General features: G+C 47.5%; 78 protein-coding genes, 1 tRNA gene and 1 other RNA gene. 55 read left to right on the forward strand and 25 right to left on the reverse strand.

What is annotated here, in order from left to right:
- Together ACN0UN_RS08315 and ACN0UN_RS08320 are read left to right on the forward strand one after the other, a co-directional pair.
- The coding region (locus tag ACN0UN_RS08315; protein WP_417659568.1) for a porin at nt 1-933 on the forward strand (933 nt) is incomplete at its 5' end.
- 41 nt (nt 934-974) lie between these two features.
- Complete coding sequence (locus tag ACN0UN_RS08320; protein ID WP_128352961.1) at nt 975-1,904, forward strand: AEC family transporter; 930 nt, start codon at nt 975-977, stop codon at nt 1,902-1,904.
- Here the strand turns inward: ACN0UN_RS08320 and xseA are convergent.
- Nucleotides 1,901-3,238, reverse strand: coding sequence for an exodeoxyribonuclease VII large subunit (gene xseA, locus ACN0UN_RS08325; RefSeq protein ID WP_417659569.1), 1,338 nt, complete (start codon nt 3,236-3,238; stop codon nt 1,901-1,903). The two genes, ACN0UN_RS08320 and xseA, sit on opposite strands and share 4 nt — an antisense overlap.
- A gap of 98 nt (nt 3,239-3,336) precedes the next feature.
- On the opposite strand from xseA, the gene guaB reads away from it, so the two are divergent.
- The 4 genes from guaB (at nt 3,337) to purL (ending at nt 11,841) form a co-directional block, all read left to right on the forward strand.
- Nucleotides 3,337-4,806 carry an IMP dehydrogenase gene (guaB, locus tag ACN0UN_RS08330; RefSeq protein WP_417659570.1) on the forward strand — a complete coding sequence of 490 codons (1,470 nt, stop codon included), beginning with the start codon at nt 3,337-3,339 and terminating at the stop codon, nt 4,804-4,806.
- Between the two features lie 6 nt (nt 4,807-4,812).
- On the forward strand, nt 4,813-6,387 hold the full coding sequence (guaA, locus tag ACN0UN_RS08335) for a glutamine-hydrolyzing GMP synthase (RefSeq protein WP_417659571.1): 1,575 nt from the start codon (nt 4,813-4,815) through the stop codon (nt 6,385-6,387).
- A 3-nt stretch (nt 6,388-6,390) separates the two neighbouring features.
- Nucleotides 6,391-7,794: a membrane-bound lytic murein transglycosylase MltF gene (gene mltF / locus ACN0UN_RS08340; protein WP_417659572.1), complete on the forward strand. Its 1,404-nt coding sequence runs from the start codon at nt 6,391-6,393 to the stop codon at nt 7,792-7,794.
- A gap of 150 nt (nt 7,795-7,944) precedes the next feature.
- The gene (purL, locus tag ACN0UN_RS08345; RefSeq protein WP_417659635.1) at nt 7,945-11,841 is read left to right on the forward strand and encodes a phosphoribosylformylglycinamidine synthase; all 3,897 of its coding nucleotides are present in this window, start codon (nt 7,945-7,947) and stop codon (nt 11,839-11,841) included.
- 65 nt (nt 11,842-11,906) lie between these two features.
- Here the strand turns inward: purL and tadA are convergent, their stop codons facing one another.
- Both tadA and ACN0UN_RS08355 read right to left on the reverse strand, forming a co-directional pair.
- A complete protein-coding gene (tadA, locus tag ACN0UN_RS08350; RefSeq protein ID WP_128352955.1) occupies nt 11,907-12,353 on the reverse strand; it encodes a tRNA adenosine(34) deaminase TadA in 447 nt (148 codons plus the stop codon).
- A gap of 93 nt (nt 12,354-12,446) precedes the next feature.
- Nucleotides 12,447-15,662, reverse strand: a complete 3,216-nt coding sequence (locus ACN0UN_RS08355) for a TonB-dependent receptor (protein WP_417659573.1) — start codon at nt 15,660-15,662, stop codon at nt 12,447-12,449.
- A gap of 276 nt (nt 15,663-15,938) precedes the next feature.
- Between ACN0UN_RS08355 and ACN0UN_RS08360 the strand changes: the two genes are divergently transcribed.
- The 8 genes from ACN0UN_RS08360 (at nt 15,939) to phoU (ending at nt 25,916) form a co-directional block, all read left to right on the forward strand.
- Nucleotides 15,939-17,075, forward strand: a complete 1,137-nt coding sequence (locus tag ACN0UN_RS08360) for an endonuclease/exonuclease/phosphatase family protein (RefSeq protein WP_417659574.1) — start codon at nt 15,939-15,941, stop codon at nt 17,073-17,075.
- A gap of 83 nt (nt 17,076-17,158) precedes the next feature.
- Nucleotides 17,159-17,845: a phosphate regulon transcriptional regulator PhoB gene (phoB, locus tag ACN0UN_RS08365; protein WP_417659575.1), complete on the forward strand. Its 687-nt coding sequence runs from the start codon at nt 17,159-17,161 to the stop codon at nt 17,843-17,845.
- An 18-nt stretch (nt 17,846-17,863) separates the two neighbouring features.
- Complete coding sequence (gene phoR / locus ACN0UN_RS08370; RefSeq protein ID WP_417659576.1) at nt 17,864-19,162, forward strand: phosphate regulon sensor histidine kinase PhoR; 1,299 nt, start codon at nt 17,864-17,866, stop codon at nt 19,160-19,162.
- Nucleotides 19,163-19,273: 111 nt separating this feature from the next.
- Entirely contained in the window at nt 19,274-20,245 is a 972-nt protein-coding gene (locus tag ACN0UN_RS08375; protein WP_417659577.1) for a PstS family phosphate ABC transporter substrate-binding protein, read from the forward strand.
- Between the two features lie 165 nt (nt 20,246-20,410).
- Nucleotides 20,411-22,654 (forward strand): ABC transporter permease subunit, encoded by a 2,244-nt coding sequence (locus ACN0UN_RS08380; RefSeq protein ID WP_417659578.1) that lies wholly within the window; start codon nt 20,411-20,413, stop codon nt 22,652-22,654.
- Between the two features lie 14 nt (nt 22,655-22,668).
- On the forward strand, nt 22,669-24,324 hold the full coding sequence (pstA, locus tag ACN0UN_RS08385) for a phosphate ABC transporter permease PstA (RefSeq protein WP_417659579.1): 1,656 nt from the start codon (nt 22,669-22,671) through the stop codon (nt 24,322-24,324).
- 44 nt (nt 24,325-24,368) lie between these two features.
- Nucleotides 24,369-25,187 (forward strand): phosphate ABC transporter ATP-binding protein PstB, encoded by an 819-nt coding sequence (gene pstB, locus ACN0UN_RS08390; RefSeq protein ID WP_128352947.1) that lies wholly within the window; start codon nt 24,369-24,371, stop codon nt 25,185-25,187.
- A gap of 12 nt (nt 25,188-25,199) precedes the next feature.
- Entirely contained in the window at nt 25,200-25,916 is a 717-nt protein-coding gene (gene phoU / locus ACN0UN_RS08395) for a phosphate signaling complex protein PhoU (protein WP_417659580.1), read from the forward strand.
- Nucleotides 25,917-25,964: 48 nt separating this feature from the next.
- Here the strand turns inward: phoU and serA are convergent, their stop codons facing one another.
- From serA to ACN0UN_RS08410, 3 genes are read right to left on the reverse strand one after another with little or no spacing between them, the layout of a single operon-like run.
- Entirely contained in the window at nt 25,965-27,221 is a 1,257-nt protein-coding gene (serA, locus tag ACN0UN_RS08400; RefSeq protein ID WP_417659581.1) for a phosphoglycerate dehydrogenase, read from the reverse strand.
- A 2-nt stretch (nt 27,222-27,223) separates the two neighbouring features.
- Nucleotides 27,224-27,886, reverse strand: coding sequence for a ribose-5-phosphate isomerase RpiA (rpiA, locus tag ACN0UN_RS08405; RefSeq protein WP_417659582.1), 663 nt, complete (start codon nt 27,884-27,886; stop codon nt 27,224-27,226).
- A gap of 45 nt (nt 27,887-27,931) precedes the next feature.
- Entirely contained in the window at nt 27,932-28,519 is a 588-nt protein-coding gene (locus tag ACN0UN_RS08410; protein WP_417659583.1) for a 5-formyltetrahydrofolate cyclo-ligase, read from the reverse strand.
- A gap of 51 nt (nt 28,520-28,570) precedes the next feature.
- Between ACN0UN_RS08410 and ACN0UN_RS08415 the strand changes: the two genes are divergently transcribed.
- Nucleotides 28,571-30,142 (forward strand): amidohydrolase family protein, encoded by a 1,572-nt coding sequence (locus ACN0UN_RS08415; protein WP_417659584.1) that lies wholly within the window; start codon nt 28,571-28,573, stop codon nt 30,140-30,142.
- Between the two features lie 29 nt (nt 30,143-30,171).
- On the opposite strand, the gene ssrS is transcribed toward ACN0UN_RS08415, so the two are convergent.
- Together ssrS and zapA are read right to left on the reverse strand one after the other, a co-directional pair.
- A non-coding RNA gene (gene ssrS / locus ACN0UN_RS08420) (6S RNA) lies at nt 30,172-30,355 on the reverse strand.
- A gap of 13 nt (nt 30,356-30,368) precedes the next feature.
- Entirely contained in the window at nt 30,369-30,674 is a 306-nt protein-coding gene (gene zapA, locus ACN0UN_RS08425; RefSeq protein WP_128352941.1) for a cell division protein ZapA, read from the reverse strand.
- A 137-nt stretch (nt 30,675-30,811) separates the two neighbouring features.
- Here zapA and ACN0UN_RS08430 point away from each other — a divergent pair, with 137 nt between their 5' ends.
- The 4 genes from ACN0UN_RS08430 to ACN0UN_RS08445 are packed head-to-tail and all read left to right on the forward strand — an operon-like array spanning nt 30,812 to nt 35,075.
- Nucleotides 30,812-31,399, forward strand: a complete 588-nt coding sequence (locus tag ACN0UN_RS08430; protein WP_417659585.1) for a UPF0149 family protein — start codon at nt 30,812-30,814, stop codon at nt 31,397-31,399.
- A 30-nt stretch (nt 31,400-31,429) separates the two neighbouring features.
- Nucleotides 31,430-32,752 carry a Xaa-Pro aminopeptidase gene (pepP, locus tag ACN0UN_RS08435; RefSeq protein WP_417659586.1) on the forward strand — a complete coding sequence of 441 codons (1,323 nt, stop codon included), beginning with the start codon at nt 31,430-31,432 and terminating at the stop codon, nt 32,750-32,752.
- On the forward strand, nt 32,737-33,918 hold the full coding sequence (ubiH, locus tag ACN0UN_RS08440) for a 2-octaprenyl-6-methoxyphenyl hydroxylase (RefSeq protein WP_417659587.1): 1,182 nt from the start codon (nt 32,737-32,739) through the stop codon (nt 33,916-33,918). The genes pepP and ubiH overlap by 16 nt, the downstream gene beginning before the upstream one ends.
- Complete coding sequence (locus ACN0UN_RS08445) at nt 33,915-35,075, forward strand: UbiH/UbiF/VisC/COQ6 family ubiquinone biosynthesis hydroxylase (RefSeq protein WP_417659588.1); 1,161 nt, start codon at nt 33,915-33,917, stop codon at nt 35,073-35,075. The genes ubiH and ACN0UN_RS08445 overlap by 4 nt, the downstream gene beginning before the upstream one ends.
- A gap of 3 nt (nt 35,076-35,078) precedes the next feature.
- Here ACN0UN_RS08445 and ACN0UN_RS08450 read toward each other — a convergent pair whose 3' ends face one another.
- Nucleotides 35,079-35,936 (reverse strand): LysR family transcriptional regulator, encoded by an 858-nt coding sequence (locus tag ACN0UN_RS08450; RefSeq protein WP_417659589.1) that lies wholly within the window; start codon nt 35,934-35,936, stop codon nt 35,079-35,081.
- A 196-nt stretch (nt 35,937-36,132) separates the two neighbouring features.
- Here ACN0UN_RS08450 and gcvT point away from each other — a divergent pair, with 196 nt between their 5' ends.
- The 9 genes from gcvT (at nt 36,133) to ACN0UN_RS08495 (ending at nt 47,101) form a co-directional block, all read left to right on the forward strand.
- The gene (gene gcvT, locus ACN0UN_RS08455; protein WP_128352935.1) at nt 36,133-37,215 is read left to right on the forward strand and encodes a glycine cleavage system aminomethyltransferase GcvT; all 1,083 of its coding nucleotides are present in this window, start codon (nt 36,133-36,135) and stop codon (nt 37,213-37,215) included.
- 43 nt (nt 37,216-37,258) lie between these two features.
- Nucleotides 37,259-37,648: a glycine cleavage system protein GcvH gene (gene gcvH, locus ACN0UN_RS08460; RefSeq protein WP_417659590.1), complete on the forward strand. Its 390-nt coding sequence runs from the start codon at nt 37,259-37,261 to the stop codon at nt 37,646-37,648.
- A gap of 94 nt (nt 37,649-37,742) precedes the next feature.
- The gene (gene gcvP / locus ACN0UN_RS08465; protein ID WP_417659591.1) at nt 37,743-40,628 is read left to right on the forward strand and encodes an aminomethyl-transferring glycine dehydrogenase; all 2,886 of its coding nucleotides are present in this window, start codon (nt 37,743-37,745) and stop codon (nt 40,626-40,628) included.
- Nucleotides 40,629-40,885: 257 nt separating this feature from the next.
- Nucleotides 40,886-41,137 (forward strand): type II toxin-antitoxin system BrnA family antitoxin, encoded by a 252-nt coding sequence (brnA, locus tag ACN0UN_RS08470; protein WP_417659592.1) that lies wholly within the window; start codon nt 40,886-40,888, stop codon nt 41,135-41,137.
- Nucleotides 41,138-41,544: 407 nt separating this feature from the next.
- Entirely contained in the window at nt 41,545-42,111 is a 567-nt protein-coding gene (locus ACN0UN_RS08475; RefSeq protein WP_417659593.1) for a ComF family protein, read from the forward strand.
- Nucleotides 42,112-42,113: 2 nt separating this feature from the next.
- Nucleotides 42,114-43,076 (forward strand): DNA-processing protein DprA, encoded by a 963-nt coding sequence (locus ACN0UN_RS08480; RefSeq protein WP_417659594.1) that lies wholly within the window; start codon nt 42,114-42,116, stop codon nt 43,074-43,076.
- Between the two features lie 614 nt (nt 43,077-43,690).
- A complete protein-coding gene (locus tag ACN0UN_RS08485) occupies nt 43,691-44,497 on the forward strand; it encodes a GIY-YIG nuclease family protein (RefSeq protein WP_417659595.1) in 807 nt (268 codons plus the stop codon).
- Between the two features lie 244 nt (nt 44,498-44,741).
- Nucleotides 44,742-45,830 carry a YbjQ family protein gene (locus ACN0UN_RS08490; RefSeq protein ID WP_417659596.1) on the forward strand — a complete coding sequence of 363 codons (1,089 nt, stop codon included), beginning with the start codon at nt 44,742-44,744 and terminating at the stop codon, nt 45,828-45,830.
- A 194-nt stretch (nt 45,831-46,024) separates the two neighbouring features.
- The gene (locus ACN0UN_RS08495) at nt 46,025-47,101 is read left to right on the forward strand and encodes a DUF4236 domain-containing protein (protein WP_417659597.1); all 1,077 of its coding nucleotides are present in this window, start codon (nt 46,025-46,027) and stop codon (nt 47,099-47,101) included.
- Between the two features lie 103 nt (nt 47,102-47,204).
- Here ACN0UN_RS08495 and ACN0UN_RS08500 read toward each other — a convergent pair whose 3' ends face one another.
- Nucleotides 47,205-48,125 (reverse strand): hypothetical protein, encoded by a 921-nt coding sequence (locus tag ACN0UN_RS08500; protein ID WP_417659598.1) that lies wholly within the window; start codon nt 48,123-48,125, stop codon nt 47,205-47,207.
- A 94-nt stretch (nt 48,126-48,219) separates the two neighbouring features.
- Here ACN0UN_RS08500 and ACN0UN_RS08505 point away from each other — a divergent pair, with 94 nt between their 5' ends.
- The 5 genes from ACN0UN_RS08505 to ACN0UN_RS08525 all read left to right on the forward strand — a co-directional run bounded on the left by ACN0UN_RS08505 (nt 48,220) and on the right by ACN0UN_RS08525 (nt 52,797).
- Nucleotides 48,220-48,894, forward strand: a complete 675-nt coding sequence (locus ACN0UN_RS08505; protein WP_417659599.1) for a competence protein CoiA family protein — start codon at nt 48,220-48,222, stop codon at nt 48,892-48,894.
- Nucleotides 48,895-49,073: 179 nt separating this feature from the next.
- Nucleotides 49,074-51,050, forward strand: a complete 1,977-nt coding sequence (locus tag ACN0UN_RS08510) for an ATP-binding protein (RefSeq protein ID WP_417659600.1) — start codon at nt 49,074-49,076, stop codon at nt 51,048-51,050.
- A gap of 90 nt (nt 51,051-51,140) precedes the next feature.
- Complete coding sequence (locus tag ACN0UN_RS08515; RefSeq protein WP_417659601.1) at nt 51,141-51,563, forward strand: hypothetical protein; 423 nt, start codon at nt 51,141-51,143, stop codon at nt 51,561-51,563.
- A 254-nt stretch (nt 51,564-51,817) separates the two neighbouring features.
- The gene (locus ACN0UN_RS08520; RefSeq protein WP_417659602.1) at nt 51,818-52,210 is read left to right on the forward strand and encodes a hypothetical protein; all 393 of its coding nucleotides are present in this window, start codon (nt 51,818-51,820) and stop codon (nt 52,208-52,210) included.
- The gene (locus ACN0UN_RS08525) at nt 52,210-52,797 is read left to right on the forward strand and encodes a hypothetical protein (RefSeq protein ID WP_417659603.1); all 588 of its coding nucleotides are present in this window, start codon (nt 52,210-52,212) and stop codon (nt 52,795-52,797) included. The genes ACN0UN_RS08520 and ACN0UN_RS08525 overlap by 1 nt, the downstream gene beginning before the upstream one ends.
- A 759-nt stretch (nt 52,798-53,556) precedes the next feature.
- Here ACN0UN_RS08525 and ACN0UN_RS08530 read toward each other — a convergent pair.
- The gene (locus tag ACN0UN_RS08530; RefSeq protein WP_417659604.1) at nt 53,557-54,480 is read right to left on the reverse strand and encodes a histone deacetylase family protein; all 924 of its coding nucleotides are present in this window, start codon (nt 54,478-54,480) and stop codon (nt 53,557-53,559) included.
- A gap of 3 nt (nt 54,481-54,483) precedes the next feature.
- The gene (locus tag ACN0UN_RS08535) at nt 54,484-56,355 is read right to left on the reverse strand and encodes a GNAT family N-acetyltransferase (RefSeq protein ID WP_128353147.1); all 1,872 of its coding nucleotides are present in this window, start codon (nt 56,353-56,355) and stop codon (nt 54,484-54,486) included.
- A 113-nt stretch (nt 56,356-56,468) separates the two neighbouring features.
- Between ACN0UN_RS08535 and ACN0UN_RS08540 the strand changes: the two genes are divergently transcribed.
- The 6 genes from ACN0UN_RS08540 to aceK all read left to right on the forward strand — a co-directional run bounded on the left by ACN0UN_RS08540 (nt 56,469) and on the right by aceK (nt 65,512).
- Nucleotides 56,469-57,704, forward strand: a complete 1,236-nt coding sequence (locus tag ACN0UN_RS08540) for an NRAMP family divalent metal transporter (RefSeq protein ID WP_417659605.1) — start codon at nt 56,469-56,471, stop codon at nt 57,702-57,704.
- 144 nt (nt 57,705-57,848) lie between these two features.
- Nucleotides 57,849-59,360 carry a S10 family peptidase gene (locus tag ACN0UN_RS08545; protein WP_417659606.1) on the forward strand — a complete coding sequence of 504 codons (1,512 nt, stop codon included), beginning with the start codon at nt 57,849-57,851 and terminating at the stop codon, nt 59,358-59,360.
- A gap of 18 nt (nt 59,361-59,378) precedes the next feature.
- On the forward strand, nt 59,379-59,540 hold the full coding sequence (locus ACN0UN_RS08550; RefSeq protein WP_417659607.1) for a YqaE/Pmp3 family membrane protein: 162 nt from the start codon (nt 59,379-59,381) through the stop codon (nt 59,538-59,540).
- Nucleotides 59,541-59,559: 19 nt separating this feature from the next.
- A complete protein-coding gene (locus ACN0UN_RS08555; protein WP_417659608.1) occupies nt 59,560-62,733 on the forward strand; it encodes an amidohydrolase family protein in 3,174 nt (1,057 codons plus the stop codon).
- An 87-nt stretch (nt 62,734-62,820) separates the two neighbouring features.
- Nucleotides 62,821-63,756 carry a LysR family transcriptional regulator gene (locus tag ACN0UN_RS08560; protein WP_417659609.1) on the forward strand — a complete coding sequence of 312 codons (936 nt, stop codon included), beginning with the start codon at nt 62,821-62,823 and terminating at the stop codon, nt 63,754-63,756.
- Between the two features lie 13 nt (nt 63,757-63,769).
- The gene (gene aceK, locus ACN0UN_RS08565) at nt 63,770-65,512 is read left to right on the forward strand and encodes a bifunctional isocitrate dehydrogenase kinase/phosphatase (RefSeq protein WP_417659610.1); all 1,743 of its coding nucleotides are present in this window, start codon (nt 63,770-63,772) and stop codon (nt 65,510-65,512) included.
- Nucleotides 65,513-65,522: 10 nt separating this feature from the next.
- Here the strand turns inward: aceK and nhaD are convergent, their stop codons facing one another.
- The 5 genes from nhaD to ACN0UN_RS08590 all read right to left on the reverse strand — a co-directional run bounded on the left by nhaD (nt 65,523) and on the right by ACN0UN_RS08590 (nt 72,448).
- Nucleotides 65,523-66,962, reverse strand: a complete 1,440-nt coding sequence (gene nhaD, locus ACN0UN_RS08570) for a sodium:proton antiporter NhaD (protein WP_417659611.1) — start codon at nt 66,960-66,962, stop codon at nt 65,523-65,525.
- A 173-nt stretch (nt 66,963-67,135) separates the two neighbouring features.
- Nucleotides 67,136-68,473, reverse strand: a complete 1,338-nt coding sequence (gene aceA, locus ACN0UN_RS08575) for an isocitrate lyase (RefSeq protein WP_417659612.1) — start codon at nt 68,471-68,473, stop codon at nt 67,136-67,138.
- Nucleotides 68,474-68,506: 33 nt separating this feature from the next.
- Nucleotides 68,507-70,117: a malate synthase A gene (gene aceB / locus ACN0UN_RS08580; RefSeq protein WP_417659613.1), complete on the reverse strand. Its 1,611-nt coding sequence runs from the start codon at nt 70,115-70,117 to the stop codon at nt 68,507-68,509.
- 220 nt (nt 70,118-70,337) lie between these two features.
- On the reverse strand, nt 70,338-71,129 hold the full coding sequence (locus ACN0UN_RS08585; RefSeq protein ID WP_417659614.1) for an SDR family oxidoreductase: 792 nt from the start codon (nt 71,127-71,129) through the stop codon (nt 70,338-70,340).
- Nucleotides 71,130-71,164: 35 nt separating this feature from the next.
- Nucleotides 71,165-72,448: a hypothetical protein gene (locus tag ACN0UN_RS08590; RefSeq protein WP_417659615.1), complete on the reverse strand. Its 1,284-nt coding sequence runs from the start codon at nt 72,446-72,448 to the stop codon at nt 71,165-71,167.
- Nucleotides 72,449-72,677: 229 nt separating this feature from the next.
- Here ACN0UN_RS08590 and ACN0UN_RS08595 point away from each other — a divergent pair, with 229 nt between their 5' ends.
- Nucleotides 72,678-74,276: a hypothetical protein gene (locus ACN0UN_RS08595; protein WP_417659616.1), complete on the forward strand. Its 1,599-nt coding sequence runs from the start codon at nt 72,678-72,680 to the stop codon at nt 74,274-74,276.
- Between the two features lie 78 nt (nt 74,277-74,354).
- Complete coding sequence (locus tag ACN0UN_RS08600) at nt 74,355-77,072, forward strand: TonB-dependent receptor plug domain-containing protein (RefSeq protein WP_417659617.1); 2,718 nt, start codon at nt 74,355-74,357, stop codon at nt 77,070-77,072.
- Between the two features lie 786 nt (nt 77,073-77,858).
- On the opposite strand, the gene ACN0UN_RS08605 is transcribed toward ACN0UN_RS08600, so the two are convergent.
- Entirely contained in the window at nt 77,859-78,110 is a 252-nt protein-coding gene (locus ACN0UN_RS08605) for a hypothetical protein (protein ID WP_417659618.1), read from the reverse strand.
- Between the two features lie 893 nt (nt 78,111-79,003).
- On the opposite strand from ACN0UN_RS08605, the gene ACN0UN_RS08610 reads away from it, so the two are divergent.
- The 5 genes from ACN0UN_RS08610 to ACN0UN_RS08630 all read left to right on the forward strand — a co-directional run bounded on the left by ACN0UN_RS08610 (nt 79,004) and on the right by ACN0UN_RS08630 (nt 81,187).
- Complete coding sequence (locus ACN0UN_RS08610; protein ID WP_417659619.1) at nt 79,004-79,546, forward strand: hypothetical protein; 543 nt, start codon at nt 79,004-79,006, stop codon at nt 79,544-79,546.
- A 194-nt stretch (nt 79,547-79,740) separates the two neighbouring features.
- Nucleotides 79,741-80,028, forward strand: coding sequence for a hypothetical protein (locus tag ACN0UN_RS08615; protein ID WP_417659620.1), 288 nt, complete (start codon nt 79,741-79,743; stop codon nt 80,026-80,028).
- A 31-nt stretch (nt 80,029-80,059) separates the two neighbouring features.
- Nucleotides 80,060-80,431, forward strand: coding sequence for a DUF2513 domain-containing protein (locus ACN0UN_RS08620; RefSeq protein WP_417659621.1), 372 nt, complete (start codon nt 80,060-80,062; stop codon nt 80,429-80,431).
- Between the two features lie 63 nt (nt 80,432-80,494).
- Nucleotides 80,495-80,776 carry a hypothetical protein gene (locus tag ACN0UN_RS08625; protein WP_417659622.1) on the forward strand — a complete coding sequence of 94 codons (282 nt, stop codon included), beginning with the start codon at nt 80,495-80,497 and terminating at the stop codon, nt 80,774-80,776.
- A gap of 153 nt (nt 80,777-80,929) precedes the next feature.
- Complete coding sequence (locus ACN0UN_RS08630) at nt 80,930-81,187, forward strand: YHYH domain-containing protein (protein ID WP_417659623.1); 258 nt, start codon at nt 80,930-80,932, stop codon at nt 81,185-81,187.
- A 349-nt stretch (nt 81,188-81,536) separates the two neighbouring features.
- On the opposite strand, the gene ACN0UN_RS08635 is transcribed toward ACN0UN_RS08630, so the two are convergent.
- The 4 genes from ACN0UN_RS08635 to ACN0UN_RS08650 all read right to left on the reverse strand — a co-directional run bounded on the left by ACN0UN_RS08635 (nt 81,537) and on the right by ACN0UN_RS08650 (nt 85,683).
- A tRNA-Phe gene (locus tag ACN0UN_RS08635) sits at nt 81,537-81,612 on the reverse strand.
- Nucleotides 81,613-81,717: 105 nt separating this feature from the next.
- Nucleotides 81,718-83,625: a biosynthetic arginine decarboxylase gene (gene speA / locus ACN0UN_RS08640; RefSeq protein WP_128353134.1), complete on the reverse strand. Its 1,908-nt coding sequence runs from the start codon at nt 83,623-83,625 to the stop codon at nt 81,718-81,720.
- A gap of 1 nt (nt 83,626) precedes the next feature.
- Entirely contained in the window at nt 83,627-84,562 is a 936-nt protein-coding gene (speB, locus tag ACN0UN_RS08645) for an agmatinase (RefSeq protein ID WP_417659624.1), read from the reverse strand.
- A 95-nt stretch (nt 84,563-84,657) separates the two neighbouring features.
- Entirely contained in the window at nt 84,658-85,683 is a 1,026-nt protein-coding gene (locus ACN0UN_RS08650) for an ATP-dependent 6-phosphofructokinase (RefSeq protein WP_417659625.1), read from the reverse strand.
- Nucleotides 85,684-85,751: 68 nt separating this feature from the next.
- Between ACN0UN_RS08650 and ACN0UN_RS08655 the strand changes: the two genes are divergently transcribed.
- Nucleotides 85,752-86,819, forward strand: a complete 1,068-nt coding sequence (locus ACN0UN_RS08655) for an Ldh family oxidoreductase (protein ID WP_417659626.1) — start codon at nt 85,752-85,754, stop codon at nt 86,817-86,819.
- Nucleotides 86,820-86,837: 18 nt separating this feature from the next.
- Here ACN0UN_RS08655 and pdxH read toward each other — a convergent pair whose 3' ends face one another.
- Both pdxH and ACN0UN_RS08665 read right to left on the reverse strand, forming a co-directional pair.
- Nucleotides 86,838-87,476: a pyridoxamine 5'-phosphate oxidase gene (pdxH, locus tag ACN0UN_RS08660; protein WP_417659627.1), complete on the reverse strand. Its 639-nt coding sequence runs from the start codon at nt 87,474-87,476 to the stop codon at nt 86,838-86,840.
- A gap of 21 nt (nt 87,477-87,497) precedes the next feature.
- Nucleotides 87,498-89,177, reverse strand: coding sequence for an amidohydrolase (locus tag ACN0UN_RS08665; RefSeq protein ID WP_417659628.1), 1,680 nt, complete (start codon nt 89,175-89,177; stop codon nt 87,498-87,500).
- A gap of 189 nt (nt 89,178-89,366) precedes the next feature.
- Between ACN0UN_RS08665 and ACN0UN_RS08670 the strand changes: the two genes are divergently transcribed.
- The 4 genes from ACN0UN_RS08670 to glnB all read left to right on the forward strand — a co-directional run bounded on the left by ACN0UN_RS08670 (nt 89,367) and on the right by glnB (nt 92,575).
- Nucleotides 89,367-89,993 (forward strand): LuxR C-terminal-related transcriptional regulator, encoded by a 627-nt coding sequence (locus ACN0UN_RS08670; protein WP_128353129.1) that lies wholly within the window; start codon nt 89,367-89,369, stop codon nt 89,991-89,993.
- A complete protein-coding gene (locus tag ACN0UN_RS08675; protein ID WP_417659629.1) occupies nt 89,994-90,515 on the forward strand; it encodes a DUF1285 domain-containing protein in 522 nt (173 codons plus the stop codon).
- A 79-nt stretch (nt 90,516-90,594) separates the two neighbouring features.
- Nucleotides 90,595-92,250, forward strand: coding sequence for an NAD+ synthase (locus ACN0UN_RS08680; RefSeq protein ID WP_417659630.1), 1,656 nt, complete (start codon nt 90,595-90,597; stop codon nt 92,248-92,250).
- Nucleotides 92,237-92,575 carry a nitrogen regulatory protein P-II gene (gene glnB, locus ACN0UN_RS08685; protein WP_128353126.1) on the forward strand — a complete coding sequence of 113 codons (339 nt, stop codon included), beginning with the start codon at nt 92,237-92,239 and terminating at the stop codon, nt 92,573-92,575. Before ACN0UN_RS08680 ends, glnB begins: the two co-directional genes overlap by 14 nt.
- Nucleotides 92,576-92,606: 31 nt before the next feature.
- Here the strand turns inward: glnB and ACN0UN_RS08690 are convergent, their stop codons facing one another.
- Nucleotides 92,607-93,368: an outer membrane protein assembly factor BamD gene (locus tag ACN0UN_RS08690; RefSeq protein WP_417659631.1), complete on the reverse strand. Its 762-nt coding sequence runs from the start codon at nt 93,366-93,368 to the stop codon at nt 92,607-92,609.
- 120 nt (nt 93,369-93,488) lie between these two features.
- On the opposite strand from ACN0UN_RS08690, the gene rluD reads away from it, so the two are divergent.
- From rluD to pssA, 4 genes are all read left to right on the forward strand, one after another.
- Nucleotides 93,489-94,457 (forward strand): 23S rRNA pseudouridine(1911/1915/1917) synthase RluD, encoded by a 969-nt coding sequence (gene rluD / locus ACN0UN_RS08695; RefSeq protein ID WP_128353124.1) that lies wholly within the window; start codon nt 93,489-93,491, stop codon nt 94,455-94,457.
- 3 nt (nt 94,458-94,460) lie between these two features.
- Entirely contained in the window at nt 94,461-95,156 is a 696-nt protein-coding gene (gene pgeF / locus ACN0UN_RS08700) for a peptidoglycan editing factor PgeF (protein ID WP_417659632.1), read from the forward strand.
- 77 nt (nt 95,157-95,233) lie between these two features.
- Complete coding sequence (gene clpB, locus ACN0UN_RS08705; RefSeq protein ID WP_417659633.1) at nt 95,234-97,807, forward strand: ATP-dependent chaperone ClpB; 2,574 nt, start codon at nt 95,234-95,236, stop codon at nt 97,805-97,807.
- 101 nt (nt 97,808-97,908) lie between these two features.
- Nucleotides 97,909-98,757: a CDP-diacylglycerol--serine O-phosphatidyltransferase gene (gene pssA / locus ACN0UN_RS08710; protein WP_417659634.1), complete on the forward strand. Its 849-nt coding sequence runs from the start codon at nt 97,909-97,911 to the stop codon at nt 98,755-98,757.
- Nucleotides 98,758-98,981 lie beyond the last annotated feature (224 nt).

The raw sequence follows: 98,981 nt of genomic DNA on the forward strand, positions 1-98,981 counted from the left end.
CTTACCTCAGCAGTTGCGGCGGCAGTAGCAGTACTTACTCAACCTGCGTTCGCCGAAGAGAAGCCATTAGCTTGGGACATTTACGGTAAAATAAATGTTTCTTTGCAAAGTAACGATCTTGATGACGGAAACGGTTCGCAAACCGATATGGTATCGAACGCTTCACGTTTCGGAATTCAAGGTGGCACGCAGTTAAATGATGATCTTGAAGTTATTTATAAGCTTGAATGGCAAGTGGATGTAGCCGATTTGGGCGGGTCAGACAATTTAAAATCGCGCAATCAATATATAGGTTTGAAGGGCAATTTTGGTGAAGTCACCATTGGCCGCCGCGATACCGTGTTGAAAACAATTCAAGGCGATATTGACTTATTCAGCGACTATGAAGGCGACATTAAAGCCATTTTTGAAGGTGAAAACCGCTTAAGCAGCAGCGTAAGCTACTATTCACCAGCGTTTAACCATGTGCGTTTCGCAGTAAGCTATATTGCTAGCGATGATCCATTGGTTGATGATGGCATCTCTACTGGCGTGAGTTACGGCGATGAAGGTCTTGACGACACACGCTTTTACGTTGGTGCCGCTATTGACCGTGAAGTTGACGGTTACGATATTGAGCGTTTAGTCGGTTACACCAAGGTTTCTGAAGCAGTTGTCGGCTTAATGTGGCAACAACAGGAACAAGTAGACGGTACTGCTGAAGCCGATGGTTATGTTGCGAGTATTAAATATCCGTATCAAAACTTTACCTTCAAAGCACAGTATCAAATGATGGATTTCAGTGTTGATGGCGAACAAACATCATTGGCTGCAGGCGTCGACTATAAACTGGGTAAAAACACCAAAGTTTATAGCTGGTATACGGGTCGTGATCTAGAAAGCATCGACGTGAATCAGAGTTATCTTGCGATTGGTATCGAACATAAGTTTTAAGCAAGGTACACTATTGCCATCTTTCATAACGAACGCGATTGATGGCAAACTTCATCTTTATTGCTGGCTACGTTGTTATTGGCTTATTGCTGCAACGTAGTCGGCAATTTCCACAAAACACGGGGCAAATTCTTAATGCCTACGTGATCTACGTTGCACTGCCGGCCGTGGTGCTGCAAAAAATACCCAGCCTGACATTTGGCAAAGAGCTGTTGTATCCGGCGTTAATGCCTTGGTTGCTGCTGTTATTGACGGTTCCGGTCATACTGGCTCTGGCAAAGTGGCTGAATTGGTCACGCTTAACCACCGGTGCAATGTTGATTGTGGTGCCGCTTGGCAACACGTCGTTTGTCGGTTTCCCGATGATTGAGGCCTTTTTCGGTACTGAAGGCATCCCTTATGCGTTGCTTTACGACCAACTGGGCTCGTTCTTCATCTTATCGATTTACGCAACCATCGTTGCCGCTATTTACAGCCATGAACCGGGCACCAGTGCACAACGTCCAAGTGCCGGTGCTATTGCCTGGCGCATAGCCAAGTTCCCGCCTTTTGTGGCATTGGTTATCGCTTTTGCGGCGCGTGGCTTTAATTACCCTGAAGTTTTAAGTCAGTTTATTGATTCGCTGGCAATCACGTTGGTACCCGTCATCATGGTCGCGGTGGGCTTTCAGCTGAAATTCCGTCTGCCGCAAGAAGATCGTGCACCGCTATATTGGGCTCTAGGGCTAAAGTTAGTTGCCACGCCATTGGTTGCATTGGCCGTGCTCTACGGGTTTGGGCTGGAACAGCTGGCCGTGCAGGTGACAATTATGGAAGCAGCAATGCCTGCCATGATTTCGGCTGGCGCGTTAGCAATTATGGCGGGGCTGGCGCCGACATTATCCGCCGCTATTGTGGGTTATGGCGTAATTTTATGTTTTGTCACCTTGCCACTTTGGTATGCGCTGATTCAGTTTCTAGTAACTATTTAAGTGCTTTCGTTGCCAGTTTTCGTGGCGGTAAAATCACCCTGCGCAACTTTCACCTGAAAGGCTTCACCTGCTGCTAACTGTTCTGGGCTACGCACCACGCTGCCATCCGCTTTTCGCACCACGGCGTAACCACGCTCAATGGTTTGCAAGGGGCTAACCATATGCAATGCTTGGGTAATCCCTTGATAGTGCTGGCGCTGTTGTTTAACCAGTTGCTGCATCGCCAACTGTAATCTCTGCTGAAGTTGCTGTTGCTGTTGTTTCAATGGGGCAATGCGTCGCTCTGGATGCACGGTTTGCAGGCGGTTCTGAATCTGCAGTTGATTACGTTGTTGCTGTGACACGACACGTTGTACTGCGCTGCCCGCACGCAAAGACAACTCATCAAGGCGTTGATTGTTTTGCTGCAGTTGTCGCTGCGGATCGCGCTGTTGCAGGCGCTGTACTAAGTAATTTGCTTGTTGCTGCCATTGCCGGAGTTGGCGCTGCCATGCCTGCTCAATACGGTGGCTTAAGTGAGTTACCCGTTGCAAGTTTTCGCGCTGATCACGGCTGACTAACTCTGCAGCGGCTGACGGGGTTGGGGCGCGCACATCGGCAACGAAGTCACAAATGGTAAAATCAACTTCATGACCCACCGCAGAAATGGTTGGAATAGGGCAGCTGTGCAGTGCATACGCCAACTGCTCGTCGTTAAAACACCAGAGATCTTCCAGTGAGCCGCCACCGCGCGCCATAATCAATACATCAACTTCATTACGCGATATCGCACGCTGCAGCATATTTAATAGTTCACCAGTGGCCGCTTGGCCTTGCACTGAGCTCGGGTAAATAATGACCTCAATACTTGGGTCTCGGCGATTCAACACCGCTAAAATATCGCGCACTGCCGCACCCGTGGGCGACGTAATGACGCCAACTTTCTTGATTGATTCGGGCAGCGCCTGTTTGTGCGCAGCATCGAACAGGCCTTCAGCCTGCAGCTTCGCTTTGAGTTGTTCATACTTTTGCTGCAACAAGCCAGCACCGGCATCTTCCATATGCTCAATGATGAGTTGGTAATCGCCCCGCGGTTCATACACTGTTAATTTGGCGCGAACCAGTACCTGCATGCCTTGTTGCGGCCGAATTTTGACGCGTTGATTGGTATTTCTAAACATTGCTGCACGAATCTGCGCGCGCTCATCTTTTAGGGTAAAATACCAATGACCGGAGCCTGGTGCGGCAAAGTTTGATATTTCGCCAACCAGCCAAATTGAACCGAAGCCTTGCTCAAGCACCTGCCGCACCTCGGTATTTAAGCTATGAACAGTAAATATGTGCGGTTGCTGCATGTGAAAACCTCGGTAAGAATTGAAAAAATCAGTTTACTGAAAAGCGGTTTGCGAGTAAAATCTGCTCGCAACATTAAGTCAGCCAGTGAGATGTTGCCATGCTACGAATTGCTCAAGAAGCCCTTACCTTTGACGACGTTTTGCTCGTCCCTGGACATTCAACTGTATTACCCCATACAGCCGACCTACGCACGCGGTTAACGCGCTCAATTGAACTCAATATTCCGATGGTTTCCGCCGCAATGGACACTGTTACCGAGGCAGCACTTGCTATTGCTTTAGCGCAAGAAGGCGGCTTAGGTTTCGTTCATAAGAATATGACAATTGCAGAACAAGCTGCGCACGTACGCAAAGTGAAGAAGTACGAAAGCGGCGTGGTTTCTGATCCTATCACAGTTAGCCCAGATACATCGCTTGGAGAAATTCGCGCCTTAGCGGTTGAGCATGGTTTCCACGGTTTTCCAGTGGTTGAAAAGTCAGGTGAATTGGTCGGCATTATCACGGGTCGCGATACGCGCGCAGAGCGCGACGATAATCGCCTGGTAAGCTCAATCATGACGCAAAAAGATAAGCTCATCACGGTAAAAGAAAACGCTGATAGCGAAGAAATTTTGAATCTGATGCATCAACATCGCATTGAAAAAATTCTCGTTGTAGATGACGCGTTTCACTTGCGCGGTATGATCACTCTTAAAGATTTCACTAAAGCAGAAAATAAACCCAACGCCTGTAAAGACGAATTGGGTCGCTTGCGCGTGGGTGCCGCTGTAGGCGTAGGCCCGGGCACTGACGAGCGCATTGAAGCGCTGGTTGAAGCTGGCGTTGATGTGTTGTTAATTGATACCTCGCATGGTCATTCACAGGGCGTTATTGACCGTGTTATCTGGGCGCGTAAAACGTACCCTGATTTACAAATTATCGCCGGCAACGTTGCGACAGGTGCGGGTGCAAAAGCGCTGGCCGATGCCGGTGTGGATGCCGTTAAAGTCGGTATTGGCCCGGGTTCAATTTGTACCACGCGCATTGTCACCGGTTGTGGCGTGCCACAAATCACAGCAATTAGTGATGCGGTTGACGCGTTGAAAGGAACAAATATTCCTGTAATCGCTGACGGTGGTATCCGTTTTTCAGGCGACATCGCCAAAGCGATAGCCGCTGGCGCTGACTGCGTGATGGTTGGCAGCATGCTGGCTGGTACGGAAGAGTCACCAGGCGAAGTTGAGCTGTACCAAGGCCGTTATTACAAATCGTATCGTGGCATGGGCAGCATTGGCGCGATGAACCAACGCCATGGCTCATCAGACCGTTATTTCCAAGCGAGCAATGAAGCTGAAAAGCTAGTACCTGAAGGTATTGAAGGTCGCGTTGCCTACAAAGGACCAATTGCCACCATTATTCATCAGCAAATGGGTGGTTTGCGTTCGGCAATGGGCTTAACAGGTTCTGCGAATATGAAAGAAATGCGCACCAAGCCACAGTTTGTGAAAGTCACTGCAGCGGGCATGGGTGAATCACACGTTCACGATGTGCAAATTACCAAAGAAGCACCAAACTACCGGATGGGTTAAGTAATCATGCAAGATATTCATGCACATCGAATTTTAATTTTAGACTTCGGTTCGCAATACACTCAGCTGATAGCACGCCGCGTTCGTGAATTGGGCGTTTATTGTGAATTGTGGGCGTGGGATGTCAGTGACGAAGACATCAAAAACTTTAAACCGAACGGCATTATTTTGTCGGGTGGCCCAGAATCAGTAACCGCTGAAAATTCACCGCGTGCACCGCAGTATGTATTTGAGGCGGGCGTGCCGGTATTTGGTATCTGCTATGGCATGCAAACTATGGCGGCGCAGCTGGGCGGCCAAGTTCAAGGTTCGCTAGAGCGTGAGTTTGGTTATGCACAGGTTGAGCGTATTGCGCCATGCGCATTGTTCCACCACATTGAAGACAGCGTGCACGAAAACGGCAATCCGCTACTAGACGTTTGGATGAGCCATGGCGATAAAGTTATTGAAGCACCTGAAGGTTTTGACATTGTTGCACAAACGCCAACGTGCCCAATTGCGGCAATGGCTGACGACACACGTGATTTTTATGGCGTGCAGTTCCATCCGGAAGTAACGCATACCCGCCAGGGTCTGCGCATGCTTGAGCACTTTGTAGTTGAGATTTGCGAATGCGAATGCAATTGGACACCCGCACACATTATTGATGATGCAGTGGCTCGAATTCGTGAACAAGTTGGCAGCGAAAAAGTTGTACTTGGTTTATCCGGCGGCGTTGATAGTTCAGTAACCGCAATGTTATTGCACCGTGCAATCGGTGATCAGCTAACGTGCGTATTTGTCGACAATGGCTTGTTGCGTTGGCAAGAAGCTGAGCAAGTAATGGAAATGTTTGGTGACCACTACGGGTTAAACATTGTTCATGTTGATGCCGAGAACCGTTTTCTTGATGCGCTTGCTGGTGAGCATGATCCAGAAGCGAAACGTAAGATTATTGGTGGTGTATTTATTGACATCTTTGATGAACAAGCAAGTCACATCAAAGATGTATCATTTCTTGCCCAAGGCACAATTTATCCCGATGTGATTGAATCGGCAGGGTCGAAAACTGGCAAAGCACATGTTATCAAGTCGCACCACAATGTTGGTGGGCTGCCAGCAGACATGAAGCTCAACCTGGTTGAGCCGTTGCGCGAACTGTTTAAAGACGAAGTACGCAAAATTGGCTTGGAACTTGGCCTGCCGTACGAAATGCTGTACCGCCATCCGTTCCCTGGGCCAGGCTTAGGTGTTCGGGTTCTGGCTGAGGTCAAAAAAGAGTATTGCGACCTGTTACGCCGCGCCGATCATATTTTCATCACCGAGCTTCGTAATGCTGGCATCTACCACGATGTTAATCAGGCGTTTGCGGTGTTCCTGCCGGTACGTTCGGTTGGGGTAATGGGCGATGCCCGTAAATACGATTGGGTTATCGCGTTGCGTGCAGTAGAAACCATAGATTTTATGACCGCGCGCTGGGCTCATTTACCTTACGAGTTACTCGAAAAAGTGTCGAACCGCATCATTAACGAAATCGATGGTATTTCGCGCGTGGTTTACGATATATCGGGTAAACCGCCTGCAACGATAGAGTGGGAATAGCACGTGCTTCGTTGGCTGGCTAGCTTATTGCTTGTCGGGTTGTTGCTTGGGTGTACACCTGAGACACAGCCCAGCCAGCTTGAGGCTATAAAAGCACGTGGGGTATTGCGTGTTGGCACCCTGTTAGGGCCAACCAGCTATTATCTCGATGCAGAAGGCCAGGCCGGTATTGAATTTATACTGGCCCAGAACTTTGCCGATGAGCTCGGCGTTGAGCTCGAAATGGTGTCGCGCTACAACGTCAAAAATCTGTTGAACTTGCTCGATTCCGGCGAGGTTGATTTATTGGCCGCCGGGCTTGACCGCACAGCTCAACGTGCCGAACGATTTCGCTTTGGCCCACCGTACATGGAAGTGGCCCAGCGCATTGTATTTCGGCAAGGTTCGCGAGACAGGCCGCGTAGTTTAGAAGAACTGGATGCCGAACTGGTGGTGGTGGAAGGTTCCAGCCATCAGGACTGGTTGGAAAGTGTCGCCCCTGACTACCCAAACTTACAGTGGCGTACAACGGATGACCATGATGCCAGTGAGCTGTTACGTCAGGTTGTTGAGGGTGATATTGCCTACACCATTGCCGATAGCAACACACTCGACATTCAACGGCGCTATTACCCCGATTTAAGTGTTGCATTCACCGTGCGTGACAACGTAGACATTGCTTGGCTTGTTAACCAACAAGTCGATTCTTCTTTATATTCTGAAGTGATCGATTTCTTTGGTAATTTGCGCCATTCCGGGCAGCTGTCGCAGTTGCTTGATCAGCATTATGGCCATGTATCGAGTTTTAACTACGTTGATACCAGCTTGTTTATTAATGCAGTGCAGACTGTATTGCCGAAGTATCGTGACTCGTTTGAAAAGTATGCAGGCGCGCTCGATTGGCGCTTATTAGCTGCAATAAGCTATCAAGAAAGTCTGTGGAATCCGCGCGCGCTGTCGCCAACAGGTGTACGCGGCATGATGATGCTTACCCTGCCAACGGCAAAAGCAATGGGTGTTACCAGCCGATTGAATCCAGAACAAAGCATTGAAGGCGGTGCGCGTTACTTTGAACGCATGTTGGAGCGAATTCCAGCCAGAATACCTGAGCCTGATCGAATTTGGTTTGCCTTAGCCGCTTACAATATCGGCTACGGTCATTTAGAAGACGCACGTATTTTAACCCAGCAACAAGGCGGAGACGCCGATCGTTGGATAGATGTGCGAAAACGACTACCTTTATTACGTCAAAAGAAATTTTATCGACAAACCCGATTTGGGTTTGCGCGTGGTGATGAACCGGTGCGATACGTAGGGAACATACGTCGCTATTTCGACACGTTGGTTTGGTTGGACGAGCGCGGACGCATCCCAGCTAAATCTATGGAAATCATTATCCCTGAGGGAAGTGGTGATGGAGTGAAATAATGCGCAATAAGAGCCGCCGATTAGTATCACCCGAGCGCCGTCGCGCTTGGTTGCGTAAGCGACGCCATTTGCAGACCGAGCGTCGGCAGAAATGGTTTAGATTAACTGAGAAACAAGAATAATTTCCCCATAATTTTTGGAGACATGTCTGTGGAAATAGTACGCGGTGCCCCCGCTTTGTCTGATTTTCGAACTGAAAAGTTATTGCAACGTTTGCAAAGTGCCGGTCTACCTGTCGCTGAAGTATACGCCGAGTACATGCATTTTGTTGATGTTGAGCAAAAGCTTGATGATGACTCTAATGCGGTATTAGCGAAGCTACTCACTTATGGGCCTGCACTGGCTTCTCATATTCCGGAAGGGCAGTTGCTTGTTGTCGTTCCTCGCCAAGGAACAATCTCTCCATGGTCGTCTAAAGCTACCGACATCGCTCATAATTGTGGCCTCACCCAAATCCATCGAATTGAGCGCGGCATTGCCTATTACCTTTCTGGCAACCTAAGCGCAGAGCAGCAGCAACAAGCCGCAGCGTTGATTCATGACCGCATGACAGAAATGGTACTCGACAGCCTTGATGAAGCTGCTGTGCTATTTACCGAAGCTGAGCCTGCGCCGCTACAAAGTATCGATATATTGCAAGGTGGCCGCGATGCGCTGCAACAAGCCAACGTGGTTATGGGGCTCGCGCTGGCTGACGACGAAATTGATTACTTATTTGAAAACTTCAGCGCATTAAAGCGTAATCCGAACGACATTGAACTCTATATGTTTGCGCAAGCGAATTCAGAGCATTGCCGCCATAAGATTTTCAATGCCGATTGGACCATAGACGGAAAAGAACAACTGAAATCGTTGTTCAAAATGATTAAAAACACGTACGAGATTACTCCTGACAACGTGCTTTCGGCATACAAAGACAATGCCGCAGTTATGGTTGGCTCAGAAGCGGGTCGTTTTTATCCGTACCCGACCGGTTCAAATGCTGCAGGCGAATACAGCTATTTCCATGAGCCGATTCATATTTTAATGAAAGTAGAAACGCACAACCACCCAACAGCCATTTCACCATACCCTGGTGCGGCAACCGGTTCTGGTGGCGAAATTCGTGACGAAGGCGCTACCGGTCGTGGTTCAAAACCAAAAGCTGGCTTGGTTGGCTTTAGTGTTTCTAACTTGCGTATTCCAGGCTTTGAACAGCCATGGGAAGAAGACTTCGGCAAGCCTGATCGTATTGTGACTGCACTCGATATTATGCTCGAGGGGCCATTAGGCGGCGCAGCATTTAATAATGAGTTTGGCCGCCCTGCGTTAACAGGTTATTTCCGTACTTATGAAGAAAAAGTAACCAGCCACAATGGCGAAGAGATTCGCGGTTACCATAAGCCAATTATGATTGCCGGTGGCTTGGGTAATATTCGTGAGCAGCACGTTGAAAAAGGCGAAATTCCGGTTGGTGCGAAGCTGGTTGTGCTTGGCGGGCCAGCCATGAACATTGGTTTAGGTGGCAGTGCTGCCTCGTCAATGACTTCGGGCACCTCCACTGAAGATCTTGATTTCGCATCGGTACAACGCGACAACCCAGAAATGGAGCGTCGTTGTCAGGAAGTGATCGACCGCTGCTGGCAGATGGGCGATAAAAACCCGATTGTATTTATTCACGACGTTGGCGCAGGCGGTTTATCGAACGCAATGCCTGAGCTGGTGAGCGACGGTGGTCGCGGTGGTAAATTCGACCTGCGGAAAATCCCGAACGACGAACCAGGCATGTCGCCGCTGGAAATTTGGTGTAACGAGTCGCAAGAACGTTATGTGATGGCAATTGCGCCAGAGCGCATGAGCGTATTTGAAGACATCTGCGCGCGCGAACGTGCGCCATTTGCGGTTATTGGTGAAGCTACCGAAGCTGAGCATCTTAGCCTTACCGATGCGCATTTTGAGAACAAGCCGATTGATTTGCCGCTGAATGTATTACTCGGCAAGCCGCCGAAAATGCACCGTGACGTGAAGTCACAACAGGTTAACGGTGAAGCACTTGCTCGCGAAGGCATCAAGATTAATGAAGCGGCAAAACGTTTATTACGACTGCCCGCAATTGCTGAAAAAACATTCTTAATTACCATTGGTGACCGCACCGTGACAGGTCTAGTCGCGCGCGATCAAATGGTCGGGCCGTGGCAAATTCCAGTCGCCGATGTAGCCGTGACAGCAGCCAGCTACGATACCTACGCTGGCGAAGCAATGGCCATGGGTGAACGCACGCCACTGGCGCTGTTAAATTACGCAGCATCCGCGCGAATGGCCGTGGGCGAGTCACTGACTAACATTGCGGCTGCTGATATTGGCGACCTTAAAAACGTTAAATTATCTGCAAACTGGATGGCCGCAGCGGGTCACCCAGGTGAAGATGCCGGCTTATACGAAGCAGTGAAAGCCATTGGCGAAGAGCTATGTCCAGCGCTTGGAATTACTATTCCAGTGGGTAAAGACTCCATGTCGATGAAAACCCAGTGGCAAGATGAGCAGGGCAAAAAAGCTGTTACTGCGCCGCTAAGCCTGGTGATCACCGCATTCGGCCGCGTGCGCGACGTGCGCCGCACGGTAACGCCACAGCTACGTGTGGACAAGGGTGACAGCAAGCTGTTGCTGATTGACCTTGGCAGCGGGAAAAACCGCTTGGGCGGGTCGGCGTTGGCGCAAGTTTATCGCCAATTGGGTGATATGACTCCTGATGTTGATAACGCTGAAGTTTTGAAAGGCTTTTTCAATGCAACCCAGCAGTTAGTTCATGATAAGAAACTTATGGCTTATCACGATCGTTCTGACGGCGGACTATTTGCGGCAGTAGCAGAAATGGCCTTTGCCGGTCACTGCGGTGTTGAAGTTGCACTGGATACACTCGGTGATGACGACTTGGCCGCGTTATTTAGCGAAGAGCTCGGTGCTGTGGTGCAAGTAAGCGTTGAGCAATTGGACAATGTGCTGGCAGTTTATGCGGAACATGGGTTGGAAGACTGTGTACACGTTATCGGGCGTCCGGTACGTGAAGACGTGGTGCGCTTTAACCGAAATGGCGAAGAAGTGCTTTCGCATTTGCGTAGCCATTATCGTGCGATTTGGGCAGAAACCACGCACCAAATGCAGCGTTTACGCGACAACCCTGAGTGTGCCGATGAAGAATTTGAGGCGAAGCAAAACCTCAATGACCCAGGCCTATTTGCCGATTTAAGCTTTGATGTCAGTGAAGACGTTGCCGCACCCTATATCAATACTGGACGTGACCCTATGGTTGCCGTTTTGCGCGAGCAGGGTGTTAACTCGCACATTGAAATGGCAGCAGCGTTTGACCGCGCAGGCTTTGCCGCAATTGATGTGCATATGAGTGACATCTTAAGTGGCCGCGTAAGCCTTGAGAAATTTAATGGCTTGGTCGCTTGTGGCGGTTTCTCGTACGGTGACGTACTTGGCGCTGGTGAAGGTTGGGCAAAATCGATTCTGTTCAACAGCCGCGCACGCGATGAGTTCGCTGCTTTCTTCGAGCGCAACAAAACCTTCGCATTAGGCGTGTGTAACGGCTGCCAGATGTTGTCGAACCTGAAAGAACTGATTCCAGGTGCAGAAGCATGGCCACACTTTGTGACGAACCGCTCTGAGCGTTTTGAAGCGCGCTTTAGCTTGGTTGAAGTTCAAAAGAGTAATTCATTGTTCTTTGACGGTATGGCGGGTTCACGCATGCCAATCGCGGTATCACACGGCGAAGGCCGTGCTGAGTTTAAAGGCAGTAACCTTGCTACCGTGAATAATGAAGGGCTGGTAACCATGCGCTATATTACCAACCGTGGTGATGTTGCGAGTGCCTACCCAGCGAACCCGAACGGCTCGCCAGAAGGTATCACCGGTTTAACCACGCAGGACGGCCGCGTATCCATTATGATGCCGCACCCTGAGCGGGTATTCCGTACCGTCGCGAATAGCTGGCATCCAGATGAGTGGGGCGAAGACAGCCCGTGGATGCGTATGTTCCGCAACGCACGTGTTTATCTTGGTTAAATAGAAACAGCACGTTTAAAACAAAAACCCGACGCAGATATCTCCGTCGGGTTTTTTATGCCGGTTTATCGCCGTTTACGGAAGAAGTTTCGCAAAATGTCGCCGCACTCTTCCGCAAGAACACCGCCAATAATCTCCACCTTATGATTCATAGAGCTATGATTTAGCACTTCAATGGCAGTACCTGCTGCACCGGTGCGAGGATCTGTTGCACCATAAACCAGCGTCTTTATGCGCGCATGGGTGATTAAACCTGCACACATAGCACAAGGTTCTAGCGTAACGTACAAGGTGGTGTCGACGAGTCGATAGTTACCTAATGCTTGCCCCGCTGCTCTAATTGCCAGAGCTTCCGCGTGCGCAGACGGGTCATTCAGGGTGATGACTTGATTAAAGCCTTCACCGATAATTTCATTATTCAGCACAAGCACTGCGCCAACGGGCACTTCGCCATATTCCTCGGCGGTTTGAGCAAGCTCTAGCGCGCGGCGCATAAAATCTTCGTGGTGCATAGTTTGATTCAGTTTTAGTTAGGTTATTGGCTATGATAAAAAAAAGCCCCCGCATATGCGAGGGCTTTGATGTTTTCGAGTAACTTCTAACAATTAGAAGTTGTAACGAACACCTACTTTTACTTGCCACGTTGAAGCTTCTGCACGATAGCGCGTTGGTGCATAGTCATCTAAGCCGCCAAACACTGGTGCGTAGATGTACTGACCTTCATCAGTCAAGCCACCGAAGTCAACAATACCTTGGGTCGTATCTGCGAATGGAATCACGTGTTGTTGCGCTGAATCTTTATCGAATAGAGCAACCACGTTTTTCACGTCAAGATACAAGGCACCTTTGTGACCTTCCCAGAAGCCTGGAAGTTCTTGCTCGAAACGTAAGTCGATGTTGGTGTTCCATGGACCACGTGCTTCGTTACGACCCGTATAACCACCAGCATACTGCTCAAGGCCTTTATCAGCGATGATTTGTGCTAAGTCGTCATACGTTAAGCCACCTTCGTACACAACATTCGGATCGTTTGGACCCGTTGGGATGTACGCTAAGTATTGGCTTGAACGGTTAAACGCTGATTGGTCACCAAGGTCTGAGTCGCGGAATGAGCTCATTACGTAGCTAAATGGACGACCTGATACACGCTCAAAGAACATTGCAAACTTCGACTCGTAACCAGCAAACAACTCAGTGCTGTATTGCGCAGTAATTACGAAGCGATGTTCAATTTCGTAGCCAGCAGTTGCAGGCAACGGATTTTGACGATCAAGTGCGGTTACGTATTGATAGTTCGACGCTGCTTGCGATGAACCACCATTAACTGCTTCGTTTACGTCTTGATGCGTGTATGAAGTGTTCAATGAGATACCGTTATCGAACGCTTTACCAAGCGAGAAGGTGTAAATATTACTATTACCACCATAGCCGTTGGTTAACATCACGTCATAACGGTCAACACCACCGAATTCGCCTGGCTCAGTTGGGGTGAAGTTATCTAATGGGTCATCAACAACATAGATGATACGACCGCCATCAGAAGTTGTTACCACATTGCCATCAGCATCCGTTAATGGACGACGGGCTAAATCAACCCAGCGAACATCGTTTTGCTTACGGGTGCGGATATATTCTGCACTTGCGTACCAGTCTTCACCTAAGAAGCCTAAATCACCTTCGTAATCCAAGCCAAGGCTGTAACGCCATTCGTTTGGCAGTTCGAAGTTCGGGTCGATAGGTGTGGTGTTACCGTCACCAGCAGTTAAGCTGTCACGCACTTCTTGTGGAATAGTGGTGATGTCAACGCCTGACTGATAGTTGCTTGTAACACTGAATGGTGCGTCAACAACAGTTACACCGTCAACAGAGTAGGCATTTGAAATCCAAACATTTGGACGACCACCAGCGTAGCGACCGAAGCCACCGCGTAAGCGATAGTTGTCGTTAAGCTGATATTTGAAGCCAGCACGTGGCATCCAGATGTCGCGACCGTCTAAGTTTTCAGTATTCGCGAAGCCGTAACGGTCTTCGAAGTTTTGGTTGTAACGTGGTGTACCGTCAACGGACTGACGCTCATAGCGTAAGCCAAAGCTTACTTCTAAGTCCCAAGATGGCGTCCACGTGTCTTCAATATAGAACGCGTGAGTTGCAGGCGTTAAGCTAGCAGCACCGTCGTTTGCGTTGTTCGTGAAGGCATTGCGATAAGCAAAGTATGCAGCTTCTTGGTTTTCGAAGTCAGCAATTGTATCGAAATCCCAAACACCTAATGAAGCAGGTACGAACAAGTTGAAGATATCGACTTCTTCATATTCGTAACCGAAACCGATAGCGTGGTCGCCAGTCAAGTATTCACCGTTGAACTGGAATTCAGTTGTGGTGTTCTCTAAGGCATTCGCGTGACGGTATTGATCCGGACCAATTTGCACAGTGCCGTCTGCAGTACGGATGTTAACCTGACCGAAGTTTAAGCCAAGCAAAGGTGCTTGCGCAGTTTCAACGTTCTTGCGTGATAATTTGATGTCACTTGAGAAGTTGCTGGTCCAGTTTGAATAAACTTGTAACGCCATAGCGTCAAGCTTTTCGCTCTTATCGTACCAACGTGAAGACAACGGTAAAGTGCTTGAGCTGCCGCCGTTATTGTTGGTCGCGTTGCTTTCAGCTGTTTGATAAGTAAAAGCAGCACGGTGATTGTTATTAATGTTCCAGTCGAGTTTAACGAGAATTTTTTCGTCTTCTTGCACTGGGTTTGCGTTCCAAGTACCCACATCAACGCCATAAACATCACGCGCGATTTGAGTGATTTGGTCAACTTCATCTTGTGTTACTGAAGCTTGTTGGTTAGCCGCGCCACCAATTGGCCCGCGCTCTACAGATTTTGGCTCTTCATACTTTTCATAGTTAACAAAGAAGAATAATTTATCTTTGATAATTGGACCGCCAACTGCGAAGCCCCACGTTTTTTCAGAAAAGTCTAAATCAGGTGCTGCTGCATCTGGCTCATAACGAGAAGCATCTGGGTTACCAGTTAATGAATCGCTGGTGTATTCATAGAATACTTCGCCTTCAAATTCGTTGGTACCTGACTTCGTTACAGCATTGATTTTAGCGCCACTGAAACCACCGTCTTTTGCAGAGAATGGCACAACGTCAATTGACAACTGTTCAACAGCAGCCACAGAAATAGGTGAACGCTGAGTTGGATAACCATTACCATTCAAACCGAAGTCATCGTTTTGGCCGATGCCGTCAACAGTAATTGAGTTGTATTTCGGGTTGCTACCAGCAACAGTCAAAGAGCTATCTTCGTCAGCCAAGTTTACTGCAAGTGGGTTTTGACGAATAATGTCTTTCAGGTCGCGGTTAAAGGTCGGCATGTTACGAATATTGTCTTCGCCGAACGAGCTGGTTGAACCGCTGTTCATGCTGGCTGGGTTTAGCGCCGCGCCAGTAACAGTGATACGCTCAACGTTTGATTGCTCAAGCTGAGCGGTTAAACGATAAGTTTCGCCAAGTTTCAGAAAAACTTCGCTGTAAGTTGTATCGCGGTACAGGTCTGAGTCAAGAGTAACTCGGTACGGACCACCTACGCGCAAACCACTTGCAATGAAATTACCCGTTTCGTCGGTGGTAACTTCTAAGCGGCTGCCTGAAGGAACGTGCTCTATGATGACTCGAGTGTTCGCTGCGCCTTCACCAGTAGGGCCAACGATAGAACCACGCATAGATGCCGAAGTATCTTGTGCAACTGCTGATGCTGAAGCGAGGCCTAAGGCCACGGCTATTGCACTAGCGGTGCGAGAAAATCGCATTGAGGTGCTCATTTTATTTTCCTGGGTTGTTGTTGGTTTTACTTAAAATTCACTCAAAGCTATACCGCATTTATTACGCCTTGATGACAATTACAAAAAATTTTTCACAAGAAGATGTCATTTATATGACAATATTTTACGCATTTTCTAAGTAAATTGCATAGATTAAATTGAACCTTTATTCTTTTACGACATCTAAACGCGACCCTGATTGGACCAGCCACCCCGATGAAATTGTATACAGCCCTTATCTTGTCTGTATCTGCGCTTACTTTAGTAGGATGCGATATGCCCAAAGAAAAAATTAATGAGCCAGTCGCATTGCGGGTAGCTACCTTTAACGTGAGCATGGATGCGAGTAATTACCTTGCTGCAGAAGAGCTTCCACACCAAGGCGCGAGTGCTTTGCGTGATGCTTTAGCGCAACAACATCCGCAAATACAGGCCATAGCTGAAATTGTGCAGCACACACGCCCTGATGTGCTCGTACTTAATGAATTTGACTATATCGATCAGCAGCAAGGCATTGACGTATTTAAACGCGACTATTTAGCCGTGAGCCAAAATGGCGAATCGCCAATTGATTACCCCTATACCTACATTGCTCCGGTGAATACTGGCGTGCCCAGCCCTTATGACTTAAGTGGCGATGGTAATGCATCAGGCACCGGTAATGACGCCTGGGGTTTCGGTTTGTATCCGGGCCAATACGGCATGGCGGTGTTGTCCAAATACCCAATTCAAACGGACGCAGTGCGTACCTTTCAAATGTTTAAATGGAAGGACATGCCAGGCGCGCTTGCTCCATTGAAGCCAGGAACCAGTGAACCGTTTTACAGTACTGCGGCGTGGCAAGAATTTCGTTTAAGCTCAAAGTCGCACTGGGATGTGCCGATAGCTGTCAACCAACACACTTTACACGTGCTGGTCAGCCACCCAACGCCACCCGTATTTGATGGTAAAGAAGATCGTAATGGGCGCCGTAATCACGATGAAATCAGGTTTTGGGCGGATTACATTCAGCCACATTTAAGTGACTATATTTACGATGATAATGGCAATTATGGCGGTCTTGGTGAGGGGCAAGCATTTGTCATTGCCGGCGACTTAAATGCGTCGGTTGAGAGCGAAGATAACGTTCCTGGCGCCATTGCTCAATTGTTGGCACACCCCAAAGTAAATGCGCAAATAACGCCAGAAAGTCGCGGTGGGGCCGCGCATTCACCGGATAACCCGCAGGCATCAACGCACACAGCCGGTTGGCGCAAGCGCGCAGATTATGTTTTACCATCGGTGGCGGGTATCAGCCTGATTCAAGCGGGCGTATTCTGGCCGGAGCCCAACGCAGCAAAGGCTGAACTCGTGCGTAACCGTGAAGTTTCATCCGACCATCGGCTGGTTTGGATAGACATTCAATTAAAATAAATGAAACAAATTTGCCGACTTTCATAAAAGTGTCATAAAGTATCTAGATAATCGGCGGTGCTTGAAATCAATAGGTGACGCACATGTCCAGAAAGATACTGATTGTAGAAGATGAAGCGCCAATTCGTGAAATGCTAAGTTTTGTCATGGAACAACATGGCTATCAAGCTGTTGAAGCAGGCGATTACCAGAGTGCACTTGATAAAGTGATAGAGCCGTTCCCCGATATGATCTTACTGGACTGGATGATTCCAGGTGGTTCCGGAATCCAGCTCGCTAAAAAATTAAAGGGTGATGATTTCACCCGGTCAATTCCAATCATTATGCTAACCGCCCGCGGCGAAGAAGAAGATAAAGTTCGCGGTTTAGAAGTTGGTGCTGATGATTACATGACCAAACCTTTTTCGCCGAAAGAATTGATGGCGCGTATGCGTGCTGTATTCCGTCGCGTCGCGCCCACCGCTCTTGACGAGCCACTGGAAGTGGAAGGCCTGCGTTTAGACCCCGTTTCGCACCGTATTACGGCGTTTAATGAACGCTTGGATATGGGGCCTACAGAATTTAAGCTACTGCACTTCTTTATGACCCACCCAGATAGGGTGTATAGTCGTGAGCAGTTGCTTGACCATGTTTGGGGAACAAACGTTTATGTCGAAGACCGAACCGTTGATGTGCACATACGCCGCCTGCGTAAAGCACTTGAAACCCACGGTCATGACCGCTTGGTGCAAACCGTTCGCGGTGTCGGCTATCGTTTCTCAAAAAGCTAAACAAGGCGGGTTCTGAGCATGGATCGCCGCTATTCGGTGCTGTTTATTCTAAAAGGCCTGCTGTGGTTTATTATCCCAGTGGGCTTTTTAGGTTGGTTGTTCGATTACTTTTGGGCAACGTTAGCCATTGTATTGTTTGCACTGGTGGTGTGGCATTACTACTACCAATACAAGCTGGTGGACTGGTTATGGCATCGCCGTACAGTGCTTCCGCCGAGTGCTCCGGGTAGCTGGAGTTACATCTATGACGGTATTTACCGCACCCAGCGCCGCAGCCAGCAGCGCCGTCGCGCATTGGCCCGATTACTGCGCCGCTTTCGTGAAGCCTCAGAAGCAATCCCTGATGCCGCCATTGTGTTTCGCAAAGACGGCGGCTTAATTTGGTGTAATAAACTGGGACAGTTCTATTTTGGCCTGAAGTGGCCAGCAGATACCGGTATTCGGCTCTCAAACTTAATTCGGCACCCTGAGTTTGTCACTTATTTGCAAAAAGGCGACTTCAGCGAAGACATCCATATACCTTCACCGGTGCGGGAAGACATCGAGCTTGAAGTGCGTATCATGCCCTACAGCGACGACCAATATTTGCTCATGGCACGTGACGTGACCCAGCTGAAACAGTTGGAACAAATGCGCAAAGACTTCGTCGCGAACGTTTCACATGAACTAAAAACGCCGCTCACTGTGCTACAAGGTTATTTGGAGATGCTGGACGATCCAGCCTCAATGCCGCCGGCGATGCTCACCAAAGCGGTGAGTGATATGCAGGGCCAAAGCGACCGCATGCGCAACCTGGTTGATCAGTTGCTGTCGCTGTCGCGCATGGATGTGCACCGTACCGATATGTTCGAGCGCGTCGTGAATGTACCCAGCATGCTGGAGACGGTGAAAAGTGATGCGGAGCGGCTGAATCAAGACAAGCAGCACACACTTGAATTTGATATCCAGCCAATTCAAATTCACGGCGTTGAAGACGAACTGCGCAGCGTGTTCTCAAATCTGGTGGCTAATGCCATTCACTACACGCAGCCCAACGGCGTTATTCGTGTAACCTGGAAAATGGTTGGGCAAGACGCCGAGTTCAGCGTGCAGGACAACGGCCCCGGTATCCCAGCGGAGCATGTCGGGCGCTTAACAGAGCGTTTTTATCGTGTTGATAAAGACCGCAACAGCAAGAAAGGTGGGTCAGGTCTTGGCCTTGCAATCGTGCAACAAGCTTTGGAACACCACCATAGCCGCCTGCAAATTGATTCTGTAGTTGGGCGCGGCTCGCGGTTTTATTTCCGCATTTCCGAAGAGCTTGTGATAAAAAAATGACGGTTTTGTCATAATTGTCACACTACTGTCATATTGACCTACTAAAATAGACTCCAATTACTGATTAAACGGTTGGTTAACGCCAACACACTTTAACGATTGGAGTCTATTATGAAATTCAAATCGGCATTAATTACAGCAGCAGTAGCGGGTTTACTTAGCTTTTCGGCAACAGCACAGAAAGCAACTGACAACTTACCTGAATATGAAAAAGTAAGTGGCCTGTCTGGCAACTTATCTTCAGTTGGTTCTGATACCCTCGCGAATATGATGACCTTCTGGTCTGAAGAATTTAAGCGTATGTACCCGAATGTGAACATGCAAATTCAGGCAGCGGGTTCTTCAACTGCGCCACCAGCGTTGACTGAAGGTACTTCAAACTTTGGCCCTATGAGCCGCGCTATGAAAGCAAAAGAAATTGAAGCTTTCGAAAAACGTCACGGTTACAAGCCAACAGCAGTTCGCGTTGCCATTGACGCTTTAGCAGTATTTGTACACAAAGATAACCCAATCGAAGGCATGACCATCGCTGAAGTGGATGCTGTGTTTTCAAGCACGCGTTTATGCGGTGCAACCGAAGAAGTACGTCGTTGGGGTGATTTAGGCCTTACCGGTAGCTGGGACGCACGCGACTTGCAAATCTACGGTCGTAACTCCGTTTCAGGTACGTACGGTTACTTTAAAGAAACCGCACTGTGTGACGGTGACTTCCGTAACAACGTAAACGAACAGCCAGGCTCTGCATCAGTTGTGCAGTCAGTATCAACGTCACTGAACGCAATTGGCTACTCAGGTATTGGTTACATGACCTCTGGTGTTAAAACTGTACCATTAGCAGTTGAAGCGGGTGAAGAATACGTTGACGCAACCACAGAAAATGCGCTTGCTGGTAAGTATCCACTATCGCGCTTCTTGTATGTTTATGTAAATAAGCATCCAAACAAGCCGTTAGACCCAGCAACAGCTGAGTTTTTGAAAATGGTATTGTCAAAAGCTGGCCAGGAAATTGTCGACAAAGACGGTTACATTCCATTACCACGCATTGTGGTTGAGCAAGAGCTTGAGCGTTTAGGCTTAAACTAAGCAAAACGAACCATGAAAAAGCCCGCTAATTTCCTAGCGGGCTTTTTGCTGCATGACAGAAAAATTTCACTAATATGACAGTACTGTAACAATACTGTCATAGAACACGTCTATACTATGCGGCATCATAAATACATTCGTTGGTTTATAACTTAAGAGGCAGCAATGGCGGCATCACAACGCTCTGAGTTGGGAGCCAGTAATGTGCGATTATTTAAAGATAGAGCCGCGCGTTGGGGGGTAACCTTTGGCGGCGGATTAGTCTTAATAGCACTGCTACTGATCTTCTTTTATTTGTTATATGTGGTTGAGCCAATTTTCCGCGGTGTGGAAATTGAGCGGCAACAATCCTTTGCCATTCCAGGTCAGGGCCAAACCCTTGCCATGGGCATGGAAGAGCATTCGGAAATCGGGTTTCGATTCAGTGACCAAGGTGATTTGACCTTTTTCGCACTGAAAACAAAATCCGGTACAGACTGGCAGCCTGGTGAGGTGATTTTATCCGAGCAGGTCGCTGAACAACCTACCGCCTTCGCTGCCACGCAGCCACAAAAGAAGCGTTATGCCTATGCCGTAGCAAACGGGCAGGTGCGCATTATCGAACCAAAATTCCGCTCTAAGTTTACTGCAGGCCAGCGGCTAACCACGCCGTACGTTGGTTATGGTAACGATGGTGAGCTGGTTCAGGTTGACCCTAAACAACGCACACTCACCCAATTGGCGTATGAATATGATGGCGACTCGTCGCTATTTGCTGCCGTAACGGCCGACAATACAGTTATTGTCAATTACGCCATGGCAACCAAGAGCTTCTTAACGGGCGCTGTTGAGCTTGAATCAAAGTTCACTGAATTACCGCTAACAGGCGACGTTGATAATATTCTGGTGCAGCCAAACTTAAGTCAGGTTTTCGTGCGCCAGGGCAATCGTTTTTACGTTTTTGATGTATCGCGCACGGGTAAAGTAACCGAGCGTCAGTTGCTTAACATTGAACGTCGCCGTTACGGCGAAGTTACCAGCATGCAATTGCTTGCTGGCGCCAGCTCGGTCATGTTTGGTCACGACAATGGCGTGGTCACGCAGTGGTTTGAAGTAGCTGGTGAAAATGGCCGTCAGTACCAATACATTCGTGAGTTCAAAGCGGGTGACGATGCCATTGTTGATATCGTTGCTGAATATTACCGCAGAACCTTCTATACCGTGTCCGCCAATGGGCAAGTGGGTGTATTTCACACCACTTCAGAAGCTGATCTGTATCTTGAACACCCGGACAAACTGCGCGCAGACCGTGTGGTGATAGACCCTCGGGCAAATACCTTGTTGATGCAGAGTGACGGTGAATTGCATACCTTCAAACTTGAAAATGAACACCCAGAAGTGAGTTGGAGTGGCATTTGGCAAGAAGTTTGGTACGAAGGGTATCCAGAGCCGCAGTACGTTTGGCAATCCACTTCTGGGTCAGATGACTTTGAGCCGAAGTTTAGCTTGGTGCCAATTTCATTCGGCACCATAAAAGCAGCCGCGTATGCGATGCTATTTGCTGTGCCAATTGGCCTAGCTGCAGCGGTTTACACCGCCTACTTTATGTCGCCAAGTGTGCGTAAAGTGGTGAAACCAACTGTCGAAATCATGGAAGCACTGCCAACGGTTATTTTGGGTTTCCTGGCAGGTTTGTGGCTAGCCCCGATTATTGAGAATTATTTGCCCGGAATTGTCGCAACCATCATTCTGGTGCCAAGCGCGATTATTCTGGTCGCTTTTCTAAGCAGCAGCTTACCAAAAACGTGGCGTAACAAGTTCACGGACGGCAGAGCCGCATTGATTCTGTTGCCAGTGGTTGCACTGGTCAGTTGGTTCGCGTTTGAACTATCGCCATTTATAGAGCGGGTGCTATTTGACGGCAACGTACGTCAGTTTATTACCAACGAATTAGGGATTACGTTTGACCAACGCAACTCGTTAGTCGTGGGTATTGCCATGGGCTTTGCAGTAATTCCAACCATCTTCTCGATTGCCGAAGATGCTGTATTTAGTGTGCCGAACCATTTATCGAATGGCTCATTAGCGCTGGGCGCAACCACGTGGCAGACGCTTACGAAAGTTGTGTTGTTAACAGCCAGCCCAGGTATTTTCTCAGCCGTAATGATGGGCCTTGGCCGTGCCGTTGGTGAAACCATGATTGTACTTATGGCCACAGGTAACACGCCGATTATGGATTGGAACATTTTTGAGGGCATGCGCACATTGTCTGCGAACATTGCCGTTGAAATGCCTGAATCAGAAGTGGGTAGCTCGCATTATCGAATACTCTTTTTGGCTGCCTTTGTTCTATTTGTATTCACGTTTGCGTTTAACACGTTGGCAGAGCTTGTACGCCAGCGGTTACGTGAAAAATACAGCTCGATGTAAGCTAGAGGATTTCCATGAACAAATGGTTTAAATCAGGAAAACCGTACATTTGGCTCACCGCCGGTGCAGTTAGTGTGAGTCTTATTGCCGTACTCGGGCTACTGGCACTTATTGCCTGGCGCGGCTTGTCGTTCTTTTGGCCAGCACAAATTCACGAAGTGGAAGTGCAAGCCAATGACGGATCAACGCGTGTTATCATTGGCGAGGTTTACGACCGTGAACAAGTTCCAATTGAGCGCTTGCAAGAGTCGGGCGTAAAGCTCGATGGCTTTGACGGCGACACGCTCGAGCGTCAACTGTTTAAAGTCGGTAACCGTGAGTTTGTACCGCTCGACTTTATGTGGGTAATGAAACCGCAGATTATTCGCGACGAAACGCCAGCTGACTTAGGTGTGCTAGAGCGCTCGAAAGACGGTAACTTTTACGGTTACGTTGTCGATGTACTGGAGCAGGGCGAGTCGGTCGTTAACGATCGTGATATCCGTGACGTGCTGTTTGAACGCATTGAGCGTGCAGTTGAATTGAATGAGAAAGCCACAGACTTACAGCAAGGCGAAATTGGTGCAATTAATCACGAGCTAAACCGTCTGCGTTTGCAAAGCCGTGCGTTAGACCTTGAAGGCCAACTCACGGAAGCCGAAAAACAACGCATTAGTGCTGAAGAGCAGGCGTTAAATGAGCAATACCGTGAGCTTGAGAAGCAGTTGTTCGCATTTCGCGAGCAAGCCAGTCGTGACAGCGTAGTAATGCGCGACATGCGGGGCATGGAGGTTTCAATACCTTTATACCGCGTACTCGACGCAACGTTCCCGAATGACATGGGTATATTCAGTAAAATCGGTCACTTCTTTGTGCAAATTGGTAAGTTTGTATCGGAAGACCCACGTGAAGCAAATACCGAAGGTGGGGTTTTCCCTGCAATCTTCGGTACGGTATTCATGGTATTGCTGATGTCCGTTATTGTAACGCCGTTTGGTGTGGTCGCCGCCGTATACTTGCATGAGTACGCCGGTAAAAACGCCATCACACGCTTGATACGCATTGCGGTGATCAACTTAGCCGGTGTGCCGTCAATTGTTTACGGTGTATTTGGTCTTGGCTTCTTTGTTTATATGGTTGGTGGTTCACTGGACCAAATTTTCTATCCAGAAGCACTACCAAGCCCAACCTTCGGTACCCCAGGGGTTATGTGGTCCGCAATTACGTTGGCGATTTTAACTTTGCCAGTGGTTATTGTTTCGACTGAAGAAGGCCTATCACGTATTCCGAGCACTTTGCGTGAAGGCAGCTTGGCATTGGGCGCAACCAAAGCCGAAACCCTGTGGCGAATTATTTTGCCGATGGCCTCACCAGCAATTATGACGGGTTTAATCTTGGCCGTGGCGCGTGCAGCAGGTGAAGTAGCACCGCTGATGTTAGTTGGTGTGGTGAAGTCGGCGCCGATGTTGCCGGTTGATGGCAACTTCCCGTACTTCCATTTAGATCGGAAATTTATGCACCTTGGCTTCCATATCTATGATGTGGGTTTCCAAAGTCCAAACGTTGAGGCAGCGCGTCCGCTCGTTTACGCCACCTCATTTTTATTGGTTACCGTAATTGTCGGGCTAAACCTGACCGCTATTGGCGTGCGTAACCATTTACGTGAAAAATATCGCTCGCTTGAACACTAAGCTGTTAAAGCGTTAATAAATTTTAGGGCAGAAGGTTAAACATTATGATTTCGGTAACCCCGAGCACAAGCAATGTCGAATCATTAGACTTAGCAAATTTGACGCCTGAGCAAACTGCGTTAGAAATTCGCAATTTGAACTTGCACTACGGTGATGCGCAGGCTTTATATGATATTTCGATGAACATTCCGAAAAATCGTGTAACCGCCTTCATCGGGCCGTCAGGTTGTGGTAAATCAACACTGTTGCGTTGCATTAACCGTATGAACGACTTGGTTGAAATCTGCCGTGTAAGTGGTGAAATTCGCTTGCATGATAAAAATATTTACGAAAAAGACGTTGATGCAGCAGCATTGCGCCGCCGTGTGGGTATGGTGTTTCAGCGCCCGAATCCGTTCCCTAAGTCAATTTACGAGAACGTTGTGTACGGTATGCGGTTGCAGGGTGTGAACGACCGTCGCACGTTGGACGAAGTGGTTGAGCGCTCGTTAAAAGGCGCTGCGCTTTGGGAAGAAGTCAAAGACCGACTGAACGAATCGGCTTTCGGCTTATCAGGTGGTCAGCAACAGCGTTTGGTAATCGCCCGCGCAATTGCGATTGAGCCTGAAGTGCTATTGCTTGATGAACCAACCTCGGCATTGGACCCAATTTCGACGCTTACTATTGAAGAGTTGATCACGGAATTAAAAGAGCAGTTTACCGTGGTGATTGTTACCCACAACATGCAACAGGCCGCACGGGTTTCTGATCAAACGGCGTTCATGTATATGGGTAAGTTGATTGAGTACGCGGATACCAATACCTTGTTTACCACGCCAGAACAGAAACAAACGGAAGACTACATTACCGGACGTTACGGTTAATAGGAGAAGGCTATGGATAAAAACAGTATGAGCCGGCATATCTCCGGTAAATTTAACGATGAGCTTGAAGCGGTTCGTAACCAAGTACTCACTATGGGTGGCCTGGTGGAACAACAACTGCGCGATTCGTTACATGCCATTGAAAAGTCCGATCACGAAATGGCAGAAAAAATTCTGCAGCGCGATTACAAAATCAATGCGTTGGAAGTGCAAATTGACGAAGCATGTGTGCAAATTATTGCGAAGCGTCAGCCGGCAGCAAGCGACTTGCGTTTAGTGATTGCCATCTTCAAGACCATTTCTGATCTTGAACGTATTGGTGATGAAGCTGAGCGCATTGCACGTGTAGCGCTTGAGAGTTTCAACAACGACCAGCAGCAGTTTTTGGTGAGTTTGGAAAACCTCGGCCAACAAGTACTCGCCATGCTGCAAGGCGTGCTTGACGCATTTGCGCGGATGGATCTTGATTCAGCTTATGAAGTGCATCAAATGGATGCCCAGGCTGACCGTCAATATGAAGCGCTCACACGTCAGTTAATGACTTACATGATGGAAGACCCACGTGGTATTCCGAAAGTCATGAATGTGTTGTGGTCGGCGCGCTCACTTGAGCGTATCGGTGACCGTTGCCAGAATATTGCGGAGTACATTATTTTCTTCGTGAAAGGCAAAGACGTACGTCACGTATCTCCAGAATCGATGGAGAAAACGGTTAAAGGCAACCGCTAAGCCGCACGCCGTGCAGCAAAACGCCGACACATCATGTCGGCGTTTTTGTTAGTAGAGTACGCGCGCTTTAATCGTGCCATCAATGGCGCGCATTTCAACCAGCAGGTCGTCGGCAATCGTGCTTGTTGGTGGCGTGTCGATATCAATCACCACATAACCGACTTTGCTGTCAGTCTGCAAATACTGGCCGGACACGTTGATGTTGTTGTCAGCCAACAATTGGTTAATGCGCGTTAACATGCCAGGGCGGTTTTGGTGAATATGCAACAACCGGCGTGCGCCAGCATGAGTTGGCAAGGCCACTTCAGGGAAGTTAACCGCAGATAACGTTGACCCGTTATCGGAATAGCGCACCAGCTTACCGGCCACTTCAATGCCAATGTTCTCTTGTGCTTCCTGGGTAGAGCCGCCGATGTGCGGTGTCAAAATACAATTATCCAGGCCACGCAGTGGCGACTCAAACTCCTCGTTATTGCCCTTCGGCTCAACCGGGAATACATCAATTGCAGCACCCGCTAAGTGCCCCGATTTAAGCGCATCAGCCAAGGCATTAATCTTCACCACAGTGCCACGCGAAGCATTGATCAATACCGCGCCAGGCTTCATTTTGGCCAGTTGCTCTGCGCCAATCATCCACTGGGTTTGCGGGGTTTCAGGAACATGCAGCGTAATCACATCCGCTTGCTGCAGTAAGGCGTCTAAGCTCTTCACTTGCAGCGCGTTACCCAGCGACAATTTGGTTTCAATGTCGTAATAGCGCACCTGCATGCCCAGCTGCTCTGCCAAGATGCTCAGTTGGCTACCGATATGCCCGTAGCCAATAATACCTAAAATTTTACCACGGGCTTCAAACGAGCCTTTTGCGGCTTTATCCCAGCCACCACGATGCGCCGCAGCGCTCTTTTCCGGAATGCGTCGCAACAGCATGATAATTTCTGCTAATACCAGCTCAGCCACACTGCGGGTGTTTGAAAACGGGGCGTTAAATACCACCACGCCATGGTCGCGCGCGGCTTCTAAATCAACTTGGTTGGTGCCAATACAAAAGCAGCCAACCGCTGCCAGTTTCTCGGCCGCAGCAAACACCTTCGCGGTTAACTGCGTACGTGACCGAATGCCAATAAAGTGCGCATCTTTGATTGCTTCGCACAGCTCATCTTCATTGAGCGATGTTTTCAATGCCCGAATGTTGGTATAGCCATGCTGTTTAAGCACTTCAATAGCACTGTCATGCACACCTTCAAGCAATAAAATTTGAATACGCTCTTTGGCCAGTGAAACTTGTGGTGCGGTCACGTCGTTCATTTCTACTCCATAAATTTTAAGCCTGCGGGGCTTGCGATAATGGCAATATTTGCGCCGCGTTTGGCGAAGAGGCCATTGGTGACAACACCTACAATACTATTCAATTGTTGTTCCAGTTGAACAGGGTCTAAGATATCAAAGTTATGAATATCCAGAATGACGTTCCCGTTGTCGGTGACAAACCCTTGTCGCCACACAGGGTCGCCGCCCAGCTTCACAATTTGGCGGGCAACGTAAGAGCGCGCCATAGGAATCACTTCTACAGGGACAGGGAAGTTACCCAAGCGACCAACCACCTTACTTTCGTCCGCAATGCAGATGAATTTATCGGCTACGGCAGCGATGATTTTCTCGCGCGTCAGGGCGCCGCCGCCACCTTTCACCATGCGCAGGTGTTCATCAATTTCGTCGGCACCATCAACGTAAACAGGTAGGCTGCCGACATTGTTGAGCTCAACCACTTCAATACCATGGGCTTTTAAACGTTTGGTGGACTCTTCCGAGCTTGAAACCGCAGCTTCAATGTCATTCTTCATGGTGGCGAGTGCGTCAATGAAAAAATTAACAGTTGAGCCGGTGCCAACGCCTACAATGGTATTGGGTTCTATGTATTTTAATGCGGCTTCAGCGGCTTGCTTTTTGAGTTGGTCTTGAGAGGTCGTCATACGGATTCCCACAGTCAGTTGTCTATGGCCTTTGAGTATACAGTCTTAGCTGCGAAAGTCCCATATTTTCGCGGGCGTAATCACCATCGGTAGCGGCACATCCCAAGGGTTTTTGGGCAGTTCATCCACCAGCTGACAATCAAGCGCCAAACCAACAGGCAGCAGGTTTTTGATATGCCCCTTATGCCAAGCGCTTAGGGTACGGTCATAAAAACCGCCGCCCATACCCATGCGGTTGCCACTGCGGTCGAACCCCACCAGCGGCACCAGCAGCACCTGCATGTGTTGCAACGGCACAATGTGCTGCGCGTTTAATTCCGGCTCAGGAATACCGTATTTGTTGTGGGTCCAGTGGGTGGTTTCGCTGAGCCTCAGGAACAACAAATGCCCCGCAAGAATAGGGTGTAAAATGGGTAAAGCAAGTTGATGCTGCGCATCCATAAGTTGTTGGTTTATGGCATGGGTGGGTAACTCAGCGCGTACGCTAAAGTAACTGCCCAGTGTACAAGGTTGGCGCAGCTCAGGCAGGCTAAGTAAGTGTTCACCCACCTGTCGCGCCGCATCATCGCGCTCTGCGGCAGATAGGCTAGCGCGTGCGTTGAGAAGGTGGCTGCGTAATTGCTGTTGCGACACGGCGCTGATATCCTTAGTTGCATAATAAATCGAATAACAGTGAGTTATACCATGATACGCCAATTACTGACCACGTTAACCCTGACCTTTGTGATAGCCAGTACAGCTGTCGCTGCACCGCCAAAAGCTCCAGCCAGGGGTGACCAAGGTGACGGCCCCTACACACGTTTAATTTTGCGTGGGGCAACCTTGATAAACGGTGAGGGTGCACCGGCACAAGGGCCGGTGGATATCGTTATCGAAAACGACCGTATTGTGAATGTGGTGAGTGTTGGTAACCCTGGGGTGCCAATTAAAGCGGAAGGGCGGCCGGAAGCTGGACCTAACGACACCGAACTTGATGTAACCGGTAAATATGTTCTGCCGGGCTTCATTGATATGCACGGCCACATTGGTGGCTCTGCTGAAGGCATTCCAGCTGAATACGTGCTGAAGCTCATGCTGGCACACGGCATTACCACAGTGCGTGAACCGGGCAGCTTTAACGGTCTGGACTGGACCAAGTGGCATCAGCAACAGGCCGAGAAGAATTCAATTGTTTCACCGCGACTTATTCCGTACGCAGGTTTTGGAATGGGCGCTGACGCTCCTATTTTTAACGGCGAACAAGCCCGTGATTGGGTACGCGGTATCAAAAAACAGGGCGCAGCGGGGATAAAATTCTTTGGCGCAACCCCGAAAGTGATGGCTGCTGCGCTTGATGAAGCTAACCAGCAAAAGCTTGGCACCATGATGCACCATGCGCAGTTGAACGTGGTACGTACCAGCGTTATTGACTCAGCCCGTTTAGGCTTGGGTAGCATGGAGCACTGGTATGGGTTGCCTGAGGCGTTGTTTACCGGCCAGCAAATTCAGAACTATCCGGCCGATTACAACTACAACAACGAACAAGATCGCTTCCGTGAAGCAGGTAAGCTCTGGGCACAAGCTGCAAAACCGGGTTCAGAAAAATGGAATCAAGTACGTGATGAGTTGATTGCGCTCGACTTTACCATTAACCCCACGCTTACTATTTATGAAGCGAGCCGTGACTTGATGCGCGAGCGCCAGGCCATTTGGCACGACGAATACACCTTACCGCAACTGTGGGACTTCTTTACGCCCAGCCGCTATGCGCACGGTTCATATTGGTTTGACTGGACCACTGATGAAGAGGTTGCATGGCGCAAGAACTACCAATTGTGGATGACCTTCTTAAACGACTTTAAAAACCATGGTGGTCGCATCACCACAGGTTCAGATGCAGGTTACATTTACAAAATATACGGCTTTGGTTACATCCGCGAATTGGAATTATTACGTGAAGCAGGCTTCAATGCGCTTGAAGTGATTCAAGCTGCAACGCTTAACGGCGCCGAAGCGCTTGGCCTTGAAGATGAAATTGGCAGTGTGGTGCCGGGTAAAAAAGCCGACTTAATTGTGGTCGACGAAAACCCGCTAGCAAACTTTAAGGTGCTGTACGGTACAGGCCACTACAAGCTCGATGAAAACAATGAGCCAATGCGCACCAAAGGCATTCGCTACACCATCAAAGATGGCATCATCTTTGATGCACAAGAACTGCTATCCGACGTCCGCCGACTCGTAGACGAGGAAAAGCAAAAGCGCACCAATAACGAATAACGATTAACGAATAACGGTTTTTGAAGGGGTGACCACCCAGAATGCCGCTGCGTGCCTTGGCCCTTGAACCCACTGGTTCAAGGCGGGGCGCAATTGGAACGACCGCAGGCTTCTCGATACATGTCGAGCTTGCACAATAGTCGCCCAGTGAGCCCCTTTACTGCTAGCATCGGCTCAGGGACATCGGCGTGCTGGCGCACATCCCAGGCAGTCATAATTCTTTGTACTAACGTCCGGGGCGTTGCTCGGCCATTACTTGCTCAAGCGTTTCTTGCAACAACTTCAGCTTTTCTTCTAAATCAACAATGTACTGTTGTTTACGTTGTTCATCTTGCGCAAATTCATGGCATAAATTCAACGCCGCCATAACCGCAATTTGTTCAGGGTTTGATAACTTCGTTGCCCCGCGAATAGTTTCGAGCTTTTTATTTAAGCGGTCGGCGGCCTGTTGCAACGCCACTTCTTGCCCAGCAGGACAATTCACCTTGTAGTGACGTTCCATCAATCTTATGTCCATGGTGCGTTGACTCATGCCGCTTCCTCTGTGCTTGAACTATTCTTATTAATTACACTGCTAATATTATGACACGTCCTACCGGCCTTTGTCAGCTAGCCTGAATAGCTTTGCAATGGTAGGATGTGCGTAAAGAACGTAAAGAGAATATAGCTATGTCTGAAACGGGTAGCAGTAATGCTAAACCACTTAATTACGACCAGTTAAACGAATTCTTCGAGCAGCAAGGAATATTATCCAGCGCGGCCGAAGTTCACGGCATTTTAACCGGAATGGTTGCGAGCGGCGCCAGCCTGAAAGGCGAAGATTGGTTGACGCTACTGAGCGACTTAATCCATGAAGGTCAATCGTTTAAGCATGCCGTCAAAAAGCAGCTTATCGAAATGGCTGCAGACGTTTGCGCCAGCATGCGTGACCCAGACTTAGGTTTTAACCTGTTACTGCCAAGTGACCACGAATCTTTGGTTGAACGCCTTGGCTGCATGATCGGTTGGGTACAGTCTTATCTGGTTGGTTTTGGTGTGAATCAAACCAACTTAGCTGGGCTATCTGACGATGTTCGCGAAGTTATCGATGACATGGTCGAAATTGCAAAACTTGATTTTGCCGTTGACGACGACGAAGAAGGCGAGCGTGCCTACTATGAAGTGGTGGAATATTTACGTATATCGGCCATGTTGTGCTTTAACGAGTTAGGCCAGCGCGCTGGCACCGATTGTGTCACCAATAAGGTGTTACATTAATTTACTGACCCGTTTCTGATGTAGGTTCACATGTTACATACCCAAGTTTCTGCCGAATTCAAAAAGCGACGCGCCCACGTATTAAAACTTTTAAAAAAGTCGTCGCCGGCGGCTGTGGCCGTTATCCCAAGTGCACAACTGCAAACGCGTAGCCGCGACACGGAATTTCCGTTTCGTCAGGACAGCGACTTCTTCTACCTTACGGGCTTTAATGAACCCAACGCATTGTTGGTTCTTGCGCCACATAGCGAAACCCCAGTGCAGCTATTCTGTCAGCCGAGCAGCCCAGTTGATGAAGTGTGGCACGGCCGACGCCTTGGTGTTGAGCGCGCGTTGGAAAGTCTGGGTGTCGATTTCACCGGCAGCATTGACGATGTGGACGATCATTTATTTGCCATTCTTGATGGCGCGGAACAAGTTTATTACCCGCATGACAAGCCAGAACTCGCCGCGCAATTGCATGCGCTGGCCGACGAGCTTCGTGCGACACCTAAAAAAGGGCATCAAGCGCCGCATGCATGGGTTGATATTAACCCGTGGTTAGCCGATATGCGCATTGTAAAAAGTGCCGCAGAGCTTGAGCTGATGCGCCACGCTGCGCGTATAAGTGTTGATGCACATAAGCGCGCGATGAAGTTCGTGAAACCGGGTAAATTTGAATATCAGGTTGCAGCAGAAATTCACCATGAATTTGCCATGCAAAACGCGCTTTCGCCTGCCTACGGAACCATTTGTGGCAGCGGAGAAAATGCCTGTATTTTGCATTACACCGAAAACGAAAGTGAGCTGCACGACGGTGATCTACTATTAATTGACGCTGGCGCTGAATATCAAGGCTATGCCGGTGATATTACGCGAACATTCCCCGTCAACGGTCGCTTTAGCGCCGATCAAAAGGCGCTGTATAACGTGGTGCTAGCCGCCCAGCAGGCAGCGCTTGATACGTTAAAACCAGGCAGCGATATGCAAAAAGCCATGGTTGCGGCGGGCAAGGCGTTAACTGAAGGCTTGCATGAACTTGGCATTCTTAAAGGCAATCTCAAAAAGCTAATCGCGAATGACGCTTTCCGGCCGTTTATGATTCATGGGTTAGGCCATTGGTTAGGGCTTGATGTGCATGACGTAGGCACCTACACCCAAGCCGGTAAAAAGCGCAAGTTTGAACCGGGTATGGTGTTAACCATCGAGCCGGGTATCTACATTCCGAACGGCACAGCCGATGTTGATGAAAAATGGCATGGTATAGGTATTCGCATCGAAGACGATGTCATTATTACCGAACAAGGTTATGAAAATATGACACAAGGCGTACCTAAAACTGTTGAAGAGATTGAGCAATGGATGGCTCAGTAGCACAGCAGCCGGTAATCATTGCTGGCGGCGGTCTGGTTGGCGCCTTAACCGCATTGCTGCTGGCTCGTGGCCGACCGGATTGGCGCATTCGTGTGCTTGAACCGCAACAACAGGGCCCCGCCCAAGACAAGCGCACCATTGCGCTGGCAGCTGCCACCGTATCGCTATTGCAACGCCAAGGCATTTGGCAATCTATCGCGGATAAAGCGAGCCCGATTGAACACATTCATGTGAGCGATCGTGGGCATTTAGGGATGACACGACTGCACGCGCACCAGCATGGTGTGCCAGCAATGGGGCAAGTGATTGCCGCAGCAACGCTGAACAAGGCGTTGTACGAAGCGTGTCAGGTGCAGGACAATATCGATTGGGTTGGCGGTGCGTGGTTTGTGCGTGCGGAACGCCAATCTGCCGCAATTCAAGTGACCTACACGGTGAATGACACCGAGCACACAAGCTCAGCGCTGTTGCTGGTTGGTGCCGACGGGCAGCGTTCTCAAGTACGCACCGACGCCGGTATTACCATGCAGCACACCGACTACCAACAAGCCGGTATTATCGCCACACTGACGTTATCTGAATCGCTACAAGGCTGGGCCTACGAACGCTTCACGGAAACCGGCCCCATTGCGTTATTGCCTTTACCGAATAACCAAGCCTCACTGGTTTGGAGCTTAAGCCCTGAAGAGTCTCAACGGACATTAGCAAGTGCCGATGATGACTTTCTGGCAGCTTGCCAGCAGGCCTTTGGCTACCGTGCCGGTCGCTTTTTAGCCGTTACCGACAGGGTACAATACCCACTGCAATTGCACCTGGCCGACACCAGCATTGCGCATCGTACGGTCATTATCGGGAATGCCTCGCACACCTTGCATCCAATTGCCGGGCAAGGGTTTAATCTCGGGGTGCGTGACGCCATTGAGTTGAGTGCAAAACTCATCCATGCCAAAGACCCCGGCAGCTATTCAATATTAAGTGGTTACAACCAAGCACGCCAAGCCGACTACAAACATATTATTGGATTAACGGACAGTTTAGTGCGTGGCTTTTCCAACCACTACGCGCCATTGATTATGGGGCGTAATTTAGCCTTGTTTGGGTTAGATAACTTACCGCCGTTGCGCCATGTTTTTGCGCGACAAACGATGGGGTTCCGTGACCTATGAAAGCTCAAACGAATGCTCTGACAGTCATTATTGTCGGCGGCGGCATGATTGGTTTAAGCGCCGCGTTAGGCTTACGTCAGCAGGGCCACCGCGTACACATGGTTGAGCGCTCTGGCCGACCGACCTATAGCGAACAAACCGAGCTGCGCGTAAGTGCACTGGCGCATCACAGCCGGGCATTACTGCAAAACCTTGGCGTGTGGCAGAAGCTTCCGGCCGAACGTTTGGGCCCTTACACCGGTATGCAGGTGTGGGACCACGACAGTTTTGGTGAGATTTGCTTTGCCGCGGCAGAAGTTGATGCGGATGACCTTGGCGCAATTGTTGAAAACCGCGTGTTAGAGCAAGCATTATGGGATGCCGCTGAAGCAAGCGGTGTGGTCATGCACGCCGAAGAAGAAGTGACCGCGCATCAGGTTGATGCCGAACATGCGCACGTAACCTTAAACTCAGGCCAGCAGCTGCATGGTGACTATTTAATCGCCGCAGACGGCGCGCGTTCAGCCATTCGCGAACGTGCCAAGTTACCCATTAGCTTTTGGGATTACGAACAAACCGGCATTGTCGCCGTCATTGAAACCGAGCAGCCGCATCAAGGCGTGGCTCGGCAGGTATTTTTGCCTACAGGGCCAGTGGCGTGGCTGCCGTTGCATGATCCACACCATGTGTCATTGGTATGGTCGGCCGACTCGGATTATGCACAGCAGTTGCTTGCCGATGACGACAAAACATTTATACACCAGTTGCAAGCCGCAAGTGATCAGTGCCTTGGCACACTGCAATTAGCGTCACAGCGGGTTGGCTTTCCATTGCGTATGCAATATGCGCAGCGGTGGCTGCAAGACCGCTTGCTGATTATCGGCGACGCCGCGCACAGCATTCACCCGTTAGCGGGGCAGGGGGCTAACCTGGGTTTTGGTGATGTTATTGATTTACTCGCGGTATTTGAGCAATCGCCGTCCCAGCGCAGCTTGCGAGGCTGGGAGCGCAAGCGCAAAGCTGCCGCGCTTACCATGATCACCGCAATGGAAGCCTTCAAACGTGGTTTCGGCAGTGCCAATCCGTTACTTAAATTGGTGCGCGGTGTGGGCTTTAAAGTGGCCAATAGCACGGCGCCTATCAAACGTATGCTGGTAAAAGCAGCGCTGGGCGAATAGCCGCTAGATGCGTTCTTGAATAAACTGGGCAAGCTGCGTGGCGGCTTGATTGTCGGCATCGGCTTGCCACATCGCAACGCTTACCTCGCCAAGTTCAGGCAGCGCATGGTAGTGGCTACGTTGCAATCGCGCTAAGTTGTCCGGCACCGTACTTTGCGCCAATACCGTTAACCCCAAACCGCTTTCAATGGCGGCCGTGAGGCCCGAGAAATCCGCGTTGGTGTAACTGATGCGAACCGGCGTGTTGGCTTGTCGCAGCACAGCCAAGGCGCGGCGCCGATAAATGCAGCCTTCGGGCGCTACAACCAAAGACAGGGCTTCAGTGCTGCCACCAATTTCGCTGTGGCTGCCCACCCAAACCAAAGGTTCTTGCTTTAAAATAATCAAACCCGGGCGGGTAACGCGTTTATCGGGCTCTTTTAAGGCAATCACCAAGTCAAAATGCGCCTGTTCGTCTTTGAGTAAGTCTTTGCTAAGCGCCGATGTGACCGACAGCGAAACATTCGGATAGGCCTGCGCAAACTGACCAAGCACCTGCGGCAAGAGTTTACTGGCGAACTCGCTTGGAATACCTAAGCGCACTTGCCCCGACACACTGGGCTCGGTAAAGCGCGCAAAAATTTGGTCATTCAGGCCGAGCAACAGCCGCGCCTGCTCAAGCAGCTCTGCGCCGGAAGGGGTCAGATGAATACGGCCACCGCTGCGACTTAATAGCGACACGCCAAGTAAGTCTTCAAGCCGCTGCAATTGCAAGCTTATTGCAGGTTGCGAACGGTTTAATTGTTGGGCGGCAGCGGTATAACTCTGCAATTCATAAATACTTATAAACGCACGTAGCGCTTCTAACGGGAGATGTTGCATGCTGCAGGCCCTATTCTCATGGGTTTCATTACTGAATCTTATATGAATATTAAATATATTTAAAATATTTATGAATGTATAAGTAATATTCATTTGTTGCGGGGGCCTTAGAGTTCTATAATTCGCCCTAATTTTTTGAATGCGCAAGCACTGTGAAAACTTCGGCGCATCGACACCAAAAAAGGACAACTAGCTCATGGCAAATCGCACTCCTTTATATGACGCGCATGTGAAAGCTGGCGCGAAAATGGTCGACTTCCACGGCTGGGACATGCCGCTGAATTACGGCTCGCAAATAGAAGAACACAATGCGGTGCGCAACGACTCAGGCGTATTCGATGTGTCGCACATGACAATTGTTGATGTGGCCGGTATTGATGCGAAACCTTTCCTGCGCTACCTGTTAGCCAATGACGTTGCAAAACTCAGCATTCCGGGTAAAGCCCTTTACAGCGGCATGCTGAACGAACAAGGCGGCGTAATTGACGACCTTATCGTTTATTTCTTCAGTGACGAGTCGTATCGCCTGGTTGTGAACTCCGCAACCCGTGAGCGCGACATGGACTGGATTCACAGCGTTGCGGCAAGCTTTAAAGTAACCATCACAGAACAACCAAGTTTCGGTATGGTGGCGTTGCAAGGGCCAAAAGCTGCAGAAAAACTTAAGTTAGTACTGGGCGACGAAGCATTTGCGCCAGTCGCAGACATGAAGCCGTTTATGTCCGTACAAGCGGGAGACTACTTTATCGCGACCACCGGCTACACCGGTGAAAAAGGCTATGAAATTGTTGTGCCTGGCGACAAAGTTGAGAAGCTGTGGGACGACCTGTTAAATGTTGGCGTACAACCATGTGGGCTCGGCGCCCGTGATACACTGCGTTTAGAAGCAGGCATGAACTTGTACGGTCAAGATATGGACGAAAGCGTTACACCACTTGAATCAAATATGGGGTGGAGCGTTGCCTTTGAACCGGCTGACCGCGATTTTATTGGGCGTGCCGTGCTTGAACAGCAAAAAGCTGCAGGCCACGATAAGTTGGTTGGCTTGGTCATGAAAGAAAAAGGCGTGCTACGCCACGGTCAAAAAGTAGTGGTTGATGGCGCTGAAGGCGTGATCACATCAGGTACCTTTTCACCAACCTTAGGCTTCTCGATTGCTATGGCCCGTGTGCCGGCCACAGTCGGTGACAGCGTTGAGGTGGAAATTCGCAAAAAATTAGTTACAGTAAGCGTGGTCAAACCAAGCTTCGTCCGTAACGGTAAGTCAGTACTTGCCTAAGCATTTATTACCTTTCTGAAGAACAGAAAATGAGGAACAGAACATGAGCAACATCCCAAAGGAACTTAAGTACGCATCAACGCACGAATGGGTGCGTAACGACGGCGACGGCATTTTTACTGTCGGCATCACTGAGCACGCGCAAGATTTGTTAGGCGATATGGTGTTTGTTGAGTTGCCAGATGTTGGTGCCAATGTTGCTGCCGGTGATGATGTTGCCGTTGCAGAATCAGTAAAAGCAGCTTCTGACATTTATGCACCAATTGCTGGTGAAATTGTCGAAGTAAACGAAGACTTAGAAGACGCACCAGAAACAGTAAATAATGACCCATTTGGTGACGGCTGGTTGTTCAAAATCAAAGCCGAAGACCCAACTGAAGTTGAAGGCTTGCTTGATGCCGAAGGTTATCAAGCAGTTATCGACGAAGAATAACAGCTCGTTTTGTTGCTAAGCCCCGGTCATTTGCACCGGGGTTTTGTGTTTCAAATGTCTTGTATCAACCCGAAAGCTAGGGGATCTGAAGTAAATGACTACGACCACGCTGAAGCAGTTAGAAAATCACGGTGAATTTATTGCGCGTCACATTGGCCCAAGTGCTGATGAAACCGCAGCAATGTTAGCAGAGCTGGGTGTTCATTCACTCGAAGAGCTCACGCAAGACACCGTTCCTGGTGCGATTCGTCGCGACCCATTCTTGTCAGTTGGCGAACCAATGACCGAGCGCGATGCGCTGGCCAGATTGAAAGCCATTGCGAGCAAGAATAAAGTCTACAAGTCATTTATTGGTATGGGGTATTACGACACCCTAGTGCCCAACGTTATTCTGCGTAACGTGTTAGAAAACCCAGGTTGGTACACCGCTTATACGCCTTATCAGCCAGAAATTGCGCAAGGTCGTTTAGAAGCTATTTTGAACTTCCAACAAATGACCATGGACTTAACCGGCCTTGAATTGGCCAGCGCCTCGTTGCTTGATGAAGCAACCGCTGCTGCCGAAGCCATGGCAATGTCCAAGCGCGTAAGCAAAAGCAAATCGAACACCTATTACGTTGCGGACAACGTTTACCCGCAAACCATCGACGTGGTGAAAACCCGCGCCGAACAGTTTGGCTTTGAAGTTTTAGTTGGCCCAGCACGTGACGCCGACAGCCAAGACGTATTTGGTGCATTGCTGCAATATCCAGATCGCAACGGTGAAATTCATAACATCGAAAAACTGATTGCCGACATTCAAGCGAACAAAGGCGTGGTTGCCGTTGCTGCCGATATCATGAGCTTGGTGCTGTTGAAGTCACCAGGTGAAATGGGCGCAGACATGGTGTTGGGTTCAGCCCAACGTTTCGGCGTACCTATGGGCTATGGCGGCCCACACGCTGCATTCTTCGCAACCCGCGACAAGTACAAGCGTTCGTTGCCAGGCCGTATCATTGGTGTGTCAAAAGACACCCGTGACAACCAGGCACTGCGTATGGCCATGCAAACGCGTGAGCAACACATTCGCCGTGAAAAAGCCAACTCAAACATCTGTACCGCACAAGTACTGTTAGCCAACATGGCTTCGTTTTACGCGGTATACCATGGCCCGCAAGGCCTGAAAACAATCGCTTCACGCATTCATCGCTTAACTGACATTGTGGCGCTGGGTTTGAAAGAAAAGGGCGTGAAACTGGTTAATAACCATTGGTTCGACACGCTAACCTTCAAACTGGAAGGCGATACCGATGCCGTGTTAGCACGCGCGGACCAAGCAGAAATTAACTTACGTGTTGATGGCAACGGCCAGTTTGGCGTAAGCCTTGATGAAGCCAAAACCCGTCACGACGTAGCCGCATTGTTTGCGGTGTTATTCGGTGATGACCACGGCTTAGAAGTTGACGTACTGGATTCACGTGTTGCCTCAGGCGACGTTGAGTCAATTCCAGCAGCATTGCGCCGCGAAAGTGCAATTCTGGAACACCCAGTGTTCAACAGCTACCATTCAGAAACCGAAATGCTGCGTTACATCAAGCAGCTTGAAAACAAAGACTTGTCGTTGAACCACAGCATGATCTCGCTTGGTTCATGCACCATGAAGCTGAATGCGACCGCAGAAATGATTCCGGTTACCTGGCCTGAATTCGGTCAGTTGCACCCGTTCTGCCCAGCAGACCAAGCACAAGGCTACGCAGAATTGCTGAGCACCTTGTCAACGTGGTTAGTGGATATTACTGGCTATGACGTGATGTCTATGCAGCCAAACTCGGGTGCTCAAGGTGAATATGCTGGCTTGCTGGCTATTCAAAAGTATCACCAGAGCCGCGGCGACGCGCACCGTAACATCTGCTTGATTCCAAGCTCTGCGCACGGCACCAACCCAGCTTCTGCACAAATGATGAGCATGAACGTGGTAGTGGTGGATTGCGACAAGAACGGTAATGTTGACTTGAACGACCTGAAAGCGAAAGCCGCTGAAGCAGGCGATAACTTGTCGTGCATCATGGTTACGTATCCATCAACGCATGGTGTGTACGAAGAAGGCATTAAAGACATTTGTGAAATTGTGCACGCGCACGGTGGCCAAGTGTACCTTGACGGCGCCAACATGAACGCACAAGTAGGCGTTACGTCGCCGGGCTATATTGGTGCTGACGTTTCGCATTTGAACTTGCACAAAACCTTCTGCATTCCACACGGTGGCGGCGGTCCAGGTATGGGCCCAATTGGTGTTAAACAGCACTTAGCACCGTTTTTGCCGAATCACAGCGTGATTACCATTGAAGGTACCGACAAAGCGAACGGCGCAGTTTCTGCAGCACCATTCGGCAGCGCAAGCATTCTGCCAATCTCGTGGATGTACATTGTCATGATGGGCAGCCGTGGCTTACGCGAAGCAACTGAAGTGGCAATCATGAACGCCAACTACATTGCCAAGCACTTAAGCAAGCATTACCCAATTCTGTACAAAGGCCGTAACGACCGCGTTGCGCACGAGTGCATCATTGACTTACGCCCATTGAAAGACGCCAGCGGCGTAACCGAAATGGACGTGGCAAAACGCCTGCAAGACTATGGCTTCCACAGCCCAACCATGAGCTTCCCAGTAGCGGGCACCTTAATGGTTGAGCCGACTGAGTCAGAATCAAAAGCTGAGCTAGACCGCTTCATTGAAGCCATGATCAGCATTCGCGAAGAAGCAAAACGTGTTGAAGCAGGTGAGTGGGCGCAAGACAATAACCCACTACACAATGCACCACACACGTTAGCAGACATCGTTGACGCCAACTGGGAACGTCCATACAGCCGTGAAGTGGCTGCATACCCAGTAGCTGCGGTTAAAATCAACAAGTTCTGGCCAAGCGTGAACCGTATTGATGACGTATACGGCGACCGGAATTTGATGTGTAGCTGCCCGGCGGTTGATAGTTATCGTTAATTGGTTTTGATGTGATGAAAAAGGCGAGCTTTTTAGCTCGCCTTTTTTGTGCGTGTCGGAAAATCTTCTTTTTGTAATTGTAAAAACGTATGGAGCGGGGCGTATTTCTAGTTTTTAGCCAATGCACTCAAATCTGATGCTGATGTTTTCATCTTAGCAAACAGGGAGAGTTGCATGGTGAGTAATAAAGGTATACTTTTAACTCGGAATCCGAATTATTTCAGTGCGTCGCTCACGAATAAAAGAGGTTGAGCTTTATGAAAACCAAGAAATTTGAAGAAAAGTTCGATGCCAATAAAGAGGATATTATTGACGATCTGGATCTGTCTACCGCACGGCGAGTAAATCAGGACTCTAAACGAATCAATGTCGATTTTCCGCTCTGGATTGTTGAGTCTCTAGATCAAGAGGCTGCCCGTATTGGTGTCACGCGACAATCGCTGATTAAAGTTTGGTTGGCAGAAAGGTTAAGTCTTGAGCAAAAAAATCAGCGCAGTGTGGATTGTTGATAAGTACTCAAATCTAAATTGTGGTCTTGGGGTAGCTGTTAAATCAATTCTGAGCTAGTACAAGTTAAGCTTGCAGTTTTCGCAACTATTCCAGTGAATTGCGACTAGTTCGCCAAACATCAAGGAATCACTATTTTCACTTGCATTTCATACTTTACTGGTGAAAGCTGATCATTGAAACCTAAATTTCTTTGAAAATATGGTGTTACTCTAAGAGGAAGCTTACTAGAAAAAGCGTTTAGGAATGAGCCTACAATTGCCCCTCCCTGATAGACACTCCCAAGTTTGTTTAAGATAACTCTATTGAACTAGTGGTGATTCAGTTACCCCCAAAGCATGTGAAATGGTTGCTGAACTTATATTTTACGTTTAACGTAACAAAACTTTTATGCAAAAGGATTTGTTGTATGCCGTTTCAACAACCCAAAATATTTTGTTTTGATGAGTACCACCCTTATCGCATTGCAGGAGTACAAAACCTTAAATGTGATAGTAAATCCAAACTCATGATGGATTTCAAAGACCCGACTAATTGTAACCACGAAAAGGCAGTGAAATACTTTACTAAATCATTGATATTAAACCTTCAAACGTTAACATATCAACGCCGACCGATTACGGCTCATGAATTTATCGTAACAGTCGTGCCATCTCACACTGCTGGTCGCATATCACCTGCGCTTTGTACTGTTGCTCGGAAAGTATGCCAACACTTTCCACTTTGGTCATTCTCACAGATATTGACAAGGCATGTTACGGTGCCAAGCTCCCACAAAGACGGAGGGAAAAGAAGCATAGCGACCCACCTGAATAGTATTAATGTGGTTTCTCCTATAGATGTTCATGGGAAGCGCGTATTAATTTTAGATGACGTAAAAACCACAGGAAGTACAATTACCGCATGCCATAATCTAATTCAAGACGCAAAGGCAGTACTCATAGTACCCGTCGCTTTAATGGAAACAACATACTAGTTATGAATCAGAATGGATTGTTAAATATAGTAGCCCTAGGCACCGCGATGCAGACATACAAGCTGTGTAGTGAAGCGATGCTACTTCGATTATTCCGACTTGCCGGAGTCGGCGACTTTGAAGATCGAGCGGCAATAGTAGATAGGTTAAATGGGTTAAAATTTTTAAATGAAAAAATTTATATGGAAATTTTCGATAAAGGGTTCGAATTAGTGCGTAAGCATACGCTTGATTCTATTGATATTATTTCGATTTTTGATCCAAGATACCCGAGCTCGCTGCTAATTACGTCACGCCCTCCGGCTTTATTGTATGTAAAAGGGAACTCGAATTTACTTGGTGAAAGTCCGGGCGTTGCTGTTGTTGGTTCAAGGGAAGTATCTAGTGCGGGTGCTGAGATTACTAGGCGGATAGTGAGCCGCCTTGTAAAAGAGGATTATTGTATAGTCAGCGGTTTAGCAATAGGCGTCGACTGTGCAGCGCATCGCGCTGCTATATCGGCAAAGGGGAAGACTATTGCTGTTCTTGCTCATGGGCTGGAGGAAGCAAAACCAAAGCAAAATTCACGCCTTGGGGAAGAAATCCTTGATTCAGGTGGCGCTTGGGTGTCCGAATTTCCAATTGGCAGAGCGCCAAGCAAACCAACATTTGTACAAAGAAATCGAATTCAAGTGGGGTTGTCTGCTGGATCCGTAATTGTTGAAGCTGCGCTAAATAGTGGCAGTATGACTCAAGCTGAATTCTGTAACCAAGAAAAGAGACCTTTGTTTTGTGTCGTTCCAGAAGACGCGACTAATAGATTAAATTTGAATTGCGAAGGTACGCAAAGTTTAGTCAACAAGAATGCTGCACATCCTTTAAGAACAAAAGAAGATTACGAGCATTTAGTTTGCACCTTGAATAAAGGGCGGGAAGTGATTGCCAATCATGTACATGATTACTCGAACGTTAAAAGTTTTCTGTAACACTACCAATCTGTAAAATAGAGTTACTTGGTCTGGTTCAAGATATCTATTAGCTCAAACCTTATCTGGCAGTCATCTTTTTTCTGGTCACGATATTTCTAGCCTTGTTATACTTAACGCCTGCGGGCTAGAAGCGAATCGACACGGTTTTAGCGTTCGAACGGAGAACGAAACTAGTCTCAAATCTAAGCCCGTCCGAAATTGCTCGAAGTAAACCTTTCGTTTCATAGTAAGACAAACCGTTCAGTAAAAGCTGGGGAATCCATTTATTCCTCGTTTGGCCGTTTTAGGTGGCACTGGTTGTCTAACTCTCTAAATCTATCGATTGCAGAAATGTAGCTGTCTATATAAGCATCTGACTGCCCCAGCTTATTGAGAAAATTAGCTATAGGGTGAGTTTCTATTATTGAATCGCCATTAGTTCACTAGACACTCAGCATCCGCTTTCTTAAATTTATTTTCATAACCTACTAGGTGAAAGCTGATCATTAAAACTGTGTTATAAATGTGGTGTTATATCTTTAATGCACATTCAATATCTAAGAGATGCTTAGATACTGCAGTTGTGCTCTAACATGTTCTGCGTCAGTAATATAAACAGGGATACAGCAAAAATGGGCAACGACATTGCACTTAATGACCTACTAAATCTCAGTAAGTTAGCAGATATCAAGTTCCGCTTCATGACCCCGCACTATAGTGGCGACCCTCTCGATATTTTTAAGCGTGAACCAGATAAAATCGATGAATGGTTGCTTTGGAATTATGCAAAGCTTCGCTCATTTAAGATCGGAGACACGGTATTTGGATTTATCCGTTTGCATGGTGATAAGTGGTTACTTGTTCGAGCTGTGCGAATTACTGAAGATTTGAATGCTTTTAACGGTGTCGGATATCAAGCTATCAATATTGGTGAATATCAAAAATATTTGGGGCGTGTGATTATTTCATATAAAAACCGTGCGCAAAAACTAATAAGAAACGCAGCGACGTTAATTGATGAATGCAAAGTAAGCCGCATATTGGAAAATGTCTACAGCAATGATGACTTTCCAGGTTATGACAACGTTAGAATTTCATGGCAAGAGCTCAATCATGTCATTGACACTATTGCGTGGAAAACGGCATTGGAAAATCAACAGGCTGTATATCTGATAACGGATCGCTCCAACGGTAAAATGTATGTGGGTTCAGCAACCGGTGATCAGATGTTATATAACCGCTGGAAGGACTATATGAGCTCAGGACACGGCGGGAATGCCGATCTTAAAAAGCTGGCCTCTGAACACATAAAGAATAATTTTTACTTTTCGATATTAGATATTTACAAATCGAAAGTCAGTAAGGATGTTGTAATAAATCGTGAGCAGTGGTGGAAGAAGACACTGCGAACCAACATTTTTGGATATAACAAAAATTGATTAAGTAATCTTTCGTTTCCACATAGTCTATTACAATTGAATCGATAATAGACCGAACTAAAAGTTCGCTCTACGTTTGAACTAAATCCCATGTGTCAGTCACTTTTGGAGTTTTTTCCGTCAGCTTGGATGTGGATTTTGAATGAGAAACGGACGTTCGCCGAGCTTGAAAACTTTGTGATAATCTGAAGTCATGTTAAAACTATGTAACGATTATTTGATATATGTTTAAGGGACTAACGATATGAAGCATGCTTTTCTAATGACAACGTCGCCGAGCTTTGATGGATATGAAGTTGAAAAATATTTAGGCGTCGTCACCAGTAACGTTGTGACCGGGACGGGGATATTTTCAGATATTGCAGCTTCGTTCTCTGATTTTTTCGGAGGTCGATCTATTGCATATAAGAAGCAGCTTGAATCTATCCGCGAAGAAGCAATTAATGAACTAGAAAATAAAGCTCGAGCACTCGGCGCGAATGCCGTCGTAGGACTATCCGTAGACAATGACCAAATCTCTGGTAAGAATACACAAATGCTAATGATTACGGTGACAGCAACGGCAGTAGTATTAAAACAAGCTGATATTTCAGGAATTGGAAGTCAGCTGTCTGATGTTGTCACCACTCTGCTTAGCTCTGAAGATGTTAAGCAGAGAGTTCGATTAAAAGAGTTGCAATCGGCAGATGAAGAACTCTCGTTGGAGCAATTATTTAAAGCATACAAAGATGTTTTTGCATTATTGCCAAAGCTTGACGTCGCTAGATTACTAGTAAAACGCTTTTTACGCTCCAAGTACGAGATGGATTCTAGTGACCAAGGAAGAAATCAAATGCTCTCCTATCTGATGCTGTTTTCAGCAGATGAATTGCAGAGCTTGATTTATGAGGAAATTCAAAATTTAGAAAATCCTCTAAGTTCACTTAGCTATCTTGGTGTGCTAGCGCAACATTTCGACATTTACGACGATGAGCACATCTCAAAACTACTTCAAATGAACAATGACGAGTTGGCAATTGCGGGATTAGTTGCGTGCTTTTCAAAACAACCATATTACGAAGCCCAGGACATTTTTAGAATCAGGGCGATGCTAAAAAATATTGAGAATCGATTTCCAATTAAACGCGAGATTACTGATAAGAAGAAATCTCTTGGTCGTGTTGCGCGAGTATGGGTATGTGCAAACGGGCATGAAAATGACGAGGAACGCAAGATTTGTCTTCATTGTCAGTTGTCGCTTCGTGATGTACCAAAATATCTATTTGAAGACACAGTCACCAAATTAAAATTACGGGCTGAATCTCTTGAAATTGCGTTCTCAGACACGAATTGATTGATGAGTGTGAGTTCAAGTCGAATTTCCTTTAGAGTGCGATTTATGGTGGTTGAAGTTCGGCTGTATATAGGTATCACAGGTAAAATGCATATAGAAAGCTAGCTCCACTGACCACTAAAAAATATTTAAGCAGTCCTAGAAAGTAAAATTTTTTTGAGCGAAGAGCTAATAGGCAAAAGGGAGTTCCATAGATGGGGTTTTACATTCGGAAAGCTATTAGCGTCGGACCTTTCAGGTTCAACTTATCAAAATCGAGTGTGGGCGTATCAGCAGGAGTTAAAGGTCTTCGTTTCGGGACTGGGCCTCGGGGCAATTACGTCCACATGGGAAGGGGTGGTCTATATTATAGAAGAACTTTACCCTCCGGTTCGACCGAAATAAATCAGCAATCGCATACGCCTACATTACAGCAAAGCGATACCGAAATTGAACATGATCCATTAAAGGAAATAGAAAGTGCTCATATCACGCAAATGGTAGATTCATCTTCGGCTGCTCTTGTTGCGGAAATGAATGACAAAATAAAAAAAATCAGGATATGGCCTTTTATCGGCACAATTGGAACTTTTTTAACGTTTGTCGCCTTCCAAAATTCAGAAACTCCAATCGTTGCATTCATCATAGCTGTCATTACTATCGCTCTCACTATTTTTGCATCGGTCAAGGATAGCTTAAGAAAAACAACTGTTCTATTTTTCGAGCTTGAACCAGAAATCGAAGCGCTTTACCAGAAGCTTCACGATTCTTTCGGTCAGCTTTCATCATCATCGAGCAAATGGCATGTCGAAGCAGAGGGCTCTGTCAAAGACAGAAAGCGTAATGCGGGCGCCACGAGCGTAATCAAAAGAACTTCAATATCTCTGGGCTTAGGAAATCCACCGTATGTGAAATCCAATGTTTCAGTTCCATTTATCCCCGTCGGAAAGCAAACGCTGTATTTTTTCCCGGATAAGGTTCTTATATTTGAACCAAATGGTGTTGGTGCTGTGAGCTATCAAAATCTTAGAGTATTTGTGGAAAATACGAGATTCATCGAACATGGCAGTTTACCAAGAGATGCAAAGGTTGTTGATAGAACCTGGAAGTACGTCAATAAACGGGGCGGTCCAGATAAACGATTTAAAGACAACCTAGAACTACCAATAGTCTTGTACGAAGACCTAAGCTTTACAAGTGACACAGGATTAAATGAACGAATTGAAATATCAAAGGTAGGCTTTGGTGGTGACTTCTCACGCGCTATCAACATGTTGTCAAAAGGGATCTAACGACCGCAGCGAGAGACCAGATAAGTAGTAACCAGGTAGCTAATTATCTGGTCAAATATCTGACCTGAAACGGCATTAAAGTTCTAGTTTTTGACAGGCGTTGCTAGTTTCGTCGCCGTCCCAGTTTTTTCGTATAATCAAAACTAAATGTATGCTCATTTGGGTTTACGGTACAAGCTCCATAAACCCGATTGTCTTTGTCGGCGCGTAGCACAATTGTACCACCGCAAACCGGACATTTTGCAGTCGCTGCAATTACATTTAATCTGGGAAGTCGTTCATCGTCTTGATGATGTAATACCAGAGCGGTAGGTGTGAGCCTGCCAGCTAGTAAGTCTGGCATCAAGACTACTCGGCGTTCCGGTAATTCATAAAAGCGTCGCCAGTGTTTATAAAATTTGGCACTGACAATAATCAGCAAAGTTGTTAATAGCCAATTATATATACTGGGCTGGTACACGGCACTGTAAAGTGAACCTATTATCAATAGAATCATGAAGCCAGCAAAACCAAATAGTAATACGACCATCAGAATTGCTGGGATAAGACCAAGCTGCGCACCATACAGCCATCGCAGCCACATATTTAACTCACGGCGTGTTTCGAAAGTGTAGCGTATAGCTCCTTCAGGGATATCGTTCTTGGAGGGGGTAAAACGAAGATCTATATCTCGTGCTGAAAAAGTAAAAACAAGAACTCGATCACCTTTAGTGACTTGACCTGTTGGATAAACTTTAAAATTATTGTCCACCGCCGATTCTGCCAATACATCCGCACGTTCCGACAACCACTCTCCCAGCTCTTTGAATTTTTTCCGAACTTGACTACCTGATTCGCTCTCGTGTTCCGACTCTAATATGTCTTTAATCACAAAACTCGTTTTAGCGCCTGCTGCTGCGATGACCTGTTCGCATATTTGCTGAAATAACCGGTGAATCCTTGTGCGATTACCGGCAACCTTTTGTTGCTCCTCAAGCCACTTCAACCCAACCCTAGCGGCTAACACATTGTCTTGATTACTCACTTTGTGTGACTCCCTATGACTCCCTTCGACACCCTACTGCCTCCTGACAGCGTAAGTCAATATGCCTCGAGATTAGGAACAAGAGGAACATGACGTGGAAGCATTTGCGACTGATATCGAGACAGGTCGAACCATACACATCAGTAACGCCTTAAATAGTAAGAATTATATTTGTAAAGTGTGCGGTACTCAGTTATTTCCCATAATGGGTACTGTTAAAAAGCGGCACTTTCGACACAAATCACTAAAAAAACATCAGCACCGTATCAATGGTGAGACAAGGTTGCACCGAGAAGCTAAGCGGATCCTTGAATTCTTCAAACTAGTCGAGCTTCCTGATCAGCTTGGTCCTGCAGAACTGGAGTATGTTCAACTAGAAAAGAGTCATATACGTGGACCTCACGTGATCCGTCCGGATGTTACTGCGCGTGTTGGCAGTCAGGAAATATTTATAGAAATTAAGGTCACTCATGCCGTATCTGAGTATAAGCGCGAGCGGCTCCTCGCATTCAACATTGATACCATTGAAATTGATCTATCGATGTATGTTGGGCGCACCACACTTAGCGCGCACGACCTGCAAATGGCGGTAATTTTTGATGCTCGGCGCACATTTGTGCATAGGCGCGGAATTCACCTATTCCCGCGTTTGATTAGTCGCTGGTATCACTTCTGGAATAAGTTGCGGGGTCTACTGAAACGTCGTCGACCGATGAAAATTCATGATCGAGACCCGGATAGCGGACAGAGTTATTGGAATTTTGGGTAGCTTTGTAGTCGCTAAGTATTTGAAGTTTAGACATTATGGTCGGCCTTGAGTGAAAAGCAGACATTTATCAATGAGTCTGGTAGTTTATCTAAAAGATATGGAATAGCTAAGGTCATTAGCTAAAAAGCCCTCTTTGACTGTAAACAAGTATTGGTAGGCCCGAATTTCAAGGAACGATTATGAGCAAAAAAATTCAAGTAGAGGTCCAGAGCGATCATCTAGACAAGGTATCAAAATCGAGTCCATTAACTGCTGTCACTGAGCTCGTTTGGAATGCCTTGGACGCAGATGCAAATACCGTTGAAGTTATTGTTGACAGTGGTGATATGGGTATATCTGCAATTCACGTCAAAGATGATGGGCATGGAGTGGATTACGATAAGGCTTCTGCATATTTCAAAGGCTTGGGAGGCTCTTGGAAAAATGATAAAGGTCAGTCTCCAAATGGAAGATTTCTTCATGGAAGAGAAGGGCAGGGGCGTTTTAAGTCATTTTCTGTTGGCAGAGTTGTAGAGTGGACCACAAGGTATCAGTCTCATGACAGCCAGTATTTCGAATATCAAATAAAAGGTTTTTCCGACGATAAAAAAAGCTTTTCGTTAAGTGATAAGAAAACAAGTGAAGTTGCAAAATCAGGTACGAGAGTGTCTATTTTAGAGCCAATTAAAGAATTTACTTCGTTGACCGATGGAAGACTAATTGAACACCTCACCTCTACCTTTGCTACCTATTTGGCTGCATATAAAGAAGTCAAGCTATATGTTAATGGGAAACGAGTTGATCCAAGCTCAGTTATAAACAACTCCGAAACTGTTGAACTTTCCAAAGTTTTATACGAAGGAAGGGTGTATGACTATGAACTGGAGATTATTGAGTGGAATACCACAGCGAAAAATCAAATTCAGTTGTGTAATCATGCGGGATTCCCATTGCTTCCGTTGGATAAAAAAATTAAAGGGAGTGCTGAGTTTTCTTTCACTGCATATTTGAAATCTGAGCACATAAGTGAACTGAATAGAGTTGGTGCACTCGGTTTAGGGGATTTAGAAAGATCTTTACGGGCTCCTATTGATGACGCAGTAAACCGAATTAAAGATTACCTAGTTAGAAGAAAAATAACTCGCTCTTCTAACCAAATAGAAAAATGGAAAAGTGAGAACGTTTATCCGTATTCGGGTGAAGTTATAGGGCATGTTGAGCGTGCTGAAAAACAAATGTTTGATTTCCTTGCACTCAATATCAACGATCTTATGCCTGAGTTTGATAAATCTGCTCTGCAATTGAAAAAGTTTCAACTAAGCCTGTTGAAGCAAATTGTCGCGAGCCAGCCGAGTGACCTCCATACCATATTGACAGAGGTATTGAGCTTAAGCGAAGAAAAGCAGAAAGAATTTGCAGAGTTGCTTAAGGACGCGTCTTTATCTGCAATTATCAGCGCTACCAAGATGGTGGCTGATAGGTTGCGTTTTCTCTCTGGGTTGGAGGAAATTATATTCAACCCAAACCTTAAAAAGGTACTGAAAGAGCGTAGCCAACTTCACAAACTCCTCGAAGAAAACACATGGGTATTTGGTGAACAATTTTCATTGTCAGTTAGTGACAAATCACTGACAAAAGTGCTAAGTAAGCATCTAGAAAGCAAAGGGATCGCTATTCTTCCAGATGAACCTGTAAAGCGTTTGGATGAATCCAATGGTATTGTAGACTTGATGCTAACTCGGAGTATTGCGCGCAACCATCCAACTGAACGTGAGCACCTTATTGTTGAGTTAAAGGCACCTAAAGTGAAAATTGGTCAAGCCGAGCTCGGGCAAATAAAGTCTTATGCTTTTGCGGTCTCGGATGATGAGCGGTTTACTGCATTGGATACTAAGTGGCACTTTTGGATCATATCGAATGAAATCGACGCCTATACTAAACGAGAATTAGCAGACGATAAACAAGAACGCGGTATTTTATACAATGCTGATGGAGTTACGATTTGGGTGAAAACATGGTCAGAACTAATCAATGAGTGTAAACACAGACACGAGTTTATCCGTAAACAACTGGATATAAACGTCGATAGTTCAGACGGATTGGAGTATCTCCGAAAACACTACTCTGCCTACACCCAAGGATTAGATGAATTTGATGAGAAGTCTATTGCAGTATGACGCAGCCCAATGGCTGAAAATCTAACGAATCGCTGCTGTTGGACAAATTTTCACAAAGCGCGGGGTTATGCATAAATCGGGAATTGCCAAATGACGTTTGAAAAAGATTGGATTGATGTTACCTCGGCACTATTAACTCCAGTAGTAGCTGTATTAGGTATAGGGATTGCCGTACTGCAATGGAAACTAAATAGATCAAGATTTAGACACGAAGTATTTGAGAAACGATATGCAATTTATGAAGCCGCATTGCTTTATTTAAGCCAACTTATCAGAACAGCAAAGATGGATGATTACGAGCGGGTTACCTTCTTGCAGAATACCAAAGGAGCGTTCGTCTTGTTTGACGAAAAAATTGTTACTTATCTGAAGGAACTACATTCAAAATCTTTAGAATTACACTTGTACCATAGTCAAAAACGTCACAAAGAAGAAGCTGAGGTACTGAAGTGGTTAACTGCTCAGCTTAATGAAATTGATGTGGTCTTCAAAGGTCATCTCAAGATCGAGTAAATGTATAACAATCATATTAAAAATCGCTCCACTTCGTTGCGCGGGATCTAACTATCTGTCGGCCTTTTATGTGAGTGTTATGGTAAGGCCTGATAATATTATTTAATACACTTAAAGGGCTTGGCGATGGAGATAATCTCGATAGAAATGACGTAACCAACGTTCTAGTGAGCTAGTGGCGATTCAAAGTGGGTACTCGCATATACAAATGTTTTACCAACAGAACCTGAGCTAATCGGAGGGAATCAGGAAAAATGCATTCAATTCTAATCTACGGATTTCCCATTATACTTGTTTCATTTGAGGCTTTGCTAAGAAATTTAATAGACGTCGATACCTTCGGGTTCGTTGGGCCTACTTTGGCAGCAACAGGAATTTCATTTATGGTTCCCCTTACAAGGCTGAAAGTTTCTGAGGTTAAGTCATCGCTTGGTGAAAAATGGGTTCAGGTTTCAAAGCGGGACCAGAATTATGTAAGTTTAGTATGGTTACTGCTTTTCATCTCTTTGTTCTTGTGGTTTTGGGTTTGCACACTTTCGATTCAAAGCGATACTTCCAAGTTATTTGATTTTCCAACACATGTGGTTATTGGTGCAACAATGTATGTGATTGGTATTGTTTTAAGCAGTATCAAGGAGGTGATGTGATGGCTTTTGAACTAGTTGCAATCTTGATAAGTGCAGTGGCATCTGCTGTCGCTTTTTTGTCAGCCAGAATGATTAAGCGCCTCGATTCTAAGTTTAATAAAACTATTTTCTTAAAAAATAGCAGCGGCGAAGTTAAAGAAATTTCCATAGAAGCAGGCGATAATGAAAGAAATATCCAAGAATACCTTGATTCTGCAATTGAATATGAAAATGAAGTTGGAGAAATACTGAAACGATACCGTTCTCAGTTAATACATAATTATATTGCTGAGTTTAATAATCGTAAGTACCAGATAGATTATTTTCTGAGTGATTATGATAAGAGCTATTTCTTTGAAGTTAAGTCTCATAAAAAACCGCTGAGCGCTAGTTTAGTGTCCAAGATAATTGAAGATCTTCCATACAATTCCGATGGAAATGTAATAGTCTCAAAGAATGGTTTCACTGAGAGTGCTTTGGAATTAATCAAAAAAGCAAATAAAAAAATCATGCCAGTAAGTGGTGCTAGTCGTGAAGAGTTAACATCACAGCTTGATGAGTTCGCGGCAAGCAAGGGTATAACAAGTCAAGCAAGTGGGACGTCCTAGTGCCCCCTTTGTTGAAGTGTTAGTATTTAAGGGAAATATGAGCGAGAATTCTTTCAAATCAATAAGAAATGGAATTATTGCTTCAGTAATTTCCGGAGTGATTCTCTTGGATTTTCCGGTTCTGAGAGGATATCTAATTAGCTTTTTGTCATGGCATGGTCTGGATTTGTGTGGTGTTGGGAAGTTCTAGTTGCTTCATATTATCTTCCGGGCTGGGGTTGGTTGTTACTCCTTATTCTGGCATGTGTTGGTTTGGTTAATATTTATCGGGCTCTAAAAGGTGAGTCGGAAGAACCTGAATTTAAATCATACATTGAAGATTTCATTCATGGTGCCAAATGGCGATGGGTTTGGGTGGAAAATCGAATTTCCAAGGTATGGTGCTTTTGTCCTCGTTGCGATGCAACGCTGGTTGATGATGACAGCTCATGCCGTAGCCTTTATGCGGGCGTAAATAAAACTGACTTTATTTGTGAAAACTGTGGTCGTAGTACTGTGGCATCTATAGCAGGTGGAAGCAAAGGTTATGCAATTGGCGCAATACGGGCGAGATAGAGCGAAGAATAAGGACCGGTGAGTACAGAAAGGACGAACAAGTCATTTCTGCTGGAAAAGTTTTCCGCTGTACTCCAAATTTGCCGCAGAGCGCATCGGCAACGTCCGCATCTGGCACAATGCGAAAGTTAGGACCACGGAGTCTACCAATGTCACCGCTGCTTCTTCAGCGAGTTAACATCTAGCTAAAAACAGCCAAAAAACCTACTGCATCCCCTTCAAAAACGCCACGACACTGCGCCCCAGCGAGCTATGGTCATAGCCACCTTCTAGCATCGCAACAATACGCCCTTCGCAATGTCGTTCAGCAAGCGCTTTCAGTTCCTGAGCTATCCAATGGTAGTCGGTTTCGGTTAGATTGAACTGCGCCATGTCGTCTTCCATATGTCCGTCGAAGCCCGCTGAAACCATAATCAGTTGCGGTTCAAAGGCATCAAGGGCGGGGAACCAGCGTTCGCGCACAGCGGCTTGCCAGGTGGGGCCATCACAGCCTGCGGGTAATGGAATATTGATCACCTCATGGCTAATGGTTTCCGTACCCGAATTCGGATACAAAGGGTGTTGAAACGAGCTGCAAAACAATACCCGCTCGTCGTTTAAAAAGATGTCTTCAGTGCCGTTACCGTGGTGCACATCGAAATCCACAATCGCCACGCGCTCAAGGCCATATTTATGCATGGCGTATGCGGTGGCCACCGCTACGTTATTGAAAATGCAAAACCCCATAGCGGCATCCCACGTGGCGTGGTGGCCGGGTGGCCGAACTGAGCAAAACGCGCGGCGGTTCTCGGCGGTAAACACTTCGTCGACCGCGCAGATGCCGCTGCCAGCAGCGTACAACGCAGCGCGCAGTGTGCCAGCTGTCATCATGGTGTCGGGGTCTAGCCAAATGTGCTGATCGGGTTCGGTTGGTGCGCGATCAAACACGTCGTCTACGTAATTGGCGGCGTGCACGCGGAGTAAGTCTTCACGGTCGGCTGGCTCGGCATCTTTCTGGGTTAGCGCAAACTCCATGCCAGAGCGAATAATCTGATCATTAATGGCTGCAATACGTGCCGGCTCTTCTGGGTGTACTTCTGAAACGCGATGCAAACTGCAATATTGGTGACTAAATACGGTTATCGACATACTTCACTCGCTGTCTTTAGAAACGTCATTTAAATTGAGTTGTAAATACACCTCACCCGGTTCTTCTGAAGGTTTACGAACAAACCCCGCACGCTCAAACACCGCCAGCATTTTGCCATTTTCAGAACGCACATAAGCCATCATGCGTTCAAGGCCACGCTCGCGCGCAATGCGCTTCATTTCTTCCAATAAGCGGGTTGCCATACCTTTACCATGCTGAGTTTCGCGCGTAACGAAGGCAACTTCACAGCTTTTTTCGTCGTGTAGCAGGTAATAGCGACCAACGGCTTGAATCTGTGCCATCGAGCCCTTTTGCCGCACAATACACAGCGCTAAATCGCGCGACTGGTCAACACTCACCAAGGTGCATGATTTCTCACGGCTCATCTGGGTTGGCACTGTGTTGTAGCGCATTTGCAGGGTTTCTTTGGTGTGCGAGTAGAAAAACTCTTGCAGACGCCGCTCGTCACTTGGGTTGAGTGGGCGCAAGTCAAAAAACTCGCCATTAATCACAATTTCTTTAAACCCAACAGGGCCAAGCTCGGGCACTTCAACGGAATGCAAAACTTGGTAGTGGGGCACGTAGTAGTGTTTACGCACTTCTTCGAGCAATTGCTGACGGAATTTGGGGTGGGCAACACGAATGAGCTCAAGGGCGCGCTCGCGAATGCTTTTGCCGCGCAGCGACGCCACGCCAAATTCAGTCACCACGTAATACACATGGGCGCGTGATGTGGCCACACCGGCGCCTTCGGTAATAAACGGCACAATACGCGATACGGTGCCGTCTTTCGCGGTAGAAGGCAGCGCAATGACAGGTTTACCGCCAGGGCTCATGCTGGCGCCGCGGGTAAAATCAACATGCCCGCCGATACCGCTATATAAGTGGTGCCCAATGGAATCAGAAACCACTTGCCCGGTTAAATCGACTTCTATGGCGCTGTTTATCGAAACCATTTTTTCATTGCGGGCAATGTTCGCCGGCGAGTTCACATACTCCGAAGGGTAGAAGCCAATGTGCGGGTTATTGTTCACAAAGTCATAAAGCTTCTTGGTGCCGATGCAAAAGCTGGTCACGGCTTTATGCTGGTGATAGGTTTTTTTACGGTTATTAATCACGCCACTCAGCATCAGTTCCATAATGCCGTCGGTAATGAGCTCGCTGTGCAGGCCTAAGTCTTTGTGGTTACTTAAATACCGTAAAACCGCGTCACAGATTTTACCAAAGCCAATTTGAATGGTGGCACCATCTTCCACCAGCAATGAAACGTACTGGCCGATGCGCTCGGTCACAGCGTCAAGCTCCGGCGCTGAAATTTCGGGCAGCTCTTGCTCGGCCTCAAAAAACGCATCTATTTGGCCTTTATGAATAAAGGCTTGGCCGAAGGTTACCGGCATTTTCGGGTTCACTTGCGCGATAACTTTTTTCGCTGAGCGCAGCGCCGACGAAACAATATCCACCGACACGCCCAGCGAATGGTAGCCGTACTGATCGGCAGGGCTGACCATAATAAGCGCCGCGTCTAAGGGTAAAATATCTTCACTAAATAACGACGGAATATCAGACATAAAGGCTGGCGTATAATCGGCACGGCCTTCGGCGACGGCTTTTCGCACTTTTTCGCCGCCGATAAACAGGGAATTCACTTTAAAGTTTTGGCTGTACTCGGGGTTCACCCAGTGGTTGTCACCCAGTGCGTAAATTTGAATGATTTCAATATCATGAAAGTGCTGACAATGGTCAGTCAGATCATGTAGCAGGGCGTGGGGCACCGCGGCGTGTGTGCCAATAAATATTCGGTCGCCCGACTTGAGTAAATTTTCCCATTGTACCTGTTGGCCATTAACGATTAACTGGCGCTCAGTGCCACTCATGTCTGTGTCCTTATGTCACAACGGCGATTAAGCCAGTATAAACATAATTTTGGCTTCCGCGAAATTGGCGCTATGCTGTAGCTCGTCATATCAAAAACTATAAGAACAAAAGCATGACAGATATCACACAATCTTCCCGGTTACGTGCTATTGGCCCTGGTGTCATTCTGGCGGCTGCGGCTGTTGGCGCGTCTCATTTAGTTGCTTCCACACAAGCCGGTGCGCTATTCGGCTGGCAGCTGTGGTGGGTCATTTTGCTGGTTAACGTACTCAAATACCCATTCTTCCGTTTTGCGGTTTCGTACACCTTGCAGCACAACGAGAGTTTAATTGCCGGGTACCATCGCAAAGGGCGCTTTTACCTGTGGGCATTTACCGCACTCAACTTGGTTGCGGCGGTGGTCAATACCGCCGGCGTGCTGCTGCTAACGGCAAGCCTATTGCAGCTATTTATTCCGCAATTATCGACCACCGTGCTGAGTTGGTTAATTCTAGTGAGCTGTTGGTTGATTCTACTGGGCGGGCAATATCGCACCTTGGATAAACTGTCGAAGTGGATCATGGCAAGTTTAAGTATCGCGACGGTTATTGCCGTTGGCATTGCTTGGTGGAACGCGGTGCCGCCGCCCGCAGACTTTGTTGCGCCTTCGCCATGGAAGTTGTCCGCATTGGCGTTTCTGGTCGCCATGGTGGGCTGGATGCCCGTACCCATTGAGCTCTCTGCCATTAGTTCACTGTGGCTGCGCAGCAAACAAAAGCTCACCCAAGTAACGCTGGCCCATGGTTTGTTTGATTTCAATTTAGGTTATTGGGTTACCGCCGCATTGGCATTGTTGTTCTTAGCACTGGGCGCCTTGGTGCAATTTGGCAGTGACCAACCCATTGCCATGGCGGGTAGCCAATTCGCCAGCCAGTTTGTCAGCATGTACGGCAGTACAATAGGGCAGTGGTCGGAATATTTAGTGGGTGCGATAGCCTTTCTCTGTATGTTTGGTACAACCTTGGCGGTGCTGGATGGCTACGCAAGAACCTTGCGCGAGAGTCAGCGCTTGCTGCTACCCAAATCCACCACCCGTAAGCCCAACCGACCTTTTCCGCTCAATATTTGGATAATCGGGCAGTCTATTGCGGGCATGTTGGTGATTATGTATTTCAAAAGTGCGCTGGGGCCTATGCTGACATTCGCCATGACCCTGGCCTTTTTAACCACGCCATTTTTTGCGTGGTTGAACTTTCAATTGGCAAAACGCCGGCCCATGTCGCGGCTTCTTAACGTCTATGCGTGGGTAGGTTTAGTCTATCTTGCAGGCTTTGCCTTGGGTTATTTGTATTATCTTTTGATGTCGTAACGATGTCGCATTGACGTCGCAACGAATGTCACCGTCGTGACCATCTTGAAAATCGGTGCGTTTGGCTCACTGACCTTGAGCTTTGCACCCGTATTGCATTAAATGGAAGCACGATAAAAACGAGAGGAAGTAATGATGAAGGGCATGAAGCATCTAATTTTAGCTGCGATGATGAGTTCAAGCTTGGTTGCTACCGCAACTGAATTTGAATTACCTGAAGCAAAAATGAAAGCCGATGATGTTGTGGTGACTGAGCACAGCACCAATATCAATGGGCAACGATTCAAATACACCGCCACCACCGGAACACAACCGGTGTTCAATGAAAACGGCGAAGCGACAGCCGCATTATTCTTTACCTATTATGAGCGTCAAGACGTTAAAAACCGCGAAGATCGTCCGCTGCTGATTTCATTTAATGGCGGACCAGGTTCAGCGTCTGTATGGATGCACATTGCTTACACGGGCCCGAAGTCATTGCGCGTAGATGATGAAGGTTTCCCAATCATGCCATACGGCGTAAAAGATAACCCACACTCAGTACTTGATGTTGCGGATATCGTGTTTGTAAACCCAGTGAACACCGGCTACTCGCGTCCGTTGCCAAAGAAAGACGGCACCGAGTACTCACGTGACGAACTGCAAAAAATGTTCTTTGGCGTTAATGCTGACGTGAAATACCTGGCTGACTGGGTAAACACCTTTGTAACGCGTCATGAACGCTGGCGCTCACCGAAGTACCTGATTGGCGAAAGTTACGGCACCACGCGGGTTTCTGGCCTGGCACTTGAGCTGCAAAACCGCCAGTGGATGTACCTTAACGGCGTCGTATTAGTGTCACCAACGGATATCGGCATTGAGCGCGATGGTCCGGTAAAAGCGGCGAACCGCTTGCCTTACTTTGCTGCCGCAGCTTGGTACCACAATGCGCTAAACAGCGACTTGCTGAAAAAAGACTTACTTGAATTACTTCCTGAAGTTGAGCAATACACGTTAAATGTGTACCTGCCAGCGTTGGCTAAAGGCGCGTTACTGCCTGCAGCTGAAAAAGAAGAAGTTGCTGAGCAAGTTGCCAAATATTCAGGTTTGGATAAGCAAACCGTGATGCGCGCAAACTTGGATATCAGCACCTCATTTTTCTGGAAAGAATTATTGCGTGATCGCAGCCAAACCATCGGTCGCCTCGATTCGCGTTACTTAGGTATTGATAAAGACGATGTGGGTTCACGCCCAGATTACAACTCTGAGTTAACCTCGTGGTTGCATTCGTTCACGCCGGCTATCAACTATTACTTGCGTGAAGAGCTGAAGTTTAAAACCGACGTGAAATACAACATGTTTGGTCCGGTGCACCCGTGGGATCGCAGCAATAACAATACCGGTGAAAACCTACGTCAAGCTATGGCGCAAAACCCATACCTGAACGTACTAATTCAGTCGGGCTACTACGACGGCGCAACCAACTACTTTGATGCCAAATATAATATGTGGCACATCGACCCAAGCGGCAAAATGGCTGATCGTATTGGTTTTAAAGGCTATCGCAGCGGTCACATGATGTATTTGCGTGCAGAAGATTTGAAGCTTTCAAATGACGACTTGCGCGAATTCATCAAAGCGACTATTCCTGCAAAGGACGAAGCCGCGAAATATTAATGAATGAGGAGATGACCCATGGCCGATTTTATTCGAATTATCATTGCCATTTTACTGCCACCTCTTGGGGTGTTCTTGCAAGTAGGTATTGGTAAGCACTTCTGGATTAATATCCTGCTTACTTTGTTGGGCTATATTCCAGGCATCGTGCATGCCGTGTGGGTCATCGCTAAAAAATAATTAAATTAAAGGTTTTGTCATGAAAAAATTATCTACGCTGGCCGTTGCGGTCAGCGTTGCACTTTCATTTTCACATTCAGCACAAGCTCAAACCGAAACGGATTGGGATGTGAACAACCCTCAGGGCGAGTTCAAGGACATTCAGATTAAAACCTCTGAAGGTACTTGGATGAATGTCGACATGAGCCCGGATGGCAAACATATTGTGTTTGATATGCTTGGCGACATATATCGCATTTCATCAACCGGCGGCGATGCTGAGTTACTGGTCGGTGGTATTGCGTGGAATATGCAGCCTGTGTACTCGCCAGACGGCAAATACATTGCCTACACCTCTGATGCTGACGGTGGCGATAACATCTGGGTCATGGATGCTGATGGCAGCAATCCGCGCCAAGTAACCGATGAAACGTTTCGCTTGTTAAACAGCCCTGCGTGGAGCCCGGATAGCGAATTTATCGTGGCCCGTAAGCACTTTACCGCGCGTCGTTCACTGGGTGCGGGTGAAGTTTGGATGTATCACCGCTCAGGTGGTTCAGGCGTTATGCTAACCGAACGCGCGAATGACCAGAAAGATTTGGGCGAGCCGGCATTTTCGCCAGATGGCCGTTATATCTATTTCTCACAAGACGACACGCCAGGCAAAACATTCCATTACAGCAAAGATTCGCTTGAAGGCATTTATGAAATTAAACGCTTTGACCGCGAAACTGGCGACATTGATGTCATTTTAAGTGGCGCGGGCGGTGCAATTCGTCCAACACCGTCACCTGATGGTAAGCATTTGGCGTACATCAAGCGCGAAGACTTTAATAGCGTACTTTATTTGTACAATTTAGAGTCGGGCGAAAAAACGCGGCTGTATAGCCAGCTTGATCGCGACATGCAAGAAACATGGGCCATACATGGTGTATACCCAACCATGGACTGGACGCCAGACAGCAAAAAAATGGTGTTCTGGGCTGACGGTAAAATCATGCAAATTGATGTGGAAAGCCGCAGCACCCGCGTGATTCCGTTTAGCGTTGAAACCACCAAAAAAGTACAGCATGCACTGCATTTTGAAACCAATCTTGATCAAGATAAGTTCAAAGTGAAAATGCTACGCATGGTGCAAGTTGCGCCAAACGCGAAACAAGCTGTATTTGAAGCCTTGGGCAAGCTCTATGTGCGTAGCCTGCCGAATGGCGAGCCGAAGCGTTTAACTAACCGTGACGGCGCTTGGGAGCTTTATCCGAGCTACTCGCGTGACGGTAGCAAATTAATTTACACCACCTGGGATGATCAAGAGCAAGGACAACTAATTGTTCGTGATTTGAAATCAGGTAAAGAAACAGTACTGCCAACAGGCAAAGGCAAATTTGTTGAGCCGGTATTTAGCCCTGATGGCAAATCTGTGGTGTATCGCAAATTGCGTGGTGGTTATATCACGGCCGAAACCTACGGTTTGAACCCGGGTGTTTACCACTTGAGTTTGGATAAAAACGCCGAGCCACGTTTAATCAATGAAAATGGCAGCTCGCCGCAGTTCGGTGCGCGCAATGATCGTGTTTATCTGATGGCGTTTGACGGTTCACCGTCATTGATTAGCGTGGATTTAACCACCAAAGAATCGCGCACGTTATACAGCGCCGAACATGCAACGGAATTCCGCGTGTCACCAGACGGCCAACATCTGGCTTTTGCAGAGCGGTTTAAAGTGTTCGTAACGCCGTTTGTTGAGCGTGGTGCACCAATTAAAATTAGCCCAACGGATAAGCAGTTCCCAGTGGAGCAGCTGTCCGTTCGTGCCGGTGAAAATATTTCCTGGAGTGGCGATGGTCAGGCCTTGTATTGGTCACTTGGCCCTGAGTTGTACCATGCGTCTGTAAACGGCCTGTTCGGAATTGATGGCGATTCAGAATTCGAACAAGTGGCGAATGGTCTTGATATTAGCTTTGATGCCGATGCTGGCATTCACGACGAAACGGTCGCGTTTGTTGGCGGGCAAGTCATTACCATGGAAGGCGACCAAGTGATTGAGCGTGGCGCTGTTGTGGTTAAAGGTAACAAGATTGTGGCTGTCGGTAGCGTTGACGATGTGAACGTACCAAGTGGCGCAACGGTTATCGATACCACCGGTAAAACGGTCATGCCTGGTTTGTTCGATGGCCATGCGCATGGTCCGCAGGGTGACAACGAGATTATTCCAGAGCAAAACTGGAAAACTTACGCCACCTTAGCGTTCGGTGTTACGTCAATTCATGACCCGTCAAATGATACCACTGAAATTTTTGCAGCCAGTGAGCTACAAAAAGCAGGCTTGATTGCTGCACCGCGAACCTTCTCCACCGGTACGATTTTGTACGGTGCCAATGGTCCGGGCTACACCGCGCATGTTGATGATTTGGAAGACGCCAAGTTCCACCTTGAACGCTTGCAAAAAGTTGGTGCGTTCTCAGTGAAAAGCTACAACCAACCGCGCCGTAATCAACGTCAGCAAATCATTCAGGCTGGTCGTGAATTGGGCATGATGGTTGTGCCAGAAGGCGGTTCATTGCTGCAACATAACTTAAGCATGATTGCTGATGGCCACACCACGGTTGAGCATTCGATTCCAGTTGCGAAAATCTATGACGATATTGAGCAGTTCTGGAGCCAAACGGACGTCAATTACACGCCAACGCTTGGCGTTGCCTATGGCGGCATTTGGGGTGAGAACTACTGGTACGCTGAAACCGATGTATGGGCGCATCCAAAACTGTCTAAGTTTGTTCCGCAGGACGCTTTGGTGAATTCTGTGCGCCGTGAAAAAGCGCCACACAATCACTACAACCACTTTAATAACGCCGACGTTGCCAAACAGTTGCAAGACCTTGGCGTGGATGTGGTTGCTGGCGCGCACGGTCAACGTGAAGGCCTGGCGCAACATTGGGAAATTTGGATGATGGCGCAAGGTGGCATGACGCCACTGCAAGCACTGGCAACATCAACCATTAACCCAGCCAAAGAGTTCGGTATGGATAAATACATTGGCTCGCTGAAAGAAGGGAAGCTTGCGGATATTATCGTGATTGACGGTAATCCGTTGGCAGACATTTCAGTGACTGATCGTGTTACCCACACCATGGTAAACGGCCGTTTATTTGATGCCGAAACCATGAACCAGTTGGTGCCAAAAGCTGAGCCACGTAAAGCGTTTTTCTGGGAATAGACCATAGTCGCATCACGCAATTGATGTATCTCAGAAAAATTATGTCTATAATCCCGCTATATTCTTATAGCGGGATTTATTTTTTTTATGAATAACATTAAAGACATTGATCTTAACTTACTGGTCTATCTTGATGTGCTGCTACGCGAGCGCAATGTCACCAAAGCCGCCGCGCAGTTAAATATCACGCAACCCGCCATGAGTAATGGCTTGAAACGCCTACGCACACTACTTAATGACCCTATTTTGGTGCGCACCAGCGAGGGCATGCTGCCCACAGAAACAGCGCTGCGCATGCAAGAACCGGTACGCCAAATTCTCTATTCTGTGGAGGAAATGGTGCAGCCAGCACGCGATTTTGATGCGGCCACCAGTGACCGCGTATTTCGTATTATGGCGTCAGACTACGCCGCTTCCACCCTGATGCCGCGCTTGCTGGAAAAGTTAAAGCAGCAGGCCCCGCATGTGGCACTGGATATCATGACACCCAGCGACATTAGTTTTCATGACGTTGAAAACGGTAAAGTTGACCTCGCGATAAACCGCTTTGAAAAGCTACCGCAGTCGTTTCACCAGAAAAATCTGTGGGAAGATGACTTCAGTTGCTTGGTGCGTAAAGACCATCCGTTGGTTGCCAGCGCTACGTTAGAAAGCTATTTAAAGGGCGAGCATGTGTGGGTGAGTAAAACTGGCTTTGGCGTTGGTGTGGGAATGGATCCGCACGATGTACAAAAGCTGGGTTGGGTTGATGAAGCGCTGGGTAAGTTGGGCCACAAGCGAGAAATTCGTGTATTTACCCGTAACTACCATGTGGCGATGCACTTAGCGCGACAGGGGTTAATAGCTACCTTGCCAACGCAAGCGGCAACACTCTATAAAGACGACGATGAATTGGTCATGATCAAGCCGCCGTTTGCCATTCCGGCGCTAGAGCTAACCATGATTTGGAGCCCTTTATTGCAACACGATGCGGGGCATCGTTGGTTCCGCCAGCTGATTACTGACACTGCGGCCTATCAGTAGCGCGCACGATACCATGAGCAACGACGAGCTAGCCGGGCTATTTGCGCGCAAAATACTGCAGGGTTTTCATAAGCACTATGCGGTTTTCCAAGAGGTGACGCGTAATGCGAAGCAGCGTTTTGCCGAAGGCGATTGGCACGCAGGGCAGTATGCAGCAACAGTGCGGATTAGCTTCTATGATCAACGCGTGCACGAAACCACCACGGCACTGCGTAAGCTAACCGACGATAAACTCAACGAGCAGGCGTGGCTAGCCACGCGACAGCTCTACCAAGAGTTTTTGCAGTTCCACCCACAAGCGGAATTGGCAGAAACCTTTTATAACTCGGTATTTTGTAATCTGTTTCACCGACGTTACTTTAACAACGCCTACATATTTGTTGAAACCACGCTAAGTAATAGCATTCCGTTGGCGCTCGAAACCGAATTCCGTTCCTATTTCCCAGTGGTGCAGGGCATGCGTCGCACCTTGGCGAGAATCATGGGCGACGTTGATTTCGGTGCGGATTACGATGACCTTTCCGAAGACATCCGCCTGTTACGCAAAGCATTTCGTGATCAAACCGAAGCGGGCAAGCTGTCGGCTTACCAATTACGCATTGATGTGCTCAAAGAGCCATTTTTTCGTAACAAAGCGGCGTATGTAGTCGGGCGCATTGTCAGTGCGAATCGCATTTTCCCGTTTATTGTGCCGGTACTTCGAACGCCGCAAGGCAAGTTGTATTTAGACGCACTGATTACCAACACCGATGAAATGGCCATCATCTTTGGTTTTGCGCGCTCGTACTTTATGGTGCACACCCGCGCGCCATCGGCATTGGTGCGATTTTTAAAAGACTTAATGCCGAATAAAACGCTGGCGGAACTGTATTCTGCCATAGGCTTACACAAACAAAGTAAAACTGAGTTCTATCGTGATTTTCTGCATCATTTAGAAGCCAGTGATGATCAGCTGGTGGCTGCAGCGGGTATTAAGGGCATGGTCATGACCGTGTTCACGCTGCCTTCGTATCCGTATGTTTTTAAGGTCATTAAAGATGAGTTTGGCGGCGGCAAGCAGATGAGCCGGCAAACCGTTATTGATCGTTACCGCATGGTTAAACGCCACGACCGCGCGGGCCGAATGGCGGACACCTATGAATTTGCGAATGTGGCGATACCGCTTGACCGCATAGCCCCGGATTTACTCGAAGAATTACAAACCACCGTAGCGGGAAGCTTAAAAATTGAAGACGGTCAGCTGATTATTAGCCAACTGTTTGTAGAGCGCCGCATGGTGCCGCTGAATATCTTCCTTGAGTACGGCACGCCCGCGGAAATTGAAAAGGTCATGAAAGACTACGGCCAAGCCATAAAAGACATGATGGCGGCCAATATATTTCCCGGCGACATGCTCTTGAAAAACTTTGGACTAACGCGCCACAAACGCGTGGTGTTTTATGATTACGATGAAGTTCAGTACTTAACCGAAATGAACTTTCGTACGTTACCGAAAGCTGAAACCTACGAACAAATGATTGCCCCTGAGCCGTGGTACACGGTTGCGCCAAATGATGTGTTTCCGGAACAACTGGCGACCTTTGCGGTGCCACAACCTGAACTGCGTGACTTACTGTTGAAGTTTCATCCGGAGCTTATTGATGCTAAGTTTTGGCAGCAACAGCAAGAACATTTGCGCCAAGGGGTGATTACCGATGTGTTTCCGTATCCAGAAGCGGTGCGCTTTATGCGTTGTGTACGCACCGCTTCGGAATGAACGTTAGTGGTTAGTGGTTAAAGACGGTAAATAAGCTCTCGTTCAGCCACATGTGGGCCAGAATACTGACCGTGTAACCGAGTGCGATAACCGGGGTCCATTTTAGGTGGCTGGCGAAGGTGTAATAGCCACGTGCTTGACCCATCAGCGCCACACCTGCGGCGGAACCAATCGACAACAAGCTACCACCGGTACCCGCTGTTAACGTAACCAGCAACCATTGGCCATGCGACATTTCGGGCTGCATAGAAAGCACTGCGAACATAACCGGAATGTTATCAATAATCGCCGACATCAGGCCCAACGCAACGTTTGCGAATGTCGGGTTCCAGCCCAGATACAGCGTGTTTGATAGCAGTGACAGGTAGCCCATAAAGCCAAGCCCGCCAACACAAATAACAATGCCGTAGAAGAATAACAGGGTATCCCACTCCGCGCGTTGCACCCGGTTAAATACGTCAAACGGTACCACACTACCAAGGCGTTCAAGCCGGGCCATGTCGCCCGCGCGTTCAGCCATGGCACGCTTACGAGCGAGTGAGCCCGGCAGTGTCATACGCAAGAAATACCCGAAGAATTGGAGGTAACCTAACCCCATCATCATGCCCAGTACGGGCGGCAGGTGCAGCCACATGTGGCACGCCACAGCAGTTGCTATGGTTAGCAAAAACAAGGTGGTGATTCGTAGTGCGCCACGCTTGAGTTCAACTTCTTCGTAGATGGATGACGGCTTACGGTCTTCGATAAAGAAGCTCATAATCACCGCTGGCACCAAGTAGTTCAGCAGTGACGGAATAAATAGTACAAAGAATTCCTGGAATTGCACCATGCCGGCTTGCCATACCATTAGCGTGGTAATGTCGCCGAAGGGGCTAAAGGCGCCGCCAGCGTTCGCCGCAATAACAATGCTCACGCATGAAACACTGATGAACTTTTTATCGCCGTCAGCAACTTTCATGACTACGGCACACATCAGCAAGGCGGTTGTTAAGTTGTCGGCAACTGGCGAGATAAAAAAGGCGAGAAAGCCCGTCAGCCAAAACAGTTGTTTATAGGTAAACCCTTTCTTGATCATCCATGCGCGCAAGCCATCAAATAAACGGCGTTCTTCCATGGCGTTGATGTAAGTCATAGCGACCAGCAAGAACAGCATTAATTCGGCAAACTCAAGCAGGTTATGCCGAAACGCAACTTCAGCAACGCCTGGCATGTCGTTTTGCATATACACAAAACCAATCATCATCCAGATTAAGCCAGCAGCAACCAACACCGGCTTAGACTTGCGCATATGCAAACGTTCTTCGCCCATAACCAGTATGTAAGCGACGGTGAAAATGATAATCGCGGCGATGCCGACATTAGCTGTCGTCAAATCAAGTTGACCAGCGGCAGCAAAGGCAGCAGGAGAAAAGAGGCTTGCGCCCAATAGCAACAACAGTAGTTTCCACATGAGTCGTTATTCCTTCAACATGGGAGGCCGTAAGGGTTGAACAGCTTGATTTTTGGGGTGAGCTGCTCAGGCGGGCGAATACTACCACAAAAAAGCCGCCAAACACCTGTGTTCAGCGGCTTATGCAGAGAATTTTCAGAGGTAATTCTTAAGGGGTATTTGTAAACCAATAATTACGCTGGCTTTTTGAACTGGTCCTCTTCGGTTGAGCCGGTTAACGCCGTGACAGACGACTTTCCGCCTTGAATCACATTCGTCACTTCGTCAAAGTAGCCAGTGCCCACTTCCTGTTGGTGCGCCACGAAGGTATAACCTTTTTCAGCCGCCGCAAATTCCTGCTGTTGCAGCTTCACATAAGCTGACATGTCATTGCGTGCGTAGTCATGGGCTAACTCAAACATGTGGTACCACATGTTGTGCACACCCGCTAAGGTGATGAACTGGAACTTGTACCCCATAGCTGAAAGCTCACGTTGGAATTTCGCAATGGTGGTGTCGTCAAGATTGCGCTTCCAGTTGAAACTTGGTGAGCAGTTATAAGCCAGCAGTTTACCGGGGTATTTGGCATGAATCGCTTCGGCAAATTTGCGTGCTTCGTCTAAATCTGGCTTGGCGGTTTCGCACCACAACAAATCCGCATAGGGTGCGTACGCTAAGCCGCGTGAGATGGCCTGATCGATGCCCGCATTGACGCGGTAAAAACCTTCGGCAGTTCGCTCGCCGGTGCAAAACGGTAGGTCATTTGCGTCAACATCTGACGTCAATAAATCAGCCGCATTGGCATCGGTACGCGCTAAGATAAGCGTGGGTACGCCGGCCACATCTGCAGCCAAACGCGCCGCGATTAATTTCTGCACGGCTTCTTGGGTTGGCACCAACACTTTGCCGCCCATGTGCCCGCACTTTTTAACCGAGGCTAGCTGATCTTCAAAATGAACGCCCGCGGCACCGGCTCTCACCATGGCCTGCATTAATTCGTAAGCATTGAGAACACCACCAAACCCAGCTTCTGCGTCGGCCACGATAGGCGCGAAGTAATCAATATAACCTTCTTGCTCTGGGCCAATGCCTTTTGACCACTGAATTTGGTCGGCTCGCGCGAAGCTGTTATTAATACGCTCAACCACAGTGGGTACCGAGTCAACTGGGTAGAGCGACTGATCAGGGTACATGCTTAACGCGCTATTGTTGTCCGCAGCAACTTGCCAGCCAGACAGGTAGATAGCTTGCAAGCCTGCTTTTACCTGCTGCACCGCTTGGCCGCCAGTAAGCGCTCCAAGCGCATTGACGTAGTCCTTGCCAAATTTCTCTTGTGCCGCGCCGTTAACTAAACGCCAAAGTTTCGCCGCGCCATTTCGGGCGTAGGTGCATTCAGGTTGTACGCTACCGCGCAAACGAATCACATCCAGTGCGGAGTAGGTGCGTTCCACGCCTTTCCAGCGTGGGTTTTCTTGCCAGTCTTGCTCAAGCAGCTTCGCGGCTTCGGCGTGATGTAGTGATGTGGTTGTCATGGTTGTCATCCTGTTTCGTTTAAGTTGTTGTTATTAATTGAGCAGCGCGTAGCCGGGCAGGGTCAGAAACTCAACCAAGTCGTCTGCTGTTGTTATCTGTTCAAGAAGTTGTGTTGCTTGTTCAAAGTGTTCTTGGTTCCAGCGCTGGTCGCCAACTTCTTTGCGCACAACCTTGGCTTCGTCGGCTAAGTAATCGCGAAATAGTTGCTTGGTGACAACTTCGCCGTTATCGAGCGTCATTTGGTGTTTTATCCACTGCCAGATGCTGGTGCGGGAAATTTCTGCCGTGGCCGCGTCTTCCATTAAGCCGTAAATGGGCACGCAGCCTTTGCCGGAAATCCAGGCAGCGATGTACTGCAAGGCAACCCGGATATTGGTGCGCATACCAAGCTCGGTGCGAGGGCCGGAGCAGGGGGCAAGCAAGTGTTCGGCTGTAACAGGTTGGTCGTGCTCACGTAACACATGCAACTGATTGTTACCGTTTAGGCCGTCGACAAATACTTCACGCACGGTTGCGGCTAACCCTGGGTGCGCTATCCATGTGCCGTCATGGCCATTGGTACGTTCGAGTTCTTTGTCAGCTTTTACCTTGGCGAGTATTTTCGCGTTCTCGTCCGGGTCTTTGCTTGGAATAAACGCCGCCATGCCGCCCATTGCTAATGCGCCACGGCGATGACAGGTTTTAACCAGCAACCGCGAGTAAGCATTAAGAAATGGCTGATCCATCGTCACCACTTGGCGGTCAGGCAGAACGCGGTCGGGATGATTCTTCAGGGTTTTGATGTAGCTAAAAATATAATCCCAGCGGCCGCAGTTTAGCGCCACGATGTGGTCTTTCATGGCCTGCAGTATTTCGTCCATCTGAAAAACCGCGGGAAGGGTTTCAATTAAAATAGTGGCGCGAATGGTGCCTCGGGGTTGCTTAAAGTAGTCTTCGGTAAACCGAAACACATCCGCCCACCACTGTGCTTCGTCGCTGTGTTCTAACTTCGGAATGTAGTAATAAACGCCGGTGTTGTTCTTTAGACGTTGTTGAAAATTCAGACAAAAATACAATGCGAAGTCGACCAAGCCGCCCGGTGCCGCTTCGTTATCAACCAGCACGTGTTTTTCGGGAAGGTGAAGGCCCCGAACCCGGGCAATCAATAACGCAGGGTTGTCGTTAAGTTGGTAGTACTTGCCTGAAGCGGGGTCGGTATAATCAAGTTGGCCGCGGTTGGCATCGTACAAATTCACTTGCCCCTGCAACAAGCCTTCCCAGGTTGGCGACTGCGAATCTTCAAAGTCTGCCATGTAGCAATCAACGTTCGCGTTGAGCGCGTTAATCACCATTTTGCGGTCAACCGGGCCGGTAATTTCCACACGGCGTTTGGTAAGGTCTTCAGGGAGTTGGGCAACACGCCAGTCGCTGTCACGAATGGTCTTCGTAGCGGGGTCAAAATCGGGCAACCTGCCATCGTCAATGTATTGCTGACGTTTAGCTCTTGCCCCCAGCACCGCGTGCAATTGCGGGCGAAACTTACGTGTGAGTGCAACTAAGAATTCTTGCGTGGTTTTATTGATTAATGCTGCGCTGGCATCGTTTAACGGCGGCAGTTGCAGGCCATCAATGGCTGTTGCGCTTGGCTTATTTGAGTCGGTCATAATCTGTCCACTTGTTGTTCATGTGTTAACGATTACAGGCTAGACCCAAACAGGCGTATTCTACAAATGAATGAATAAAATTATGACCATTCACGGTGATTATGTGTGTATTTTTGAAACGAGGCGATCATGCAGGCGCGTTTATAAAGAGGGAGTAAGCGGAAGGTTTAAAACGAAAACGCCCTTATAGAAGGGCGTTATTGATGGAAGCGACTGTCGACTATTTCATTCGTGAATAGAGCAGTTTTTGATACCAGCTACGCGGCAACCAGCGTTTCATGTACCAAGCTAAGCGACCTTGACGATGCGGCAGCACATGGCTTTTCTTTTTATCCACGGCCTTCATGATCAAACGCGCAATATCAACCGCATTGAGTTTACTTGAGCTCATCAGTTTATCCACCTTCTGCTCAATGCCATCAATGGTGGAGCGCATGCCCTGATTCAAATTGGTTTTAAAGAAACTTGGGCACACCACGGTGACATGAATATTATCGTTCACCAATTCGTTTTGCAGCGTTTCTGACAGGCTAACTACTGCTGCTTTGGTCGCGTTGTAAGCGCTCATGTTTGGCACATCTAACAGGCCGGCCATAGAAGCAATGTTCACAAAGTGCCCCGAGCCTTGCTGTTTAAATAGCGGTGTGAAAACCTTGCAACCGCGCACCACACCAAGCAAGTTAATATCGATAATCCACTGCCAGTCAGTGAGTGTGGTATCGGAAATCTTACCCACTTGTGCCACGCCAGCATTGTTGACCACAACATCAATACCACCCCATTTTTCAGTGAGGGTTTTCGCCACCTGTTCTAGGTCACTCATACGGGTTACGTCGCAGGGCAGAAACATGGCCTTTGGTTGCCATTTCTGCAGGCTACCGATTACGGCTTCACCGCGCTCAATATCACGATCGCCAATGCACACCTGCCAGCCACCTTTTGCACATATTTGTGCAAGCGCAAAGCCCAAGCCACTGGCGCCGCCAGTGATGAATATTCGTTGTGGTTTCATTTATTATCCTTGTTGTCGCGCCGTTTAACGTTTAATTAGGGTGCCAGAGAAGCAGACACTGGGCGATCAATAAGCTGCCGTAATGACATTGAAGCATAACCCGTTAATTGCTTAAATGCAGCAAAATAGGTTTCAGAATCAGCGGGTTCACCATCGTTCACTAACTGTGAATAGGCCGCCCACAAGGTATAGATACCATCTTCAACGCCATTAGCTTTCAGTTGCACGTGCAGCTCGGCGTTCGCCACTAAACCGCAGGTGTAATGGGCTCTAAAGTTTACACGGCCGACGTCGACAAACTCCTCGCTGACCGGCCAGGTGGATGTGCACTCAAGTTGGGCGCCTTCTATGGCGCGTTGCAGCAACGCACTGCCTTGTTTCAGTTTACTGTCGGCATACAAATAGGCCATTAATTCGGCTGCGCCTTCATGTATCCAGGCCTCCTCAGGGCTTGAATAGCGCAGTCCCACACCTTGAAACAGGTGCGCTATTTCATGGGCAAAAAACCACAAGGTGTTCTGCTCATCGAGGTTGTCGAGTGCGCCCTTGCCATACCAATGCATGAATACCTGATCAGGTAAAACGCCACCTTGGTGGCCATAGAAATCACCTTCATAGGGACTATACGATGCGAATAGTGTGGGTGTTTGTGACAAACCACCAAGCTGCTTGGTGAAGTAGCTCATGATCATGGGCAGCTCAGTGATCAACTCATTCTGCAACGAGTTGGGTAATATCGGGTCAATAACGGCCACCAGTGCGGAGAAGGTTTCAGGAGGCTGGGTGCCGACATAAATTGCCCGGCCACTATCTCGGTCAAGCCACTCATGAGTTTGCAAATATTGTTGCCCGTCAATCAACAGGTAATCACCGGTGCTTATGGTAATCGCCATGGGCCATTCGTGATGGGCTTTCGAGCAATCGTTGGCACAGGCAAAAAAGCGCGCGGTGTGAACCAACATGCCACCATTACTGAACGGCGAAAATGGCGCGTAGTCTTTTGGCAGCGGGGTATAGGTTGCATCAAGAACAAAAGAAACCTCACTGAACGGTTGCCCATCAATGCTGGTAATTACTTCAGAACCGTTTTGCAGGCGTATCTGTGTATTTGAGTCAAGTGGCCGCCAGCGCTCGCTGCGGCTGTTATCGGGCGAGCGAACAAACTCCAGTTGAGTCACAGGTTCATTGAGACTGTAGGTAACGGTCCAGCCCAGATCAGATTTATTGAGGGTGATTAAGCGGATACCAGAGGCTGGCGGCGCTATCAATAACAGCACAAGCAAAATAACAGCAGCAATTGCAATAAAATAGCGCATCATATTTTTCCTTTAACCACGTTTCATCTTTCAATGTAGCACCACGATGGGTCTCGCTCCACGAGAAAGTGTAAGCAGTCGTGAGCCTTTCACGACTTTTACGATGACAGTTCTGTTGCGGTTCAGTGAATCTTTCATGACATCAAGAATTTGTCACAAATTTGTCATGGCTTATCACTAATCTGCCTGCGTCGTTTAATTACTTACATACGTTCCTATCCGGGAGAACACAATGAACTTGCAAACCCTTTTCAAAATTACAGCAATCGCTTCTGCTTTGGCCCTTGCTGGTTGTGGCGGTGATATTGAAGTAAACCCAACTGTTAATGACAACAGTGTGAATAACTCAAACAACACTTCAGGCGGCGGTGACACGCCAACTGACCCGACTGGTGATAACTTATGCGCTAGCTACAATGGTTTGCAGGGCGCTTTTGATGGTCGCGACTGTGAATACAATTTAGAATTCGCAAGCCGTAACGTTCAAATCACCGAAGACTTAACTTTTGCCGAACTGCCTGACGGCGGCGTACACGTATTTGATGGCGCGTTATTGATTGGTGAAGATTGTGATACCACCACAACTTGTACTATCAATGAAACTGGCCCTGTGGTTACGGTTGAGCCAGGCGCAACGTTAGCTTTCACCAGTGGTGAAGCGATTGTTCGTGTTGCTCGCGGCGCTAAGCTTAATGCGATTGGTACCTTCGCTAAACCAGTTACCTTCACTTCAGCAAACGCATTCACGCGTTTTGACGTAGTTGGTAATGGCCCGCGTTTTGCGGATTGGGGTGGCATTATCGTAAACGGCCAAGGTATTACCAACCAATGTACCGATGCGCAACGTGACGCAAACACCTGTAACGTTTCTTCAGAAGGTATCGTGAGCTACTACGGCGGTAACGATAACGCTGATGATAGCGGCTCAATGAAATACGCAAAAATCTGGTACGCAGGTTCAGGCCCACGTGCTGGCGGTGACGGCGATGACTTGAACTCACTGACCTTAAACGCAGTTGGTTCTGGCTCTTCATACGAATACGTTCACATTCATCAAGGTTACGATGACGGCATTGAGTTTTTCGGCGGCGCCGCTAACGTGAAACGTGTTGTATTTACTGATACGCAAGACGATTCAATGGATATCGATGCAGGTTGGCAAGGTAATGCCCAGTTCTTGTACATCAAACACGGCACTGTAAACGTAGACGGTACTGACGTATTTATGGGTAACGGCGGCTTTGAAGCTGACGGCGAGAAAAACTCAGGCCCTGAATACTCACAAGCGCCAACGTCACGTCCAACTATCGCGAACGTAACTGTTGTAACGACCGATGGTTTATCAACCCGTGACAACGACCCATCAACTGCAATGAAGTTTGATGATAACTTCCAGGGTCAACTCTACAACTTCCTGTTAGTAAAAGACGATGTTGCGACCAACGACACCCGTTGCATCTTGTTCACCGGTGACGGCGAGTTAGGTGTAGTAGCTGACGGCTTGAACTTCTTCAGCTCAGCAATGGCTTGTGTTGCAGAAAACGAGTTTACTTCAGCTGCATTGTTACCTGATGGTTCAACCCGTCAAGAATGGTTTGACAACGGTGGTTTGAACGCACGTTTAGGTGGTAACGCTACAGTATTTGCTGCAGACGGTTTTGCGACTGACATGACTTCTGCTGACATTACTGTTACTGCCGATGACTTAAGTGCTTTAGGTAACGACTACTTCGAAACCGTTGATTACATTGGTGCGGTATCTAGCGATGACACATCATCTGAATGGTATCAGTGGGTTGAAGCTGCGTTAGCTGCTGCAGAACAAGACTAATAGAACTTGTTGTAAAGCAACGTATGGCGGGCATGTTCACTAACATGCCCGCTGTTCAACATAACGCAGGAGTTGATTATGAGCACGAATTACAAACTCAAGCCGCTGGTTTTAGCGGTTAGCCTTGCACTTGCTGCAAGTGGCCAAGCGTATGCCCAACAGCAAGCTGCTGATGAAAGTGAAGCCGAAACAACAACGGACACTAGCATTGAAGAAGTTGTCACCACCGGCACGCGTTTGCAAGGAAGTGCAGCTGCGGTTGTTGATGAGCGCAAAAATCAGGCCTTCGTTGCCGATATTCTTGGTTCAGAACAACTGGCACGCACCGGTGATAGCGATGCTGCTTCAGCGCTCCGCCGTGTGACGGGATTAACTCTGGTAGATGGCAAATATGTTTACGTGCGCGGTTTAGGCGAACGTTATTCAAGCGCGCGATTAAATGGCGCAAGCATTCCAAGCCCAGACTTAACCCGTAACGTTATTCCACTGGATATCATTCCTTCAACCATTATTGAAAGCCTAGCGGTACAGAAGGTGTTCTCGCCGAGCATGCCTGCAGCCTTCGGTGGCGGTAATATCGATATTCGTACCAAATCGCTGCCAAGCGACTTTCAGGTGAATCTTGAGGTTGGTATCGGTCAAAATAGCAATGCCACGGATGGGTATACCTATAACCGCAATGAAGCCGGTATTCCGCAGAATATTCGCAACGCGATTGTTAAATACCGCGGTGATTTTAGCTTGCGTAATATTGTTGGCAAAGACGGACTCGTTGACAACGAACAGGGCTCAGCAAGTGAGCAAGCGCGTATGATCAACGCGGGGCTTTCTAAATCATTGCCACGCGACATTGCGCTAAAAGAAGATTCGCTTAACCCGAACTACAGCATTAAAGCCAGTATCGGCAATAGCTTTGACGAAGACTATTTTGGTGGCAGCATTGGCTTCTTGTTAGCTGGCGCCTATGACACCAAATGGAATGTTTCAGAGCGTTCTAGTGCTGTATTGAGCGAAAACGCCACAGAAGGTTGTGCCACAACATTAAACAGCGCAGAAGAAGTTGCTAACTCGTGCTACAACACCTTAAGCGAAACCACACTGACCACCGAAACTGAGCGTTTAAACGGTGTATTCAGCGTAGGTTATGAGCTTGATACGCACAGCGTAAGTTATACCAAGTTGTACTTAACTGATGCTGAAGACGAATCTGAGTTTGGTATTTTACAAAGCCCAAATGGCAGTAACTTGAAAACCATTTACGGTTCAGGTTTAGCCAATCGTGAGCATGAGTTTAAATACGAAGAGCGTACCTTGGATATTGACCAAGTGCGTGGCCAGCACACATTCTTAGATTATTGGGGTATTGGCTTTGACTGGCAATACACGGAGTCTACAGCTGAAACTGACATACCTACGGACATGTCGTTCCGGTTTGATGACTTGTATGACGACCAAGGCAATTATCTGAGCACCGTCGTTACGGGCGATGATAACCGTGCTGTGTACCAATACGTGGATATGGAAGACCACGTGAAATCGTATAGCGGCAACTTGTCATTACCCACCAACTTAGCGGGTATGGATATTGAGTTTAAAGCGGGCTATGACTTCACCGACAAAGCACGTTATTACACCACTGACCGTTTTGCGATGGATAATGGCTCAGGTTTACGGATTTCGGTAAACGACGATTTGGCGAACATTCTGGGCGTAACGGATTACCTAACTGATGAGCGCATTGATGAAAGCAACTTTTTGTTGTCGTATCGTGAGCCAACAGCGCCTGACGCCGATGATTACATTGCCACGCAAAAAACCGATGCGTTTTATGGCTCGTTTGACGCGTTTCTTACCAACAGCTGGCGCTTAGCCGGTGGTGTGCGTTGGGAAGAGTTCAAGCAAGTGTCTTTAGCTACTTCAAGTTTGATTTTTACACGTGAAGATTTAGACACCTACTACTCGGTTGAACGCATTCTTAACGGCACTACCGTTGAAGATGACTTCTATCCTGCGTTGTCCTTAACGTATATTGGCGATGAGAGTTATCAAATTCGTTTTGGTTTTTCGGAAACGGTGGTTCGCCCAGACATTCGTGAAACAGTTCCGGTTGCGTACTTTGACCCGATTACCGACATTCGCACCATTGGTCGTGCAGGCCTTGAAAGCAGCCCAATGACCAACCTCGATGCGCGCTTTGAATACTTTGCAGATAACGGCGACAACTACACAGTGTCGGCGTTCTATAAAGATATTGAGAAGCCAATTGAGTCAGTGTTAAGCGTAGGGGACGAGGAATACACGTTAAACTACGTGAACGGTATTTCGGCTGAAGTTTACGGTGTCGAATTTGAATGGCTACATGATCTGACGTATCTAGCGGATGGCTTCTTTACCAGCGGTAACCTGACCTGGAGTGATTCAGAGGCGGTTATTGACCCAGCGTTAGCCGGTAACTTAACCAACCCAACGAAGCGCATGACAGGCCACTCTGAATATGTTGCCAACTTCCAGTTGAGCTACGATTCACTCAACGGCAATCACTCAAGCTCGTTAATCTACAATGTGTTTGGTGAGCGTATTCTGGCAGCTGGTATCGGCGGTCGTGGTGATGCGTATGAGCAACCATTCCATTCACTCGACTTAGTGTACAACTACTACCCAGACTTTAATTCTAAAATCAGTTTTAAAGTGCAGAACTTACTTGATGAAGAGCAAGACGTAACCCAATCAGGCGTTACCGTGCAGTCACGTGAAGTAGGGCGGGTAATCAGTTTGAGCTACAGCTACGAGTTCTAATTTTCAGCACTGAATGACGAAAGGAGAGGGCGCAGGATGCGCCCTTTTTTTATTAGCGTAATCGGTTCTTAAATAAGTTGACGTAAGAGCAAGCACAAGTTAAATGTGAATTAAAAATTTAGGGGGCGTTGTGACGTATTCAATTAGTTCTGTTTGGATTTTCGCTTTTTGTTGTCGCTTTTGTGCTCCCAATTTATATAGGGAAATACAGTTGAGTGCGGTATGCCAATTAAAAACCAGAATAATTTAAGCTTTTATACCGAAACCCCTGCGAGATTAGTGATTTTCTCGTTCTTTTCGGCTGGGGTTTATAATATGTACTACTTTTACAGAAATTTCTTGAAGCACAATGACACCTCCTCGCGATTAGTACTAATCACAAAATCAATTTTGTATCCGTTTTTCTGTTTTGGGTTGTTAAAAAAAGCGAGCGCAAACTCTAGCAAGGATTCGAGAACTAGCGTAACAATTATGCTTTTGTGGGGTACGCTGTTTATATTTGTATATGCGGCTGGATTGTTGCAAGGGGATTGGAAGTATCTAGCATTCGCTACTTTCCTTCCTTTACTGGGCATCAATTACCTATTCAAGCAAGCAAGCGCCTAGAATATTCTGTACGGTTTTATTTCAATATTCTTTACCAACGGGCCAAGAGGCGGAATCAAGCCACGACACGGTGATTTAGTTGTTAGATGTTTACTATAAATAGGCTCGTTTGCGCCTGTTTTGGCGCAAATCTGGTACGGCTTTAATTTAAACCTTTAGCACAAAACGTGGTTCGTTAAATCAGCTATTCAAACCTCTAAGGAATCCTATTTGATAGCCATGCTCGAAATCAGATTCTGGATCGCCGAAGCCTTTCATTGGCTGCATAGGACACATGGGTATTAAGGGTGTTAGCGAGGTATTATTGGACTTTTGGTAACCAGCAACATATCCCGATTCGAAGCCGTTACAGAACTGCGCTGGTGTAGAGGCAATAGGTAAGGATAGAGTTAATAAAAGAACTGCAATGATACTAACAATGACTGTTTTCATTATTACTCTCCTGATTTACAGGCTTCTTCACCCGCTTTATAGCCATCATAGTATCCACTTGAATATGATTCATTCTCAAAGTCTCCCTCGATCATAGTAGAACGAATCTCGCACTTCGTGTTGTAACCTGACGCGTAACCATCATCGTATCCCACGTCGTATTTGTTCTCACTACTGCAACCAACGAGCATGGATAAAGCTAAAATTATGATTATTATTTTCATCGATATTTATCCATTTTCGAGGTAGTAATTAGTTGACTCTAGTTCCAATAGGAAATTATATGCGCTTTATCGTTTATAACAAATAATTAAAAAATAGACGATCTGTAAATTCCCCATTTATAAGTAACCGTAACAGCAACCACACCTAGGCATTGTAATCCCCCGCGAGTCGGAGCAGCTATAAGTAGAACACTCCGTAAACTAAAAACAAAGAAGTTTTCGATGCACCAACCTGTTACAGCACCGAAACGAAAAAAGCCCCTCTATTTCTAGCGAGGCATTTCGAATAATGGTGCCCAGGGGCGGAATCGAACCACCGACACGGGGATTTTAAATTAGTTATGACATGACAGTAACTTATTAAAACTCATTACTAAACAACTAGTTGCGGTAATCCATGGTTTTCATGTTTACGGTCAAATTGGTACATTTACGGGTGTTTTGGTACAAAATTGGCACATCAATAAGCTGTCAAAAAAGTAGATAGACGATATTCGACAATTAAACTAAACATTTAACAAGTTATAGAGCCGTACCAAACTCTAAATAATTTAGTGGTGTAGCATCGCTCAAAGGATCCATAAAAGGAGTTGTGCAAATATTCATCTTACGTTGATGTTGTGTTATAAGCGTATTTGAGTTTAAAAATTGTAATAAAAGGGACTTCCTATGTTTTATAAGTTAAATATATATCTTTTAGTAGCAGTCTTGTTTGCAGTATCAGCAACTTCCGCAAAGTCACAAGAAAAATCTATATCAGCGAGCAATGGTGTAACTGTATCAGTGACGGAGGACAGTTTTGCTGAACGTTTTGAATTCACTGCACCGACTTTAGAGTGGGAGCTAGAAAATGGAGATAAGATTGTCGCAATTGTTGCTGCCATAAAAGAGCCTAAGAAGCGAGTTCCGCCATTTATTACTGGTTTCATCGCATATGAAGACGACTGGAGAAGGTATTCTAAAGCTATTTTTAGGGGGGGAGACGAAGTTAATTTTGAATCTGTTTCGCGAGATGTACTGACCTGCTCGAGCCGCCCATGTACTTTAGTGGAGAGCTTCAATATTAATCTTACTCCAGCCCAGATAGAACGCCATAAAAAAAATAATGAACTTGTAATGCAGGTTCGTGGTGGAGCATCAAGTAACTTTCTAATATCAATTCCGGTTGACTATTTGGAGGCGGTTCAGGAGTTTTATGATGATAAAAAATGAAGCGGGTCAAAAATATTCAGTTTTTTAGCCAGTCGTAGTTGTTGAAATTCATACAAAGAGCCTCGGATTTATTGTCTCGAGGTTCTTCGTTTGATTATGTAGAAAGTTATTATCTGAATTCAGCTTTAACAAGTCAAAAGCAGTAACATACCCCAGATGAACTAGCAGCGTAGCTCCGCTTCAAGGAAAATAAAATGAAATGGAAGCACTATCTTGTATTAATAATTTTCCTACCTCTATTTGCGTCTTGTGGTGAGAAACACAAAGAGAAAATTAGTGCTTGTCATGATCGTGTTCACCAACGAGCTAAGAATACAGCGGAAATCATTACAACCGAAGTGAAAGAAGATAAATGGAAAGTTGTAGTTCGCGGAAGAGTCAAATATCAGAATGGGTTCGGGGCGTGGACTAATTACAGATATGTTTGCTCAGTCTTTAGTGACAATAGCGTTCCATTTTTTGAAGTTACCGAAGGCTGGTGATATTTACTGGTATCGAATTAAAGAGTGCTAAATGAAAAGAAACTGGGAAATAATTAGAACAATACTTTTTCGTGTCGAAGAACGTACGTTACCTGCAGACATTCTTCGCTTATCAGATTTTCAAGAATTTAAGGCCGAAGAAATCTCTTATCATATGAGGTTGCTGTTGGAAGCAGGGTTAGTTCGGGGGGAGATGAACCGAACAATAGGGCCTAATGTGAAAAACTTTACGGTTTGCGGCCTAACTTGGGATGGACATGAGTTTCTAGACAGTATCAGAAGCAGCAAAGTTTGGGAAAAAACTAAAGACACATTTATAGCAGAGGGAATATCAATGACTTTTGAGTTAGTTCAAAAGTTAGCGCACAAAGTTGCCGCTGCTGTGTTAGGTAATACACTTTAGCCACATCTGTTTAACCATAGAAGTTGTCGGTAAATATCGGATCTTGCCATAGAGAACAGTGTCATGAACAAAAAATGTGTTGCAGTTACACTTAGTGTTTTAGCGATTGCTTTGGCCTTTCCTCCTGTCGGGAAAAGTATTGTTTTCCAAGGATTTTCGATTGATAACATTCAAGTTTTTGATTTTACCGGGTTTAGGTTTTTCCTATCCGCTATTAACGATGATTGGAACAACAACGCTGATTCTTTTCTCATCAGATACGATCTACTTTCGCTCGAAGTTTTAGTTATATCCTTCATTGGAACAGCGTTATCGCTTCTATTGGCAAAGCCTATTCGGCAATAAATTAAGTTGTAACGCCCCCACATAATAACAAGTAGATTTATTTGACTAAATTTTAACCTTATGTAATTAATTTGTTTCAAGCTTGGTTGGGATTTTAAATTACAACAGAGAAGAACTGTATGTTATCTGCCGATAATCTATAAGGAAATTTCAATGAAATATCTTATTACAGCGATTTTAGCCATTGTAATCCTTTCAATTAACAGTGATGTAGAAGCTCACAGTGGACGTACTAACGCAGCTGGATGCCACACCAACAGTAAAACAGGCGACTATCACTGTCATAATGCGAAGACACCCACTACTGCAACATATTGCCACGTGATTAATGGCTCCTCTCGATGTGGTTACGCTTATTCAAGTTGTCAGGCTTTAGTGCGTCAGCATGGTGGATACTGCGCGAAGTCGTAGTTTAGTAGATTTAAGGTTGCGGTATGAGCAATTCCAACGATTGAATGATAATGGGCTTCTTATTTAAATATGGACCGTAAACACACCAAATTGAGCGGGTATTGAAAATTTTCGTTGGCACGATTTACGCCATACGTGGGCGAGTTGGCATGCTCAAGAGGAACAAGTCTTCAAGAGCTGCAAGAACTCGGCGGTTGGGCATCTTATGAAATGGTTTTGCGCTACGCTCATTTGGCAGGACAGCATTTGAAAGCGGTTGCATCAAATGTCGATGGCACAATTGGCACAAATTTGGTACAAAGCCAGAAAAAGAAAAGCCCCGCTATTTCTAGCGAGGCCTTATCAATAATGGTGCCCAGAGGCGGAATCGAACCACCGACACGGGGATTTTCAATCCCCTGCTCTACCGACTGAGCTATCTGGGCGTCGGGGCGTATTAAACGAGTTTTTCGGGTCTGAGTCAACCGCTTTTTTGATGAAATTCGGTGAATTCAGACCGTTTGCTCAGGAAATACCCAATTTGTTGATTTTTACACCTTCAAGTAAGTTGTACCCGCTAAACACTTCTCGTAATAGTCAGTCCAGCGTACGCCTTCACGCGGAGCAATGTGTCCCTTACGTACTTCGCGGTCAATCGACTTCTTGACTGTTTTGGCCATGTAATCGGTGTTGTACTGCATGGTTTCAAGCACTTTCTCTGCTGCTGTGCCCGGAACCACTTCTTCAATGTAAAAGTCACCTGGTTCGTCGTCATGGCAGTAAATATGAACTTCGGTTAACCGACCAAACAGATTGTGCATGTCGCCCATTACGTCTTGATACGCGCCGGTAAGGAACATACCTACGTGGTAGTTTTCGCCTTTGCGTAGTGCGTGCATGGGGATGTTGTCGCTGATTTCGGTGCCCTCAATATATTTGCTGAGTTTGCCGTCGCTATCACAGGTGATATCCACTATTGAACAACGCACTTCAGGCTTCTCGTCCAGGCGGCTAATTGGCACAATCGGCAATACTTGACCAATCGCCCACGTGTCGGCGGCAGACTGGAAAATAGAGAAATTACACAAGTATTGGCTGGCGAGCATATCTTCTAATTCTTCCAGCTCCTGAAAGACGAAGCTTTCGCGATCAAGCGATTGATGGATTTCCGTCAAAATGCGCCAATACATGGTGTCGAGCTTGGCCATTTCGTCTAAAGACAAAATACCCAGTTTGAAGGCTTCATACGCGCTCTGCTTGAAACTTGCAGCGTCGTTATAGCGTTCTTGCGGGTGCATTTCGGTTGAGTTAACCAGCTCACGCATGTTGCTGACAAGAATGTGCTCGTCGGCTATTGGGCTGATGTCGAATTGGGCACCGGTATTTTTAATTTCACCAACAATATTGGTCACCACACAACTGTGGTGTGCGGTAATGGCGCGGCCACTTTCACTGACTAGGTTCGGGTGGGGGACTTCTTCGAGATCACAGATCTGCTTCACTCCGTAAACCACGTCAGCAACGTATTCTTCGGTTGAGTAATTGCGCGACGAATCGGTGGTTGAGCTGGTTCCGTCGTAATCGATACCTAAACCACCACCAATATCTAAATATTCTAATGGCACGCCAATTTGAATCAATTTTGCATAAAGCCGTGCGCCTTCTGAAACCGCTTCTTTTACTTTGCGGATATCAGACATTTGGCTGCCGATATGAAAGTGCAGTAATTTTGCACAGTGCAGCATGTCTTCTTTTTTCAAAAGCTCAACAATGTTTAAGATTTCGGTAATGCTTAAGCCAAATTTTGCGCGATCACCGCTTGAGCCTGCCCATTTGCCTGAGCTACGCACCATCATCTTGCTGCGCAGGCCAATCATTGGCTCAACGCCAAGTTTTTTGGCTAACGGGATGAGCATTTCCAGCTCACTGAATTTCTCAATAACAATAATCATTTTACGGCGTAACTGACGACCAAGTAGGGCGAGCGTCAGGTAATCTTCGTCCTTGTAGCCGTTCAGAACGGTTAACGCATTTGGGTTTTCGTTATACGCAAGCACCGCCATAAGTTCTGGTTTGGAACCCGCTTCCAGGCCGTAGTCGTACGGTTCACCGGCGTCGATGATTTCCTCGACCACTTCGCGCATTTGATTCACTTTAATGGGGAATACGCCAACATAACGTGCGTTGTAGCCCGCATCTTGAATAGTTTTGGCGAATGTCTCATTCAAGATTTCAACTTGTGAGCGCAAGATATCGTGAAAACGGATAACCGCAGGCAGTTGAATTCCTTCAGCAAGAATTTCATCAACCACTTCTTTCATATCGATGTTCACGTCAGGCAGGCGATGATTGGGAGCAATTTGGATGCTGCCATTGTTACCAATTGAAAAATAACCTGCGCCCCAACGCTTTACGCCATAGAGTTCTTCGGCATCGTCGATTGTCCAGTTCTGAGCCATATCAGCGAGCCCCTTTTTCGTTCAAAATAATAAGTAATTCGCGCACAATTTTTGCGGCAAACACGTCAGAATTTCCGGTTGGATCAATTTCTGGTGACAACTCAACAACATCAGCGCCAACAAGGTTCTTCTGTCGCAAAATTTTCATTAAGCTCACGTACGAATGAAAATCTTCACCACCGGGCTCTGGGGTACCGGTACCAGGCAAAAATGCCGGGTCAAAATAGTCAAGGTCGAGCGTCAGATAGATTGGACGGTCGGCTGGAATTGCCATCACGCTGTCCAGAAACTCTTTACGCGACTTACGCACGGTGCCGTGCTCATTCATAAACCGATATTCGTCACGGGTACCAGAGCGAATGCCGTATTGAATGAGTTCATGCCCCGGGCCAAAATGGTCTAGCGCACGACGAATAATTGATGCATGTGAGTAGTGGTAACCGAGAAAGCCATCACGCAAGTCGGCGTGTGCATCAAGGTGAAGTAGCACTAACTCAGGGTATTGCTGCAAGTATTTGCGAATTGGCGCATAGGAAATTGAATGCTCGCCACCCAAGGTAAGCACCCGAATGTTGTCGGCTTCCAAGTTAATTGGGCCGAATACCTGATCAAATTGATCGGTGGCATGTTGCCACTGCGCTTCCACATCATCACTTGAGCCAAGTGACAAGTTACCTAAATCATAAAACGGATGATCAAACAGATCGGCATCTAAGTAGGGCGAATAACTTTCGATGTCTTCTGACACGGAACGCAAGCCATCAGGCCCGTTACGGGTTCCTTTACGAAAGCATGCGGTGCCATCAAAACCAAACCCAATTATATGGGTGCCGTTGGCATATACAGCTGCATCGGTTTGTGCCCCAAAAAACTCGCGTACTGGGGTGTCCGTCTTCACTTCTAACGAAGCGATTTGTTTAGGTTGTTGCTGACTCAAGGTGATTCACCTCCGCTGGTTCAACAGTGATTTAACTGGCGTGCTTAAAAAGGGGGCTATTATCGTTGTAATTGCCCCAAATTGCCACACTCTGATTAACTACGAGAAGGCTTTTTTACTGGATTAAAAATCTCATGCTGAATGCGCAATAAATTCTCATCGAGTGGGTTCTTTTTCGTCCATGTGTCAATGAGTGGTACAGCAACCAGTTGACCGGCTTTTAGCCCTGTCATGACACCGGTTTCACCTTTTAGAATAAGCTCGACAGCATGCACGCCCAGTTCTGAGGCGAGCACTCGGTCGGATGCCGTTGGCGGGCCACCGCGTTGAATGTGGCCAAGTAAGCACGGCCGGCATGGCATGTCGTATTCGGCTTCCAGCTGTTCAGAGAGTGCAACAGCACCGCCAGGCCATTGGTGCTCGCTAAGTACCATGACGTAACTGCCAGGGCCACGCACGGCTTCAACACGCTTGATGTGTTTCACCAATGCGGCCACGGTCAGCGGCTTATCTTTTTGCAGTTCGGGTAAAATCATCCGCTCAGCACCGGAGGCCATTGCGCTCATCAAACCGATAAAGCCAGCATGACGGCCCATAACTTCAACAATAAAAACGCGGTCCATTGCATCGGCGGTATCGCGAATTTTATCGAGGGCGTCCATCGCAATGGCAACTGCGGTGGAATAGCCGATGGTTGCGTCAGTACCAAACAAGTCATTGTCGATGGTGCCGGGCACCCCAATAATTTGCCCAGACCAATAGTTACTTAAGTGGTGCGCACCGCGAAATGAGCCGTCACCGCCAATTACAATTAATGCACTGATATTGAGGCTGTTTAGGTTATCAGCGGCAAGTTGTGCGCTTTCGTCTTCTTTAAAACGCGGGCAGCGTGCACTTTTGATGATGGTGCCCGAATATTGCAGCACATGAGCCACATCAGCTGCGTGCAGGGGAATATGTTCGTTGTTTAACAGGCCTTCGTAACCGTGTCGAAACGCTATCACGTCCATGCCGTAATGTTCTGCAGCTAATACGACAGCGCGCAGCGCTGCATTCATTCCTGGTGCGTCACCACCGCTGGTGAGTACGCCAATCCGTTGTGCTGTTGAAGTTTCAGACACCTCTATACTCCTCTTTACTATTGTCTGATAAGCTTATCGAACTTACCTTAATTTACAACGTACACAACATGACCGTGCAGAAAAATATTCAAGTTGAAGCAAATTCGATGCGCCAGTGGGCTCAAGCCTGCTTGGAAAAAGCCGGTGCTGAGCCCAAATTGGCACAGGCAATGGCGGAAAAACTTCTCGCAGCTGATCTCATGGGGTTTCGAACCCACGGCTTAATGCGGTTGCGTTATAACCTCAATTGTTTAGCCGACGGCAGTTCACGTCGTACCGGTCAGTATCACGTGCTGAAACAACGTGCGGCAGTGCAATTATGGGACGCTGACTTGGTATCCGGTTTGTACGTGGTGCCAGAAGCGATAACTGCGGCAATTGCTATGGCGAAAGAATGCGGCACCGGTACTGTGGTTATTAAGCGTGCGCAGCATGTTGCGGCTCTGGCGGTTTACCTTGAACAGGCAACACGTGCGGGCATGCTGATTCAAATCATGTGCGCAACGCCAGGTCAGCAAGCCGTTGCGCCTTATGGCGCAAAATCGGCATGGTTTTCGCCGAATCCGTTCGCTATTGGTGCTCCCACTCAGCAATTACCGATATTGCTTGATATTAGTTTGTCGATGACAGCTGCAGGCAAAGTTCGAAAAGCTATTGCCGAGCAAAAGCCGTTGCCGTACCCGGCACTGATCACGGCTGCGGGAGACTATACGTCCGATGCCACAACATTTTTGGCCGACCCTGCCAGTGTGCTCGCCCCCTTGGGTGGCGAAGACCTCGGCTATAAAGGCTCGGGCTTATGTTTGTTCAGTGAATTATGGACCCTTGCGTTAAGTCAGTTAGGGCGTCACCAAGAGCAGCCGGGTTTAGATGCCAACACGGTGTGGATTCAGGTGGTCGATCCGAGTGCTTTTGGCGATGCGGAGGCATTCAAGGCGCAGGCGCAGGCGTTGGTTGACGGCATGCATCAAGCCACACCTATTGATGCCAATAAACCTGTTCGGATACCGGGAGAAGGTGCGTTAGCTACGCGTGAGCGGCAGTTGCAATCCGGAGTGGACTATACGCCAGAGCTTTGGCGGCAATTAAAAAAGGTTGCTGACAGTATGCAGCAACCTTTACCGGACGTTCTTTAGTACGGAAAGCACTTTAGATTAAGGCTGTAAGCGTTCGACTAACCAGCTTTCATGCTGCTTGGTAAAGGTGAACCGGTCGTGTAGTCGATAGCGACCGCCTTGCCAAAATTCAAAACGCTCGGGCGCAACCAAGTAACCACCCCAAGTATCAGGCATGGGCACTTGTTGGTCTTTATAGTGTTCGGTGAGCGCATGATAACGCTGTTCCAATTCATCGCGAGAAGCAATGGTATGACTTTGCGCTGAAGCTAGCGCACCGAGCTGGCTTTCGCGAGGGCGGCTATAAAAATAAGCTTCGCTTTCGGCCCGTGCTATTTTTCGCGCAAAACCTTCAATACGAATCTGCTGTTCCAGTGCCAGCCACGCAAAATGCATAGCCACGCGGCTGTTTCCAGCAATGTCATGGCCTTTTTGGCTATCGTAATTGGTGTAAAACACGAAACCATCAGCCTGAATATCTTTAAGCAGTACGGTACGTTGGTGCGGTTGTCCATCCGCACCAACGGTTGCCAAAGTGAACGCCGTAGGGTCCGTCTGTGACGGATGATCTTTCGCCGCTTGAAACCAACTCGCAAATTGTTGCATGGGTTCTTCAGCGAGCGATTCACGCGTTAGTTTGCCTTGGGCGTAATCACGACGAACACTTTTTAAGTCCATACTGCGTCTACTTCCTTTCAATTAATTAGCGCTGTACTCACGCTTACCTGCAACATAGGTCGCGTTAACGTGGTTCTGCCATAGTATAGCGGCATCACGCGCAAACGGATCATGATCTAACACAATGAAATCCGCCCACTTGCCTGGCTCAATGCTACCTAACACTTGTTCTTGGCCAGCAGCGTAGGCTGCATCAAGGGTGAATGCACGCAGTGCTTGCTCAAGCGTTAAGCTCTCGTGCGCATACCAGCCACCTTGTGGTTGATTGTCACGGTCTTGACGGGTTACTGCAGCGTGTAAGCCAAAAAATGGGTCAGCAAGTTCAACCGGGAAGTCAGAGCCAGCCGCAATAATGGTGCCTTGTTCGGCAAATGTTTGCCAAGCATAGGCGCCTTTCATACGTGCCTTACCTAAACGGTCTTCTGCCATATTTTTATCGCTGGTTGCATGGGTTGGTTGCATGGAAGCAATAATATTTAAATCTTTAAAACGCGGAATATCTTCTGGGTGAACAATTTGCGCATGTTCAATACGATGGCGCAGGCTACGGCCACCGATGGTGTTATACGCACGCTCCATTTCGTCTAGCACAACGCGGTTCGCGCGGTCGCCAATTGCATGCGTATTGATTTGAAAGCCATGCGGAATAATCAATTCATAGAGTTCACGAATGCGTTCTTGCGAAGTGACCATCAGCCCATGTTGATCAGGCGCATCATGGTAAGAAGCTAATAGCGCAGCGCCGCGGCTACCTAGGGCGCCGTCACCGTAAATTTTAACGCTGCGTACTGCTAACTTGTCGTCATCTGACACATAGGGGCCGGCGGCTAACAATTCAGCCAGGGTTGGCTCGGTTGCCGACAGCATTGCATAGATGCGAATAGGGAGGGCGTTGTCGTTCGCTAAGTCTTTGTAGACTTGCAAGTTGGTTGCATCAACCCCGGCGTCATGTACGCCGGTGATGCCGCGCGCTAACAGATGCTCAAATGCCACTTTTAAGGCTTGTTCTTGCTGCTCGGCAGTCGGTGTTGGAATAACCCGTTCAACTAAGCCCATGGCGTTATCAATCAGTACGCCGGTAGGTTGGCCTTGCTGATCACGAATAATATCACCGCCATCAGGGCTTACTGTGTCTGCGGTGATGCCTGCAAGTTCCAGAGCTTTGCTATTTGCCCATGCAGCGTGGCCATCTACGCGCGTTAGGTAAATAGGGCGCTCAGCATCAACTTCGTCCAGTGTTTGTGCTTGTGGAAATTGGCGAACGTCCCAGTTTTCTTGATTCCAGCCGCGACCCAGTACCCAAGGCGCTGACGGATTTTTACGGGCGAAATCAGCCACTGTTGCTGCGGCGTTGCTTTCTGAGGTGGCGTCACGTAAATCAGCCAACATCAGGTTTTGGCCTAAGCCCAGCACGTGGCCGTGTGCATCGGTAATACCTGGCAACACAAACTTACCTTTCAAATCGACACGTTGGTCAGCAAACTGCTTACCATAGGTTGCCTCAAGATCAGCAAGGGTGCCCACTGCGGCTATCTTGCCATCGCGAATTAGCATGGCATTAAACTTCACCAATACAGCCTCGGCACCTGGCTTTCCGGTTAGCGTGTAGCCGTTAAAATTATGGAATAACGTGGTTTGCGAAAACGCTGCACCCGTATATAACATTATTAGAACAACTGTGATTAAACGTAAAATTCTCATAAATTTCTCTTTTTGACTGAATTTTATGCCCTGTAGAACGTTCCTAGTTTTACAAAGCGTTTAGAGTGCATCGCAAAAAATTCACTTTTTTACACTTTTTTACAATTTGGTAACACCAAACCTTCAAACATTCGTTAAAGCGTGTACAATACGCTAATTATTAGGGACATTTAAAGCGCGTGGACATTCATGAAAATACTAATTATCGACTCGCAATTTTTCGTACGTGCTGGCCTCATTCAAGTGCTAACAAGTTTCTCAGATGAGCTGGCAATCTACGAAGCCCCAAGTTTTGACATCGCGCAAGAATACCTGCGCCACCAAAGCGACTATAACTTAATTTTCCTCGATATGGACATACCAGATGCCGAGATTCGCCCAACCTTGCAAACATTGAAGAAAATGGCGCCAAGCTCGCACATTGTTTTGTTCAGCTGGCCACGGCCATTATCAGAAGTTCGCCAAGCCTTGAGCAATGGTGTTCGTAGTTATCTGCCCAAAGATGCGAGCGCTGAAGAAGCGAAGCAAGCTATTCGTATTCTGCTGCAAAACGATCGGTATTTACCAGAGGAGTCGCGTTTAAACGACACGATAAATCGACAAGGGAGTGCTGAGCACTTTTTGTCGCCCCGCCAACTGGAAATTATGCAGCTGTTGGCGCAAGGTTTGTCGAACAAAGAGATTGCGACAATTCTCGGCATTACCGAAGGGACAATTCGGGTTCATTTGTCGGCAATTTTCAAAGCGATTAAAGTATCAAACCGTACGGAAGCGACCTTATGGTACTTATTGCGTCAGAAACGTTTGGTGAGTTAAATGAAGTTGGAGCAATTGCTGGAATCGATAGAGCAAGGCCGGCATGCTCCTACGGAACGGTGGAATCCGCCTTATTGTGGCGAGCTGCCAATACACATTGACGCTGACGGTAATTGGTTTTATCAAGGTTCGCTGATTAAGCGCCAAGCCTTGGTTAAATTATTCGCCAGCGTTTTGGTGTGTGAAGACAATACCTTCTATCTAGTTACCCCCGCCGAAAAAGTTAAAATAACGGTTGCTGATGCGCCCTTTATTGTCACCACGTGGCAACATGTGCCCAATGCAGAGCCTCCGGTTATTCAACTGACAACCAATATTGAGCAGCAATTTGCGCTGTCAGAACAACACCCGTTAATCATTAAATCGGATCAACTCTACGTTGATTGCGGGCGTAACTTATGGGCAAAAGTGCATCGCAATGTGGTGTATCAATGGGCCGAAATAGCAAGGTCACGCACGCAACAGGGGCGTGAGATTTATTCCATTGAGAGTGCCGGAAAGCAATTTGATTTAAACGGGTAATGAGTCGCTTTATTTGCGCGAAACAAGGCGCTGCTCTATCATACGCAACCTAATATTCGTCAAGCTTGAGAGCCAATTCATGAAGCCAATCACGGTAACGCTTGCCCAACTCGATTTCACGGTGGGTGCTATCAAACGTAATACAGATTTAATCGTAGCTACGTTGGCGCAGTATCAAGACAGTGACCTTGTCGTTTTTCCGGAACTTGCGATAACAGGCTATCCGCCTGAAGATTTGCTGTTTCGCGATGACTTGGAAGCGTTAGTTGACCAATCCCTGAATGAAATAGCCGCTGCAGCGGAGCACAACTTGGCCGTAGTTGGTCATCCGCAGCGGGTGGGTAACGAGCTTTATAATAGTGTTTCGGTATTGCATCGTGGCCAATGTTTGGCGCGCTACCATAAGCAACGCTTACCACAATACGGCGTGTTCGATGAGCAGCGTTATTTTATTCCAGGCCATGATACAGGTGTATTTAGCTGGCAAGGGCATCGCATTGGCTTACTGATTTGTGAAGACCTATGGCACGCAGAGCCGCTCAGCCAGTTGCGCACTGAAGGTGTTGATTTAATTTTAGCGCTGAACGCATCTCCTTATGAAGTTGATAAACATCAGCAACGCATGCACATCATGCAACAGCGCATCAGCGAAGCGCACATTCCAATTATTTACGTGAACAATTGTGGTGGCCAAGACGAATTAGTATTCGATGGGCATTCGTTGGTGATGAATGCAAACGGCGATTTAGTGGCTGAGTTACCTCATTGCCAACCAACATGCGCAAGCGTTCGCTGTGATAGCCATGGCATCACGTTACTCGACCAAGATATTAAACCCCACCCACAAGATCGTCTTGCAGAAATCTATCAAGCACTGGTGTTGGCGGTTAAAGATTATGTCGGCAAAAATGGGTTTAAAGGCGTTACATTGGGCCTTTCAGGCGGTATCGATTCAGCGTTGACCATGGCGATTGCAGTGGACGCGTTAGGCGCCGATAAAGTGCATGCGATTATGATGCCATTTCGCTATACCTCGCAAATGAGCCAAGATGATGCTGCTGAGCAAGCACGCACCATGGGGGTTAAATACGACGTGGTGGCTATTGAACCTATCTATGATGCATTCATGCAGCAGCTTGGGCCTTTATTTGTCGGAACAAGTGCAGACACGACAGAAGAAAACCTGCAGGCACGCGCACGCGGAACGCTGTTGATGGCTGTTTCAAATAAAACCCATTCGTTAGTGCTTACTACGGGCAATAAAAGTGAGTTGGCGGTTGGCTACTGCACACTCTATGGTGACATGAACGGCGGCTTTGCCCCCATTAAAGATGTTCCGAAAACCTTGGTGTTTGCATTGGCACGTTATCGCAACCAAGCGGCTGAGGTGATTCCAGAGCGTGTTATTACCAGACCGCCATCGGCCGAGTTAGCGCCTGATCAGAAAGATGAAGACAGTTTGCCAGCCTACGATGTGTTGGACAAAATACTCACGCTTTATGTGGACCAAGACTGGTCGCCGAACGCGATAATCGATTGTGGTTTCGATGAGGCTGAAGTGTTGCGTGTTGTGCGCTTGGTTGATATTAATGAATACAAACGTCGGCAAGGCGCAGTTGGGCCTAAGATTACTTCGCGTAATTTTGGTAAAGACCGCCGCTACCCAATAACCAGTCACTTTCGTTATGAATTAGAACGGCAGGTGCAAGCTCGGAGTTCTCATGAAAAAAATTGAAGCTATTATCAAGCCATTCAAACTAGACGACGTACGTGAAGCACTTTCTGAAATTGGTATTGCGGGCATGACAGTCGCTGAGGTTAAAGGCTTTGGGCGTCAAAAAGGCCATACCGAGCTGTATCGCGGTGCGGAATATATGGTCGACTTTCTGCCGAAAGTGAAACTGGAAATTGTTGTCTCAGACGATCAGGTAGAGCAGTGCATTGATACCATTTTGGAAACCGCACAAACAGGTAAAATTGGTGACGGTAAAATCTTTGTCACCAATGTTGAGCGTGTTATTCGAATTCGTACTGGGGAAGAAAACGAAGACGCGGTTTAAAAACCGCGTCTTGTTACTCAATTCTTGTTAATCAATTAAAACGTGATAAGTAATCGCTTTGCGGGTAATTGTGCTTCAAGGTGGCAACTGTATCAGCACGCAATTCCACTAAACCTAAACTGTCGTAAGCTTCAGCCATAACCGCCAAGGCGTGTTCTGCTTCAGGCGTATCCGCAAAATTCTCTAACACATACTTGCCGCGATTGGCTGCTGCCAAAAATGCTTCGCGCTTCATGTAATATTGTGCGACTGCTAATTCGTGACGTGCGAGTCGGCTTTTAATTCCAATCATTCGCTGGCGCGCATCTGCAGCATACTTGCTGTCAGGGAAGCGACGCACAAGCTCAGCGTAATCATCAAACGCCTCGCGTGCTTTAGTTGGGTCACGGTCAGAGCGATCTAGACCGACCAAGTCTTGAAACAAATTCTCTGAGGCACGTTCGTTCGTGAGACCACGCATATATAAGGCGTAGTCGATTGACTGGTGGTTCGGGTTGAGTCGTGTAAAGCGGTCGACTGAGGCGAGCGCTTTATCAATATCACCTGTTTTATAGTAAACATAAATCAGGTCAAGTTGGATTTGGTGAGTAAATGGACCAAACGGGAAACGGGTATTCAGCGCTTCAAGTACCTGTAAGGCACTTGTGAAATTACCGTTTTGCAATGCTTGTTGAGCACGGGCATAACCTGCTTCTACATCGGTTAACCGGTTAACATCAGTTTCGTCTGGTGAGCTTGAGCAAGCGCTCAATGTCAATGCTGCGATGCAGGCTAAGATTATACGAAATTTCATAGTTTGTTTTTTTAATCTCTGTTGATTTAACTTTGGTGCAGCGCCCCAAACAGGTACACTATACATATTCACGCATTCTAGCGCAGCGTTGGCTGCTTTCACAGGTCCGAATACGAATTTATGAGCGAACAGATTTTATTAACTGGAAACGTCCCCCTTTCTGCCAACGGTAAGCGCTTGGACCAAGCACTTGCTGAGATGTTCCCTGACTATTCACGTTCTCGGTTAAAAACTTGGATCACCGACGGACACGTTCGCATCGAAGGCAATGTCGTTGACAGACCGCGCGAGAAAGTACTGGCAGGCATGGCCATCGAAGTTGATGCCGAATTAATTGAAGAGCGACGCTTCGAAGCGCAGCCCATGGACTTGAATATCGTTTATGAAGACGACGACATTTTAGTCATCAATAAGCCAGCCGGCCTTGTTGTTCATCCCGGCGCAGGAACACCCGATGGTACATTGTTAAATGCGCTGTTGCATCACTTTCCGGCTATTGATCAAGTTCCTCGCGCAGGAATCATTCACCGTTTGGATAAAGACACAACGGGCTTGATGGTTGTGGCGAAGACTGTGCCTGCGCAAACCCATCTTGTTGCGGCAATGCAGGAACGCCAAATTACCCGTGAGTACGAAGCAGTGTGTAATGGGCCAATGACAGCAGGCGGCATGATCGATGAGCCAATTGCGCGTCATCCAACGCAACGTACGCATATGGCTGTTGTAGCACTTGGCAAACCAGCCGTGACCCATTTTCGTGTGGCAGAACGCTTTCGAGCGCATACGCTGTTGCGTTTAAGGCTGGAAACCGGGCGAACCCACCAAATTCGTGTGCATATGGCGCATTTGCGTCATCCGTTAGTGGGCGACTTTACCTATGGTGGCCGGCCACGTCCGCCGCAAAAAGCGAGCGCTGAACTGTTGGAAACCTTACGCAACTTTCGCCGTCAGGCACTGCATGCTGCACGGCTTTCGTTGCATCACCCGATTACTGGCGAATGGATGAGCTGGGAAGCGCCAACACCTGACGATATGGTGAACTTAATTGCAGCATTGCGTTTAGATCGTCAGGAACATCCGGTCGACTAAACCATGTTAATGCTTGATTGGACGTTACCACCAGGCATTCATGCCGCAATTTCTACGGTAGCACAACCAGGCAATGTGGCTGCTCATGTAGGTGCAGATCCGGCCGCCGTCATTAAAAATCGGCGGGCGTTGCAGCGCGATGCGAAGTTACCGTGTGCGCCGCGCTGGCTCGCACAAATTCACAGCAACCAGGTTGTGAATTTTTCTGAGGCTCGTCCGACAGTGAAAGCCGACGCCATTTATTCAAACCAACCTCAATCTGTATGTGCGGTGCTAACCGCTGACTGTTTACCGATTTTATTGTGTAGCAATAACGGCAATGAAATAGCCGCAGTCCACGCTGGCTGGCGCGGTTTAGCCAATGGCATAGTTCAAAATACATTGCGCCAATTCCAATGCCCTCCACAACAAATTCAGGCTTTTATAGGTCCTGCTATTTCTGTTGCAGCCTTTGAAGTAGGCGATGAAGTACGGACTGCATTTGCAGCATTGAATCTGGTTGATTTATCCACGTTTCGTCCCCACAAAGCGGGGAAGTGGTTTGCTGATCTGCCGTTGTTAGCCGAACGCATTCTTCAGGCTGAGGGTTGCTTTAATGTTAAACAAAGTGGTTGGTGCACCTACAACGATTTACGTTGGTATTCCTATCGCCGCGATGCTCATTGTGGCCGCTTTGCATCAATAATTTGGAAAAATTAGCACGCTTGTGCTTGAAATTGATTAATTAATACCCACATTGATAATCAGGATATAGCTGATATTTTTAGAGGGTAATCATGCGATTCGATAAACTAACCAACAAATTTCAAATGGCAATTGCTGACGCACAGTCATTAGCGTTGGGTCGCGACCATCAATTTATTGAACCGCTGCATATTATGCAGGCGTTATTGACGCAAGACGGCGGTTCTTTACGTCCGATGATGACGCTTCTGCAAGTTGATCAGAACAGCTTGCGCACACAACTTAATGCCGCACTGGACAAGCTCCCGCAGGTTGAAGGCACGGGAGGCGACGTTCAAGTGTCCGCCGCCTCAAGCAGTCTGTTAAATCTCTGCGATAAATATGCGCAAAAGCGTAATGACCAGTTCATTTCGTCTGAGTTATTTGTGCTTGCGGCTACAGAAGACAAGGGCGCGCTGGGCGAAATATTAAAGAAACTTGGCGTTACACGTGGAAAAGTCGAACAAGCCATTGAAAAAGTACGGGGTGGTGACGCAGTGAGCGATCAAAATGCCGAAGATCAACGCCAAGCATTAACTAAATACACCATTGACCTGACCGAGCGTGCTGAGCGCGGTAAGTTAGATCCGGTTATTGGTCGAGATGATGAGATTCGTCGCACCATTCAAGTTCTTCAACGTCGTACTAAAAACAACCCGGTGTTAATTGGTGAGCCGGGCGTTGGTAAAACAGCCATTGTTGAAGGGCTCGCGCAGCGCATCGTAAACGGTGAAGTGCCTGAAGGGCTGAAGCACAAACGGGTGTTGTCGCTTGACCTCGGCGCCTTGTTAGCTGGCGCTAAATACCGCGGTGAGTTTGAAGAGCGCTTGAAAGCTGTACTGAATGAATTAGGTAAAGAAGAAGGGCGCATCATTCTCTTTATTGATGAGCTGCATACTATGGTGGGCGCTGGTAAAGCGGATGGCGCCATGGATGCTGGCAATATGCTGAAGCCCGCACTTGCGCGTGGCGAATTGCACTGCGTGGGCGCAACCACATTAAATGAATACCGCCAATTTATCGAAAAAGATGCGGCTCTTGAGCGTCGCTTTCAAAAGGTACTGGTTGATGAACCTTCGGTTGAAGATACCATTGCGATATTGCGTGGCCTGAAGGAACGTTATGAGGTACACCACTCGGTGCAAATTACCGACCCTGCGATTGTTGCTGCGGCGTCATTGTCGCATCGGTACATCAGTGACCGTCAGTTGCCCGATAAAGCGATCGACTTGATTGACGAGGCGGCCTCGAGCATACGAATGCAAATTGACTCGAAGCCTGAAGATTTAGATCGCTTAGAGCGTCGTATTATCCAACTGCAACTTGAGCAAAAAGCATTGCAGAAAGAAAAAGACGAGGCGAGTAAAAAGCGTTTAGAGCTGCTGGAAGGTGAGCTAGATGATCAGCAACGCAAATATGCAGAGCTCGAAGAGGTCTGGTTGGCTGAAAAGGCAGTGGTTCAGGGCGAGCAGCATATAAAAGCGCAACTTGAAGAAGCCAGAACGCAGCTTGATATTGCGCGCCGGGCTAGTGACCTTAACCGCATGTCGGAACTTCAGTATGGCCGTATTCCTGAATTAGAGCGGCAGTTGAAGGCTGCTTCTGAGGTAGACGAGGAAGGCATGTCGCTACTTAAAAATAAAGTCACTGAAGAGCAAATCGCTGACGTGTTATCGCGTTGGACAGGCATTCCTGTAAGTAAAATGCTTGAAGGTGAGCGCGATAAGTTACTCAAAATGGAAGAGAACTTGCACCAGCGCGTTGTTGGACAAGATGAAGCCGTTACTTCGGTGGCGAATGCGATTCGTCGCTCGCGTGCTGGCCTCTCTGATCCGCAACGGCCGATTGGCTCATTTTTGTTCTTGGGCCCAACCGGTGTTGGTAAAACAGAGTTATGTAAGGCGCTTGCGCATTTCATGTTTGACACTGATGATGCCATGGTGCGAATCGACATGTCTGAATTCATGGAACGGCATTCTGTATCGCGGCTTGTTGGGGCACCTCCGGGCTATGTCGGTTACGAAGAAGGTGGTTACTTGACTGAAGCCGTTCGTCGACGCCCTTATTCAGTTATTTTGCTGGATGAAATAGAAAAAGCGCATCGGGACGTATTCAACATTTTGTTGCAGGTGCTCGATGATGGGCGCTTAACTGATGGACAAGGTCGAACCGTCGATTTTCGGAATACCGTAATCATTATGACGTCGAATCTGGGTTCAGATGTTATTCAAGAGAAAGCTCACGAGCAAACTTACGATGAAATGAAAGCTGAGGTGATGGGCATCCTGTCGCATCATTTCCGGCCTGAGTTTTTGAATCGTGTTGATGAGACGGTGGTGTTCCACCCATTATCGAAGGCTCACATTAAGCACATTACGCAAATTCAGTTACAACGTTTGTACCAACGCTTAGCTGAACGTGATTACTCGATTGAGCTGAGTGACGCTGCTTTAGCGCACCTGGCGGAGGCTGGTTTTGATCCGGTGTTTGGGGCACGGCCTTTGAAACGGGCGATTCAACAAGAGCTCGAAAACCCATTGGCACAGCAAATCCTGTCAGGGAAGTTGTTGCCTAAAACAGCAATCAAGGTTGATTACCAAGACAATAACTTGGTGATTTCCCAGTAAGCGACACAATGTAATAGCCGGGCTAAGCACTAGTCCGGCTATTTATTGCAATGAATAAGCTATGCTATGCTGTGCGGCCACCATTATAAGGGAACGAAACTATGCCGAATAAAACTGAACAGTCATTAACCACAGCAAAGAGTCGTGGAATTTTCCTGTTGCCAAACCTGTTGACAACAGCGGGACTGTTTTCAGGCTTTTTTGCCATCGTTGCGTCGATGAACAATATGTTTGAATCGGCTGCCGTCGCTATATTTATAGCTATGGTATTCGACGGCCTTGATGGTCGTGTTGCGCGTATGACAAATACCGAAAGCGAATTCGGTGCCGAATACGACAGCATGGCGGACATCGTGTCATTTGGTATGGCTCCTGCTTTGGTCATGTATAACTGGGCGCTTGGTGATCTTGGCAAGCTCGGTTGGTTAGCGGCCTTCATTTTTGTCGCCGGTGGTGCATTGCGATTGGCGCGCTTTAATACCAACCTTGGCACATCCGATAAACGTTATTTCCAAGGCTTAGCCATTCCAAGTGCCGCAGCGATAGTTGCGGGGTTTGTTTGGGTTGGTAGTAAATACGAAATTGACCCAAGCAACGTGAGTTATTTTGCGGCGTTTCTAACCATCGCTGCTGGTTTGTTGATGGTAAGTAACTTCCGCTATCACTCGTTTAAAGATGTCGACTGGCGCGGACGCGTATCGTTCATTGCGATACTTGCGATTGTATTAGCGTTCGTGATTGTCGCCACCGAACCTTCGTTGGTGTTGTTCTCTATTTTCTTCTTGTACGCAATTTCTGGTCCAATCACGACCTTCCGTACAGTGAAGAAGATTAAACTTGAACATGTCGTTGGTGATACGGATTGTGAAGAAGGCGATTCTGCAACGAAAAGCCAACAAGAAACATCAGAAAAAGCACAAAAATCGGACGATAAAAAGACATCCGATTAAAAAGCCAGCAAACGATTCAATTTTGATGAAAAAGATCTTGCGCAGTTGGCGGCGATCCTTATAATTCGCCGCCGTTGTCACCAAGTGATGACGCTGGTTCAGAAGGTGATGAAAGTCACGAAAAAAGATCCAAAAGGATCTTGACCTGACCAACGGATGGCGTAGAATACGCATCCCGCTTCACGAGAAGCGAAACGCTCTTTAACAATATACCAAGCCAAGCA

Source organism: Pseudidiomarina sp., from assembly GCF_048267825.1.
In the GTDB taxonomy this organism is placed as follows: domain Bacteria; phylum Pseudomonadota; class Gammaproteobacteria; order Enterobacterales; family Alteromonadaceae; genus Pseudidiomarina.

Bases quoted from the DNA above. Each gene is read 5' to 3' on its own strand.
- ACN0UN_RS08320 (WP_128352961.1), top strand. From the start codon at position 975: ATGGCAAACTTCATCTTTATTGCTGGCTACGTTGTTATTGGCTTATTG.
- xseA (WP_417659569.1), bottom strand. From the start codon at position 3,238: ATGCAGCAACCGCACATATTTACTGTTCATAGCTTAAATACCGAGGTG.
- guaB (WP_417659570.1), top strand. From the start codon at position 3,337: ATGCTACGAATTGCTCAAGAAGCCCTTACCTTTGACGACGTTTTGCTC.
- guaA (WP_417659571.1), top strand. From the start codon at position 4,813: ATGCAAGATATTCATGCACATCGAATTTTAATTTTAGACTTCGGTTCG.
- tadA (WP_128352955.1), bottom strand. From the start codon at position 12,353: ATGCACCACGAAGATTTTATGCGCCGCGCGCTAGAGCTTGCTCAAACC.
- ACN0UN_RS08355 (WP_417659573.1), bottom strand. From the start codon at position 15,662: ATGAGCACCTCAATGCGATTTTCTCGCACCGCTAGTGCAATAGCCGTG.
- ACN0UN_RS08360 (WP_417659574.1), top strand. From the start codon at position 15,939: ATGCCCAAAGAAAAAATTAATGAGCCAGTCGCATTGCGGGTAGCTACC.
- phoB (WP_417659575.1), top strand. From the start codon at position 17,159: ATGTCCAGAAAGATACTGATTGTAGAAGATGAAGCGCCAATTCGTGAA.
- phoR (WP_417659576.1), top strand. From the start codon at position 17,864: ATGGATCGCCGCTATTCGGTGCTGTTTATTCTAAAAGGCCTGCTGTGG.
- ACN0UN_RS08375 (WP_417659577.1), top strand. From the start codon at position 19,274: ATGAAATTCAAATCGGCATTAATTACAGCAGCAGTAGCGGGTTTACTT.
- ACN0UN_RS08380 (WP_417659578.1), top strand. From the start codon at position 20,411: ATGGCGGCATCACAACGCTCTGAGTTGGGAGCCAGTAATGTGCGATTA.
- pstA (WP_417659579.1), top strand. From the start codon at position 22,669: ATGAACAAATGGTTTAAATCAGGAAAACCGTACATTTGGCTCACCGCC.
- pstB (WP_128352947.1), top strand. From the start codon at position 24,369: ATGATTTCGGTAACCCCGAGCACAAGCAATGTCGAATCATTAGACTTA.
- phoU (WP_417659580.1), top strand. From the start codon at position 25,200: ATGGATAAAAACAGTATGAGCCGGCATATCTCCGGTAAATTTAACGAT.
- serA (WP_417659581.1), bottom strand. From the start codon at position 27,221: ATGAACGACGTGACCGCACCACAAGTTTCACTGGCCAAAGAGCGTATT.
- rpiA (WP_417659582.1), bottom strand. From the start codon at position 27,886: ATGACGACCTCTCAAGACCAACTCAAAAAGCAAGCCGCTGAAGCCGCA.
- ACN0UN_RS08415 (WP_417659584.1), top strand. From the start codon at position 28,571: ATGATACGCCAATTACTGACCACGTTAACCCTGACCTTTGTGATAGCC.
- zapA (WP_128352941.1), bottom strand. From the start codon at position 30,674: ATGAGTCAACGCACCATGGACATAAGATTGATGGAACGTCACTACAAG.
- ACN0UN_RS08430 (WP_417659585.1), top strand. From the start codon at position 30,812: ATGTCTGAAACGGGTAGCAGTAATGCTAAACCACTTAATTACGACCAG.
- pepP (WP_417659586.1), top strand. From the start codon at position 31,430: ATGTTACATACCCAAGTTTCTGCCGAATTCAAAAAGCGACGCGCCCAC.
- ubiH (WP_417659587.1), top strand. From the start codon at position 32,737: ATGGATGGCTCAGTAGCACAGCAGCCGGTAATCATTGCTGGCGGCGGT.
- ACN0UN_RS08445 (WP_417659588.1), top strand. From the start codon at position 33,915: ATGAAAGCTCAAACGAATGCTCTGACAGTCATTATTGTCGGCGGCGGC.
- ACN0UN_RS08450 (WP_417659589.1), bottom strand. From the start codon at position 35,936: ATGCAACATCTCCCGTTAGAAGCGCTACGTGCGTTTATAAGTATTTAT.
- gcvT (WP_128352935.1), top strand. From the start codon at position 36,133: ATGGCAAATCGCACTCCTTTATATGACGCGCATGTGAAAGCTGGCGCG.
- gcvH (WP_417659590.1), top strand. From the start codon at position 37,259: ATGAGCAACATCCCAAAGGAACTTAAGTACGCATCAACGCACGAATGG.
- gcvP (WP_417659591.1), top strand. From the start codon at position 37,743: ATGACTACGACCACGCTGAAGCAGTTAGAAAATCACGGTGAATTTATT.
- brnA (WP_417659592.1), top strand. From the start codon at position 40,886: ATGAAAACCAAGAAATTTGAAGAAAAGTTCGATGCCAATAAAGAGGAT.
- ACN0UN_RS08475 (WP_417659593.1), top strand. From the start codon at position 41,545: ATGCCGTTTCAACAACCCAAAATATTTTGTTTTGATGAGTACCACCCT.
- ACN0UN_RS08480 (WP_417659594.1), top strand. From the start codon at position 42,114: ATGAATCAGAATGGATTGTTAAATATAGTAGCCCTAGGCACCGCGATG.
- ACN0UN_RS08485 (WP_417659595.1), top strand. From the start codon at position 43,691: ATGGGCAACGACATTGCACTTAATGACCTACTAAATCTCAGTAAGTTA.
- ACN0UN_RS08490 (WP_417659596.1), top strand. From the start codon at position 44,742: ATGAAGCATGCTTTTCTAATGACAACGTCGCCGAGCTTTGATGGATAT.
- ACN0UN_RS08495 (WP_417659597.1), top strand. From the start codon at position 46,025: ATGGGGTTTTACATTCGGAAAGCTATTAGCGTCGGACCTTTCAGGTTC.
- ACN0UN_RS08510 (WP_417659600.1), top strand. From the start codon at position 49,074: ATGAGCAAAAAAATTCAAGTAGAGGTCCAGAGCGATCATCTAGACAAG.
- ACN0UN_RS08515 (WP_417659601.1), top strand. From the start codon at position 51,141: ATGACGTTTGAAAAAGATTGGATTGATGTTACCTCGGCACTATTAACT.
- ACN0UN_RS08520 (WP_417659602.1), top strand. From the start codon at position 51,818: ATGCATTCAATTCTAATCTACGGATTTCCCATTATACTTGTTTCATTT.
- ACN0UN_RS08525 (WP_417659603.1), top strand. From the start codon at position 52,210: ATGGCTTTTGAACTAGTTGCAATCTTGATAAGTGCAGTGGCATCTGCT.
- ACN0UN_RS08530 (WP_417659604.1), bottom strand. From the start codon at position 54,480: ATGTCGATAACCGTATTTAGTCACCAATATTGCAGTTTGCATCGCGTT.
- ACN0UN_RS08535 (WP_128353147.1), bottom strand. From the start codon at position 56,355: ATGAGTGGCACTGAGCGCCAGTTAATCGTTAATGGCCAACAGGTACAA.
- ACN0UN_RS08540 (WP_417659605.1), top strand. From the start codon at position 56,469: ATGACAGATATCACACAATCTTCCCGGTTACGTGCTATTGGCCCTGGT.
- ACN0UN_RS08545 (WP_417659606.1), top strand. From the start codon at position 57,849: ATGAAGCATCTAATTTTAGCTGCGATGATGAGTTCAAGCTTGGTTGCT.
- ACN0UN_RS08550 (WP_417659607.1), top strand. From the start codon at position 59,379: ATGGCCGATTTTATTCGAATTATCATTGCCATTTTACTGCCACCTCTT.
- ACN0UN_RS08555 (WP_417659608.1), top strand. From the start codon at position 59,560: ATGAAAAAATTATCTACGCTGGCCGTTGCGGTCAGCGTTGCACTTTCA.
- ACN0UN_RS08560 (WP_417659609.1), top strand. From the start codon at position 62,821: ATGAATAACATTAAAGACATTGATCTTAACTTACTGGTCTATCTTGAT.
- aceK (WP_417659610.1), top strand. From the start codon at position 63,770: ATGAGCAACGACGAGCTAGCCGGGCTATTTGCGCGCAAAATACTGCAG.
- nhaD (WP_417659611.1), bottom strand. From the start codon at position 66,962: ATGTGGAAACTACTGTTGTTGCTATTGGGCGCAAGCCTCTTTTCTCCT.
- aceA (WP_417659612.1), bottom strand. From the start codon at position 68,473: ATGACAACCACATCACTACATCACGCCGAAGCCGCGAAGCTGCTTGAG.
- aceB (WP_417659613.1), bottom strand. From the start codon at position 70,117: ATGACCGACTCAAATAAGCCAAGCGCAACAGCCATTGATGGCCTGCAA.
- ACN0UN_RS08585 (WP_417659614.1), bottom strand. From the start codon at position 71,129: ATGAAACCACAACGAATATTCATCACTGGCGGCGCCAGTGGCTTGGGC.
- ACN0UN_RS08590 (WP_417659615.1), bottom strand. From the start codon at position 72,448: ATGATGCGCTATTTTATTGCAATTGCTGCTGTTATTTTGCTTGTGCTG.
- ACN0UN_RS08595 (WP_417659616.1), top strand. From the start codon at position 72,678: ATGAACTTGCAAACCCTTTTCAAAATTACAGCAATCGCTTCTGCTTTG.
- ACN0UN_RS08600 (WP_417659617.1), top strand. From the start codon at position 74,355: ATGAGCACGAATTACAAACTCAAGCCGCTGGTTTTAGCGGTTAGCCTT.
- ACN0UN_RS08605 (WP_417659618.1), bottom strand. From the start codon at position 78,110: ATGAAAACAGTCATTGTTAGTATCATTGCAGTTCTTTTATTAACTCTA.
- ACN0UN_RS08610 (WP_417659619.1), top strand. From the start codon at position 79,004: ATGTTTTATAAGTTAAATATATATCTTTTAGTAGCAGTCTTGTTTGCA.
- ACN0UN_RS08615 (WP_417659620.1), top strand. From the start codon at position 79,741: ATGAAATGGAAGCACTATCTTGTATTAATAATTTTCCTACCTCTATTT.
- ACN0UN_RS08620 (WP_417659621.1), top strand. From the start codon at position 80,060: ATGAAAAGAAACTGGGAAATAATTAGAACAATACTTTTTCGTGTCGAA.
- ACN0UN_RS08625 (WP_417659622.1), top strand. From the start codon at position 80,495: ATGAACAAAAAATGTGTTGCAGTTACACTTAGTGTTTTAGCGATTGCT.
- ACN0UN_RS08630 (WP_417659623.1), top strand. From the start codon at position 80,930: ATGAAATATCTTATTACAGCGATTTTAGCCATTGTAATCCTTTCAATT.
- speA (WP_128353134.1), bottom strand. From the start codon at position 83,625: ATGGCTCAGAACTGGACAATCGACGATGCCGAAGAACTCTATGGCGTA.
- ACN0UN_RS08655 (WP_417659626.1), top strand. From the start codon at position 85,752: ATGACCGTGCAGAAAAATATTCAAGTTGAAGCAAATTCGATGCGCCAG.
- pdxH (WP_417659627.1), bottom strand. From the start codon at position 87,476: ATGGACTTAAAAAGTGTTCGTCGTGATTACGCCCAAGGCAAACTAACG.
- ACN0UN_RS08665 (WP_417659628.1), bottom strand. From the start codon at position 89,177: ATGAGAATTTTACGTTTAATCACAGTTGTTCTAATAATGTTATATACG.
- ACN0UN_RS08670 (WP_128353129.1), top strand. From the start codon at position 89,367: ATGAAAATACTAATTATCGACTCGCAATTTTTCGTACGTGCTGGCCTC.
- ACN0UN_RS08675 (WP_417659629.1), top strand. From the start codon at position 89,994: ATGAAGTTGGAGCAATTGCTGGAATCGATAGAGCAAGGCCGGCATGCT.
- ACN0UN_RS08680 (WP_417659630.1), top strand. From the start codon at position 90,595: ATGAAGCCAATCACGGTAACGCTTGCCCAACTCGATTTCACGGTGGGT.
- glnB (WP_128353126.1), top strand. From the start codon at position 92,237: ATGAAAAAAATTGAAGCTATTATCAAGCCATTCAAACTAGACGACGTA.
- ACN0UN_RS08690 (WP_417659631.1), bottom strand. From the start codon at position 93,368: ATGAAATTTCGTATAATCTTAGCCTGCATCGCAGCATTGACATTGAGC.
- rluD (WP_128353124.1), top strand. From the start codon at position 93,489: ATGAGCGAACAGATTTTATTAACTGGAAACGTCCCCCTTTCTGCCAAC.
- pgeF (WP_417659632.1), top strand. From the start codon at position 94,461: ATGTTAATGCTTGATTGGACGTTACCACCAGGCATTCATGCCGCAATT.
- clpB (WP_417659633.1), top strand. From the start codon at position 95,234: ATGCGATTCGATAAACTAACCAACAAATTTCAAATGGCAATTGCTGAC.
- pssA (WP_417659634.1), top strand. From the start codon at position 97,909: ATGCCGAATAAAACTGAACAGTCATTAACCACAGCAAAGAGTCGTGGA.